Origin of the sequence: Aminobacter sp. Piv2-1 (assembly GCF_037625995.1) — a bacterium.
Lineage (GTDB): Bacteria > Pseudomonadota > Alphaproteobacteria > Rhizobiales > Rhizobiaceae > Aminobacter.
In genome coordinates this window covers 166273-279720 of the sequence record NZ_JARKMU010000001.1, presented here as the reverse complement: position 1 = coordinate 279720, position 113448 = coordinate 166273, and the positions used below count along the sequence as shown (strand labels likewise).

The window sequence follows — 113448 nt, the reverse complement described above, 5'->3', positions numbered from 1 at the left end:
CGCCGGCTCGCTGGTCGCGGGCCTCGGCTTCGGCGCGCTCAAGCTCCGGATGCCGCTCGCCCGGCAGCTGCTGATGTCGATCGCGCTGGCGGCGCTGACGACCCTGCCGCTGATGATGGTCTCCAACATCGCGACGCTCGCCGTCGTGTTCTTCTTTGCCGGCCTGGCGGTCTCGCCGACCATCATCCTGTCGATGGCGCTGGTGGAAAGGCTCGTGCCCTCGGCGAAGCTGACCGAAGGCATGACCTGGGCGATCACCGGCATCAGCATCGGCATGGCTGCGGGCTCGTCGGCCTCCGGCTGGTTCATCGACGTGCTCGGCCCGACCAGCGGCTTCATGATCTCGCTTGCCGCCGGCTTCGTTGCCCTGCTCATCACGTTCGTCGGCCAGGGAAAACTGCACCGCGGCGTCCGCGCGCCTTCACCCGTGGCGGCGGAATAGCCGGAAGGGGCCGGCCGTGCCTCGAACGGGCACCGCCGGCCACTCGCGTTGCTTCAGACGCTGCGCGGCGTGCCGTCCCAGCGCGAGGCCTCGCCCGAGCCGAAGGCCTTTTCCTTGAGTTCGCGGAACTTGGACGAAGCCTCTTCGAGCTTCCGGTCCCATTCCGGATTGGGCACCTGGCCCTCGATCACCCTGAAATAGACCTGCATCAGCGATGCCACGGCGAAGGGCTCGATGAACGCCGCCTTGAAGGCCCAGGCAAACACGATCGCCAGCACGAAGGCCCAGCCGGCAAGCTGGCCCGGCATGAAGTAGAGGATGGCCCCGGCGGGCGCCAGCATGAACAGGAAGATCAGCAGCGACACCACCCAGACGAAAAGCGAGAGCCAGACGGCGTTCTTGACCATGGTCTTGCCGTTCTGGGCGTAGAGCACGACGCCCTGGCGCGCGGTCTGCCAGGGCGAATTGCTGCCGATGCGGATGTTGTAGCCGAGGATGATCTCGTCGACATAGGTGAGCGACATGCGGATCACCGTGTTGACGAACCTGACCAGCCCGTCGAGGCCGGGGATGGGCAGGAACGCCGCTATCCCCCCGATGAGCCCTGTGATCGCCCGCACCGCGCCCTTCACCAGCTGGTCGAGCACGAACAGGATACTGGCCTCGCTGAAGCGCTCGGTCACGACCTCGCGGGCATAGGCGATCTGGTTCTGGCCGCCCGGGATCTCGCGCCCGTCGATCAGATGCACCATTGCGGCGATGTGGCCGGCCTTGACCAGGTAGAGGATGTATTCGCGCACCCAGTAGACGGCGACTGAGACCACGCCGAAGCCGGCGATGCCGCCCCACAGCGCAAAGGACACCGGTCCGTCGGGGTCGGAGGCGATTTGGCCGACGCCGTAGCCGACGCCGGCGCCCGCGCCCGTGGCCACGATGTAGGCGAGCGTGATGCCGAAATAGACGACCATGCGCAGCACGATGAAAGGCCACGTACGCGCCATGATCGACAGGCTCTTGCCGATGTCGAAATCCCACATAGCCGACTCGCCCCCAAGAGACGGCACGAGAATGCGCCGACGCCAGTGGAAGTCAATCGCAGCGTCGGCCCGGGGCTCCCGGCCCCGGTTAGCGGATTTCGGTCTTGGCGATGCGGATGCCGAAGCCTTCCAGGCCGACATAATGGCGCTCGCGCGACGAGACCAAGTTGATCGACGAGATGCCGAGGTCCTTGAGGATCTGGGCGCCCAGGCCGATCTGGCGCCACTCGTCCTCGCGGCGGCGCGCCTCCTCGTGGTCCTCGCGCTCGGCCGAGGGCCGGTTGCGGCCGAGATTGGACACGCCCACCGACCCCTCGCGCAGGTAGACGATCACGCCGCGGTTGCACTCGCCGAAGGTCTTCATGATGTCGGCCAGGCGGTTCTTGGTGCCGAACACGTCGGTCACCACGTCCTCGGTGTGCAGGCGCACCGGCACGTCCTCGCCGTCGCGGATGTCGCCGAAGACGATGGCGAGGTGGTGCATCACGTCCCAGGGCAGCGTGTAGGTGATGGCCTTGGCCTTGCCGGCCGGCGTTTCGATGTCGAAGCTGTCGACACGCTCGATCAGCGTTTCCTGGCGCTGGCGATAGGCGATCAGGTCGGCGACCGATACCTGCTTCAGCCCGTTCTTCTCGGCAAAGTCCGCCACCTGCGGGCCGCGCATCACCGTGCCGTCGTCGTTCATCAGCTCGGAGATCACGCCGACCGGCGGCAGGCCGGCGAGCTTGCACAGGTCGACCGCGGCCTCGGTGTGGCCGGAGCGCATCAGCACGCCGCCCTCGCGGGCGATCAGCGGGAAGATGTGGCCCGGCCGGACGAAGTCCGCGCCACCGACATTAGGGTTGGCGAGATTGCGCACGGTCAGCGTGCGGTCCTCGGCCGAGATGCCGGTCGTGGTGCCGTGCTTGAAGTCGACGCTGACGGTGAAGGCGGTGGTGTGGGCCGAATCGTTGTCGGCGACCATCGGCGCGAGGTTCAGCCGGCGGGCGTCTTCCTTCAGCATCGGCGTGCAGACGATGCCGGAGGTATGGCGCACGATGAAGGCCATCTTCTCGGGGGTGCAGTGGACGGCGGCGACGATCAGGTCGCCCTCGTTCTCGCGGCCGTCGTCGTCCATCACGACCACGATCTCACCGCGCTCGAAGGCCCTCAGCGCTTCGACTACTTTCTTCTGGTCGTATGGCATGGCGTGGTCACTCGGTGCGTGTGTTTGTGCTGCAGCAGAGTAAGGCAATAGGGCAACAAGGCAGTAGGTTTTTTTGCACGTAGAGCGAATTGCCCTGCTCCCGTACTGCCCGATTCCCCCTAGATCCTTCCCGTCTGTCCTCGATGGCGCAGATAGTGGTCGGCGATGGCGCAGGCAACCATGGCCTCGCCGATCGGCACCGCGCGGATGCCGACGCAGGGGTCGTGCCTGCCCTTGGTCATGACGTCGACCTCCTTGCCGTCCTTGTCGATCGACTTGCGCGGCGTCAGGATCGACGAGGTCGGCTTGACCGCGAAACGCGCGATCACCGCCTGCCCAGTCGAGATGCCGCCCAGTATACCGCCGGCATGGTTGGACAGGAACATCGGCCGGCCGTCATTGCCGATGCGCATCTCGTCGGCATTCTCCTCGCCGGTGATGCGCGCGGCCTCGAAGCCGTTGCCGATCTCGACACCCTTGACCGCGTTGATCGACATCAGGTTCGAGGCAATGTCCTGGTCGAGCTTGCCGTAGATCGGCGCGCCCAGCCCAGCCGGCACGCCCTCGGCGACGATCTCGAGCACCGCGCCCACCGAGGAACCCGTCTTGCGGATGCCGTCGAGATATTCGGCGAACACCTGGACCGAGGCCCGGTCTGGCGTGAAGAACGGGTTCTCGGCGTCGCCGATGAAATCCCAGTCCCAGTTGGCGCGGTCGATAGACTTGGTGCCCATCGACACGAGTGCGCCGCGGACCACGAGACCGGGCACGATCTTGCGGGCGATGGCGCCGGCGGCGACCCTCGCCGCGGTCTCGCGCGCCGAGGAACGGCCGCCGCCGCGATGGTCGCGCAGGCCGTATTTCACCTCATAGGCATAGTCGGCGTGGCCGGGCCGGTACTGCCGGGCGATCTCGCCATAATCCTTGGAGCGCTGGTCGACGTTCTCGATCATCATCGAGATCGGCGTGCCGGTCGAAATCAGGGTCTCGCCGTCCTCGTCCAAAATCACGCCCGACAGCACCTTGACCTCGTCGGGCTCGCGCCGCTGGGTGACGAAGCGCGACTGGCCCGGCTTGCGCTTGTCGAGCTCGTCCTGGATGTCCTTCAGCGTGAAGCGGATGCCGGGCGGGCAGCCGTCGACCACGCAGCCGAGCGCCGGCCCATGGCTTTCGCCCCAGGTGGTGACGCGGAACAGATGGCCGAAAGTGTTGTGCGACATGGACTGGCCTTTCCAGGATACCGCCGCCTTCTAGCGCATGCCCTCGAAAAGGGAAATTGCTGATTTGCGCGGCGGACGCCCACCCAAAAAGCGACCGCCAAGCCTTGACCCGCGGCATCAACGGCCATAGCGGAGGGGCGGTTCTTGCAGGACGGGGAATTGCCGCATGAATGTCCTCCTTATCGGCTCCGGCGGTCGCGAGCACGCACTCGCCTGGAAGCTCGCGGCGTCGCCGATGCTGACCAGGCTCTATGCGGCGCCGGGCAATCCCGGTGTCGCGCAGGAGGCCGAACTGGTGGCGCTCGACATCGCCGACCACGCCGCGGTGGCCGCGTTCTGCAAGGAGAAGGCAATCGACCTCGTCGTCGTCGGCCCCGAGGGTCCGCTGGTCGCCGGCATCGGCGACGACCTGCGCGCCCAAGGCATCCGTGTCTTCGGCCCGTCGAAGGCCGCCGCCCAGCTCGAAGGCTCGAAGGGCTTCACCAAGGATCTCTGTGCCCGCTACGGCATTCCGACCGCGGCCTATGGCCGTTTCGACGACGCGGCTGCGGCGCGCGCCTATGTCGAAAAGACAGGCGCCCCCATCGTCATCAAGGCCGACGGGCTTGCTGCTGGCAAGGGTGTGACGGTGGCAATGACGCTCGACGAGGCGCTCGAGGCGGTCGATGCATGCTTCGAAGGCGCGTTCGGCGGGGCTGGCGCGTCTGTTGTCGTCGAGGAATTCATGACCGGCGAAGAAGCGAGCTTCTTTTGCCTGTGCGACGGCAAGACGGCGCTGCCTTTCGGCACGGCGCAGGACCACAAGCGCGTCGGCGACGGCGACGTCGGTCCCAACACCGGCGGCATGGGCGCCTATTCGCCGGCGCCCGTCATGGACCCGGTGACGGTCGAGCGCACCATGCGCGAGATCGTCGAGCCGACCATGCGCGGCATGGCCGAGATGGGCGCGCCATTTGCTGGCGTGCTGTTCGCCGGCCTGATGCTGACCGACAAGGGCCCCAGGCTGATCGAATACAACACCCGCTTCGGCGATCCCGAATGCCAGGTGCTGATGATGCGGCTGAAGGAGGACCTGCTGGTCCTGCTCAACGCCGCCGCCGACGGCCAGTTGAGCCACGTCTCGGCGCGCTGGCGCGACGAGGCCGCGCTGACCGTGGTGATGGCCGCCCGGGGTTACCCCGGCACGCCGGAAAAGGGTTCTGCCATTTCAGGCATCGACAAGGCCGAAGCCTCCGGCGCCCAGGTCTTCCACGCCGGCACGGCACTGAAGGACGGCAAGCTGGTCGCCAATGGCGGCCGCGTGCTCAATGTCACCGCAACGGGCGGCAGCGTCAGCGAAGCCCAGGCCAAGGCCTACCAGGCGGTCGATCTCATCGATTGGCCCGAAGGCTTCTGCCGCCGCGACATCGGCTGGCGCGCGGTCGAGCGCGAGAACGATTAGCGCGCGGCGCGGTCGAGTTCGGTCGAGGCCGTCGATACCGGATCGAGATCGGCCCTGCGGTAGGCGACGGCGCGCTCGCGCCTCTCCAGCTTGACGGCGGCATATTCGGCCATGCCATAGGCATGGCGGCTGCCGAGCGCCTTCACGGCCGGTACCGTGCCCAGCACGGCCTTGTTCCAGCTCGAGCGCAAAGCGTTCGCAAGCAGGTCGAGGCGTACCGGATAGGCGACCGAGGCGTAGCGGATCCGGCTTTCGCCCTTCACACCGTCGTCGCGGGCAATCGGCACCGGCACGTTCGCCACGAACACGTCGGTGGCTTCGACGAGCTGGCCGAACGGCCAGGCCTTGCGCAGCGCATCCGCGTCCATCGGCGCGACGTTGACGTCGATGTCGTTCCCCGTGCCGGCGACGCGATAGGGGCAGCGGCGCTCGCCGCAATTGGCCTGGGCCGAGAACTGCCACAGCGTGTAGCCCTGCCAGTTGCCCTTCGGGAAATGAATGCCGATCTCCGGCTTGTAGCGCGCGTACCACAGCGGCAGCCGCGACAGCAGCTGGTAGCGATAGCGGTTGTCGGCGATGTACCGGGAGGTCGCCCCGTTGGTGTAGAGGATCGGATAGCGGCCGGTCCGCTGGAAGATGTAACGCACGAAGATCTCCGCGTCCTCGAGCGACATCCATTTCTCCGGGTCGTTTTCCTCGATGTCGAGCGCCATCAGGTCGTCGGGGCCGGGCTCGGCGAAATCGAGGAAATTCTGCGCCTGTTCGATCGGATTGCCGGGACGGCCGAGATGATAGGCGCCCCATTCGAGGCCGAGCGCCTTGGCCACGACCTTGCGGGTGTGGAACAGTTCGCGCGCCACCGCATGACGCTTCCACAGCGCCTTGCACAGCCGGATTTCGGTTTCGGTGCCCGAACAGGCGTAGGGCGGCGGCAGGCCGTCGGAGCCCTTGTTGATGAAGCCTACGATGCGCTTGTCGCCGGAGAGCTTCTGCCAGTCGATGGAATTGTATTCGTAGGCGTCGATGACGAGTGCCCGATCGGCCTGCTTCCAGGGTTCGGAAAAGTCCTGCTCGGCAGCTTTTGCCGTCCCGTGCATGGTCCCCGCGGCGAGCAGCGCGGCGAACGCAAATTTCTGCAGCTTAGACGCCAATCCCCTCAAAAGGCGACCCTCGGTGACCGGTAACCGATCCTGAACCCGCATGGTTAAGGAAATGCTGATAAAGCACCACCGCCCTAGGGTTGAAAGCGGCCGCTGCTACCTGAACCGGCTCGGAGCCGCGAATTCGAACGGGTCGGGAGCGGGTTCGGTCGGAAGGCTGCCTTCCGCCTGGCGCTTTCGGAAATGGGTCAGCGAGCATTTCGGCGAGCACAATATGCCGCGATCGGTCCAGTAGGCCGCGCCTTCCTCGACCTTGCCGCCCAGGATACCAGAAGCCTTCCGGGCGGTACTGCAGGCCGCACTCGATACAACTGTAGGGATCGGGACGGGCGAGCATGGCGAACTTGTTTGCTGCTCCGTTCTGGCAACGCCCGACTTTAGTGCAAGCACGGCTCCAAAATTTGACGTTTACGTAAAAAGGAGCTTCCCCTCGTAGATCGAAGGCGGTTAGTGTGCGGTGCAAGTGGCCCGCGGCCACGGTGCCCATCAGCAGGAGGAGAGCGTCATGTACCGCGCGCCGGTGGAAGAGATAGGGTTTGCCCTGAAGCATGTGGCCGGGCTGAAGGCGGCGCTGGATGCGGGACGCTTCGGCGATCTCGGCGAGGATCTGGTCGACGCCATCCTTTCCGAGGCGGGGCGCTTTGCCACCGAGGAGGTCGCGCCGCTCTACGAGATCGGCGACAAGGTCGGTGCCAGGCTCAAGGACGCGGCGGTGACCATGCCGCCCGGCTGGAAGGAGCTCTACCGGCATTGGATCGAAGGCGGCTGGAACGGCCTCAACGCCCCCGAGGCGTTCGGCGGCCAGGGCCTGCCGATCATGCTCGGCGTCGCCGCCCTCGAGATGTGGAACTCGGCATCGATGGCCTTCGGCATTGGCCCGACGCTGACCATGGGGGCGATCGAGGCGCTGGAGAAGCATGCCTCGGAGGAACTGAAGGCCACCTATCTCGAAAAGCTCGTCTCGGGCGAGTGGATGAGCACGATGAACCTGACCGAGCCGCAGGCGGGATCCGACCTCGCCGCCCTGCGCTGCCGTGCCGAACGCGCGGGCGACGGCACCTACCGGATCTTCGGCCAGAAGATCTTCATCACCTATGGCGAGCACGACCTGACCGACAACATCGTGCACCTGGTGCTGGCACGGCTGCCCGACGCGCCGGCCGGCACTCGCGGCATCTCGCTGTTTCTCGTGCCGAAGTTCCTGCCCAATGCGGACGGTACGCCTGGTGCCCGCAACGACGTGTTCTGCTCGGGGCTCGAGGAAAAGCTCGGCATCCACGCCTCGCCGACCTGCACCATGATCTATGGCGACGGCTTCGCCAAGGACCGCGAGCCCGGCGCCGTCGGCTGGGTGATCGGCGAGGAGAACAAGGGCCTCGCCTGCATGTTCACCATGATGAACAACGCCCGGCTGTCGGTCGGCATGCAGGGCGTGGCGGTGGCGGAAGCCGCCTTCCAGAAGGCGCTCGCCTATGCCAACGACCGTCGCCAGGGCAAGGCCCCGTCCTACGGCGGCGAAGGCATGGCGCCGATCGTCCATCACCCCGACGTGCAGCGCAACCTGTTGACCATGAAGGCGCTGACCCAGACCGCGCGCGCCATCGCCTATGCCTGCGCCCACGCGCTCGACTTGGCACGCGTGTCGGAGGGCGATGCGAAGGCCTATTGGCAGGACCGCGCCAACCTCCTGACGCCGGTGGCCAAGGCCTTCGCCACCGACGTCGGCGTCGAGGTCGCCTCGCTCGGCGTTCAGGTGCATGGCGGCATGGGCTTCATCGAGGAGACGGGTGCGGCGCGGCTGCTGCGCGACGCCCGCATCGCACCGATCTACGAAGGCACCAACGGCATCCAGGCGATCGATCTGGTCACCCGCAAGCTGCCGCTCGGCAATGGCGACCACGTCTTCGACTATGTCGGCGAACTCGACGCGGTCGCCAACGCGGTCGCGGCGCTGAACAGCGAGGACTATGGCCGCACCGCCGCCTGCCTGGAGCAGGCGCTCGACGACCTGCAGCAGACCACGCGCTTCCTGCAGCGGCAGATGGAAGACGGCCGAACGGACGATGCGCTGGCCGGCGCCACGCCCTATCTCCGGCTGTTCGCGCTGGCCGCCGGCGGCGCTTATCTCGCGCGCGCGGCATTGGCCGACGGCGACGCCGTGCGCATCGCGCTCTGTCGTTTCTTCGCCGAGAACATGCTCGGCGAGACGGCGGCGCTCAGGGACCGCGTCACAACGGGTGCCGCGAGCCTCGCGGGAGCCGCCAAGGCTCTGTTTGCGGTTTGAATTCTGGACGAGGGAACAGTCTGAAGTGAGCGACCATATTGTCATCGAGCGGCAGGACGCCGTGCAGATCATCCGGATGAACCGTCCGGACAAGAAGAACGCCATCACCCGCGCCATGTATGCCGGGATGGCGGCGGCGCTGAAGGCGGGCGACGCCGATCCGGCGGTGCGGGTCCATGTCTTCCTCGGCGTGCCCGGCGCGTTCTCGGCCGGCAACGATCTCGCCGACTTCATGGCGATCGCCACCGGCGGCGAAGGTGGTGCCGAGGTGTGGGACTTTCTCGCGGCCCTCGCGCTGGTCGCAAAGCCCATCGTGTCGGGCGTCGACGGCATCGCCGTCGGCATCGGCACGACCATCAACCTGCATTGCGACCTGACCTTCGCCACGCCGCGAACGGTCTTCCGCACGCCCTTCGTCGATCTCGGCCTCGTGCCGGAAGCCGGGTCCAGTCTGCTTGCGCCGCGCATTCTCGGTCGCCAGGGCGCCTTCGCCCTGCTCGGCCTCGGCGAGGGCTTCTCGGCCGAGCGCGCGCTGGCGAGCGGCCTGATCTACAAGATCGTGTCTGAGGACGAGTTGGAAGCTGCGACCCTGGCGTCCGCCCGCGAGATCGCCGCCAAGCCGCCGGAAGCGCTGAAGATCGCACGCGACCTGATGCGTGGCGACCCTGCGGAACTGGTGGCGCGCATCAAGGAGGAAGGCGAGCATTTCCGCGCCCGCCTGAAATCCGACGAGGCACGCGCGGCGCTCGTCGCCTTCATGACGCGGAAGAAGTAGCCGCGTTACCTTCCCCACAAGGGGAGGGTCGGTCCGCGAAGCGGCGCAGGGGCTTCAGGGGTGCCTTCTTCGACGCGCTGAGGCGCGACAGCCTTTACCCCCACCCCAACCCTCCCCACAAGGGGAAGGGAGACGATGTCGCCGCCGCCTTCACCAGAACAGCAGGTAACGCCCGGGCAAGCCGGATGGCACAAGATTCCTCTCCCCCTTGTGGGGAGGGGTCAGGGGTGGGGGTATGCCAATCTGCTCGAACCGGGGACGGTGAGCGGCTTACGGATAAAGCCTGTCCTTGTCCCAGCCGCCCGTGGCGTTGCGGGTGAAGACGACGCGGTCATGCAGCCGGAACGGCCGGTCGTGCCAGAACTCGATCTGGCTCGGCACGATGCGGAAGCCCGACCAGTAGGCCGGCCGGGGAATCTCGCCGATGGCATAGCGGGCCGTGTATTCGGCCACCGCCTTCTCCAGCGCGAATCGGCTTTCGAGCGGGCGCGACTGCTTCGACGCCCAGGCACCGATTCGGCTGCCGCGCGGGCGCGAGGCGAAATAGGCGTCGGCCTCTGCGTCGGTGACGATTTCCACAGGTCCGCGCACCCGCACCTGGCGCCGCAGCGACTTCCAGTGGAAGCACATGGCAGCCTTCATCGTGGCCAGGATCTCGCGGCCCTTGGCGCTCTCGAAGTTGGTGTAGAAGACGAAGCCCTGCTCATCGAAACCCTTGAGCAGCACCATGCGCGCGTCGGGCAGGCCGTCGGGGTCGACGGTCGCCAGCGCCACCGCGTTGGGGTCGTTCAGCTCGCTCGCCGTCGCGTCCTTCAGCCACGCGGCAAACAGCCGGAAGGGCTCCGCGCTCTCGGTGAAGTCACCGCTTGTTAACTCAGTGTCCGTCATAGCTCTTTACTCGACCTGCCCATGCCGACCGGAGAATGCCGATTGCCGCGCCTCGCGCAAGCCTTCGAAGGCCAGTGCCTCCCACAAATCCGAAAGCTGGCCCTAAGGAGCACCGTATTGCTTGGCCTGACCACCGTCAGCGCCTGCGCCATCGGCGGCTTCAGCCTTGAGAAGGCCGAGGTGGACCGCAGCATCCTGACCGGCAGCGTGCCGGACGATCCCGACCGTGCCGCGGACGCCGCCCGGCCGTCCGACGAGACGACGATCCGCAACGCCGTGTCGTCCGCCGACATCGAGGGCCTGAACGGCCAGGCGATTCCCTGGGCCAATGCCGAGACCGGCTCGCGCGGCGCCGTCAGCGCGGTTTCCGAGAGCACCGAACGCGGCGTGCTCTGCCGCCGCTTCGCCGCCTCGCGCGAGAGTTTCGACGGCGTGCGCATGTTCACCGGCGAGATTTGCGCCGCCGGCGCCGGCGCCTGGCAGATGGTGTCGTTCCAGCCGGCCTGAAGCCCGGTCGCCTCTGGAATTTCTTCCTAGCGAGGCGCATATAGGGGTGGACCAACCCTTTCTCTGCGTGGATTCATCGTATGAGCGACCCCTATGAGGTGCTGGGCGTTGCCAGGAACGCCTCGGCCAAGGACATCAAGGCGGCCTTCCGCAAGCTCGCCAAGAAGCATCATCCGGACCAGAACCCGGACGATCCGAAGGCCAAGGAGCGGTTTGCGGCCGCAAACCAGGCCTATGAGATTCTCGGCGACGAGAAGAAGAAGGCGGCTTTCGACCGCGGCGAGATCGACGCCGAGGGCAAGCAGCGATTCCACGGCTTCGAGGGTGCCGCCGGCGGCGACCCGTTCGGCGGGTTCCGCCGCCAGCAGGGCGGCCCGGGCGCCAGCCATTTCGAGTTCCGTTCCTCGGGACCGGGCGGCTTCGACACGGGCGACATCTTCAGCCAGATCTTCGGCGACGCCTTCGGCCAGCGCGGCGGCGGACATGGAGCCGCCGGTCCGGGAGCAGGCGGACATGGCGCCGGCATGGGCGGCCAGCGCGCCCAGCCGGGCGCCGACGTCAACGTCAACCTCGACGTGACCATCGAGGAAGCGGCGACCGCCCCCAAGGTGACGGCGCTGTTCCCCGACGGCCGCAAGATCGCGGTCAAGCTCCCGGACTTTGTCGAGGACGGCCAGACGATCAGGCTCAAGGGCCAGGGCGAGCAGGGTTTTGGCGGCCCCGGCGACGCGCTGGTCAAGATCCGGTTCCGCCGCCATCCGCGCTATCGCGTCGAGGGCCGCGACCTCCATGCCGACCTGCCGGTCACCCTGCACGACGCGGTGCTCGGCACCAAGGCCACTGTCGAGACGCCTACCGGGCGCATCGCGGTCAAGGTGCCGGAGTGGTCGAGCTCCGACAAGGTGCTGCGCATCAAGGGCCGCGGCCTGCCCGAGAAGGCCGGCGGTCACGGCGACCTCTACGTCCATGTGCGGGTGATGCTGCCCGAGGGCGGCAACCCGGCGCTGGCCGAGTTCGTGCGCAAATCCTCCGGCTGACGGCGCCTTGCGGGCGGGGCACTGATGCTTCGGCTTATGAAAGCTTGAAGGCGGCTGGTGCCTATGCGATAGGGCAGCTTGAAAACCTTTCAATTTCAGGAGTGCGTTCATATGGCGGGTGGACAGGGCCTGATGGCCGGCAAGCGCGGCCTTATTCTAGGCGTCGCCAACAACCGATCGATCGCCTGGGGCATCGCCAAGGCCTGCGCGGACCAGGGCGCGGAACTCGCATTCACCTATCAGGGCGATGCGCTGAAGAAGCGCGTCGAGCCGCTGGCCGCCGAGATCGGTGCCTTCGTCTGCGGCCACTGCGACGTGACCGACATGGCGACGATCGACGCGTGCTTCGAGGCGATCGAGAAGAAGTGGGGCAAGCTCGACTTCGTCGTCCACGCCATCGGCTTCTCCGACAAGGAAGAGCTGACCGGCCGCTACGTCGACACCAGCCACGGCAACTTCCTCAAGACCATGGACATCTCGGTCTATTCGTTCACCGCAATCGCCCAGCGCGCCGAGAAGCTGATGCCGGACGGCGGCTCGCTCCTGACCATGACGTATTACGGCGCCGAGAAGGTCATGCCCAACTACAACGTCATGGGCGTGGCCAAGGCAGCGCTCGAGGCCAGCGTGAAGTATCTCGCCGTCGACCTCGGCCCCAAGAAGATCCGCGTCAACGCCATCTCCGCCGGCCCGATCAAGACGCTCGCCGCCTCCGGCATCGACGACTTCCGCTACATCCTCAAGTGGAACGAGTACAACGCCCCGCTGCGCCGCACCGTCTCGATCGACGAGGTCGGCGATTCCGGCCTCTACTTCCTGTCGGACCTGTCGCGCGGCGTCACCGGCGAAGTGCACCATGTCGATTCGGGCTACCACGTCGTCGGCATGAAGGCCGTCGACGCGCCGGACATCTCCACCGTCAAGGATTGATGCCGCAGCACGCCGAACAGCCATGACGCAACTCGTCTACTTCGTGCGCCATGGCCAGACGGCCTGGAACGCCGAACAGCGCCTGCAGGGCCAGGCCGATACCGACATCAACGCGCTCGGCCGCAGCCAGGCCGACCGCAACGGTCGCAGGCTGGCCGAACTGATCGTCGATCCGCGACGGTTCGATTTCGTCGCGAGCCCGATGCGCCGGACCCGCGAGACCATGGAGCGCGTGCGTTCGGCCATGGGGCTGGATCCCGCCGCCTACCGCACCGATCCGCGCCTCGTCGAAGTCCATTTCGGCGACTGGCAAGGCCATACCTTTGCGGAACTGGAAGCCCGTCGGCCGGGGTCGACACAGGCCCGCCGCTTCGACAAGTGGAACTTCGTGCCGCCTGGCGACAGTGCGGAAAGTTATGAAATGCTCACCGGCCGGGTGGCGGCGTGGTTTGCCGAGATTTCCGGACCGACCGTCTGCGTCACCCATGGCGGCGTGGTGCGCGCGATCTTCAGGCTCGTCGAGGGCATGTCCGAAAGCAGAGCCGCGGCCCTGGAGGTTCCCCAGGACCGCGTGCTGAAACTCGAAGACGGCCGCCTCGACTGGCTCTGAGCAATTCCGGGAAAGGCGCGAAGCGTTTTCCGGCCGGACCTGCGTCAAGACAAGAGATGGCGGCCGCAGACAGCTCTTACTGCGACAGGTCCATGTCGGTGATCAGGTTCTCGCCGCCGACCACGTCATAGGCGATCATGATGTCCATGCCCGGCTTGATGTTCGCCACGTCGAATTCGCCCGGCAGCTTGTAGGACTTGCCGTTGTCGAGGGTGATGATCAGCCTTTCCTTGTCGATCGACTTGACCTGACCTTCCACCTCGGCGGCCAGCGCAGCGCCTGTGATCGCGAGAACGGCGACTACGGCGCCAATAAGGGTACGCATTATCGTCCTCATTCTTCTTAGCTCCGCAATCGCGGGGCATGCTTCGATTGATCGGTCGGAGGGAAGCAGAAACCAACCGAATGTGTCAAAACTAAATCGGCTCCGATCACGCTTTGACCACGGCAAAAATGGCCAGTGACGCCCCTCCGCAGGTGGCCTCCGAAGGCCGCGGCTTGACGTGCGGGCGCCGGCCTGCCACTCCACGCCCATGGAACCCATACAGTCCAAAGCCGGCCAGGGCCGGGTCGCCGACGCCCCCAGCAGGCATTGGGTCTATCGCGCCCTGCCCCGCAAACTGTGGCCCTATGCCCAGCTCGCCCGCTGGGACCGGCCGATCGGCTGGGTGCTCTTGCTGTGGCCATGCTGGTGGTCCTTGGCGATGGCGGCGAGCGCCTATGCCCGCCCCGGAGACAGCCTCATCTCGCTGCTGCCTTCGCCCTGGTTCCTGGCGCTGTTCCTGATCGGCGCCGTCGCCATGCGCGGGGCCGGCTGCACCTACAACGATCTCGTCGACGAGAACATCGACGCCCAGGTCGAACGGACGCGGTCCCGGCCGCTTCCGTCCGGCCAGGTCAGCCGGCGGCAGGCCTGGGGCTTCCTCGTCCTCCAGGCGCTGGTCGGGCTCCTGGTGCTGCTCCAGTTCAATAGCTTCGCCGTCGCGCTCGGCATCTCGTCGCTGGCGATCGTTGCGATCTATCCGTTCATGAAGCGCATCACCAACTGGCCGCAATTCGTGCTTGGCCTCGCCTTCTCCTGGGGTGCGCTGATGGGCTGGGCGGCGGAGTTCGGCGACATCGCTGCGCCCGCCCTGCTGCTCTATTTCGGCTCGATCATGTGGGTGATCGGCTACGACACGATCTACGCCCACCAGGACAAGGAAGACGATGCGCTGGTCGGCGTGAAATCGACGGCGCGCTATTTCGGCGAGAACACCAAATCCTGGCTGGCCGGCCTCTACGGCGGTGCGTTGATCCTGTTTGCCACCGCCTTTGCCATGGCGCAGGTGCCGATGCCGGCGCTCGCCGGACTGGTCGCAGCGGGCGCGCATATGGCCCGCCAGATCGTCAGCCTCGACATCGATGACCCCGACCAGTGCCTGAAGCTGTTCAGGTCGAACGGCCAGGTCGGCTGGATCATCTTCCTCGGACTAGTGCTTGGCGGCGCCTGGGTGGCGTTCAAGCCGCTGGTCTGACCCGCGCCGTCAGGCGCGGGCGATGATCTCCTCGCCGTCGATGACGAGGCGCACGCCGAGCGTGCCAGCCTTGCGGCGGGCGAGGAAACGAGGCCGGCGCATGCGCGAGACACGGCCCTTGCGGCGGTCCACTGCGGTTCGGGTCTTGATCGCCGCGCCGAGCGATTCCTCGAGCGTGCGGGCCACGCCGTCCGCCTCGATCAGCAGCATCGGCATGCCGTAGAAATCGGCCCAGGCGCGCCAGTCGGCGGCGACGTCGTCGAGATCGTCGGCCACCAGCAGCGGCACGGAAAGCATCGGGTCGTTGTGCAGCAGTTCCAGCGTCACCGTGACGTTGCCGCAGTCGTCCTCCAGCGCCCTCGCGGCAACGCCCCTGAAGGCGCGCGCCGGCAGCGCGATGGTCACAGGCAGGCCGCTCTGCGCGAGCAGGCGACGAACGACGGCACCGCGATGGTCGATGGTGAAGGTGACATCGCCAAGGTCGTCGCGCGTGGCGTAGCTGACCATCTGCGGCAAGCGGAATGGGTCGAGGCGCATGTTGCGTCCCGCCCAGACTGGCTTCAGTCCGGTGTTCATGTTGTGCCTTCCTGTTTCTCCTGAGAGCCGGCTTCCGGTCTCTCCGGACCAGTTTCCCCGGTCTCGTTTGTAGGAAGGACACTAGCGGGGCCTCCTTACCGCCCCGCTTAAGAAAGTCGGTTAAATTTTGCTGATCTCGGCGATGGTTATCGGAATGCCACCGGAATGGATCAAATCACCTTGCCGGGGTTCATGATGCCGGCGGGGTCGAACACCGACTTCACCCGGCGCATCAGCTCGATGGCGACCGGCGGCGCTGTGGCGATCAGCTCGTCGCGCTTGAGCTGGCCGATGCCGTGCTCCGCCGAGATCGAGCCGTTGAAGCTTCTCACCACGTCGTGAACCGCATCGTTCATGCGCCGGTAGAGCGCGAGGAATTCCGCCCCGTCCATGCCCACGGGCTGCGAGACATTGTAGTGCAGGTTGCCGTCGCCCATGTGGCCGAAGCAGACCACGCGCGCTTCGGGGCTGACGCCTGCCACTGCCTTGCCTGCCTGTTCGATGAAGGCGGGTATGCTGGCGATGGGCACGGAAATGTCGTGCTTGATCGACACGCCTTCGGCCTTCTGGGTTTCGGGCAGCATCTCGCGCAGGCGCCAGAACTCGTTGGCGTGCCCGACGCTGGCGGCAATCGCGGCGTCGCCGACCTGCCCGGCCTCGAAGCCGGAGGAGAGAATGTCCTCGATCAGCGTCCGCGCATCCTCGGCCGAGCGGCCGGAGGAGATCTCCATCAGCACCTGCCAGTCCCAGTCACCCTCCAGCGGCGGCCGCGCGTCGGGGATGTGGCGCATGGCGAATTCCATCGGGGTCCAGCCGATGAGTTCGAAGGCGGTGAGCGCTCCTCCGCCGAGATCCTGCGCGGTGTTGAACAGCGCCAGCGCTGCCTCGGCCGAGGGCAGCCCTACCCAGGCAACCTCGCGGCCCTTCGGCTTGGGATAGAGCTTCAGCACCGCGGCCGTGATCACCCCGAGCGTACCCTCTGCCCCGACGAACAGGTTCTTGAGGTCGTAGCCGGTGTTGTCCTTCTTGAGCTTGCGCAGGTCGTCCAGCACCTCGCCGGTCGGCAGCACCACCTCGACGCCGAGGCAGAGCTCGCGCGCATTGCCGTAGGCCAGCACGGCCGTGCCGCCGGCATTGGATGAAAGGTTGCCGCCGATCTGGCACGAGCCCTGCGAGGCGAGCGACAGCGGATAGAGCCTGTCGACCGCGTCGGCCGCGTGGTGAAGCTGGTCGAGCACGACACCCGCCTCGGCGATGACGGTGTTGGAGATGGCATCGATCTCGCGGATGCGGTTGAGCCGCGACAGCGACAGGACCACCTGGCCGCCGGAACGATCCGGGACCTGGCCGCCGACGAGGCCGGTGTTGCCGCCCTGCGGCACCACCGGCGTGCGCGTCTCGGTGGCGAGCCGCATGATCGCGCTCACCTCCTCGACGCTGCTAGGCCTGAGCACCAGCGAGGTCGCGCCCGTGAACAGCCCGCGCGGCTCGTGGACGTAGGGCTCGATGTCGGCGTTCTGTCTGACGACATAACGCTCGCCGACGATCGCGGTGAAGCGCTCGGCAAGCGCTGGGTCTAGGCCGTTCGGGTTCTGGGTCATGGGGTGAAGCTAGTTTCAGCCGTGCGGATTGTCACGAGGGGCTGCGGCGCGCGCCAGCCGGTCATTGATCGCCTCGCCGAGTTCCGCCACGGGGACCGGCTCGACGGCGATGGAGGCGGCGCCGCTGTGGTCCAGTGCCTGGAGGTGCGAGAACAGGTTGGCGGCCGCCTCGCGCAGGTCGCCGGTCTCGGAGAGGTTCAGGAAGGCGCGGGCCGCCTGCCAGCCCTCGGCGCGCTGCGGCCCAAAGCCGAGCAGCGCCTCCCCCTCATCGACGCTGTCGGCATTGAGGCGCATGGCGGCGCCCGGAGCATAGTGCGAGGCCAGCATGCCCGGCGCCTCGATGCCCGCGGTGACGCCGCGCAGCAGCGGCTGGCCGGCCACCGCCTCGATCTCGCCGGCCGCGATGCCGCCCGGGCGCAACAGCCGCACCCTGTCGCCCTCGACCTTGACGATGGTCGATTCGAGCCCAACCGATGTCTGTCCGCCGTCGACGACCAACGGTATCCTGCCGCCGAGGTCGCGCGCCACGGCCTCGCCGCTGGTCGAGCTGATCTTGCCCGAGGTATTGGCGCTGGGGGCCGCGAGCGGTCGCCCCAGCCTCGCGATCAGCTTGCCGCCGAAGCCCATGGGCATCCTGAGGGCGATCGTGTCGAGCCCGGCGGTGACCAGCGGGTGGATGCCAAATTCGGGTCTGAGCGGCACGACCAGCGTCAGCGGCCCCGGCCAGAACCTGTCGGCCAGCCTGCGCGACAGCGGATCGAACATGCCGATGCGCTCGGCCATCTCCATGTCGGCGACATGGGCGATCAGCGGATTGAAGCGCGGCCGCCCCTTGGCCTCGAATATGCGCGCGACCGCCGCGCCGTTGGTGGCATCGCCGGCGAGCCCGTAGACGGTCTCGGTCGGAATGGCCACCACCTCGCCGGCGTCGAGCAGCGCGAGTGCGCGATCCATCGCCTTGTCCGCCGGGATCAGTTCGGTCACGTCGTCGTTTCCCTGTTCACCCGGTCCCTAACGCGGGGTGGCCGCTGCGGCAAGGCCGCTGCCATCGAGAATCGCCAGACAGCTAAAATGCGCGGCATCCGCGAAATCGGGCCGCAACCCGCCGCGATTAGGATGCGCCCGAAAATTCGTTTCGACCCCCCGAGGGACAAATGCAGGTCTTTGCCGCGTTTCTTGCCGTCGCCGTTGTGGCGGCCGCCCCCGTCTATGCCTCGTCGATCGTCGAGCTCGGCGGCAACACCGCCGGTCCGTCGATCGTCGTGTCCGGAGACGCCGGCCGGTCGGCCTCGGTCATCGAACGCGGCACGCCGGCGGTCGATACGGGCAAGGTGGCGGCCATCGTCAGCCGGCCGGTGCGCATGGGCCCGGCGCCTCTGGTCATCCGCGGCGGCGAAGTCGGCGCCTCCTCGCCGCGACCTGCTGCGGTCGCGGCCGCGCCCGCCGGCAACGCACCGGCACAACCGGCCGCAGCCGCCGCTCCGGCGCCCGAGCCGGCCAAGGCCGACAGCGTCACGGTCGACCCCGCCTACCCGGAGACCGAATAGGCGGGCCTAACGCGTCACTTCGACCTAGCCGGCGATCTTGGAGAAGTCGGCGACCTGGTCGGTGGCGGCGCGGATGCGGGCAAGCAGCGCCAGGCGGTTCGCCCGCACGGCTACGTCCTCGTCATTGACCAGAACCTTCTCGAAGAATGAATCGACCGGCTCGCGCAGCACGCTGAGCGCGCGCATGGCGCCGGAGAAGTCCTCGTTGCGGATCGCCTGGCCGGCTTCGCTCACAGCCTGGTTGACCGGCACGAACAGCGCGTTTTCTGCCGGCTCGCGGAACAGGCCCGGGTCGACGCCGTCGGCCACGACCGTGCCCTTCTTCTCCTCGGCGGCCAGGATGTTGGCGGCGCGCTTGGTGCCGGCGAGCAGGTTCCTGCCGTCGTCGCTGTCGAGGAAGTGTCCCAGCGCCTCGACGCGGCGCGTGATGGTCAACAGATCGTCCGCGTCGGGCGTGATCACCGCGTCGATCAGGTCGTAGCGGGCGCCGAGCTCGCGCAGGTACACCTTCAGCCGGTCGTGGAAGAAGGCCAGCAGGTCGGCCTTGAGCGGTGCCGCGTGCTCGATCGTGTCGCGGCGGATTTCCGCCTCGAAGGCGGCAAGCGCGTTGTCGACGTCCTGCTCGCCGTCGACGTCGCCGGTGTCGAGCTTCGCCTGCCCGGCCTCGAACTCGTCGATCCGCTTCTCGATCGAGGCTTCCGCGAGCTGGGTCAGCGCCGCATCGAACAGCGTCTTGAGCGGCAGCTTGCCGCGGGCGGCGAGAATGATGCGGATGACGCCGAGTGCGGCGCGGCGCAGCGCATAGGGATCCTTCGAGCCCGTGGGCTTCTCGTCGATGGTCCAGAAGCCGACCAGCGTGTCGAGCTTGTCGGCCAGCGCGACGGTCACCGACACCGGGTCGGTCGGCACGCGGTCGGACGGGCCCTGCGGCTTGTAGTGCTCCTCGAGCGCCGCCGCCACCGAGGGGCTTTCGCCCTGCAGCAACGCATATTTGCGGCCCATGGCGCCCTGGAGCTCGGGGAACTCGCCGACCACCTCAGTCTGGAGATCGGCCTTGGCCAGCACCGCGGCACGTTCGGCGAGCCTGGGATCGGCGCCCACCAGCGGCGCGATCTCGCGGGCCAGCGCGCGGATGCGCTCGACCCGCGCCCCTTGCGTGCCCAGCTTGGCGTGGAAGGTGACGCCGAGATGGTCGAGCCGCGCCATGCGCTGGTCGAGCGGCTTGCTCAGGTCGAGCCCGAAGACCAGTGCCGACTCCTTCAGCGTGTCGAGGTCCGGCAGGTCGCCCTGGTCGGTCTTCCAGAAATAGAGGGCGTCGGAGAGGCGGGCGCGCACCACCTTGCCGTTGCCGTGGGCGATTTCCCTGCCGCCGTCCTTGGCCTCGATGTTGGAGGTCAAAAGGAAGTGGTGCGAAAGCGCGTCCTCGCTGCCCTGCGGCCGCGTCACGAAGCACTTCTGGTTGGCGCGGATGGTGAGCCGGATCACCTCGGCCGGGATTGCGAGGAAGGCATCCTCGAACTGCCCCATCAGCACCACCGGCCATTCGACGAGCCCCGAGACCTCGTCCAGCAGCCCCTCGTCCTCGACCAGGTCGAGGCCCTGGGCAAAGGCCAGGTTGCGCGCGTCGGCAAGGATCATTTCCTTGCGGCGCTCGGCGTCGATGACGACCTTGGCCGCCTCGAGCTTGGCCGCATAGTCGTCGAAGCGGCGCACCGTGATCGCCTCGGGCGCGTGGAAGCGGTGGCCATAGGTGACATTGCCGGAGCGGATGCCGTCGATCTCGAAGTCGATCACGACGGGCTCCTCGGTCTCCGGCCCGAAGGTGCAGACGATCGATTGCAGCGGCCGCACCCAGCGCAGGCTGCCCGGCCTGGCCGAGGCCGGGCCCCAGCGCATCGACTTGGGCCACGGGAAGGTCTTGACGATCCCGGGCATCAGCTCGGCGACGATCTCTTCGGCGGCACGGCCGGGCTTGGAGATGTGGGCGACGTAGAAATCGCCCTTCTTCGGGTCGCTGTGGACATGCGCCTCGGCGATCGAGGCGAGGCCGGCGCTGCGCAGGAAACCCTGGATCGCCGCCTCGGGCGCCTTGGTGCTCGGGCCCTTGCGCTCCTCGCGGATGTCCTTCGAGCGGGCGGTCAGGCCGCGGATGTCGAGCGTCAGGCGCCGCGGCGTCCAGTATTCGCGCGCCGCCTCATAGGTCAGGCCGGCCTCGACCAGGCCGTCGGTCAGCATCTTCTTCAGATCGCCGGCCGCCTTGCGCTGCATGCGGGCGGGGATTTCTTCGGAACGCAACTCAAGAAGCAGATCGGGCATCGGACGGCTCACACGGGGCAATTGGTCCGCGCGGAATAGCAACTCATCCGCCCGCTGTCACCTTCCCACGCGCGATTGCGAAATTTGCCGCGCCTTGTCGGCACGTCCGCGGCGAAATCGTCCTCTGGGCAGACATTCCCGTGAACCAGTCAGCGCGCTGAAGCGACCAACGCTCAGGCAGACACCTTTTGGCTCGACGACGATGAAAACCGCTACCGCCCTCCTCCACATCCTCGCGCTCAGCGCCCTGCTCGCCATGCATGTGGCGGCCCCGGCCGAATTCAGGATGCCGGGCGTGCGCAGGGCGCTGCAGACGATAAATGGCGAGGTCGTCCAGTCGCACCTTCCGGAGGGACTGGAAATGGCTATGGCCGCTTAGCTCAACGTTGGAGGCGGGTCAGATCGTCAGCCCGCCGGCTTCCGTCTGCAGGAATGCCTCGCCGCAAGCCTTGGCAAGGTTGCGGACCCGCAGGATGTAGCTCTGCCGCTCGGTCACCGAGATGACGCCGCGCGCGTCGAGCAGGTTGAAGACGTGGCTGGCCTTGATGGCCTGGTCGTAGGCTGGAAACACCATCTTGTGCTGGGCGGAATTTCCGCCCTCCGCCGGCGCGCCGGCGGCCAGCAGCGCCTTGCACTCGGCTTCCGCGTCATCGAAGTGGCGGAGCAGCATGGCGGTGTTGGCGTATTCGAAATTGTGGCGCGAATATTCCTGCTCGGCCTGCAGGAAAACCTCGCCATAGGTGACCTTGTCGTCGCCCTCGAGGCCGTTGAAATTGAGGTCGTAGACGTTGTCGACGCCCTGCACATACATGGCCAGACGCTCGAGGCCGTAGGTCAGCTCGCCTGCGACGGGAGCGCATTCGATACCGCAGACCTGCTGGAAATAGGTGAACTGCGACACTTCCATGCCGTCGCACCAGCACTCCCAGCCCAGCCCCCAGGCGCCGAGCGTCGGGCTTTCCCAATCGTCCTCGACGAAGCGGATGTCGTGCACCAGGGGATCGATGCCGATCGCCTTCAGCGAGCCGAGATAGAGTTCCTGCAGGTTGGCCGGGTTGGGCTTCAGGATCACCTGGTACTGGTAGTAATGCTGCAGCCGGTTCGGGTTCTCGCCGTAGCGGCCGTCCTTGGGCCGGCGCGAGGGCTGCACATAGGCAGCGTTCCAGCGCTTCGGTCCGAGCGCCCGCAAGGTGGTGGCTGGGTGGAACGTGCCGGCGCCCACTTCCATGTCGTAGGGCTGCAGGATGATGCAGCCGCGCTCAGCCCAGTAATTGTGCAGCGTCAGGATCAGCCCCTGGAACGAGCGGCTGGGATGCATGTGGGCGGGCAGATTGTTGGTCACGGGCAAAGCTCGATCATTGGCGCGCGCCCCAAAGAAAACGGGGCCTGAGTGGCCCCGTCCTATTCCGACCAAAGATGAGGGTCAAGCAGCGGCAGCTTCCGGCCGGTCCCGCGTCACTTGCCCGGCAGCCGCAATTCCTGGCCCGGCGCGATCCGGCCGGGATCGCCGCGCAGGTCGGGATTGAGGTCGAGGATCTCGCGATAGCGGTCGCCGTCGCCCAGGACTTCGTTGGCGATCGACCAGAGCGACTGCCCCGGCTGGACCTTGTAGGCGGCGGGAATGACCTTGGCGGCGGCATCGGCGGTCGCGGGCCTGTCGACCTCGCTCTTCTTCTGTCCATCCGTCGCGGCCGGCTGCTCTGGAGCCGCGGGCTGCTTGAGCGGCGATTCCTGGGCCGTCGGCTTCTCCGGCAGGTCCGGCAGCCCCTCGGCGATCTTCTTCTCCACCTCGGCCAGAAGGTTCGGCTCGGGCTTCATGTCGCGCGCATGGCGCCACTGGAAGGTGGCCTCCAGCTTGCGCCCGACCCGCCAGTAGGCGTCGCCGAGATGGTCGTTGACCACCGGATCGTCGGGTTTCAGCGAGACGGCCCGCTCCAATTCGCGCACCGCGTCGTCGTAGCGGCCGAGACGGTAATAGGCCCAACCGAGCGAATCGACGATGTAGCCGTCGCTGGGTCGCAGGTCGACGGCCTTCTTGATCATCGCGAGGCCTTCCTCGAGATTGGTGTTCATGTCGACCCACGAATAGCCGAGATAGTTGAGCACCTGCGGCTGGTTGGGGAACATCTCCAGGGCCCTGCGGAAATTGGGCTCGGCCTTCGGCCATTTCTTCAGCCGTTCATAGGCGATGCCGCGCTGGTAGAAGATGTTCCAGTTGGCGTTGGTCGGCGTCTTCAGCCGCTCGACCGCCTTGTCGTAGACCTCGGCGGCGGCGCGATAATTGTCGGTGGACGCATAGACCCCGCCCAGCGCGAGGTAGCCGCGCATGTCGTCGGGATTCTGCTCGACCAGGGCCGACAGGTGCTTGATGGCCTCGTCGGGGCGCTTGAGGTCGGCGAGGTTGAGGCCGAGCTGCAGTTCCGACAGGCGCTTGAGCGGCGAGCTGGCCGGGACACGGCGATAGAGCTCGATCGCCCCTTCTCCGTCCTGCTGCTGCTCGGCGACGGCCGCGAGCTGCACCAGCAGTTCGTCGCTCTCCGGCTTGAGCGCCAGCGCATATTGCAGATAGAGCCGGACAAAGGGCTCGCCGCCGCCGCGATTGAGCGCCGTGGACAGATTGAGCAGGATCTCGGCCGCGCCGTCGCTGGGTCCGGACACGAGCGGCGGGATCTTCTCACCCTTGTTGATCTGGTCGCGCAGCGCAGCGATCGGCAGCTTGCCGGGCGAGAACTCGTCGGCGCGGTCGAGGACCGCGAGCGCCTCCTTGCTCTTGCCGTCGCGCGCCAGGAAGCCGGCATAGGCCTCGGCCGCGCGCATCCAGGTCTCCGGCGCGGCACTGCCGGCGCCAAGATTGTCGATGGCCGAGCGATAGACCTTGTCGGCCTTGACCTTGTCGCCGGCGGCATCCGCGATCAGGGCGCCGTGGTAGGCCTTGAACAGCTCGTACCATTCCGGCCCCTCGAGCTTTTCGAGGAACCCGAGCGCGTCCGCGGGTCGGCCTTCGCCCTGCTTCGCCCAGGCCGTCATGGTTCCGGTGATGAGCCGGTCGAGATCGGATTCGAGCGCCAGCTTCAGCCAGTTCTCGGCAGCCGTATAGTCCTTCTTGCGGATGGCATCGACGGCGAGCGCGAGCCGCGAGAAGCGCTCCGCCTCGGGAACCGTCTTCAGCATCTGCGCATAGGGCAGCGATTCGTCGAAATGCCCCTGGGCGATAAGGGCAAGCATCACGCTCTGCTGCAGCGAAGCATCCTGCGGATCGAAGGCCAGCGCGCGCTTGTAATAGGCGATCGCGCTGCCGAGGTCGTCGTCGGCCTCGGCGATCTGCGCCGCAAGATATGCCCCCGAGAACGAGTTTATCTCGACCGGGTCCGTGGGCTGTTTGGCATATCCCGGCTGGGTCAGGGCGGAAAAGCCGGCCAGAGCCGCCAGCCCGAGGAGCCAGATTGCGCGTCGCTGCCGCATGAATGTCCTTCCTAGTCGGATCGTACGGTCCTCATGCCACCCGAAACGGGTTTCATTCCGCGACCGGTTGTCGGTACCAAGCATGGCCTTTTTGGGGTCGCGCTTCAATCCGCCGCGGTTGCAGAATTCGACAACCGGCTAGCGACTTGCAGAAAGGCAACGCCCGTCTTCGGTCAGCTGCGGCTAGACGACGCGGCTGATGCAGAAGTCGATGACGTCGAGCAGTGCCGCCTTCTGCGGCGTGTTCTCCAGCGGCGCCAGAGCATCGCGCGCAATCTCGCCGAAATGGCTGGCACGCCCGATCGTATCGGCGATCGCGCCGTGCCGCGCCATCAGGCCGATGGCCTTCTCCAGGGCTGCGTCGTCCGAGGCGCCCTCCTCGATCGCGCTCTTCCAGAATGCCCGCTCGCCCGCGGTGCCGCGGCGATAGCTCAGGATCACCGGAAGCGTCACCTTGCCCTCGCGGAAGTCGTCGCCGACATTCTTGCCGAGGTCCTTGCTGGAGCCGCCATAGTCGAGCGCATCGTCGATCAGCTGGAAGGCGAGGCCGAGGTTCATGCCGTAGGAGCGCAGCGCCGCCTTGTCGTTCTTCGACGCGCCGGCGATCACGGGGCCGACCTCAGCGGCCGCCGAGAACAGCGCGGCGGTCTTGGCCTTGATGACGGCGAAGTGCTCGTCCTCGGTGGTCTCGAGATTCTTCGCGGCCGCGAGCTGCATGACCTCGCCCTCGGCGATGATCGAAGCCGCAGTCGACAGGATGTCGAGCGCCTCGAGCGAACCGACGTCGACCATCATGCGGAAGGCCTGGCCGAGCAGGAAATCGCCGACCAGCACGCTCGCCTGGTTGCCCCAGATGGTGCGCGCCGTCTTCTTGCCGCGCCGCAGGTCGCTCTCGTCGACGACGTCGTCATGCAGAAGCGTCGCCGTGTGCATGAACTCGACCGCGGTCGCGAGCTTGACGTGGTGGTCGCCGGAATAGCCGAACATCTGAGCTGCGGCCAGCGTCAGCATCGGCCGCAGCCGCTTGCCGCCGGACGAGATCAGGTGGTTGGCCACCTCCGGGATCATCTCGACATCGGAACCGGCCTTGGACAGGATCAGCTTGTTGACCCTGGCCATGTCGGCCGAGGTCAGGTCGATCAAATCCTTGATCGACGCGGCTTCCCGCTTCCCCTTCTCGATGTTGAGAACGACACCCAAGGCCAATACTCCCGTTACACAGACGCGCGGTCGCGCGCGCAGCTTTTAGGCGATTCTATGGCGGCATGCACTGCACCTGCAAGTGGCGAATTGGCGCGGAACGACAAGTGCCGTTTACTTCGCCGCGCCGAACTGCAAATTTCGTGCCCATGATCGAGCTCATCCGCACCAACGACGCCGTCATCCTGTCCTTCGTGCAATCGCTGCTGCGCGATGCCGGCATCGGCTGCTTCATCGCCGACCAGAACATGAGCGTGCTCGACGGCTCGATCGGCATCCTGCCGCGCCGCATCCTCATCGACGAGGACGACGCCGACGAGGCCCGCCAGTTGCTCAAGGATGCCGGCATCGAGCACGAAATCCGCCGCAAGTGACGGCCGTGCCGCAACATCCCGGCGGCCCGCCCCTGCCTCCGCACACGCTTGACGCCTTCCACCGCGGCGACTTCTGGCTGGTGCAGCCGAAGAAGGGCGGGCACAGGGCCGGCATGGACGCGATGATGCTCGCCGCCGCCGTCCCCACGGGCTTTCAGGGTCAGCTCGCGGATTTCGGCGCCGGAGCGGGTGCCGCCGGGCTCGCAGTCGCCTCGCGTTGCAAGGGCGCGCATGCGCTGCTGGTCGAGCTGACCGCGGAAATGGCGGCCTTCGCCCGGGCGACGCTGGCCCATCCCTCAAATGCAGCCATCGGCACGCGGGCCTCGGTGCTGGTGGCGGACGTGGCGCTCTCCGGCAAGGCCAGGGCCGCGGCCGGGCTGGCCGACGGCTCGCTCGACTGGGTCATCATGAACCCGCCCTTCAATCCCGCCCACCACCGGCCGACCCCGGACGCGCTGAAACGGCAGGCGCATGTCATGGAGGACGGCCTGTTCGAAAGCTGGATCCGAACTGCTGCGGCGGTGGTCAAGCCGCGCGGCGGCTTCGCCATCATCGCCCGGCCTGAATCGCTCGCCGCCATCCTCGGGGCCATGGCCGGCCGCTTCGGCAAGGCCGAAGTCGTCCCCGTGCATCCACGCGCCGACGCGCCCGCCATCCGGGTCATCGTCCGCGCCGTCCGGGCATCGCGCGCGACGATGGCGCTTTGCCCGCCGCTCGTCCTTCACGACGAGAGCGACAGGTTCTCGCAACGTGCCGACGACATAAACAACGGCCGCTCGTCGCTTTTCGGTGATTGAGCATCCCCCAGGATTGCGGATTGCAGAAGAATGCATACATCCCGCATGACAGATACCGGAGAACCCGCGCCGTGAAAAAGCTGATCCGCCGCCTGCTGCCCAAGTCGATGCGCCCGGGCGAGGTGACGATCCCGGTCATCCGCCTGCAAGGGGCGATCATGTCGGGAGGCGGCCAGTTCCGCCCGACCCTGTCGCTCGCCACCACCGCCGGCCTGATCGAGAAGGCCTTCTCGTTCCCGGCCGCACCCGTCGTCGCCATCTCGGTCAATTCGCCCGGCGGCTCGCCGGTCCAGGCGCGGCTCATCTACAAGCGCATCCGCGACCTCGCCGCCGAGAAGAACAAGAAGGTGCTGGTGTTCGTCGAGGACCTCGCCGCCTCGGGCGGCTACATGATCGCCGTCGCCGGCGACGAGATCATCGCCGATCCGTCCTCCATCGTCGGCTCGATCGGGGTGGTGTCGTCCTCCTTCGGCTTCCCGGAGCTGTTGAAGAAGATCGGCGTCGAGCGCCGGGTCTACACCGCGGGCAAGAACAAGGCGACGCTCGATCCGTTCCAGCCCGAGAAGAAGGAGGACGTCGATCGGCTGAAGAAGCTGCAGGTCGAGGTGCACGAGACCTTCATCGAGCTGGTCAAGGAACGCCGTGGCGCCAAGCTCAAGGACGATCCCGACCTGTTCACCGGCCTGTTCTGGTCCGGCAAGCGCAGCCTGGAACTGGGCCTGGTCGACGGGCTCGGCGACATGCGCACCGTCCTCAAGGACCGCTACGGGCCGAAGACCGAGCTCAGGCTGATCACGCCGCCGCGCGGGCTGTTCGGGCGCAGGCTCGGCATGTTCGGCTCGTCCTCGCCCGTGCTGACGCCCGACATCGCCGCCTCGATCGCCTCCGGGCTCGTGGATGCGGCGGAAGAACGCGCCCTGTGGGGCCGCTTCGGACTTTGAAAATGGCCAGGCGGGGGACTATCATTTGCCCCTGCCCTGATCGGCCGGCGGGGCCACCGCCCGGCAAGGGAGGAAAACGGCAATGCCTCAGCTGATCTTCTTCGCGCTCGTCGTCGTCGTCGCCTATGTCGGCTATCGCTCGTTCATCAGGGAGGCCGACCGGGTGACCGCCAAAGTGCGCCGCCACGAGAAGCAGCGCCAGACCGGCGCCGACGGTACGCTGGTCAAGGACCCCAAGACCGGCGAATACCGGCTCGAGAAGGATTGACGGGCAGCCCGTGACCTTCGACGCCGTTCCGCTCGCCGAACTCGCCCCGGCCAAGATCAATCTCGCGCTGCACGTCACCGGACGCCGCGCCGACGGCTACCATCTGCTCGAAAGCCTGGTGGTGTTCGCCGAGCTCGGCGACACCATCACCGTGTCGGCCGCCGACGAGGACCGGTTCGTGGTCGACGGCCCGTTCGCGGCGCTGGTCCCGCTCGACGGCGCAAACCTCGTGCTGCGCGCCCGCGACGCGCTGCGGGCGGCCTATCCCGCGCACGCATCCCGCCCGGTCGCGATCTCGCTTGAGAAGAACCTGCCGGTGGCATCGGGCATCGGCGGCGGATCGAGCGACGCCGCAGCGGCGATCAGGGCGCTTGCGCGGCTCTGGGGCCTGCCGGCGACGGCCTCCGAACTCGCGCAGCTCGCCCTGCCGCTCGGCGCCGACCTGCCGATGTGCCTCACGGCCAGGCCGCTGGTCGCACGCGGCATCGGCGAGGAACTGCAGCCGGTCGACAGCCTGCCATGCCTTGCGCTCGTCCTCGTCAATCCCGGCATCGGCGTCGAGACGCCGAAAGTCTTCAGGGCGCTGGCTTCGCGCGACAACCAGCCGCTTGCGGCGCTGCCCGAAGCTGCGGCAATCGTCGAATGGCTGGCCTCGTCGCGCAACGATCTCGAAGCGCCGGCGATCGCGATCGAGCCGTCGATCGCCGACGCCCTGGCTGCGCTTCGGCGCGCCGGCGCCGCCTTCGCCCGCATGTCGGGTTCCGGCGCGACCTGCTTCGGCATCTTCGATAGTCCAGAGGCCGCCCGGGACGCGGCGGCCTCGATCGCAGCCGGGCGGCCCGGCTGGTTCACCGCCGCCACCACCACCAGGAGCTGAGCAAGATGGCAAGCGAGCCCCGTCCCTTCATCCCGGTCCGCATCGCCGTGCTCACCGTCTCCGACACGCGCACGCTCGCCGACGACAAGTCCGGCCAGACGCTGGCCGACCGGATCACCGAGGCCGGGCATATCCTCGCGCTCCGCCACATCGTCACCGACGACAAGGACAAGATCCGGCAATGCGTGGCCGCCTGGTCGCGCGATCCCGACATCGACGTCATCATCACCACCGGCGGTACCGGCTTCACCGGCCGCGACGTGACGCCCGAGGCGCTGGAGCCGCTGTTCGAGAAGCGCATGGACGGCTTCTCCGAAGTCTTCCACCGCATCTCCTACGACAAGATCGGCACCTCGACGATCCAGTCGCGCGCCACCGGCGGCGTCGTCAACGCCACCTTCGTCTTTGCGCTTCCCGGGTCGCCCGGCGCCTGTCGCGACGCCTGGGACGGCATCCTCAAGCCGCAGCTCGACTACCGGCACATGCCCTGCAACTTCGTGGAGATCATGCCGCGGCTCGACGAGCACCTGCGGCGCGGCGGCAAATAGGCCTGAGATCAGCAGGGCTTGATCGGTTCTTGTCCCCCATTTGGGCCTGATTTCGATCACCCCCTCACCGGTTCGCCCCTTCGACAGGCTCAGGGGCGAACCACCTTTCCCCCACTTCGCGAGGGAGAGGAATCATCAATCGCCGACGCTGCGATTCCTCTCCCCCAATTGGGGGAGAGGTGCCGAGCAAAGCGAGGCGGTGAGGGGGAGGGCCGTGAAGGTCAACCTTCGAGGCCAATGCCGCTGGTCAGTTCCGCGCCGGCGCGACCACGATTTCGGCTTCCAGCGTCTTCATCGCCAGGCCTCGGGCGATGCCTTCCGCATCGGCGCCGTTGCGGCCGAGAACGGCAGCCTGCTTCCTTGTGATCACCAGACCCTGCTCCAAAGCGCGCGGCCTCGACGTGACCCGCGCCCAGAACGGGCGGGCGCTCGCCTTCGAGCGGGCGAAGCGCGCTGCCATCGCAAGCTTGGCCGCATGGCGCATGACGTCGTCGGTCCACCCCTCCGCCAGCCGCGCGCCGGGCTCGAGCAGCAGCAGCCAGTCGCCCTTGGCCTGGGCGATGCCCGTCTTGATGCCGCCATCGGCGAGGAACACGCAGCCGGCATGCTCGGCGACATAGTGGGTCTGGTCGGTCGAGCCCCGGTCGCAGACGATCACCTCGCGGACGACGCCCTCGACGGCACCGCTAATCAGCGAGGCCAGCGTGCGCGCCAGCCCCTCCTCGTCGTTCCGCGTTTCGATCAGCACGCTCAGCATCCCTAGCCGCATATCCGAAAGCCGGCCGCGGCGCCAGCCATCCCTCATGCAGCACAAAGTTCTTGCTTTGTTCTACTCCATAAAATAGGAATAGTTTCATGTCGGACGAATCGACGCCCGGCAGGCTTCCCATCGGGAGACGGCGAAATGGAACCCATAGCGCGTGCCGACGTCGCGGCCTTCGGAGCCGGCAGGTCAGGGATGGCCAATGCCATGATCGAAGACAGCGGCATCCGCGTCCACCAGGAGCGCAGGCGCGGCCGTGGCGCCGGCGTCAACCCTTCGGGGCGCTACGAGCCGGTCAGCCGGCACGTCTTCGACGACGGCTGGAGCACCATCGAGGAACTGCCGCCGTTCAAGACCGAAGTGCAGGTCGAGAAGCCGCGCACCATCATCACCCGCAACGACTCGCCGGACATCTCCTTCGACCGCTCGATCAATCCCTATCGCGGTTGCGAGCACGGCTGCGTCTACTGCTTCGCCAGGCCGACGCACAGCTACATGGGCCTGTCGGCCGGGCTCGACTTCGAGTCCAAGCTCTTCGCCAAGCCCGACGCGGCGCGGCTGCTCGACCGCGAGCTTTCGAGGGACGGCTATCAGCCGCGCACCATCGCCATCGGCACCAACACGGATCCCTACCAGCCGATCGAGAAGCACTGGCGCATCATGCGCGAGGTGCTCGAAGTGCTCGAGGCGCGCAACCATCCGGTCGGCATCGTCACCAAGTCCGCACTGGTCACGCGCGACATCGACATCCTCGCCCGCATGGCCGAGAAGGGTCTCGCCAAGGTGGCGCTGTCGGTGACGACGCTCGACCGGCTCCTGGCGCGAACCATGGAGCCGCGGGCGGCGACGCCGACGAAGCGGCTGGAGGCGATACGCCAGCTTTCCGATGCCGGCATCCCGGTTTCGGTCATGGTGGCGCCGATCGTTCCCGGCCTCACCGACCAGGAGATCGAACGCATCCTCGATTCCGCGCGCGCCGCCGGCGCGACCGGCGCAGGCTACGTGGTGCTGCGCCTGCCGCTCGAAGTCAGCCCGATCTTCAAGGACTGGCTGCTGCGCCATTATCCGGACAGCTACCGGCACGTGATGTCGCTGATCCGCTCGATGCGCGACGGCAAGGACTATGATTCGGAATGGGGCAAGCGCATGCGCGGCAAGGGCCCCTATGCGTGGCAGATCGGCCGCCGCTTCGAGATCGCCGCCAAGCGCCTCGGCCTTAACTCCGAGCGTACCCCGCTTCGAACCGACCTGTTCAAGGCGGCTCCCAAGGAGCACGAGCAGCTCATGCTGCTCTGACGGCCGCGGGGCGCCGCCCCGCGACTGCGAGTTCCGTCCGGCCTCCCCCCGTGGCCAGTAGACGGTGCCTTCCCTGACCGCTGCCCCTGTGGTCTGGAGGGTCTTGCGGAGAATCGGAGCCGATGCGAGCATCGCCGCACCATGGCTCGCCCGCGTTCCGATTCTCCGCTTCTCTTTGAAATCGTGGAAAAGCCCGATTTCTCCTTCGAACGGAAGGCGATCGCCGCCGGCCATTGGCCCTGCGCGGGGCTCGACGAGGCCGGACGCGGCCCGCTCGCGGGACCCGTGGTCGCCGCTGCGGTGGTGCTCGATCCCGACAACATCCCCGACGGTCTGGACGATTCCAAGCGCCTGACCGCGCAGCAGCGCGAAGCCTTGTTCGACGAGGTGCTCAAGAAAGCGCTCGGCGTGGCCGTCGCTTCGGTCTCGGCCGACACCATCGACCGCACCGACATACGCAAGGCCAGCCTGGAGGCGATGCGCCGGGCGCTCGCCGGCCTGCCGCTGGCGGCGAGGTCTGCTCTCGCCGACGGCCGGGACGTGCCGCCCGGGCTTGCCTGCACCTGCCGGGCCCTGGTCAAGGGCGACCAGCGCTCGCAGTCGATCGCAGCCGCGTCCATCGTCGCCAAGGTGACCCGCGACCGCATGATGTCCGCCTGCGGCGCCAACGACAATCGCTACGGCTTCGAGATCCACATGGGCTACGCGACCGCGCGCCATCGCGCCGCGATCGTCGAACATGGCGCAGCACTCCGCATCCACCGGGTCTCGTTTGCGCCGTTCAAGGACTGAAGGCGGCCAACCGGCAGAGTGTCCTCCGCGGCTCGCCCTTCGGGCTCGCGCCTCAGGATAGGACCGGGGACGAGAAGGGGGGGCTCCGGTAGCCCTCATGGTGAGCCTGTCGAACCACGAGGGCGCTTGGCGCTATACCCTGATTGCCCCAAAACCCGTGGTTCGACAGGCTCACCATGAGGGTTTTGGGGGAGCCCGTCATCCGGCCTGTTGGGCCCGCCGACAGCGCCCCCAGCGTCCTCACCCTGAGCTGCGAGTCCAAGGGCGAGCCTCGAAGGACGTCCACTTCCTGCCTACGCCCCAGGGTGCAACGCGACCCCGCAAACAAAAAAAGCCGCCGGAAATCCAGCGGCTCTTTCCTGTTCTCGAGGCGGGCTCGCTCAGTTGAGCTTGCCCTTCACTTCCTGAACCGAGCTCTTGAACAGCTCGGCGGCCGTCTTGGCGTCCGCCTTGCCGGCAAGCAGCTGGCGCGAAGCCTCGACGGCGAGATCCACCGCATTGGCGCGGACCTCGTTGATCGCCTCGCGTTCGGCCTGGCCGATCTTGAGCTCGGCAAGAGCGGTGCGGCGGGCGACGTATTCCTCGGTCTTGGCGTGGGCCTCTTCGGCGAGAAGGCCAGCTTCGCGCTTGGCAATCTCGACGATCTCAGCCGCTTCCTTTTCCGCTTCTTTGCGCTTGCGCTGGTATTCCGCGAGCAGCTGCTGAGCCTCTTCGCGGAGCTTGCGGGCGTCCTCGAGTTCGGTGCGGATGCGATCCGCGCGGTCGTCGAGCGACTTCGAGATCATGCCCGGCACCTTCAGGTAGAGCACGATGGCGACGAAGATGAAGAAAGCAACTGTGGCCCAGAATGTGGCGTCCATGGCCCTCTCCCTTACTTGCCCGCGGCCTTGACGGCAGCGGCGATGGCGGCCTTGTCGATCTTGCCGGCACCCAGCGCCTCGACGATCGCCGCGGTCGTGTCCTCCGCGATGGAGCCCACTTCCTTCATGGCGTTGGCCTTGATCGTGGCGATGCGCGCCTCTGCGGCGGCAAGCTTCTGTTCGAGGCCGGCCTCGACTTCCTTGCGCTTGGCTTCGGCCTCGGCCTTGGCAGCGTCACGCGCTTCCTGGCCGATGGCGCCCGCCTTGGCCTTGGCCGTGGCGAGGTCCTGTTCGTATGCGGCAACGGCCGCATCCGCCTCGGACTTCATGCGAGCGGCCTGGTCGAGATCGCCGGCGATGCGATCGCGACGAACCTCGAGCGTGCCGCCGACGCGCGGAAGCACGACCTTGCTCAAGAAGAGGTAGAACAGACCGAAAGTGATCGCGAGCCACAGGATCTGCGACGGATAGGTCGTCGAATCGAAAGGCGGAAATACCTTCTCGCCGCCCTGTTCGGTGGTCGTGGCCGTACCGTGCGCTTCTGCACCGGCTTGGGTTTGAGCTTCTCCCGCCGCAGGCGCTACTTCCTCGGCGTAACCCGGTGTCACAAACATCTCTTTCCCCTGTCCAACTCGACCGGCCGCCTTGGGCGGCCGGCACAATCGTCAGCCTGGCTCTTACGCGAAGAGCAGCAGGAGGGCGATGAGCAGCGAGAAGATGCCCAGAGCTTCCGTCACGGCGAAGCCGAACACCAGGCGGCCGAACTGGCCGTCAGCAGCCGACGGGTTGCGCAGGGCGCCCGAGAGGTAGCTGCCGAAGATGTTGCCGAGGCCGAGGGCCGTGCCGGCCATGCCGAACGTAGCCAGACCGGCGCCGAGGTACTTTGCTGCTTCTGCTTCCATTTTCAAACTCCTTGGTGGAACTGTTGGATTTTCTTACGCGCGGCGGAACACCCGCCGATTCTGGTCAGTGTCCGGGATGGACCGCGTCGTTGAGGTACATGCAGGTCAGCACTGCAAACACGTAGGCTTGCAGGAACGCGACCAGCACTTCCAGGGCAGTGATCGCGACCGTCATCATCAGCGGCAGCACCGAGCCGGCGATGCCGAACGCGCCGAGCGCGCTGAGCGAAGTCACGAAACCGGCGAAGACCTTCACCGTGATGTGTCCCGCCAGCATGTTGGCGAACAGACGGACCGAGAGGCTGACCGGGCGCGAGAGGAACGAGATCACCTCGATGACGACCACCAGCGGCACCAGGATCCCCGGGATGCCGCTCGGCACGAAAAGCTTGAGGAAGCCGAAGCCGTGCTTGGCGAAACCGTAGACGATCACCGTCCCGATCACCAGCAGCGCCAGGGCGAAGGTGACGATGATGTGGCTGGTGACGGTGAAGAAATAGGGGAACAGGCCGAGCAGGTTCGCGACCAGCACGAACATGAACAGCGAAAACACGAGCGGAAAGAACCGCATACCGCCGGTTCCCGCCGCATCCCTCAGCATCGAGGCGATGAACTCGTAGGACATTTCGGCGATCGACTGCGAACGGGTCGGCACCATGCTGCGGCTCGACGTCGTCAGGAACAGGAAGGCGCCGGCGGCGGCGACGGTCGCGACCATGAAGGCGGCCGAGTTGGTGAAGGAGAAGTCGAGACCACCAACCTCGATCGGAATCAATTTCGAGATCTGAAACTGATGGATAGGATCTGTGGCCACTTCGGCCCCCCTTCGCCTAAATCGCGCCGCTTGGGCGCCGTCTACTTCTTTTCCGTGCCGTCCGGTCGCTTTTCGGGCGCCCTGGAACCGGCATCTGCGATCTTCCCGGCCGAGCGCAAGACATTCAGCACGCCGGCTCCGAAACCGAGCAGCAGGAACACGATCAGGCCCCAGGGCGACGTGCCCGCAAACCGATCGGTGACCCACCCCAGGCCGACCCCCACCGCAATCCCGGCGATGAATTCGCTGGACAGCTTGAGTGCCTGGCCGTAGCCGGCCTTCGACCCTGCTTCCTTTTCTTCCTCGCGGCTTGCCAGCCGTCGTGAGGCAAGAGTGGCTTCAAGATCACGCCGGCGGCGCTCGAGTTCGTCGTCGCGGCGGCCGGTTTCGTCTCGATTCTCAGGCCGGGAACTTCCGGTTTCGCCTGGCCCAACTGGCTTGGCCATTGCAAACTCCCGTCCGGTCCGAGCGTCACCGTTCGTCCGCTTCAAAGTCGCCGGCAACATAGTTAGAGCCCCCCTGCCCGTCAAGGTAGGCAAAGGCCCATCATACGAAGTATTTTATATTGTAAAATCAACTAGTTGATAGAGTGCGACATCCTGCCCGAGGACCGATCGGACGATCAGCCGCCGAATCCGCGCCCAATCGCGCAGCGGCGGGTGCGTTCTTCACACCCTGAAAGCTGCCTCAGCTCCAGCCGCCGCCGAAGGTGCGATAGAAGATGTGCAGGCCGATCCTGGTCATCTTCTTCATCGACCGCGCCCAGTCTGGGCTTACGTAGTTGGCATAGTAGTGGGTCGAGGATCCGACCTCGGGGATGAATATCTTTCCGGCGGTGACAGCCATGGCGACCTGCTCGGCCGTGCGGTAGCTGGCGCGGTCGGTCACACGGTCCTTGATGCCGTCGCAGGCGAACGAGAACTGGCAGCGGTTGCGCAGGTCCTGGTTCTGGTAGACCACCTTGCAGATCGTGTCCGGATAGGCGGGGTTGCGGACGCGGTTGAGCACCACCTGGGCGACCGCCGCCTGCCCCTTGACGTTTTCGCCGCGCGCCTCGAAGTAGACGGCGTTGGCCAGACAGGTCTGCTCGGCCTTGGAGAACACGCTCGCCGGCAGCGGGTTCTTGATCCAGGCGTGGTCGCCCTTGCCCATCGGCGGGATGAAGCGGCCGCCCGCCGCCTCGTCGTCGCGCAGCAGCGATTCGAACGGCGAGGTCGTGGCATAGTCGGGCTCGGCCGGGGCGTAGGCGGTGGCCAGGATGTCCGGCTTGTCGTTGTTGACGAGGGCCGCAACCATCGGCGACATGCCGGCGGTCGCGGGCTTCCTGGTTTCCTTGGGATGGAACGCCGCCGCGATCTGGATTTCCTTGCCCTTGATCGGGGGCTTCTTGAAGGCGAGCTTCAGGCTGCTGTCGAGCGAAGGCCGCATCAGCGAACTGGTGCGCTCGAACACCGATCCGGCGGTGAAGTTCCTGGGCGGCGCCACCGGCGCGACCTCGACGATGCGGCCGCGCTTGTCGGCGCGCGTGACCCGGTCCTCGTCGGGCACGTCGGAGGCCATTGCCTTGCCGCGGAACGCGACGGCGCCGACGCCGGCGATGTTGACGCCCGAACCCGAGATCGGGCCGGTGACGATGCCGTCGGCGAAGGGCATTTCGGCGGCGTGGACCGCGCCTGCGACGGACTTCTCGACATAGGCGCCCCAGCGCGCCTTCTGGCCCTCGAGGCCGGAGACCATGCTGGTCATGTCCTGATAGGCGGCGACCGTCGGGAAGCCGAGCCAGATGCCCAGGCCGATGACGGCGGGCGCCAGGTACGAACGCTTGATTTCGCGGCCAGCAAGCCGCCGCGACGCAACTCGTCGATGCACGAAACTCTCCAGGACGCTACACACCCCACTGGAGAGAAAAATGAAGCATTAACCTTGATGGAGCGTTAACGGACGCCCCTCGGCGCCTGGGCCGGACGGGCCTGCGACACTCTGGCAGGCCCGGCCTCAACTCCGCTTGCGGGCGCGTCCGGCAAAGGGATTGTCGGAGGCGCGCAGCGCCATGCGGATCGGTACACCCGGCATGTCGAAAGCCTCGCGCAGGCTGTTGGTCAGGTAGCGCACATAGGACTGCGGCATCGCATCGGGACGCGAGCACGAAACGACGAAGCCCGGCGGGCGCGTCTTGGCCTGGGTGATGTACTTGACCTTCAGCCGGCGGCCGGCCACCGCGGGCGGCGGATGGTGGGCGATGATGCCCTCCAGCCAGCGGTTGAGACGGCCGGTCGAGACGCGGTTGTTCCAGACGCGATGGGTGCGGATGACCGCCTCCATCAGCTTGTCGAGGCCGCGGCCGGTCTCGGCCGACAGCGGCACCGCCTGGAGCCCGCGCACCTGCGGCAGAAGCCTCTCGGTCTTCTCGCGCAGATCGGCGAGCACGGCCTGGCGGTCCTCGATGAGGTCCCACTTGTTGAAGGCGATGACCGGCGCCCTGCCCTCGCGGATGATCAGGTCGGCGATCTGCAGGTCCTGCTTTTCGAAGGGGATCGTCGCGTCGAGCACGATGATGACGATCTCGGCAAAGCGGATGGCGCGCAGGCCGTCCTGCACCGAAAGCTTTTCCAGCTTCTCCTGGACCTTGGCCTTGCGGCGCATGCCGGCGGTGTCGAACAGCTTGATGCCGCGGCCGCGCCAATCCCAGTCGACGGAGATCGAATCGCGGGTGATGCCGGCCTCGGGTCCGGTGAGCAGGCGCTCCTCGCCGATCAGCGCGTTGATGAGCGTCGACTTGCCGGCGTTGGGACGGCCGACCACGGCGATGCGCAGCGGCTTGGTCTCGTCATAGGCGGGGACGTCCTCGGCGTCGGGATCGGCGATGTCCTCGCCGATCAGCACGTCGCTCTCGGCCGGCGTCTCGTCCGCTTCCTCGTCGTCCTCGAAGACACGCTCGTGGCCGAGCGCCTCGACCACGGCGTCGCGCAGGTCGGGCATGCCGATGCCGTGCTCGGCCGAAATCTGCACCGGCTCGCCCATGCCGAGTTCCCAGGCCTCGAGCGCGCCACCCTGGGCGCCGCGGGCTTCCGCCTTGTTGGCGACGAGCACGGTCGGCTTGCCCGAGCGGCGGACGATCTCGACGAAGGTGCGGTCGTCGGGGGTGAGGCCCGCCTTGGCGTCGACCATGAAGAAGATGAGGTCGGCTTCGCGGATGGCGATCTCGGTCTGCGCCCGCATGCGGCCCTGGAGGGTCGCCGCGCCGGCATCCTCGAAGCCCGCGGTGTCGATGACGTCGAAGCTGAGGTCGTAGAGCTTGGCGGCGTGCACGCGTCGGTCGCGGGTCACGCCCGGCGTATCGTCGACGAGCGCGATCTTCTTGCCGACCAGGCGGTTGAAAAGCGTGGATTTGCCGACGTTGGGCCGGCCGATTATGGCGATCTTGAAAGCCATCGGGCCCGCGTCACGAAGCGTTGCCCGAACCGCGGATCAGTTCGGCTAGGATGTCGGCGCGCTGGCGCGCATTTCGCGGAGCCGCCTCATCGGCGGAAATCTGCTCGAACAGCTTGAGCGCGTCGGCGAACTTGCCCTCCTTCCAGGCGGACAGGCCAAGCGCCTCGCGGGCCGAATGGCGCAGCGGGTTGGTGTCGGCGGTCAGCGCTTCGACGCGGCTCGACACGTCGGCATAGGAGCCGTTGTCGACGAGCAGCAGGGCGGCGCGCAGGCGAGCCATGTCGCGAATGACCGAGGGGATGGAGCCGTCGGCGGCGACCTCGTCGAAACCGGCGACCGCGGCCTTGAAGTCGCCCTTGTCGGCCTGGACGGTGGCGGCGCGCATGCGGGCCAGCAGCGGATAGGCGCCGTAGCCGTCCTTTTCCAGCGTCTCGAAGGCCGCAAGCGCCTCGTCGGCCTTGCCGGAATTGGCGAGGGTCAAGGCCTGCGAGAACTGGTCGCCGGAGCGATTGGCCCTGCTATCGACCCAATATTCCCAGGCCACGAAAAGGCCCGTACCGAGAACGACCAGCACGGCGAGAAGGATGGCGATGGGGCCATAGCGGTCCCACAGGGCCTTCGCCTGTTCCTGGCGGATCTCCTCGTTGACTTCGCGGAAAAAGCTGTCGTCCGACATTCCATTCAACCGGTTGCGGCCCGCGGGCCTTCATGAGCCTGCGTTTTAGCGGAATTTCACGGCCATGGAAGGGGGCGGGGCGGAAAATCGGTAGTCGGGTGCGGTGGCCTGTTGGCGCACCTTTGTGTCTTCCGTTGCGGGAGGCATTTGAGACTGTTCGCCCTGCCGCTCCGTCACCCCCTCCGCCTCGCCGCGCTCGGCACCTCCCCCATCGAGAGGGAGGAGACGTCGCGCGTTGCCTCGGGCGACCCCACCCCGATCCGCCGCGCGGATCGACCCTCCCCTCGAGGGGGAGGGAAACGTCGCGCACGCCTCACCCTACGTTGCCCCCCTCTGGGCTGCCGGCGTTCGTCGTTCGAAAAGCCAAGCAATTGGCTTTTCGTCGCCTTCGGCGAGCACTCCTCACCCCCCACAAGGGGGGAGATCAGCCGTCATCACGGCCTTCGCCAACCTTCTACCTTGCAAGACGAGCCAGACGGGCGACGCTGCCAATCTCCCCACCTGTGGCGGAGATGGGCGGCAGCCCAGAGGGGGGTGCGAAGGAATGCAGAATTCCAACATTTCACACTCCTCCCTCGCCACGCCCCGTTTCCGGTCTGGCCATTGTGGTGAAAGGTTCGGGAAGCGGGGCGCGCGGCCGAGCCGTCCGATAGTTCGATACGTGGCGCGAACCTCGCGCCCCGCCCGGTGTCTGTCCCTCGGTCGGCCGGTCACAGGTCCGTCCCACGGTCTTTTCGTGGCCTGAACCCGCGGCTTCTCCGCACCGTTCGGCACCCGCCATTTGCGGCGCGCGCCGGACGACGCCGGCCTGTCGACGGGCCCTCGGAGCCACGGCTACCGCAGCCGTGGCGGGAGGTCACCGCCGCCCTCCCTGACACCCGGTGCGCACCAGGTCCCGACAAGGGCGATGGCACAAGAATACGGGAGGTTTTGGAGGGGGTGGAAAAACGGGAGGATTTCTCCACGCGGTCTGCTGACAGAGTTCCTGACAAACTGGCGGACGTCTGAAGCCGCTTCGGGAAGCAAACCTTCAGCGCCTCATTCCGTCCCACCCCCCTCTGCCCTGCCGGGCATCTCCCCCACAAGGGGGGAGATTGGCAGCTCCAGCGTCTCGCCCCTTAGTCGGCTCGCTGGAAATAGCTTGCAATGCAGGTGATTGGCCGGGGCGTTGATGCCAGCCAATCTCCTCCCTTGCGGGGGAGATGCCCGGCAGGGCAGAGAGGGGCAGAGAGGGTGGCAAGACATGAGGCGGTTCCAGAAAGCCTCATTCGACAAGCAAGAAAAAACAACAGGCCGTGAAGACCCTTTCCACGCACGCCCGGACCCAAGCATTTTCGCCGAACGGATACATTTTGCGGCGAACGCATCCGTGCCACATTTCGGCCCTAACGGCCGCTGGCCGCAGTCTTACATGAAGTGCAATTCAAGATGTCCAATGCGTTCCGCGCCAGTGTCCTGTTGTCCGCGTCGCTGATGGCGCTTCCGGCCGCGGCCGGTCCCGCCCCCAAGGTCGAGGACGTGAAGGCCAAGCAGGTCGTGCTGATCTCCTTCGACGGCGCGCACGACGTGCGGCAATGGCAGCGCAGCCGCAACCTCGCGGCCCGGACGGGCGCGCGCTTCACCTACTTCCTGTCCTGCGTGTTCCTGCTGTCGCGCGAAACGAAGGGCGAGTACCACGCGCCGGGCCGTTCGGCCGGCAGGTCCAATGTCGGCTTTGCCCAGTCGAAGCAGGAAGTGGCCGAGCGGCTGGCGCAGATCAACCTCGCGGCTGCCGAAGGCCACGAGATCGCCAGCCACGCCTGCGGCCATTTCGACGGCGGGGCGTGGAGCAAGGCCGACTGGGGCAAGGAGTTCGATGCCTTCTCCAGCATCGCGAGGGATGCCTACCGGATCAACGGCATAACGCCCGAGCCGGCCGGCTGGGCACAGTTGGTCGCATCGATCAAGGGTTTCCGGGCGCCCTATCTGTCGCAGAGCAAGGCGCTGAACGCCGCCCTCCGGGAGCGGGGCTTTCTCTATAACGCCAGCGGCGTGTCGCGCGGACCGGAGGCGCCGAAGCCGGACGAGGGGCTGACGGATTTCGCCCTGCCGCTGATCCCGGAAGGACCGGCCGGCAAGCGCGTGATCGCGATGGACTACAATCTCTATGTGCGCCACTCGGGCGGCACGGAGAAGCTCGACGAGGCCGCACAGTTCGAGACGCGAACGCTCGACGCGTTCAGGGCCGCCTTCGACAAGCAGTATGGCGGCGCCCGCATCCCGCTGGAGATCGGCTTCCATTTCACGCTGATGAACGGCGGCGCCTACTGGCGCGCGCTGGAGCGCTTCGCCGGCGAGGTGTGCGTGAAGGCCGACGTCGAATGCATCAGCTATGCCGACTACATGAAGCGCAACAACGCAGCCGAGCCGTTGCAGGTGGACGGCTGAGCGGGGCGCGACATGATCCTCCCTCCCCTTGCGGGGAGGGATCAAGGGTGGGGGTAGACTTCGGCGGGGCAAGAGCGATCGCACCCCTCCCCACCCCACCCCACAAGGGGGAGGGAGTTTTAAGCGTCGCGCCAGCACCGTTCCGGCTCGGGCCGCGTGCCATTCTTATCGACCGGCAGGGCGGATTTTCACCCCCACCCCTGCCCTCCCCACAAGGGGGAGGGAGACGGCGAAGTCGCACCAGCACCGTTCCGGCTCGGGCCGAGCGCCATCCTTATCGACCGGCAGGGCAGATTTTCACCCCCACCCTAAGCCCTCCCCACAAGGGGGAGGGAGGCGGTGAGGTCGCGCCATCACGTGACCGGTTCGTCCTCGGGCTGGGCGCCCATCTTCTGGCGCTCGAGATAACGCTGGTCGATGTCGGGCAGCGCCTCACCCGACAGCGTCGCCTCGAACGCGCGCAGGCGCTTGTAGATCGAGATCAGCTCAACAATGGTCGGCCAGGCGCTGACAAGATACTGGAATGAAGAACTGACTTGACCAAATGCCGTCGATATCTGTTGCCAGATTCCAAGCGTTATCTTGCCAGCAGCGATAGTTGGAATGAGTATGATGCTCGAAAAAATGGCGTCAGCCTGGAGATATCCCGATCGAATGACATTGAAATAGGCGTAATGGAAATAGAGGTTAAAATAGTTGCGCCGGACATTCGTGAACAGTTCGGCCACGGTTGGTGGCTGGGCGCGATCCGCATGATCCTCGCCATAAACTAGTTCCTTGCGATACGCAGCCTCAACTCGCTGGTTCTTGAATTCGAGACCCGGCAACTTGATTCCGAAGACCATCAGCAAGATCGTGCCAAAGAGCGACCAGAGGATCGCGGCAACGACAAGCGAGTAAGGTATCTGACCAACAATAGGCAGCGCCGTGATGTGCGTAGATAGTTGGGCCAGCAGCGGCAAGAAAGCAATCAGCGTCATCGCAGAATCTATGAAGGCAACACCCAAGCCCTCAAGCGTCGTTGAGAAACGCATCGTATCTTCCTGAACACGTTGGGAAGCCCCCTCGATATGACGCAGCCTCGCCCAATTGGCCATGTAGTAGTCATTCATCGCCGTACGCCACCGGAAGATGTAGTGACTGACGAAGAAGCGTGTAACCACGAACAGGGAAACCGAGAAAAAGGCGATCCCGGCAAAGACCCAGATAAGTTCGTACAGTTCGGCTGGCGTCACTGATCCAGGGGTCGATATGGCCTTCTGGAAGAGGTCGAAAAACGGCCCACGCCATGTGTTCAGAGCGACATAGAGCTGAACCGATGTGTAAGTGGAAAAGAGGATCGCCGACGATCCCAGGATCGACCAGTTCTGCCAGGGATGCGGCGCGTACCAAGCCCAGAAGGCGTAGAATGCCGCAACCAGGAACCCAAAATAGATGTAGAACCAAAGGAACGGGGCCGACCAGAAAATCTGTATTCCGAGTATCGGCGGAACACCCGCTGGCGCAGGTGGCATGCCGAAGAAGGCACCCAGTTGTTCACCCCCGAAGAACCAGAACAGGACGGCTGCGAGGCTCCAGAGAGCCGCCGAGGTGAAAAACAGCTTCGGCTGCGGGAAGAAGGATACGAACACGTTACCGGATTCCTTTAGGAAGCGGCGATATTGCCGGTTGGCCGCATGAAGTCACACTTCGCGGCGCAAGGGAATCCCCGGCCGCGCTCACTTCTTGCTTAGCACTACCAGATCATGGCGATTTTCAGCGCCGTCACTGCTATCGGTGGCCAATTGGCCGCACTTTCGAGGAAAGAATGAACCAGACCGCCCTTGCCGCAGCTGGAATCTATGCCGCGATCAACAGCTTCATCCTGCTCTGGCTGGCGACGGCGACGGGGCTGGTGCGGCGGCGGCACAAGGTGATGATCGGCGACGGCGGGGTGGATCACCTGCGCCGGGTGATGCGCGGTCATGCCAACGCGATCGAAAACGTGCCGGCGATGCTGATCCTGCTCGTGATCGCGGCGGCGCTCGGCGCGCCGGCCGTGGCGATCCATGCGCTGGGGGCCGTGTTCACGCTGGGCCGGGCGATCCACGCCTGGCATTTCATCCGCGAGACGGCGCCGCACTGGCAGCGCGCCGTGGGCTTCACGCTGAGCGCGGGAACGCTGGCCGCCACGGCGCTTGCTGTGTTCGGCCATGCAGTGGTGCTGCTCTAGGTCGTAGTGGCGATCTAGGCACGGCAGCAGGCCTCGGCGACCTGCGGGACCGAGCGGCGGAAGCCGCGGTTGAACGGCAAGTCGGCGAGTTCGCGCTCGTCCATGCGCTCGATGTCGGGATGGGCGAGCGGGTCGCGGACCCAGGCAAGGACGCGCTCGCTGTCGCTGCCCTTTGCCTCGGCACGGCCGGCTACAAGGCCGGCCAGAATTGAGAAAATCTTCATATGCCTTCTCCCAGGCTTTGATCCTCTCTGGTACAATTCGTTACAAATACTCGCCCTTCAATCAAGAACATCGGAAGCGGAGTTTAGAAAATCTCAACTCAGGCGCTCAACCGCGTGCATCTCAACGGGCTTCGCGCGGTGGAGAGCGTCGCGCGCTGCGGCTCGTTGGTCAAGGCGGCCGAGGAGCTCGGCGTGTCGGTGAGCGCGGTGAGCCAGCAGATCGGCCGCACCGAGGCGCAGCTGGGTCGGACGCTTTTTGCGCGGGCAGGCGCACGGCTGGTGCCGACGCAGTTCGGGGCGGCGTTCTGCGCCAGGCTGACCAGCGGGTTCCAGGAACTGGCGCGGGCGGTGGCGCTGGCCGACGAGGCGAGCTCCAACGTGCTGGTGGTGTCGGTGGCGCCGGCCTTTGCCTCGCGCTTCCTGGTGCCGAGGCTCAACCGCTTCAACCAGCGCCATCCCGAGCTGAAGCTGAGGATCGACGCCTCGACCGGGCTGGTCGATCTCGACCATTCCGACGTCGACCTCGCCATCCGCATGGGCGATGGCAGCTGGCCCGGCGTGCGGGCGGAGCTGCTCTTGGCGCAGGAGGTGTTTCCGGTGTGTGCGCCGGCGCTGGCCGCACGGCTGAGGGCGCCGGCGGACCTGGCCGGGCTGCCGGTCATCGCCGACGAAAGTACGATGATCAGCTGGGAGCGCTGGTTCAGGGCGGCGGGGCTCGAGACGCCGTTCCCGGTGCAGCCGGCGGGGCCGTCCTTCACCGACCCGATCCTCGGTATCGATGCGGCGATCGCCGGCCAGGGCGTGGCGCTGGCATGGCAGCTGTTGTCGGCCGACGCGCTCGCCGACGGACGGCTGGTGGCGCCGTTCGGCATCACCGCGGCGAGCGGGCTCGGCTATTATCTGGTGAGTTCGGCGCTGGAGCGGCCGGGCCGCAAGGTGCGCGACTTTTCCGGCTGGCTGCGCGAGGAAGTGGAAGCGACTATGGCGCGCTTCGGCAAGCGGCCCGCCGCTCAGGCCGGGAACGCGGCCTCGTAGGCCTCGGGCTTGAAGCCTATGATGCGGCGGCGGCCGAGGTCGAGCATCGGCCGCTTGATCATCGACGGCTGGGCGAGCATCAGCGCGATCGCCTTGTCAGCGTCAAGGCCTTGCCTGTCGGCGTCGGGCAGCTTCTTGAAGGTGGTGCCGGCACGGTTGAGCACGCTCTCCCAGCCGAACTCCTCGACCCATTTGCGCAGGCTGTCGCCGTCGATGCCCGACGCCTTGTAGTCGTGGAAGTCGTAGGCGACGCCGTGGCCTTCGAGCCAGGTACGGGCCTTCTTGATCGTGTCGCAGTTCTTGATGCCGTACATGACGATGGACAAGATCGGGCCTCCGCAAGCGCGGCCGGCCGGGCGGACCCGACTCGGCCAAGTTCTGTGCGGCTAGGTTGACCGGCGAGGCTGCTTTGGCAAGCCTCAACCGGGCAGCGGCACGGCGAGCAGCCCGGCCGACAGATAGAGCCCGAGGCCGAAGACGGCGTGGGTCAAGAGGCTGCGCAGGCGGGCGCGGCCGGGGCTGGGCGCCTTCGACGCGGCGATGCCCACGCCCATGGCAGGCTGCATGACGAAGAACGGCGCGGCGACGCTCAAGATGCCGAAGGCGAGCGCCGGCGAGAGCGTCGGCGCGCGGGCCCAGTCGGGGCCGGCGATGGCAAGCAGTGCCGCGGCAAAGGCGATGCCGATGCCATAGTGGGCGGCCCAGCCGAGCGCCGCCTCGCCGCCGACCGGAGCGGCCTTGCCGATGCCGTCATGGACGAAGCGGCCGTAACGGAAGTGGCCGATCCAGCGGCCGACCAGGCGGTAGTCGAGCGTGGCGATGCCGAGGCCGCGGCGGAGGAACAGGCCCCAGGCATCCATGACCAAGGTGGCGCCGACCCCGATCAGGACGGACCGGACCACAAACTGCAGCGTTTCGCTCATTCTCGTTCCTTGCCTGCTTGTTCCGATGCCGACCACGGTCGGTGACTGCGCCGCCGGGAGCATTTGCGAGGTGGTATCTCATTTCATTCAATAGATTGATTGATTGATGTTGCAATGCTAGGCTGATGTCAATGACCGGGCCCGACATCCAGAACCGAATCTTTGCCGAGATCGCCGAACTCGCCCGCGCAATGGGGCATGGCCACCGGCTGATGTTGCTCGAACACGTCGCCCAGGGCGAACGCTCGGTCGAGAGGCTGGCGGAGCTTGCCGGCCTCTCGCTCGCCAACGCCTCGCAGCACCTGCAGCTGCTGCGCCGCGCGGGTTTGGTTGGGACGCGGCGCGACGGCAAGCGGGTGCTCTACCGGCTGGCGGACGGTCCGGTGGCGCCGCTGCTGGCGGCGCTCAGGCACCTGGCCGAGCACAATCGCGCGGACGTGCGCGAACTGGTGGCCGGCAGCAGGCAGGCGGGCGTCGAGGCGATCTCGCGCGAAGAGCTGCTGGAGCGCATGCGCGAAAACAGCGTGATCCTGCTCGACGTGCGGCCGCAGGAAGAATTCGCGCTCGGCCACCTGCCCGGGGCGCTGAACATCCCCGGTCGGGAGCTCGAGCGGCGACTGGCGGAGCTGCCGGCCGGACAGGAGATCGTCGCCTACTGCCGGGGGCCCTATTGCGTGTTCTCGGCCGAGGCCGTGGCGCTGTTGCGCGCCAACGGGTTCGAGGCGCGCAAGCTGGAAGCCGGCTTTCCCGACTGGAAGGCGGCCGGCCTCGCGGTCGAAGCCGCCTAGGCGCCGCCGCCGAGCGCGTGACGCCAGGCGACCGCCTCGACCTCGACCAGGATCTCGGGCAGGACGAGCGCCGTGACGACCATGGCGGTGGCGGCCGGCGGGTTGCCGGCGAAGATGCGGTTCTTGACCGAGGCATAGGTCTGGTAGGCCTCCGCACTGGTCAGATAGCAGCGCAGCGACACGACATGGCCGAGGGTCAGCCCGGCCTCGGTCAGCACTGCCTCGATGTTGCGGAACACCTGCTCGGTCTGGCCGGCTGGATCGCCGAGGCAGGCGACCTGCCGGTCCTTCAGCGCCACCTGCCCCGAGACGAGCACGAAATCACCGCAGCCGACGGCCTGGCTCATGCCGGGAAAGGCCATGCCGGGCGGGTTGAAACGTCCGACGTTGCTCATGGCCGTCCGGCTCCCGGTGCTGGGCCCCTGGCGACATCGATGCGCCCTCCCCTCAGCTTCACCGTCATCTCGGGGTCGTGGTGCGGGGCGACGCAGATGAACAGGTCGCGGCCGTCGGCGCCACCGAGCATGCAGGCATAGGGATTGGCGTCGGGGATGACGACACGGTCGACGATCGCGCCCGCCGGGCTGACGCGCAGCACCGTCTTCTCGTAGGGCGAGGCCGCCCAGACGTGGCCGTCGGCGTCGAGGCAGATGCCGTCGGGCACGTGGCCGGCGACGGAAGCGAACGGCCGGCGGTTCGACAGGCTGCCGTCGGCGCCGATGTCGAAGGCAGTGAGACGGGCGGCCATCGACTCGGCGATAATGAGCGTCCGGCCGTCGGGCGAAATGGCGGCACCGTTGGGGCACATCAACCCGTCGGCGGCGACGCTGACTTCTCCATTTGGTGCGACGACAGCGAGCACCGTTGGCGCCGGCGGCTGGCCGGCATAGAAGTCGAAGCCGATGTTGCCGACATAGGCGCGGCCCCCAGCGTCGACCACCATGTCGTTCGAGTGGAACGGGTGGACGCCGGCAAGGTCGGCGTGAAGCGTGAGCTTGCCCGCGGCGTTGCGCCGGAACAGCTTGCGCTCGTGCATCGAGACGACGAGCAGGTCGCCGTCGGGCAGCCAGCCCATGCCTGACGGGCCGCCCGGCACGGTGAAGCTTTCTCGCCGCGCGCCATCTGACCCCAGCACATGGACGAGGCCGGCGTGCTGGTCGGCGAACCACAATTGCCCGGCATGCCAGCGGGGGCATTCGGGATAGACGAATCCCCCGGCGATCGTGCGAATAGATGGCGTCATGCCGGAACCCTGGCGCAGGCGCCGAGGATCTCGCCGAGCTTCCTGATGCCGCGCTCGATGATGTCCTCGCTGACATGGCTGTAGGCGAGGCGCAGGAACTGGCGGCCGTCGCTCTCGCCCATGAAGCGCTCGCCGGGGCGGAAGAAGATGCCCTCTTTGGCCGACAGCTCCGCGGCGCGCTGCCAGTCGACGCGCTCGTCGATCTCGAGCCACAGATAAAACGACCCCTGCGGCATGCGGAAGGTGACGTAGTCGCCGCAATGGTCGCGCACGGCGCGCGCCGCCGTCTCGGCCTTGCTCTTGTAGACCTTGTTGACCTCGGCGATGTGCGCGTCGAGCAGGCCCTCGGCGATGTAGGAGGTCATGACGCGGGCGTGCCACTGGCCGACGCCGAGGTCCTGCCGGACCGCGGCGATGGGCTCGATGGCCGCTGCCGGGCCGGCGATCCAGCCGAGCCGCAGCGCGGGCGCGACGATCTTGGAGAAGCTGCCGCACTGGATGACGCGGTCGTCGGCGTCGAGGCTGAGCAGCGTCGGCAGCTCCTCGCCGGCGAAGCGCAGGTCGCCATAGACATTGTCCTCGATGATGAGGAAGTCGTGTTCCCTGGCAAGCTGCAGCAGCTGCTTGCGGCGCGGCACCGACATTTCGGTGCAGGTCGGCGTCTGGAAGGTCGGGATGGTGTAGACGACCTTCACCTTCTTGCCGTCGGCCTTGACCTTCCTGAGCAGGGCTTCGAGCGCGTCGATGTCCATGCCGTGGTCGTCGACCGGCACGGTGCGAAGGTCGCCGCCGGCCATCTGCATGAAGCGCAGCGCATAGGGGAAGGACGCAGCCTCGGCGACGACGACGTCGCCGGGATTGACGTAGCCATTGGCGGCGAGCGCGATGCCCTGCACCGAGCCAGAGGTCAGGATGACGCCGAGCGTGCCGAGCTGCTTGCCCTGGGTGCGCTCGATGCGGTCGGCGATCTCCTTGCGCAGCCCCTTGAAGCCGAAGACCAGCTCTTCGTAGCCGGTGGCGGGATCGAAATAATCGAGCACCTTGGCGCCGTGTTCGTCGAGCGCCATGCGGGCGAGCCGGACGAGGTCCTCGGTCGGAAAGGTCTCGGGCGCTGCGAGCCCCTGGTCGAAGTTGAAGACCGCCGGCACCTCGGGATCGGGGAAGAACAGGGCCGGGCCGGAACCGGAGAGCTTGGCGCGCAGATGATCGACTGACATGGTTTCCTCCTTGGTATCTTGTTTTCAGCTGGATTTGGCGTCGGGCGAAAACGTGCCCGAGGTGATCGGGCTCTCGCGGTTGCGGCGCTTGAGCGACCGGCCGAGCGTGCCCCGAAATGCGGTCCAGCGCTCGCGCCAGCCGGCGGCAAGGCCGGCCTGCACGACCCGCAGCGCGCCGTGGTCGGGAAACGGCTGGCCGGTCAGCGCCAGCCCTGCAAGCCGCCACAGGACGGAACGCTTCTTGAGCCCGTGGTCGTCGTGCATCTCTTCGAGTTCAGCGACGGTGAACGGCTCCTCGCGGATGTAGCCCGCCACCACCGCATCCTCGATCAGATGCCTGCCGCGTTCGGTGCGGGCGATGTGCATGTTCCAGCCGTCGCCGGCCTCGCGATGGCTGGGCTTGCCGTTGTCCATGACCCAGCAGTCGCCGGCGACGACATCGGCGTGCTCGCCTGTGCCGTCGGCGCAGATCTTGCAGCGGAACATCAGCTCGTAGGTGAGGTTCGAGAACCAGGTCTCGTCATAGCTCTGCCGGTGCTCCCTGCCCTGCCGCGTGCGCAGATAGGTCGGGCCCGGCCAGCCGTGGCCGCGGTAGCGGAATTCGTCCACGTCGCTGTGATCCTCGCCGAAGCGGCGGACGATGTCGTAGGTGGCGGCGATGCTGGGATTGCCGCCGCAGAACATCGCCAGCATGTAGGGGATCTGCCTGTCGACGCGCGGATCGACGCGCGCGAGATTGCGCAGCGTCGCGACATCGCAGGGCTTGCCGATGAAGGCGAAACGCTTGCCGCTGTCCAGCAAGGCGACAATGTCCTTCAGCGGAGCCGAAGGGCCGTAGCGCGAGCCGGCGCAGGCCACGATCTCGTCGCGGGTGGTGTTGAAGCGGACTTCGTTTTCCAGCGGGTTGCCGGTCGAGACGCCGACCTGGAGGACGGCGTCGACCTCGCCGCTTTCGAGAAGATAGACGGCAAGCGCGGTGAGGATGCCGCCGGTGGCGCTTTTGAAGCGTATCTGCCGATCAGTCGCGTGGCCCCTTGCCAGATGCAGAATGGGGCCGAAGATGCGGTGCGGCGTTGCCTCGGACGGCGCCGGACCGGGCTGGCTGCGCCCGGCGCAGACCTGTATCACCGCCCGCTGTTCGTCGTCGTGCAATGGGCGCTGCCGACGTGGGCGCATGAAGCCCTCGGGAGACAGCGCCATGCCGAGCACGTCCTTGCCCAGCAGGCTTTCGCAGGCACCGCAGCCGGTGCAGAGCCCGCGCTCGACAATCTCCTCCACCCGCTCGGCAACACGCATGCGCCCTCCCAAAGGCGTCGAGCCTTTCGGCTTCCGCCACAGCGGGCCTGTTCCCGATGCGCGATGTTGGCCGCAGTCTAGGGCGCGGGGATTTGCCGGGACAAATCGCCATTCGGAATGAACGACATCAGCCGTGGTGATCCTGATCGAGGGCTGCCTCCTCCGGCGGGAAGCAGCCCTCGAGCAGCTGCCTGACCCATTTGTGGGACGGGCTGCTTTCGGAAGCCGGGTGCCAGTAGAGCCAGGTCTGCAGCGGCGGCATGCGGAACGGGCGTTCGACGACCGCGAAGCGCTCGCCCGGCAGGAAGTGGCGGACGAAGGAGGTCGGGATGGTGAGGCAGAGGTCGCTCTGTGCCAGGATCGCGCCGGCGGCCAGGCAATGCTCGACATGAACGGCGACATGCCGCTTGCGCCTGAGCCGCGCCAGGGCGCCGTCGACGAGGTTGGCAATGCGCGGGCGGTTGGAGATGTGCAGATGCCTGAGGCCGAGATAGCGCTCGAAGCTGAAGGGCTCGGACAGCGCCGGATGGCCCTTGCGCATGACGCAGACGAACTCGTCGCTGAACAGCAGCCGGTTGCCGAGGTCGGGATCGCCGAGGGGGTGCGACTCGACCGCGAAGTCGATCTCGCCGGAGGCTAGGCCCGAATAGAGGTCGCGCTCGGCGACGAAATGGTTGCGCACCGTGACTTTCGAACCCAGGCGGCTGATCTCGCCGATCAGCGGGGCGAGCACGACCGCCTCGGCGAAGTCGCTCATGCTGAAGCACAGGATGCGCTCGGAGGTGAGCGGATCGAACCGCTGATGGGCGGCGAGCGTGCGGTCGAGCGCGACCAGCGCGCCCCTGATCGGCTCGATCAGGCTGCGGGCGAGCGGCGTCGGCGCGATGCCCTGGCCGGCGCGGATGAACAGCGGGTCGCCGAAGATGTCGCGCAGGCGCGAAAGGCTGTTGGAGACCGCGGGCTGGGTGACGTTGAGCGTTTCGGCGGCGCGGGTGATGCTCGCCTCGCTGTAGACGGCCGCAAAGACATGCAGCAGGTTGAGGTCAAGCTTGGCCAAGTTCCGCAGCACCATCGCGTCACGCCTTTCGAGCTTCGACCTGCAACTCTTTCCTCCGGGTGCGGGCCGGCTTGCCGGTGCGCCACGGGCATTAGGTTTCGTCGACGGGGGCTTGGCCTCGTCCGAAGGGACTAGGGCGCCGACTGCAGCCGGAACGGGCCCTGCAAAAACAAAGAGGGCGCCGAAACGGCGCCCTCTTCATGCAAGGCACGGGGAGCATTCATGCCCTGCGGTAGGTCGGATAGCTCAACGAAAAGATGTCCTCGACCGGCGGGTGGCCGAAGGTGCGCAGCGGGTATTTGGCGATCACGCCCTCGAACTGCCGTTGCGCTCGCCTTCGGTATTCGCGGTCGTCGACGCCGGGGATGACGCCGTCCTCCATGACGAAGCGGCCATTGATCATCACCGTCTTCACCGACTGCGCCGAGGCGTTCTGCATCAGCGTCTGGATCGGGTCGATGGTCTGGCCCATGAACGGATCATCGAAGTCGACCACGATCAGGTCGGCCATGGCACCGGCCTGGAGACGGCCGAGGTCGGGACGGTTGAGCGCGTCGGCGCCGCCAAGGGTCGCGGCATCATAGAAGTCCTCGGAGCGGCTGCCTTCGGTGCCGCCTTCCTCGATGCGGCACAGCATCATGCCGACCTGCATGTTGAGGAACATGTCCGGCGGATAGGTGTCGGTGCCCAGCCCGATGCGGATGCCCATGTCGCGGTACTTGCGGAACGACTGGAGCGCATTGCCGTGGCGGGCCGAGACCAGCGGGCAATGGGCGATGGTGCCGCCGCCGTCGCGCAGGATCTCGAGATCCCGGCCCGGACGGTCGATGCCGTTGCGGCCGCTGACATGGGTGCCGTGCGGCAGGATCGCGCGCGGCGACAGGAAGCCGAGGCTTTCGAGCCATTCGGCCGGGCTCATACCGCGCAGCGCGAGCACGCTCTGGTATTCGAAGGGCGACTGGCAGCAATGCAGGCGGATCGGCACGTCGAGCTCTTCGGCGGCCGCGGCCGAACGCTTCAAGAGGTCTGGCGTGCAGGTCTCGATGCGGTCGGGCGCGAACATGGTGCGGATCAGGCCGCCGGCCTCGCCCTCGAACCTGCGGCAGAAGGCGATCGCGTCGGCGAGGCCCTTGAAGCCGCGTTCCTCGTCGAAATGGTAATCGATGGTGCCGTCGCGGCGGACGAAGGAGTTGCCGGACCGGTAGGCCGGCCCGAGATAGACGCGCAGGCCGAGGTCGCGCGCGGCCTCCGCCGCCGCGGTGAATTCGCCCACCGTCTCGCCCCATTCGCGATAGAACAGCGAGGCGATGGGGAGCGCGGTGGTGATGCCGGAGCGGATCAGGCGCGAGAAGGCGTAGCGCTTCTGGAAGGCCAGCTCCTCCTCCGAATACATCTCGAAGGGGCCGCTTTCCATGTAGGTCTCGGGCCAGATGCGGCCCTTCTTCCACGACGGCTGGTTGTCGTAGCCGAGCACGGTGGTGTCGAGGTCGGAGAGCGCGTCGAGATCGACGAAGCCGGGGCCGATCAGGGCGTTGCCGTAGTCGATGCGGCGCGCGACCGGCCCTTCGTAGCCGTGGCCGACGAAGACGACCCGGTCGCCGGACACGACGATTTCGCCGTTCGGATAGAGGCAGTGGCGGCCGTCGACGTGGCCGACCACCCAGCGGGCGGTGAGAAGCAATGGTTCGGTCATTTCAAAATGCTCATTCGACGGTAAAAAGGGGCTGGCCGTAGCGCGCGACCGGCTTGCCGCGCTTGAGCACCAGCTTGCGCCTGGGGCGGGCGGCGACCGCCTCGGGGACGGTCTCGGCCTCGACCAGGACGATGTCGGCGAAGGCACCCTCGCGCAGGCCGTAGTCCTTCAGCTCCATGACGTCGGCGCCGCCCTGGGTGCAGACATGGAGGGCGTATTCGACGTCGGAATCGTTGCGGAAATTGTTGCGCAGGCCGATGAACAGCGCGCGTTCCAGCATGTCGAGATTGCCGTAGGGACCCCAGGTGTCACGGATGCCGTCGGAGCCGGCGCAGAGCCGCACGCCGGCGCGGCGCAGCTCGGCGGCGGCCGGCACGGACCGCGAGGCGGGCGCGGTGGTGGCGATGGCGATGTCCTCGCGGGCGAGCTGCTCGGTGAGGGCGGCAGCGCGGGCACGGTCGGGCATGCCGAGGCAGAAGGCGTGGCTGACGGTGACCTTGCCGTGCATGCCGAGCGCCCTGGTGCGCTCGATGATCATCTCCAGCGAGAAGGCGCCGAGCTCGTCGGCCTCGTGAAGATGGATGTCGATCGGCTTGCCATGCTTCTGGGCGAGGCCGAAGATCGCGTCGAGCTGTCCCTTGGGGTCGCGGTCGATGCCGCAGGGGTCGAGGCCGCCGACGACATCGGCGCCGTTGGCAAGGGCCGCGTCCATCAGCTCCAGCGTGCCGGGACGGATCATCAGGCCGGACTGCGGAAAGGCGACGATCTCGATGTCCATGACGTCGTGGAAGCGCTCGCGCGTCGCGGCCACGCCCTCGAAGCACCAGAGCTTCTGCTCGGTGTCGACGTCGACATGGCTGCGGATGGCGGTGGTGCCGTGGGACGCGGCGAGCGCCACCTGGCGGGCCGACTGGCGCCTCGGATCGATGTTGAGTTCGCGGCGCAGGCGGCGCTCGGTGGAGATCTTGTCCTCGAGCGAGGGCCCGGCCTGGTGGACATGCCAGCCCATGCCCAACAGGGACTTGTCGAGATGGGCGTGCGCCTCGACCAGGCCCGGGATGGCGATCGCGCCGCAGCCTTCTTCGACCGCGGCCGCGCCGACCTCGCCCGCGCCGATACGTGCGATGCGTCCGTCGCGGATGAGGATGTCGGTCGACGCCCCACCGAAGGGCCTGACGTTCTTGAGGAGGAGTTCAGTCATATCGGCACCGCTGCAAGTTCGGATTTCGGCTCGCCGGGCACGACGCCCGGCAAGTGGAGGGCGCTCAGCCGGGAACCTTCTCCGGCTTCGGCTCGGCGTAGCCCGCGGCTTCCTCGTGATGGAGCAGGTCTTCGGGCTTCTTCAGCACGAACTGGTTGTCGGCGACGATGTAGTTGTCGGCATGGAGCCGGGCGATCGGCTGGTAGACCTCCGGCCGGACATAGTGGCCACGCTCGTCGAGGCACTCGTCGCGGACATACATCTGCACCACCTCGCCGACGACGATGGTGCGGCGGCCATAGTCGAGGATCTGCGATACCTTGCACTCCATGGCGCAGGGCGATTCCTCGATGCGCGGCGCGGCCACCTTGACCGAGGGCGTGCTGGTCAGCCCGGCGACCTCGATCTCGTCGACATCGCTGGGGAAGTTGATGCCGGTGACGATCATCTCCCTGGCGATCGCCATGTCGACCATGTGGACGACGAACTCGCCCGAGCGGCGGATGTTGGCGACGGTGTCCTTGGCGGTGCCGTCGGGCCTGGTCTGCATGCCGAGGATGAGCAGCGGCGGTTCGTGCGAGAACACGTTGAAGAAGCTCATCGGCGCGGCATTGTTGCAGCCGTGCTCGTCGATGGTGGTGACGAGCGCGATCGGCCGCGGGCCGACGAAGCTGCACAGCAGCCGGTAGCGGTCCTTCTCGGGCAGTTCGGCGAAATCGAAATCCATGTCTCTTCCCTCAGACTGCGGCCTGGTGCGGCCGGGCCACCGGCACCTGCGCGGCAATGGCGGTCGCGTCACGCCCCTCCTCCGCCGCATGGCAGGAGGCGCGGGCGTCGCCATCATACACGCGAAGCGCGGGCGCCTCACGCCTGCAGCGATCGTTGGCGAGCGGGCAGCGCGGATGGAAGTGGCAGCCCGTAGGCGGGTTGATCGGGTTCGGCACCTCGCCCGCGACCGGCTGGCGGTCGCGCTTGGACATGTCGAGATCGGGGATCGTGTCGAGCAGCAGCCGGGTGTAGGGGTGGCGCGGGTTGGCAAACAGCTCGGCCGCCGGCGACACCTCGACCAGGCGGCCGAGATACATGACGCCGATCCAGTCGGACATGAAGTTGACCACCGCCAGGTCGTGGCTGATGAACAGGTAGGTCAGCCCGAGTTCGCGCTGCATCTCGCGCATCAGGTTGAGGATCTGCGCCTGCACAGAGACGTCGAGCGCCGAGGTCGGCTCGTCACAGACCAGGAACTCCGGCTTGGTGGAGATGGCGCGCGCGATCGAGATGCGCTGGCGCTGGCCGCCGGAAAATTCGTGCGGAAACTTGTCGCCGTCCTTGGCGTTGAGCCCGACGAACTCGAGCAGGCGGTCGACCTCGCGGCGCTCGGCCTCGCGTGTTTCGCACAGGCCGTAGGTGCGCAGCGGCTCGGCGATGATGTCCCCGACCCGCCAGCGCGGATTGAGGCTGGCATAGGGGTCCTGGAAGATCATCTGCATGCGGCGGCGGATGGCGGCCGGCTGACCCGCCGGCGCCCGCGAAATGTCCGTGCCGTCGAACACGATTCTGCCGCCGGTCGGGTTAGACAGGCCCATGATGAGGCGGGCAACGGTCGACTTGCCGCAGCCGGATTCGCCGACCAGGCTCAGCGTCTTGCCGCGCGGGATCTCGAGGTCGAGGCCGTCGACGGCCTTGACCGTCTGCGTCTCGCCGCCTTCGAGCAGGCGGTTGAGGAAGGGCTTCGACATGGCGAAGTGCTTCTTCAGGCCCTTGACCTGAAGCAGCGGCGCGCCGGCCGTGGCATTCGGTGCGTCGGTCATTGCGTCACTCCATCATAGAGCAGGCAGGCGGCGGCGCCGTCGGCGACGGGGCGCAGCTCCGGCCGGACCCGGTGGCACTGGGCGAAGGCCTTGGGGCAGCGCGGATTGAAGGCGCAGCCACCGGGGATGTCGGTCAGGCGCGGCATCGAACCCTCGATCTGGATCAGCCGGTCGGGGCGCGGTCCGACGCGCGGGATCGAGCCCATGAGGCCGGCGGTGTAGGGATGGCTCGGGTTCTGCAGGACACGCGCGACGGGACCGATCTCGGCGAGGCGGCCGGCATACATGACCGCGACGCGGTCCGCCGTCTCGGCGATGACGCCCATGTCGTGGGTGACCAGGATCGCGGCCGCGTTGCGCTCGCGGCAGATGCGCTTGAGCAGCCCGATGATCTGCGCCTGGACCGACACGTCGAGCGCGGTGGTCGGCTCGTCGGCTATGATCAGCCGCGGCTCGGCGCAGAGCGCGAGCGCGATGACGACGCGCTGGCGCATGCCGCCCGAGAACTGGTGCGGATACTGGTCGATGCGCATGTCGGGCGCCGGGATGCCGACCTCGGCGAGCCATTCGATGGCCCGCTTGCGGGCCTCGGCGGCCGACATCGGCAGGTGGGTGCGGATGGTCTCGACCAGCTGCTCGCCGACGGTGAAGAGCGGGTTGAGGCTGGTGAGCGGATCCTGGAAGACAGCGCCGATGTGGCGGCCGCGGATCCGGCGCATCTCGTCGGGCGACAGGTTGTCGATGCGCTTGCCGTCGAGGCGGATCTGGCCGCCGCCGATGCGTCCGGGCGGTTCGAGCAGGCCGATGACGGCGGCTCCGGTCATCGACTTGCCGGCGCCGGATTCGCCGACCACGCCTAGGATCTCGCCCTGTTCGACCGAGAAGGAGACGTTGTCGACGGCGGTGAGCACGCCGCGGCGGGTGGGGAATTCGACCTTGAGGTTTTCGACTTCGAGCAGGGCCATGGCCTTACCTCAGCTTCGGGTTGAGCGCGTCGCGCAGCCAGTCGCCGATCAGATTGACGGCGAGCACGAGCACGGCGAGCGTGGCCGACGGGAAGATCACCACCCACCAGATGCCGGAGAACAGGTACTCGTTGCCGACGCGGATCAGCGTGCCGAGCGACGGCTGGGTTGCCGGCATGCCGACGCCGAGGAAGGACAGCGTCGCCTCGGTAAGCACGGCCATGCCGAGGTTGATGGTGCCGATGACCAGAACCGGTCCGAGCACGTTGGGCAGGATGTGGGTGAGCATGATGCGCAGGCGGCCGACGCCGATGGTGCGCGCGGCCTGGACATATTCGCGCTGGCGCTCGACCAGGGTCGAACCGCGCACGGTGCGGGCGTACTGCACCCAGTTGGTGAGCCCGATGGCCAGCACGAGAACGAGGATGGCCGCGCTCTCGTGCTGGTTGGCGGGGAGGATGCCACGCATGACACCGTTGATGAGCAGTGCGACCAGGATCGCGGGAAAGCTGAGCAGCACGTCGGCGACGCGCATGATGACGGCGTCGACGATGCCGCCGACGAAGCCGCCGAGCAGGCCGAGGAAGACGCCGAGAACGGCGGCCAGGATGACGCTGGCGAAGCCGACGAAGAGCGAGATGCGCAGGCCGTAGAGGATCGACGACAGCACGTCGCGCGCCTGGGTGTCGGTGCCGAGCCAGTAGGCCGGGTTGCCGCCCTCGAGCCAGGACGGCGGCAACTCGCTGTCGAGCAGGTTGAGGTTGGCGATGTCGAAGGGGTTGTGCGGGGCGATCAGCGGGGCGAATACCGCGCCGACGAACAGCAGCGTGAGCGCGACCGCGGCGACGACCGTCGTCCTGGAACGGCGGAAGCTGTAGAACAGGTCGCTGTCGGCAAAGCTGCGCAGGCGCCCGGTGAAGGAAGTGTCGCTCATGACTTGGGCTCCCGTCAGGCGCCGCGGCCGGTCGCACGCGTGGGGTCGGTGCGAAGGCGCGGGTCGATGACGTTGTAAAGAAGGTCGACGCTGGTGTTGATGATGACGAAGATCAGCGAGACCATGACGAGATAGGCGGCCATGACCGGCACGTCGGTGAAGTTGACGGCCTGGATGAAGAGTGCACCCATGCCCGGCCACTGGAACACCGTCTCGGTGATGATGGCGAAGGCGATGAGGCCGCCGAGCTGGAGCCCGAAGATGGTGACGACCGGGATCAGCGTGTTCTTGAGGGCATGGCGGAAGTGGATGGCGCGGTTCTTCAGGCCGCGGGCCTTGGCGAACTTGATGTAGTCGGCGCGCAGCACCTCCAGCATCTCGGCGCGCACCAGCCGCATGATCAGCGTGAGCTGGAACAGGCAGAGCATGAAGGACGGCAGGATCAGCGCCTTGAGGCCCGAGGCGGTGAGGAAGCCCGTCGACCACCAGCCGATGTCGACGACGTCGCCGCGGCCGAAGGACGGCAGCCAGCCGAGCCAGACGGAAAAGACCAGGATCAGCAGGATGCCGGTGACGAAGGTGGGCAGCGATATGCCGATGAGCGACATGATCTGCAGGCCCTGGCTCAGGACGCCGCGCGGCCTGAGCGCGGTGTAGATGCCGAGCGGAATGCCGAGCACGAGCGACAGCACGGCTGCGACGAGCACGAGTTCGGCGGTTGCCGGCAGGCGCTCGGCAAGCAGCGCGCTGACCGGACGGCTGTTGCGGTAGGAGATGCCGAAATCGCCCTTGGCGGCGTTGACGACAAAGCGGCCGTACTGGACCACCAGCGGGTCGTCGAGGCGCAGGCGCTGGCGCACTTCCTCGCGCTGGGCCTGGGTGGCATCCTGGCTGACGATGTTGTTCACCGGATCGCCGAGGAAACGGAACATCAGGAAGGCGATGAATGCGACCGCGAGCATGACCATGACGGCCTGCAGCAAGCGGCGTACGAGGAACACGAACATCGTCCCAACTCCCTTGAGCGGTTCCACTTTTCTTCGAATCGCGGAAACGCTCTATCTCTTTGTTTTTGCGCAATTCCGGACGGAAAACCGCTGCGCACTTTTCCTGGGATTGCTCTAGAGGTAGGCCCGCGTCGAGGCGGCGGGCTTGCCGGCAGCGAAGGCCCCCGCCCTTGCGGGACAGGGGCCCGGTTCGACTTACTTGACCTTGACGTACCAGAGGCGGAGCAGGTCGTCGGCGGTCTGGACGACCTCGACGTTGTCGCGCACCGCCCACGACAGCGGCTGCTGGTGCAGCGGCAGCCAGGCGACGTCATCCTTGGCGATGGCAAAAGCCTCGACCATCATCTGGCGGCGCTTGGTCTCGTCGAGCTCGACGTCAATCTTCTTGACCAGTTCGTCGACCTTGGCGTTCGAGTAGCCGCCGGGGTTCCAGGTGCCGAGCTTCTCCTCGGGCGAATGCAGCATGGCCGACAGCACCGAGAAGCCGTCGAGCATCGGTAGCGTCGCCCAGCCGATCATGAACATGTCGGTCTGCTTTTCCTGCGCCTTCTTGAAGGCCAGCGTGCGGGCCTCGGTGACGAGTTTCGGGGTAAGGCCGACCTGGGCCAGCATGGCTGTGATCGCCTGGCAGACTTCCTCGTCGTTGACGTAGGCGTCGTTCGGGCAGTTCAGGTTGAACTGGAAGCCGTTCGGATAGCCGGCTTCGGCGAGCAGGGCCTTGGAGGCTGCCGGATCGTAGGGGAAGCGCTCGTTGAGCTTGGCGTCGAAGCCGGGCACTTCCGGGGCGATCTGCAGGCCGGCGTTGCGCGACTTGCCGCGCATGATCTTGTCGCGCACCAGGTCCATGTTGATGGCCTGGTAGACGGCCTTGCGGACACGCACGTCCTTGAACGGATTACCCTCGACGTTTCCGTCGACGAGCTTATCGCGCATGTTGAAGTTCAACATGATGGTGCGCAGGCCGGGGTTCTCCAGCACCTTGGTGCCCGGATTGCCGGCGATGCGCTTGGCGTCCTGCAGCGGCGACGGCGTGATGATGTCGACCTCGCCCGACAGAAGCGCCGCGACGCGGGTGGCGTCGGAGGCGATCGGCGTGAAGATGATCTTGGTCAGGTTGTGCTCGGGCTTGTCCCACCAGCCCTCGTTGACGACCAGCACGGTCTGGGCGTCGGGACGGCGGCTCTCGAGCTTGAACGGGCCGGTGCCGTTGGCATTGGTGGAGGTGTAGCCTTCCTGGCCGAGCTCGGCGTTGATCGGCTTGACGGCGTTGTTCTTCTCGAGCCAGCCGGAATCGAAGATCGCGATGTTGGTCAGATAGTTGTTGAGCAGCGGCGTCGGGCCGGAGAGATGCAGGTCGACGGTGAAGTCGTCGATCTTCTCGACCGACTTGAGCGCCGGCAGGTTGCCCTTGATCGGCGAGTTCTCGTCGACGGCGCGCATCAACGACATGACCACGTCGTCGGCGCCGAAGTCGGCGCCGTCATGGAACTTGACGCCCTGGCGCAGCTTGTAGCGGACGACGTCGGGCTTGACGAGTTCCCAGGACAGGGCCAGCGCCGGCTCGATCTTGAGCTCCTTGTTGTAGCGGACCAGCGGCTCGTAGATGTTCTGCAGGAAATTGTTGGAGAAGCTGTCGGTCATCGAATCCGGGTCGAGCCCGTAGATGTCGCCGGCAGCGGCGTAGCGCAACGTGTTGGCGCCAGCAGCACCCATCAGGCCAAGCTGGACCACGGCCGCGGCGGTGGCCGCGAGCAGGAATTTCCTCATCTCAATCCTCCCGTTTCAGGACACGAACCCGGGTCGTTCTCCTCGACCTACCGGGCTCTCCCGATTATTGCTGACATTGTCATTTCAGATTGTCAACAATCTTTGTCGACAAATTTGTTGACTTGTGCGGCGAATGGGATTGAATAGGCTGCAGGTCGTCATCTTGGCCTGCGGGAGGAGGATTGGATGGACGCTGAAGCCGCCAAGCGGCCGGTCACCGATCAGGAGATCTACGAAAAAATCTGGGATGCGATCGCCGAGCGGCAGATCGGCCCGGGCACGCGCCTCAAGGAGGAGCAACTCTCCGACATCTTCTCGGTCAGCCGGGCGCGCGTGCGCCAGGTGCTGCAGAACCTTGCCCGCGACGGGCTGATCACGCTGGTGCCGAACCGCGGCGCCTTCGTCGCCAAGCCTTCCATCGAGGAGGCGCGCGACGTGTTCTTCGCCCGCCGCACGATCGAGGAGAGGCTGGTGGAGCGGCTGTGCTCGACCATCGGCGCCGAAGGCATCGAGCGGCTGCGCAGCCATGTCGACGACGAGCGCCGGGCGCATTCGGGCGGCGAGGTCGCCACGGCGATCCGCCTGTCGGGCGCCTTCCACCTGCTGATCGCCGAGCTGGCACAGTCGCAGATACTTGCGGGCCTGCTGCGCGACCTGATTTCGCGGACCTCGCTGATCATGGCGATGTACCAGCAGAAGGAGGTGCTCAGCTGCGGCCCCGACGAGCATGCGGCGATCGTAGACAGCATCACCGCGCGCGACGCCAAGAAGGCGCTCGCCGTCATGCACCACCACCTCGCCCATATCGAGAACCAGCTCGACCTCGAGAGCGAGCGCGTGGTGGCGCGCGACCTCGAGGACATTCTCGGCCTCTAGGCGAACGACAGCCCGGAAGGCCCCATTTTCGAAAGGCAAAGACTGACATGGCGCAGCCAGACATCCTCGTGCGCAACGTGACCGCCGTGACGGTCGATCCCGACCGGCGCGTGCTCGACCGCGCCTGGCTGGCGATCACCGGCGACCGCATCAGCGCCATCGGCACGGAGCGCGACCCGGAGCCGGCCGGTGCGAAGCAGGTGATCGACGGGACCGGCATGGTGGCCATGCCCGGCCTGATCGACAACCATTCACATGCCGGCCACGGGCTGGTGCGCAATGCGGGCGCCGGCGTCGACACCTGGTTCCAGGCCTGCGAGGAAATCTATGCGCGCGGCTCGACGCCAGCCTTCTGGCGCGCCGAGGCGCGCATGGTGCAGCTCGAAAGGCTGCGCGGCGGCGTGACCACGGCGATGACGCTGCTGGGCGGCGGCGCCGACATCTACCGCACCGACGACCCGGCCTCGGGCGACGCCCACTGCGAGGCGACGATCGAAGCGGGCCTGCGCACTTTCCTCGCCGTCGGGCCTGGCCGCCCACCCTTCCCCCGCCGCTACCGCACGCTCGGAAGCGACGGCGCGTGGCACGACACCGAGGTGTCGTTCGAAAGGCAGCTCGAGGTCAGCGAGACGCTGATCGACCGCTGGAACGACGTGCTCGGCCGCGGCACCGGCATCTGCCTGGTGATGCCGGTCTATTACGCCCGCCACGTGGCCGAGGCGGAAGACCGCCGTCAGGTCGTGGCGATGGGTGAAGCGGTCATGGATATGCGCCGTCGCAAGGGCGTCCTGTTCACCCAGGACGGCCACCGCGACGGCTCGGTCGCGCTGGCGCGCGATCTCGGCGTCCTCGGTAAGTTCGCGCTCCTGGGCCATAGCGTCGACCTTACCGAGGACGATTTCACCGCGCTGAAGGAGACCGGCGCGTCGATCATCCACAACCCCTCGGCGATCATGTCGGTCTACGCCCGCTGCCCGGTGCCGGAGCTGATCGAGGCCGGCATCAATGTCTGCCTCGGCTCGGACGCCGCAGCCCCCGACCGCGGCTACGACATGTTCCGCCACATGGCGCAGTGCATGCACTACCACCGCCGTCACTTCCGCGACCCTGCCTACCTGCCGCCCGGAAAGACGCTGGAGATGGCGACGATCGACGCCGCGAAGGCGCTGGGCCTGGAGCAGGAGATCGGCTCGCTGGAGGTCGGCAAGAAGGCCGACGTCGTGCTCGTCGACATGCGCAAGCCGCATCTCTATCCGCCAGTGATGCCGGTGACGCGCATCGCCCATTTCGCCAATGCCGCCGACGTCGACACCGTCATCGTCAACGGCCGGGTGCTGATGCGCGGCCGCAAGACCGACCATCTCGACGCCGGGGCGATCCTCGACGACGCCGCAGAACAGGCCGCGCTCGCCTTCGAGCGCACCGGGCTCACGCACCTGCTCGATGAGCCGCAGGAGTTCTGGCGGCTGGCGCGGCAGCCCTTGCCGGCAAGCTGAGCAACGCGGCAGGCACTTGCGGACGGGCAGCACGCGCTGCCCGTCCTCGCATAGCTCGAACGAGCTACTACCCTGCCGCCACCGCTGTGGCAGATTAGCTGCGGCGGGTCTCCCTCAGAACCTGCCTGGCCGGCGCCCCACCGGCACTCGCGCAAGCGAGAGGCGCCGGCCTTTGCCCCCTACTCGGCTGCGATGCGCAGCCGCTCGCTTTCGTCGGACAGCGCCGCAGCAAGGCGCGGACGCAGCCGCTCGGACAGCACGCGGACATAGGGCTCCAGCACCATGCTGTCGTGGTCGCCCGCCACCTCCTGGACTTCGAGCTCGGCCACGTATGGCGTCCAGCCATTGTCGTCGAGCGCGACGTTGCGCCCCTCCTGGAGACGGCGACCGCCGCGCAACGTGTAGAGGATGTTGAGCCTGGGCCTGAGCAGCAGCAGCTTGCCGGGATAGGGCTTCAGGTCATAGCGGACCAGCGCCGCGCGGAACGCCGCCTCGATCCTGGCATTCTGGAACTGCCTGCCCGCGTTTTCCGCTTCCGCGGCTTCACGCTTGTCGCGCATTTCGGCCCGCCAGCGCCGACGATCGCGGATCCAGCCGGTGACGAAGGACAGCTTGTGGCGACGCAGATCCTGCAGCTTCATCTGCAGCCGGTCGAAGGCGGTGAGCCGCGGCTGGATCGGCAGCGGCGTGTCGAGCATGACGACGAGCGCCACTTCCTCGCCCTCGGCGCGCAGCTGCTGCGCCATCTCGTAGGCGGCCAGCCCGCCGCCCGAGAAGCCGGCCAGCAGATAGGGGCCGCGCGGCTGAACCTTGCGGACCTCGGCGAGATAGTCGCGCGCCATCTCCTCGAAGGTCGCGTGCGGTTCCTGGTCGCCATAGAGGCCGCGCGCCTGGAGCCCGTAGACCGGCCGGTCGACGCCGAGCCGCATGGCGAGCTGGCGCAGGTTGAGCACGTTGCCGAACATGCCGGCGCAGATGAAGACCGGCGGCGCAGACGGGTTCGTGCCCGCGCTCATCGCCACCAGATGCACATGCTTTTCCGCAGGCGGCGCGGACTGCGAAGGCCCGGAGCCGCTGCCCTCGCCGGCTGGCATGTGGCTGGCGATCAGCTGCGCGCAGCCGGCGATGGTCGGCGCCTCGAACAGCACCGATATCGGCAGGTCGACGGCGTACTGCTTCTTGATCATGCGGAACAGGCGCACGGCGATCAGCGAATGGCCGCCGATGTCGAAGAAACTGTCGTCGACGCCGATCCGGTCGACGCCGAGCAGTTCGCTCCAGAAACCGGCGAGCGTGCGCTCGATGTCGTTGCCCGGCGCGACATAGTCGCTGTCGAGCTCCGGCCGCTCGAACTGGTCGCCGCCCTGCGGCGCAGCCGTGGCCGGCGCGGCAGCGCGCCTGCGCAAGGCTTCGAGATCCAGCGAACTCACGATCGGCTGCGGCTGGCCGGTGCCAAGGGCGCGCCTGAGCGCCTCGAAGCCTTCGCCGGGAAGAATGCCCTGGCTCACCTGGGCGGCGAGCTGAAGCGCGGCGGGCGACTGGCGATGGTCGTTGTCGGCGGCGGCGCTGCCCGCCGTACGCGGCGCCACGAGACCGAGGTCGCTGTCGAGACGCTTCATCACGAAACGCTCGATTTCGAGCAGGACCTGACCGGAGACGTCGGCGATCGAGACATCGAAGGCGACATAGCCCTTGCCGTATTCGAAACCGCGGCACAGCCGCACCCAGCTCGAGACGCGGTCCGGCAGCGGCCCGTGCACGGCGATCCGGCCATAGGACATCGGCGCCCACAGCACCGAGCCGTCATATTCGGGGTCGAGCCGCATGGCGAAGCCGGTGGCGATGTCGAGCAGCGCCGGATGGAGCAAGGTGGCGTCGCCGCGATAGGCTTGCGGCAAGGCGAGCTCGGCAAAGGCCTCCGCGCGGCCAAAGGCGACGGAACGGAGCACCTGCCAGCGCGGGCCGAAACGCACATGCGGAGCCTGCACCGATGGCAGCGCATCCGCCCCTTCGGCGCGTTCGGCGACGACGCAGCGCCGGGCGGCTTCGGCCATCTCGGCACCGCTACGAGCGGACTTCGGCAGCCCGCGCACGAAAGCCTCGGCAAAGGTCTCGAAGGACGCATCGCCGGCCTGCGAAGCCGTGACCTCGATGCGATGGCCGTCCGCCTCGGGCGTCATGCGGACGCGAATGGTCCTGGTGGCGCCGTCCTTCACGACCAGCGGCCGCAGAAAGACCAGGTCTTCGATCGAAGCGCGTGCGTCCAAACCGTATTCGCCGAGCGCCTGGGCGATGAGTTCGATGTAGCCGGTGCCGGGCAGGACCGGCTCGCCCGAAACCATGCGGTGCTCGTCGAGCAGCCAGTGGGTGGCCGGGCCGATTTCGGCCTCGAGCCAGGGCGTGCCCTCGGCATCCTCGACCCAGGACCGGAAGAGCGGCCCGCGGGCCGGCTCCGCCGACGGTTCCCGGCCCGGGGACTGGTCGGTACGCCCAACCGCACGGGCGGCGAGCCCGATCTCGTTCCAGATGCCCCAGTGGACGGCGACGGTCCTGCGGCCGGCATCCCCGGCGCGGCTCTCGGCGTAGGCGTTGAGATAAGCGTTGGCGGCGACATAGTCGACCTGGCCGGCGGGCGCGGTGTCGGTGCTGGTCGAGGAGAACAGCACGAACAGATCGAGCGGCACGTCGCGGAAGACGCGGTCGAGGACCGCGGTGCCGTGCAGCTTGGGCGCGAGCACCGCTTCCATGGCGTCGACCGACTTGAGCTGCAGCAGGTCGTCGTCGACCACGCCGGCGGTGTGGATGACGCCATTGATCTCGCCGAGTTCGGCGCGGGTCGCCGCAACCACCGCCGCCATCTGCTCGGGGTTGCCGACGTCGGCCGCCATGTAGGCGACCTTGTGGCCGGCTGCCTCCAGCGCGACGATCCGCTCGATGGCGCGCCGCATGCGGTCGGAGCGTGCGCGGGTGCGCATGATCAGCGGCCACTGCTCGCGGGAGGGAAGCGTGCCGCGCCCGACCAGCATGACGCGGGCGTCGAACTCGTCGGCGAGGCCCTGCGCCATCACCTGCGCCAGGTCGCCGAGGCCGCCGGTGACGATGTAGACGCCCTGGCGGCGGAAGCCCTGCCGGCCCTCGCCTACGGGGGCAAGCGGCAGCCTGCCATAGCCGCGCGTCCAGCGTCGACCGTCGCGATAGGCGACGACCTCGGATGCCGGCGCGGCGAACAGGTCGTCGCGCAGCTGCGCGTGGATCTGCGCCATCGCCGCCGGCCCTTGTGCGACAGCGCGGCGGAACGGGCGGCGCGAGGCTTCGGCGCGAGGCAATTGCAGGTCGATCAGGCGAACGCTCGTGCCCGGCATCTCCTTCGGGATGACAAGCCCGGGGCCGAGCACCGTAGCCTTCTCCGGATAGGGCAGAGGCTCGTCGCCGACGCGCTGCATGCCGTTGCTGACGACGGTCAGCCGGATGTCGCTCGCGCCGGCGTCGCCGAGCGCCTGGGCGAGATGGATGAGGCTGTAGAAGCCCTGTTCCTGGTTGCGGTTGAAGAAGCTCGAGCCCGGGCGGTGGCTCTCGTCGGCGGTGACGAGCCACAGATGCAGGATGCGCTGCGGCAGCGCGCCCTCGGCGGCGATTGCCGCGAGCAGCGCGTCGTAGCCGGCCCGGCCGTCCTCGGGGCAGACCGAATAGGCGTCCGTCGACTTGCGCGCGAAAGTGTCGCCGACCTCGACGGTGGCCACCCGGTGGCCGCCGGCGCGCAGGCTCTCGACCAGCGGCCGACCGAAGCCTGCCCGGTCGAGGAAGACGAGAAAGGAGGTCGGCTCCGCGCCTGCGTCGATCTCGACGTCGGCGACCGACTGGCGCCATGTCGGCCTAAAGCCCCAGTCGGCCATGTCGGGCAGCTTGCGCAGCACTTCCTCGGTCGCCTCGGCCGAGGCAGCGGCACCGGGCTCGATGAAATAGCGCTGGTGCTGGAACGGATAGCTGGGCAGCGACACGCGGCGGGCGCCGGTGCCCTCCCAAAGGCGCTCGAGCGGCACGTCCAGCCCCACCGCCCAGGCGCGGCCGAGCGCGGCGAGCAGGTGGACGCGGTCGTCGCTGTCGTCCTCCGCGTGCGGCAGGCTGTTGATCACCTGGTTCGCGGCAATGGAGGGCTGCAGCTTGACCAGCGACGACAACGCCCGGCCCGGCCCGACCTCGACGAAGACGCGGCCGGGCTCGCTCGCCAGAAGACCCATGCCCTTGCCGAACTGCACGGTGGAGCGCAGGTGGCGGACCCAGTAGAGCGGGTCGCGGGCGTCAGCCTCCGACAGCCAGGCGCCGGTGAGGTTGGAGACGATGGGGATCGACGGCGCATTGAGCCGGATGCCGCGCAGGAACGCCTCGAAGCGGCCGAGGATCGGCTCGAGCATGCGCGAATGGGCGGCGATGTCGATGGCGATGCGCGAGGCGTCGATGCCCCGTTCGTGCAGCGCCGCCCGGAAACCGTCCAGGTCCTCGTTGCGGCCCGAGACGACGCAGAGTTCGGGCGCGTTGACCGAGGCGAGGTCGAGTTCCGGCGGCATGATCTCGGCGAGAGCGGCGGCCGACAGCGGCACGCTCAGCATGCCGCCCGGCTCGACCGTGTCGAACAGCTCGCCGCGCAGGCGGACGAGGTTGACCGCGTCGCGCAGGCCGATGACCTCGGCGATGCAGGCAGCCGCATTCTCGCCCATCGAATGGCCGATGAGGGCCTGTGGCTTGACGCCGCGATCGATCCACCAGCGGGCGACGGCCACCTCGGTGATGAGGATCGCCGGCAGTTGCACCGAGGGCCGCAGGAAGGCGGCCTCGGCCTCGGCGCGGTCGGTGCCCCGGTCGAGCCAGACGCGGCTGATCTCCGCCGCAGCAGCAGGATCGAGATAGGAAATGCCCTCGTCGACGGTCGCGCGGAACCGCCGGTCGCCGTCATAGAGGGCGCGGGCCATGCCGACATGCTGGGCGCCGCCGCCGGGGAACAGGAAGACGGGGCCGGAGGCATTGTCGAGCGCCGAATGGGTGAAGCCGCGCTTGCTCTCGGGATCGGAGAGGACCGCGACCGCATCGGCGCGGTTGCGCACGGCGACGACGCGGCGGTGCTCGAAATGCCTGCGGCCGGCAAAAAGCGTGTAGGCGGCGTCGCCCAGGTCGAGATCGGGCCGGCGCTCCAGCTCCGCGCCGAGTCGCACGGTCGCCTGGTCGAGCGCCTTGCGGTTCCTGGCGGCGAAGACCAGGAGCTGCGGCGCGTCCTCGGCGGCGGCGCGGCCGGCGGCCAGTGCCGGCGCCTGCTCGATGATGGCGTGCGCATTGGTGCCGCCGACGCCGAGCGAATTGACCGCGGCGCGGCGCGGGCCCGGCGTATGCGGCCATTGGGTCAGGCGGTCGTTGACGATGAACGGGCTGCGCTCGAAGGCGATGGCCGGGTTCGGCTTCTCGAAGCCCAGCGTCGGCGGGATTTCGCCGTGCTTCACCGCGAGCGAGGCCTTGATCAGGCTGACGACGCCAGCGGCGGTGTCGAGATGGCCGATGTTCGACTTGACCGAGCCGACACGGCAGAAGCCGGTCCGGTCGGTGCCCTGGCGGAACGCCTGCGTCAGCGCCTCGATCTCGATCGGGTCGCCGAGATAGGTGCCGGTGCCGTGGCACTCGACATACTGGATCGAGCCGGCATCGACGCCGGCCAGGCCCTGCGCCTCGATGATCGCCTCGGCCTGGCCGTTGACGCTGGGCGCGAGATAGCCGGCCTTGCTGGCGCCATCGTTGTTGACCGCCGTGCCCTTGATGACGGCGTGGACGATGTCGCCGTCGGCGATCGCGTCGGAGAGGCGACGCAGCACCACCACGCCGACGCCGCTGCCGAAGACGGTGCCGGCGGCCCGGTGGTCGAAGGCGCGGCAATGGCCGTCGGGCGAGAGGATCTCGCCCTCCTGGTACATGTAGCCGCGGCGGTGCGGCAGGTCGATCGTGACGCCTCCGGCCAACGCCATCTCGCACTCGCCGGCGAGCAGGCTCTGGCAGGCCGAATGCACCGCCACCAGAGAAGTGGAGCAGGCGGTCTGGATGTTGACGCTCGGTCCGCGCAGGTCGAAGGCGAAGGAGGCGCGGGTGGCGAGGAAGTCCTTGTCGTTGCCGGTGTGCCTGAGCAGGAACATGCCGACCTGGTCGACCAGCTGGCGGTTGCTGCAGACGTTGAAGTAGAAGTAGCTGCCCATGCCGCAGCCGGCGAAGACGCCGACCGGGCCGCCGCTGGAATCGGGCGTGCGGCCTGCATCCTCCATCGCCTCCCAGGCGCATTCCAGGAACTGGCGGTGCTGCGGGTCCATGATCGCCGCCTCCTTCGGGCTGAGCCCGAAGAACTCGGCGTCGAACATCTCCATGGCGGGAAGCTCGGAGGTGCGGCGCACGTAATTGGGATGGTGGATACGGCTAGGCGCCTCACCGGCCGCCAGCAGCTCTTCCTCCGTGAGATCGCGGATCGATTCGACTCCGCCGCGCAGATTGGCCCAGAACTGGCCGACGTCGCGCGCGCCGGGAACGCGCAGCGCCATGCCAACGATGGCGATGTCGTTCGGTGAGAACTGGTCGGGACTGTCGGTCATGGCCTGTACCTGCTGCAGGCGCCATCCGTCGCGGTCCAGGAATCTCCGAGGCGCAGGACGCGCCCCGCAGCCTTACCCACCCCACTTAGCGCCCCATGTGCTTCGTATCGCCGGGAAAATTGAACATGCCGTTAAACGGCGCCGGAAATCCCGCCCGATGGTGCACAGCAAGGACTATGGGCAGGACCCAAAGCAACTGACTTAACCAGCTGTTACGATGCTGATGATAATTCCAAGCACCATCATAACGTTCATTTACGCTGGCCAGTATAAGAGCCACTGCATTCAGGGCAAGCACAGGGGCGGTCTCACGACATGGTTAACGGACACTTCGATTGCGTCTTGATCGGCGACGAGTCGCTTCTGGTGCAGTGCGTCGAGATGCTCAGGGGCCGCGGGCACCGCATTGCCGCGATCGTGACCGAGAGCGCCAGCATCCGCAGCCATGCAGAACGCAGCGGCATAAGTTCGACCGGCTGGGGGGACGACCTGGCACGCCAGCTCGACGGCATCGGCTACGACTGGCTGTTCAGCGCCGCCAATCTCAGGCTCATCCCCGAGGCCGTGTGGCGCAAGGCCAGGATGGGGGCGGCCAATTTCCACGACGGCCCCCTGCCCCGCTATGCCGGACTGAACGCGCCGGCCTGGGCGATCCTCAACGGCGAGGAGACGCACGGCGTGACCTGGCATGCGCTGGCCTCCGGCGTCGACCAGGGCGGGCTCTACGTGCAGCGGATGTTCGACATCGCGCCGGACGAGACCGCGCTGATGCTCAACACCAAGTGCTTCGAGGCGGGGATCGGCAGCTTCGCTGAACTGCTCGACGGCATCGAGCGCGGAACGCTCGTCGCGCGTCCGCAGAACCTCGCCGAGCGCAGCTATTTCGGCAGGAAGCGGCGTCCCGAAGCCGGCGCGACGCTTCGCTTCGACCAGCCCGCGCACAGCCTCGAACGGCTGGTGCGGGCGCTCGACTTCGGCACCGGATATGCCAACCCGCTGGTCACGCCGAAACTGCGCACCGAAGGCGGCCTCTACGCGGTGAGCAGGCTGACAGCCGCCGGCGATGCCCCGCACGGCGCGCCGGGCACGGTGATGTCGGTCTCGCCGGAAGGCGTGGTGATCGTGGCGGCGGATGCGGCGGTGCTGGTCGAGGCGTCGCGCATCGGCGACGGCGAGCCGCTGTGGACGGCGTTGCGGCCGGGCATGGTGCTGCCCGGCATGGACGAGGCTTTTTCGCGCGAGCTGACCGGCGCAGTGGCAGAAGCCGCGGGCCACGAGGCGGAAGCGCGGGCGGCGATCGCCGCGGCGCAGGACATCGACCTCCTCGACATCAAGCCGTGGACGGCGGGCCAGGCGGCGGATGTCGCGACGATTCCGCTCGACCTGCCGCGCGGGCTCGACCGCGACGCGAGGGCCGCGGCCGTCGCCGCCTTCGTGCTCCGCCTCGCGGGCCAGGCCGAGGCATCGCTGGCGTTCTCCAGCCGGGCGGCCAGGGCGCGCGCCGCCGCTTTCCCGGGCTATTTCTCCGATATATCGCCGCTGAACCTCAAGGCTGCCGACGACGCGAGCCTGGGCGCTTTCAAAAGCCAGGTGGCAGACGCCATCGCCGCCGCGCGCGACCGCGGCGCCTGGCTTTCGGACCTGGCGCGCCGTGTCCCGGGCATGCATGAACCGCGGCTGACGATCGGACTGATCGAAGGCTCCGGCGAGCAAGACGTGCTGCCGGCGGGCTGCGCGCTGACCTTCGCCCTCGGCGAGGACGCTGCCGCCGATACCCTGCATTTCGACCGCGCACGGATGAGCGAGGCGCAGGCGCGCGACATCGCCCTGCGCCTCTCGGTGCTTGCCAAGGCCTTCGCGGAAGGCAGCGGCACTTTCGCCGAGCTGCCGCTGATGACCAAGGACGAGCAGCATCGCGTCCTGCACGCATGGAACGACACGGCCCGCGGCTACGACCGCAGCACCCTGATGCACCGGCTGGTGGAGCGGCAGGTCGACCGGACGCCGGACGCGGTGGCAGTGGCCGCGGGCGAGGATCAGCTGACCTATCACCAGCTCGACGAGCAGGCCAACGCCGTCGCCCATGCGCTGATGGCGCTTGGCGTCGGCCCGGACACGATGGTCGGCCTCAATCTGTCGCGCTCGGTCGAACTCGTCGTCGGCGCGCTCGCCATCCAGAAAGCTGGCGGCGCCTATGTGCCGCTCGATCCGATGTTCCCCGGCGACCGGCTGGCGCTGATGGTGGAGGACAGTGCCGCGCCGATCGTGCTGACCGAGCGCGCGCTGAAGGGCTCGCTGCCGGTCCATACCGCCAGGCTGGTCTGCATCGAGGATCTGCTGGAGGCCGGCGGGCGCAGCGACCGGCCGTCAAGCAGGGCGACATCCGACAACCTGGCCTACGTCATCTACACCTCGGGCTCCACCGGGCGCCCGAAGGGGGTGATGATCGAGCACCGCAACGTGGCGAACTTCTTCGCCGGCATGGACGAGCGCATCACCGTGCCGGAAAGCGGCCAGCCGGTGTGGCTGGCGGTGACCAGCCTGTCCTTCGACATCTCGGTGCTGGAGCTGTTCTGGACACTGACGCGCGGCTTCAAGGTCGTGATCCATTCGAGCGAGGTCAAGGCCCACAAGGGACCCGGAGCGGCTCAAACCAAGCAGCTCGACTTCAGCCTGTTCTACTGGGGCAACGACGACGGTGCCGGCCCCGCCAAGTACCGGCTGCTGCTCGAGGGCGCCAAATTCGCCGACACGCACGGCTTCCAGGCGCTGTGGACGCCGGAACGCCACTTCCACGCCTTTGGCGGCCCCTATCCGAACCCTTCGGTGACCGGCGCGGCAGTCGCCGCCGTGACGCGCAACCTGTCGATCCGCGCCGGCAGCTGCGTGCTGCCGCTGCACCACCCGGCCCGCGTCGCCGAGGAATGGGCCGTGCTCGACAACATCAGCAACGGCCGCGTCGGGCTCGCCTTCGCCTCGGGCTGGATGCCGGAGGACTTCGTGCTGCGGCCCGAGAACGCGCCGCCGCACAACAAGGCGGCGATGCTGCGCGACATCGAGACGGTGCGCAAGCTGTGGCGCGGCGAGAAGGTAGAGTTCGATTTCGGCAGCGGCAAGGTCGGCGTCGTCACGCAGCCGCGGCCGGTGCAGAAGGAACTGCCCGTGTGGGTGACCACGGCCGGCAATCCGGAAACCTACCGCGAGGCCGCCCGGCTCGGCGCCAACGTGCTCACCCACCTGCTCGGCCAGTCGGTCGACGAGCTCGCCGACAAGATCCGCATCTACAGGCAGGCGCTGGTGGAAGCCGGACGCAACCCGGCCGACCACAAGGTGACGCTGATGCTGCACACGCTTGTCGGCGCCGACCGCGAGGAGGTGCGCCAGCAGGCGCGCGAGCCGATGAAGGACTATCTGCGCAGCGCCGCAGCCCTCATCAAGCAATATGCCTGGGCCTTCCCGGCGTTCAAGAAGCCGCAGGGCGTGGCGCAGCCGATGGACATCGACCTGCAGTCGCTGGCGGCCGACGAACTCGACGCGATCCTCGAATTCGCCTTCCTGCGCTATTTCGAGGACAGCGGCCTCTTCGGCACAGTCGAGGACGCGCTGCGCCGCATCGAACAGGTGGCGGCGATCGGCGTCGACGAGGTGGCCTGCCTGATCGACTTCGGCGTGGCGAGCGACCTGGTGCTCGAGCGACTGGTGCCGCTGGCCGACGTGGTGGCGCGGTCGCGTGCGACCGTTTCGCACGAGGCGGCCGATGGCGGCAGCCTTGCCGAGGAGATCGAACGCCACGGCGTGACGCATCTGCAGTGCACGCCCTCGATGGCGCGCATGTTCCTGATGAACGACGACGACCGGCGCGCGCTGGCCAATGTGAGGCACCTGTTCATCGGCGGCGAGGCCTTGCCGTCGTCGCTGCTCATGGACCTGCGCAAGGCGACCTCGGCAAGCGTCGAGAACATGTACGGACCGACGGAGACGACGATCTGGTCGTCGACGACGCCCGCCAATGTGAGCGAAGGGGTTGTGCCGCTGGGCAGGCCCATCGCCAACACCCAGCTCTACGTCCTGGACGCCGCGCAGCGCCCGGTGCCGCCCGGGATCGCGGGCGAGCTCTACATCGGCGGCGACGGCGTGGCGCGCGGCTACCACAACCGGCCGGACCTCACCGCCGAGCGCTTCCTGCCCAACCCCTTCGCCGACGGCCGGTTCTACCGCACCGGCGACCTGGCGCGCTTCATCGCGGACGGGGCGCTGCAGTTCCTCGGCCGCACCGACCACCAGGTGAAGCTGCGCGGCTACCGCATCGAACTCGGCGAGATCGAGGAGCGCATCGCGGCCTTCCCCGGCATCATGGAAGTCGTGGTGATGGCGCGCGAGGACCGAAAGGACGACATACGGCTCGTCGGTTACCTGCGTCTCGCAGGCGGCAGGATCGACGAGGATGCGCTCAAGCAGGCGCTTGCCAGGACGTTGCCGGACTACATGGTGCCGGTCCACTTCGTCACTCTGGAGGCGTTTCCGCTGACACCCAACGCCAAGGTCGACCGCAAGGCGCTGCCGAAGCCGGACGCGGTCGCCGCGCCGGCCGTCGCTGCCGCCTATGTCGAGCCGACGGACAATGTCGAACGCGCCATCGCCGACACCTTCCGCCGCATCCTCGGCGTCGAGAGGGTCGGCCTGTCGGACAGCTTCTTCGCGCTCGGCGGGCATTCGCTGCTCGCGGTGCAGGCGCATCGCGAGCTGAAGGCGGGCATCGCCCCGGACATGCTCATCACCGACCTGTTCCGCTTCCCGACGGTGAAGGCGCTGTCCGAGCATCTCGCGCAGCGCGGCAAGGCAGACGACCGGCTGAGCAAGGTGGCGGACCGCGCCGCCATGCGCCGGGCAGCGCTCGGCGACAGGCGGGCGGCACTGATGCGGCCGCGCGGCGCGGGATGAGCGTAGCCATCGCCCTGCTGTTCGAAGCGGACGTCGCGGTCGCCCAGGGCGACCCGCGCGGCGACTGGGGCGCGCCTTTGCCAGACGAGGAGGAGGCGATCGCCAGGGCATCAGCTTCGCGGCGGCACGAATTCATGGCGGGACGCGCCCTGGCGCGCACGGCCATGCGGGAACTCGGCCTTGCCCCCGCAGCCGTTCCGGCCGGCGTCGACCGCGCCCCCGCCTGGCCGGCGGGCATGACGGGCAGCATCAGCCATTGCACCGACTGGTGCGTGGCGGCGATCGCCCGCACAGCCGACGGCTACCTGTCGGTCGGCCTCGACATCGAGCCGGCCCTGCCGCTCGACGCCGAACTGGTCGAGGAGATCTGCACACCGGAGGAGCGCGCATGGCTGGCCGCCCAGCCGGCAGCGGGCCGCGGCCTGCTGGCGCGCGCCGTCTTCAGCGCCAAGGAATGCGCCTACAAGTGCCAGTACCCGCTCTCGGGCAAGCTGTTCGGGTTCGACGCGATGTCCGTGCGCCTCGATCCGGCCGCCGCGACGTTCGTCGCCCGCTTCGAGGCGAATGCGGGGCCGTTTTCGAGAGGCGCGCAACTGGCCGGCCGCATGGCGATCGGGCGCGACCATATCGTCACCGCGATGACGCTCAAACACGGCGGCCGGCATGGGGCAGCCGGCCGGGCTGCGCAACATGCGTGACCGGCGTCTGGCCCGCCACGGCGTCGCCGGCGTGCTTTTTGCCGCGCTCAGCGTCGGCATGACCGGAAAGGCCATCGCGCCAGCCATCGGCACCGCGCCCGCAGTGGCTGCCGATGCGGGGCAGTTCTTCGTCTCGGGACACAGCCTCACCGACCGGCCCTTCCCCGACATGCTGGAGGCGATCGCCGCTGCGGGTGGCAGAAGCCTCATTTGGGAACGGCAGCACATCGGCGGCTCGTCGATCCGGCAGCGGACGCGGGGGCCGGACGGCAGTCCGCCCGGCTCAGGCTACGGCGCGGGGGTCGGCCGCGACGGCAAGCCGGTCGACGTGATCGCCGAATTGGCAGCGCGCCGCTACGACGTGCTCGTCGTCACCGAATGGCACAGGGTGCTCGATGCGATGCTGAGCGAAGGCACAGCAACCTATCTGGGCGAGCTGCAGGACAGGTTCATGGCCGGCAATCCGCGCGGCATGAGCTATTTCTTCGCGCCCTGGGCGGACCTCTCCGACCTTACCGCCCCTGGCGACTGGATCGAATACGAACGCGCCGCCTCGCCGGTGTGGCAATGCCTGGTGGAGGGCGTGAACAGCAAGCTGGCCGAGCAGGCCCGACAGGACCGCATCCGCTTCATCCCGGCGTCCCTGGCGCTCGCCGACCTGGTCGCGCGCCTCACCTCCGGACAGCCGGTCGCAGGCTTCGAGGGGCTCGCTCCGGAGCGCGTCACCGCCGCATTGTTCACCGACCGGGTGCACCTGACGGAGCTCGGCAACTACTTCGTCGCCGTGGTCGCCTATGCGACAGTCTTCGGCAACGAGGCGGTGGCGGCACCCGTGCCGGCTTCGCTCGACCAAACCCGGGCGCAAAGCCTCAGGTCCATTGCGCTGGAGCTCATCGCCCAGTGGCGTGTCCGGCAGGTATTCGGCCCCGACGGCGGATGCGAGGGCGTGCCGGCACGCTTCGTCATCGCCTATGCCGGCTACATGGAACGCACCTACACCCGGCCGGAGCGGGGATATGTCGTGGCCCGGGCGAAGCGCATCCGCGACACCATCCGGCTGCTATGGTCGCTGCGGCGCGGGGTGCCGGGGCTCGAGCCGGCGGACGCGGGCTGAGCAGCCGCAGAAATCAGTCCGGACGCCGCCGGTCGGTGCGGATCCAGGTGCCGACACGCGAGCCGAGCGCCAGGCGGGGATAGAGGGCAAGCTTGCGCAGCACATAGGGGAACACCCGCAACAGCGACATCGGCGGCAGCACGTGCCGTCCGAACGCCGCCCAGGCAGCCAGCACCGAGACCCCGAACAGGGCGAGGCAGAGCAACGAAACGGCCAGCGCGACCGGAGCGAGCGACAGGGCATAGGTCACAGCCGCCGTCACGACGAAGGCCGCGCCGAGCAGCAGCACAAGCAGGGTGAGCGGCGGCACCAGCACGTCGACCACGAGGGCGACGGCGCCGGCGTTCCCGGACCGGACCGCGGCCGGCAGGACGCGGAGGGCCTGAGCGATCATGCCGAGATGCCCCTCCTCCCAGCGCCGCCGCTGCGACGACGCGCCAGCCTGCGAAAAGGGAAAATGGCTGTCGATGCGGGCGTCCTCGCAGAACGCAGCGCCCCTGCCGGCGAGCGCCAGGTCGAGCCCGAGCTTCATGTCCTCGACGAGGCTGGCATGGGCGAGGTGGGCGTCGCGGATGACGGACCAGGGGAAGCCCATGCCGGAGCCGGTGAGATGACAGGGGAAGCCGAGCCGGTGCAGGCCCGCCGCCCGGGCCCTGTTCTTGACCAGGAAGGCGAACTCGGCGACCTGCAGGTTGAGGCCCGCGCCCGCCGGCGCCGACATCAGGTAGAGCCCCTGCACCGGGCGCTGGCTCGCGGCCGCCCGCGCGACGAGACGGTCGATGCAGCCGGGCTGGAGGCTGCAGTCGGCGTCGACGATCACCACCACTTCGGGCGGCGCCGCGGCGAGGTGGCGAACGCCGAAATCGAGCGCGAAACCCTTGCCGCGCCGCGACGGGTCCTGGCGCTCGATCACTTCGGCGCCGGCTTCACGGGCGAGCATCGCGGTGCCGTCAGTGCAGTTGTCGGCAACGACAAGCAGCCGGTCGCCCGGCCGCAGCTGCCCGCGCAGGCCGCGAACCGTCTCGGCGATGCCGTCGGCCTCGTCATGCGCCGGCACGAGGATTGCTGCCGACGGGCGGGCCGAGGGTAACGGCGCAGGCCGGCGCTGGCCCCGGCCGACGGCCGAAAATATCTCCACGGCGAAGACCAGAACCGGAATCAGCAACGCCAGATTGGCCAAAGACAGCAGGACAAGGATGATTTCGGTCATATTTGCTTTCACGTCGCGGGCGCTCAACCCATACTTACGCGATGGAATTTAACGATCTTCTGTGATTTGCCGATCTTGGCGGCAACCCAGGCTTGACGTTGGTGGATCACCAATGTTGTTAGAGGATCGGCTGGAAGGCGGGAGGCGTCGGCGCCAAGCCAAGCGCACCTCGGGGGTTTACATCTTGGCACTCGTGCAAAGCAACGGCATCGCAAAAGGCCCTGCCATCCAACGCCACTACTTTCTCAACGTGCCCTTCGACATCATCAAGTTCGACGACGTCGTCGAGCTGATTGCGGCGACGCGCAACGCCGACGGCTTCCGCTATGTCGTGACCCCCAATGTCGACCATGTCGTCCGCCTCTCCACCCATGCCGAGCTGAAGCCGCTCTACGAGGGAGCCTGGCTGACGCTCTGCGACAGCAAACCGCTGGTGCTACTGGCGCGCGCCATGCCGCTGAAACTGCCGCGTGTGACCGGCGCCGACCTGACCGCCTGCCTGTTCGGCACCGTCGTCAAGGATGGCGACCACATCGCCCTGGTCGCGCCGAACGAGGCGGTCGTCGCGAGGATGCGGGCAAAGTTTCCACGCCTCAGCATTGGTGCGCACGTTCCGCCCTTCGGCGTCGGCAACAATCCGGCCGAACTCGCCAAGTGCGTCGACTTCGTGGTGCGCGAGAAGGCCGCCTTCACCTTCCTCGCCATCGGCTCGCCGCAGTCGGAGAAGATCGCCCATGCCATCAAGATGGATGGGCGGGCGGTCGGCACGGCGCTGTGCATCGGCGCTTCGCTCGAATTCATGACCGGGATGAAGCGGCGGGCGCCGCGCTGGATGAGCAAGGCCGGCATCGAGTGGGTGCACCGCCTGGCCACCGATCCGAAGCGGCTGTGGCGCCGCTACGTCTTTTCGGTCTTGCCGCTGCTGCGACTGACGCTGGCGGAGTTCCGGCAACGCAGGACCGCGCGGGTGCCGGTGTCGCGCTGAAGGCCGGTCACTGCCCGTCCAGGTAGAGGGCCAGTCCCGCCATCGTGCCGATCGTCTGCTGGACGGTGTATTCCTGCTGCATCACCACGGCTGGATGCTCGACGAGATATTCGTAGAAGGGCAGCGAGAAGCGCGGCGGATCTATCCGCCGCTCGTCCGACCCCACTTCGGCCAGCGGCGACCACCAGGGACCGAACACCCAGCCCTGGGCCGTCGCCGCCTGGGATGCCCAGCCATAGACTGTGATGCCGATGGGTGCGGCGACACCCATGGCGATGCTGTCCTCGTGCAGCGGATTGGCGACGGGGCGGACGCCGGCTCCCGTCATCAGGGAAAGCCCCAGCTGGTTGGCGCCGAGCATGGCGTGGTGGGCGCGCTGCATGGTCTTGAGGATGGCGGGGTCCCCGCCGATGCGATGGGCGCGGATGAGGAGCATCAGCTGGCTGTAGTCGGGCGCACCGCCCTGCCCCCAGCCGGCGGGCGCGGCCGGATGCTTCATCGCCGGATAGGCCAGGCGCTGCTGGGCGGTCACGACGAGGCGGGCATCGGCCAGGAACGCCTCGCGGATCTGAGCTGCGATGCCCGGATCGGCGGCGGGGCCGTTCATATAGTCCCAGGCCGCGTCGCCCTTGTGCGCATAGAGGTCCCAGCCGGCACGCCAGCGCGCTTCGAAGAGCGTCGCGAAGGCAGGCTCGCCCGTCAGTCTGAACAGGGCCGCGGCGGCGGCGGCGCGGTACTCGCCGGCCTGGGCCTGCAAGCCGATCTTGCGTTCGTCCCAGCCCACCCCTGCAAAGGCGCCTGACGCCTCGGCCGCCGCGATGGCGTCGGCATAGTAGCGGTCGGGATCGGCGAAGCCACGCTCGGCCGCCTGCCAGGCAGCGAGCGCGCTCGTGCGATAGACGGACGCCAGCCTGTCGCTGCCCAACCCGCTCAAAACGCGCGCCAGCTTCGCGGCGGTGGCGGCGTACCTGTAGCTCGACACGTGGTCGGGCGCATAGGCGAAGACCTGGCGATGCTCGAGAAAGCTCGGCTCGCCCTTGAGCGGATGCGCGGCACTCTCGATACCGCCGCGGATGCTGCCGTCGGGCATCTGCAGGCGGCGGAAGAAATCCAGCCCCCAGATCGCCTCGTGGACGATGTCCGGCAAGGCATCGGTTCCGCGATAGAGTTCGGGATCGAGCACCTCCGCGGACTTCGGCAGGCGGAGATCGACGCCGCGTCTTTCCGGCGCGATGCTCTCGAAGACCTCGAGCAGGAGCGACGACACCTCGACGTGCTGGATGCGCCGGTCCCAGTCGCCCGCGTCCATGTAGCCGCCCCAGTAGCTGTCCGGCGCGATCCGGTCCGTCAGCCAGGCGGGCCTGGCGCCCTCCTCGAACGGCACGAAGCCAGCGAATTCCGAGGACCAGGCCAGCGGCAGCCGGCTCTCGCGTATCGCCATGCCCTCGCCGGGGCGAAAGGCGGTCGGGCGCTCGTAGCCGAAACGCCCGTCGAGAGCGATGCCGCTGCGCTGGTTGTAGAGGCCACCGATGGAAAGCCGCGCCGACCGCAGCCAGACGTCGTCGGCGATCACGATCGGATCGGACACGCCGAGGCCAGCGATCCGGAGCCGGTAGACGCCGTCCTTTTCCGGCCGCCAGTCCGAATAGTCGAGTTCGAACACATAGGTACCGGCGCGGTTGGCGACATGGGCCGGCGTCGCAAAGGCGCCCGGCGCCAGCGTCGCGGGCAGCGCACCTTCGACATCGACGACGTCGAAGCCGGTCTCCGTGACCGTGCCGACGGTGGCGAAGACGGCACCGGCGTCCTCATCGCCTTGCAGGCGCTGCAGCGCCACGCGCTGGCCGCGCACCAGGCCGTGCGGCCGAGCGGCGACGAACGAATTGCCGTCGATGCGCGACAGCGGCACGGGCTCGGCCGCCGCGTCGGCGTAGCCGACCAGTTCGCGCGGCAGCCCGTTGCCGGGCTCGGGGTCATCGGGACCGGCGCGCAGGCCGATGGCCGCGTCGAAGACCTCCCGCCCCCTGTCGTCGAGCACGCTGAAACGGTCGATGCCGTAGCGGCGGAAATCGACGGCGCCCCGATCCGGCCCCCCCGGCAGCCACAGCGCGAGGTAGGCGACCTTGGCGGTGTCGTTGCGACGATGGCCCAGCTGGGTCGCGCGGATCGCCACCGCCCGCGTTGCCCGGTCGTCCACCACGACGCGGGTTCCGTCCGGCAGCGGCCCGGGGCCGGCGATCGGATAGGTTCCGGCGGTAAGCGGTCCATCGAGCTGCAGGTAGAGATAGTGCTTGAAACTGGCCCCGGCCTGGGTGTCGCCGCCGGACCCGCGGAACAGGCCCGAATCATAGGGCATGGACTTGCGGTAGACCGCAATCACCTTGCGCCCGCCGATCGGCGCATAGGCGGAGGCCACGTCGACGGCACCGCGATCGAGAACCATGCCGGGCGGCGTGTCGGCGATGCGCAGCCGATCGCGGTCGGGCCCGATGACCAGCCCCCAGGCGCCCTGGTAGCGTACCCAGGTGCCGACGGGCTCGGCACGCGGACGGTCCAGGCCGACGATGCGTCCGCGCAGGAAAGCCGGCTCGCGCATCTCGATCGAGACGATATCGGGCGCCGCCATGGCGACCTCCGTCACCGGGATCTCCTGCGAACGGGCACCAGCGCTCATCGAGACAAGCAGAAAGACCGCAAGTATCCAGAGTCCTTGCCGAAGACGCATGAGCATTTCTTCTTGTTAACCCTAAGACCCGATCGAACCGACCGTTAACTCGGAAGGTCGCCCCACCGTGATATGTGCCAGATGTTAATACTCCGAGGCAATTTGCTTGAAATTCGTCGTCCTGATCATGGCGCTGGCCAGCGCGTTTCCGCTCAGCCTCGGCTTGCGCGGCAATGCCGCGTTCGCTCGCCTGTTCTGGACGCTGTTCGGCCTGCTGCCCTTCCTGGCCGCGGCGCTGCCGCTGTTCGACATCGGCATCATTTCCTGGGCGGGCGAGTGGGTCGGCTTCGTCTACAGCCTCGAGATCACGATCGTCGACATCCTGGCGCTCGCGGCACTGCTCGCGGTGCCGGGCGGGCCGGTGCCTTGGGCATACAAGGTGCCCCTGCTCATCTATATCGCGGTCGCGTCGCTTTCGATCTTCCAGGCCACGGAGCCGCTGGCCACGACCTTCGGCATCTGGCAGTTCATGCGCATGTTCCTGGTGGTGGTGGCGGTGACGCGCGCTGCACGCCACGACCCGAAGGTCGTCGTCGACATACTGCGCGGCATGGCCATCGGCATGGGCATGAACGTCATCGCCGTGGTCTACCAGCGCTTCGGCCTCGACCTGACCCAGACGCGCGGGCTGTTCGTGCACCAGAACACGCTCGGCCTGACCACGCATTTCGTGCTGTTTCCGCATCTGGCGATGCTGCTCTACGGCTACGGCCGCCTGCGCTATCTCGTGCCGGCGATCATGGCGACGGTGCTCGTGGTAATCTTCACGGCGTCGCGCGCGGCCGTCGGGCTCGCGGCAATCGGCATGATCATCACATACTGCGCGCTGGCGCTCGCCGGGCTGACGCAGCGCAAGGTGATGCTGGCGCTGGCGGCTGCGGTGGCGCTGGCGGCGGTTGCGCCGGTGGCGATCTCGACCTTCCAGAACCGCTTCGAGGCGGTGCCGCTCACCGAGGAAGAATATGACGAGCGGGCAGCCTTCGAGCTGGCAGCGTCCTACATCGTGGCCGACTATCCGGCCGGCGTGGGCGTCAACCACTATGTCTACATCGCCAAGAATTTCGGCTACTCCGAGCGGGCCAACGTTTCGCCCAGCGAAGGCAACCGCAACAACATCGTGCACAACGCCTACTGGCTGGCCACGGTCGAGACCGGCTATCTCGGCCTGTTCGCCTTCGTCCTCATGCTTGCCGTACCCCTTATCACCGCGCTGAAATGGGGCTGGCGCGAGCGGATGACCGCCGAGGGCAATCTGCTGCTCGGCATGGGCGTGGCGATGCTGATCGCCTATGTGCATTCGATGTACGAGTGGGTCATATTCGCGCGCGAGATCCAGTACCTGCTGTTCAGCACGATGGGCATGGCGTTCGGACTGTCGCTCCGAGCCGCGGTCAAGTGGCGCACGGCGCCAGCCAGCCGGTCCACGGCAAGGAGCGCCTATGCGGCGCCGGCCCGCCCGTCGGCGATGCCGGCGCGCTGGCAGGCAACACGATAGAAGCGAAGTTCGGCCGACCATGAAGATCGCCTATTTCCTGAACACCTACCCGGCGCCGAGCGCCACCTTCATCCGCGGCGAGATCGCCGCCCTGGAGGAACTCGGCGTGGAGGTCGTCCGGCTGGCGGTGCGCCGCTTCGACGGTCCGCTGGTCGACCCGGCGGACTGGCAGGAGGTGGACATGACGCGCTACCTGCTCGACGGCAACGTCAAGGGCCTGTTCAAGGCCGCGCTGCGCGAATTGTTCGTCAATCCCGCGGGGCTGGTCCGGGCGCTGCCTGCCTGGTGGACGCTGCTTGCCAACGCACGGGGCGGAACGATCCGCCACGTCGCCTACATGATGCAGGCGGCGGCGCTGCGGCAGCAGGCGAAGCGGCTCGGGATAGGCCACGTGCATTCGCACTACAGCAACAACGCCGCCGCGGTAGCCATGCTGTCCTCCATCCTCGGTGGCCCCAGCTACAGCTTCACCGCCCATGGTCCCGACGAATTCATCGAGCCCGAACGGCTGAGCTTCAAGGAAAAGATCGCCCGCTCGGCCTTTGCGGTGGCGATCTCCAACTACGGCCGCGGCCTGCTTACCTCCCTGGCGCGGCCCGAGGATACCGGCAAGATCCACGTCGTGCGCTGCGGCATAGACCTCGGCGACTTCGAACCCGCACCAGCGCCGTCGCCGGACAACCTGACGCTGGTCTGCGTCGGCCGCCTGTGCGCCGCCAAGGGTCAGGTGCACATCCCGGCCGCCGTGGCCGCACTCAAGCGCGACTTTCCCGGTATCAGGGTGGTGCTGGTGGGCGACGGCGACAAGCGCCAGGAGATCGAGGCCGAGATCGCCCGGCACGGCGTGGCACAGGAGGTCAGGCTGCACGGCTGGGCGAGCAATGGCGAAGTCCGCCGCATGGTCGCCGGGGCGCGAGCGCTGTTGCTGCCGAGCTATGCCGAGGGCTTGCCCATCGTCATCATGGAGGCGTTTGCCCTGGGTCGGCCGGTGATCTCGACGACGGTGGCCGGCATTCCCGAGCTCGTCGACGACAGCTGCGGCTGGCTGGTCACGCCCGGCGACCACGGCCAGTTGGTGGGTGCCATGCGCGCGGCGCTCACGGCCAGTCCGGACGAGTTGCAGCGGATGGGGCGCGTGGGACGCGAACGCGTCGAGCAAAGCCACGACCGCCGCCGGCTGGGGCGCGAGCTGCTACGGCTGTTCGGCGCCGCCAACCGGGACGCCACGGCCCGGCCATCCTCGCAACCGCCGGTCGACCACACCGCCGAGGCGGCCGAATAGCGCTACTTGTATTCGATGATGCCAGCCCGGCGCCTGAGCAGCCGTCCGGCGTAGAAGCGGACCACGCCCTGCGCCTCGGGGAACTTGGCCAGGGTGACGAACAGGGCATAGGCCCAGCCGGAGCGCCCGATCGCCCTTTCGCGCCAAGCGATCCGCGCCACCTGGAGCGGATAGAGCAGAAGCAGGGCGAGGGAGGCCGGGTGGACCAGTGCCGCTGCGGCCAGGATCGCGGCTGGCAGGGCAATGCCCCAGAGCAGCGCCCGACGCACGTTGGCACCCCATATGGCACAGGGCGAATTGGCATGCCGGGCCGCGACCTCGGCATAGGCATGGCCGGCGCGCGTGGCACGGCGCCACCATTGCCCGAAACGGGTGATGTTGGCGTCGTGCAGCGTCATCTCGGCATCGAGGCGCCAGATGCGCCAGCCGGCGCCGCGCAGCCTTACGCACATTTCCGGCTCCTCGCCGGCGATCAGGTCGGGAGCATAGCCGCCCACCTTTCGGAACGACGCGGCCCGGACGAGGCAGTCGCCGCCGGTCTCGGTCGCCTCGCCGACGGGTGTGTCCCACTCGCGGTCGCACAGCGCGTTGTAGACCGATTGCTCGGGCGCCCGCTCGCGCCGCCGGCCGGCGACGACGGCGACGTCGTCATGCGCGGCGAGGAAGGCGTGGGCTCGCGTGATCCATTCGGGGGCGAGCGTACAGTCGCCGTCGACGAACTGCACGAATTCCAGCTCCGGCCGGTCCAGACGCGCGAAGCCGGCATTGCGGGCGCGGGCCGCGGTGAACGGCACGCTCATGTCCAGCTCGACGACCGCGGCGCCCAGGCGCCTCGCCGCTTCGGCGCTGCCGTCGGTCGAGCCGGAATCGACATAGACCGTGCTTGCCGCCAGTTCGCCGAGCGAGAGCAGGCAGGAGATCAGCCGCGCGCCCTCGTTCCTGCCGATGACGACGACGCCGACACTTGCCTCAGCCGCCTTCATCTCAGCCCGCGGCTCCGTCGAAGGTGGTCCCGAAGCCCAGCTGCTGGCGCAGCAGCGTCAGGCCCGCCAGGAGACCGAGCATGAGGATGCTGAGCAGAACGTCCTGGGCGAAGAAGGAAATGCGCTCGCGACGCTGGCCGAAGAGGATGATCAAGTAGCGGCAGAGGTCGCTGAAGGCGATGACGAGAATGGCGCCGAGCAGCCCCTGGAAATAGAGGCCAGCCGGGATGCCGATCGCCAGCGATGCCAGCTTGGCCATGTTGCCGGCGGCGCCGTAGAGCGGCTTGCCGACGCCCAGCAGGGCATATTCGTTGATGCTGCAGAGGATGGCGCCCCAGACCCCGACCAGGAGGATCGGCAGCATCCAGGTGGCCTCGTGGTAGCGGGCGTCGTAGATGATGCGCACGGCGACGTCGGCGAAGGCGATGCCGAGGGCCATGCAGACCGCGCAGGCGAGCAGCAGCTTGAGCCGCAGCGGGACCAGGCGCTTGCGCAATTCGGCGCGCGGCTTGTCCTTTTCCCGGGAGATCAGCGGGAACACCACGGAATAGCCCAGGCGCGCGCTCAGCATCGCCGGAAGGTCGGCGATGTTGCGGGCGATGCCGTAGACGCCCAGCATGGCCAGCGGGATGCTCTGGCCGAGGAACAGCTTGTCGAAGCTGGAACTCAGGAACGACAGCAGCGAGGCGATGTAGATCCACTTGCCGAAATGCAGGATCTGGTGGGCGTAGTGCGGCTGCCAGGCAAACCAGTTGCGCCCGTAGGGAAGCAGGTATGTCGAGCAGGCCCTGACCGCGGCGCCCAGCACGCCGGCCAGGATCAACGACCAGATCGTCGGGCTGTAGAGGGCAAGGCCCACGACCAGCAGCGAGCCGATGACATCCATCGACAGGTCGAAGAGGTTGAGCCGAATGAGCTGCATCCGCCGCTGCAGGATGTAGATCGAAACCGACGCCGCGCCCATGATCGCAAGGCTGATCGACGCGAACTGAATGGCGGTGGTCGGCAGGGAATAGAGCCGGCCGAGCGGGGCGGCGGCGAGGAACATGATGCCGAACAGGATCATGCCGCGCAGGATCTGGATGGTCCAGGCCGTGTCGCGGAAGGATTTCTCCTCGCCATGGCTGTTGTGGATGATGTTCTGGCCGATGCCGACGTCCGAGATCAGCTCGATGCCGCTGCGCAGCGTGTTGATGACCAGCATGATGCCGAAAACTTCAGGCACCACCAGCCGCGACAGGATGACGTTGGAACCGAAGCGGAGGACGACCGAAAGGCCGTAGGTGCCGATCGTCCAGACGGCGCCCCGCATCACCAGCTTTTCGGAAAGTTGCATCAGTCGTTACACGCAAGGCATTCGTCGTGGGCGGGCAGCTGCCCTTCAGGCACAGCGGCGAAATCGATGCATCAAACCACGAAGAGATTAGCGGATTATTGCCTTGCGGGCCTGGCCGGCATGCGCGGCGGCGGCGCGTCCCGCCGCGCGCAGCCCCCACGCCAGCCTGAAGGCGGGTTGCTCCTAGTGGGCCACCTGCGCCGCCGCCGTCTGGCGGATGACGAACGGATCGCCGTCGGCCGCCGAGGGCGACAGGCCCGTGGCCACGACCGAAACCTTGAACTGCCCCGCCAGGGACTGGTCGAAGATGGCACCGACGATGATGTCGGCATCGTCGCCGACCTCCTCGCGAATGCGGGTTGCCGCCTCGTCGACCTCGAACAGCGTCATGTCCATGCCGCCCGAAATCGATATCAGCACGCCGCGGGCGCCCTTCATCGAGCGCTCGTCGAGCAAAGGATTGGCGATGGAGGCTTCCGCCGCCTTCATGGCGCGGTTGTCGCCCGTGCCGATGCCGGTGCCCATCATCGCGCGCCCCATGCCGCGCATCACCGTCTTGACGTCGGCGAAGTCGAGATTGATCAGACCCTCCTTGACGATGAGGTCGGTGATGCAGCTGACCCCGGAGAGGAGGACCTGGTCGGCAATGCCGAACGCCATCTCGAAGGTCGTGCTGGCGTTGGCGACCCGGAACAGGTTCTGGTTGGGGATGACGATGACGGTGTCGGCGGCTTCGCGCAGGAGCTCGATGCCGCGCTCGGCCATCTGCATGCGGCGCTTGCCCTCGAAGGCGAATGGCTTGGTGACCACCGCGACCGTCAGAATGCCGGCTTCACGCGCCGCCCTGGCGATGACCGGGGCCGCCCCGGTGCCCGTGCCACCGCCCATACCGGCGGTGACGAAGCACATATGGGTGTCCGACAGGTAGTCCATCACCTCGTCGATCGACTCTTCGGCCGCCGCCTGACCGATCTCCGGCAAGGAGCCCGCGCCGAGCCCCTCGGTGACCAGGGCGCCGAGCTGGATCAGTCGCGGCGCCTTGGACATGGTGAGCGCCTGGGCGTCGGTGTTGGCGACGATGAAGTCCGTGCCGGCCAAGCCCTGGGCGATCATGTTGTTGACGGCGTTGCCGCCACCACCGCCGACCCCGATGACGGTCAGCTTCGGCCTCATTTCTGAAATCTCTGGCTTCCTGGAAGAGCTCATCTAGTCCGGTTCCTGCACGATGCCCCAGCCCGAATCGGATCATCTCTAGGGAATCAGATCGACGGCCACGCCGCAAGGCTACCCTGTCGTCGCTCAACCGGATTTCCGCCACGGCGAACCGTCGGTGAAACCGAAGCGCCAGCCGGAATTCGCAGCGGGCAGAGAAATCCCGTGGAATCTCCCTGAGAATCAATCACATTGAGCCGTCGCTCGGGCAGCCGTCCGCAAACGGCGCGCGCCTTTCTTCCGTCGCTCGAACCCGTCGAAGCCAGATGCCCATTCACGAACTTGCCGCACTTGGAGCCGCCGTCTGCTGGGCCTTGACCGGGATGATCTCGGCCGGGCCTGCAGGGCATCTCGGCGCACCCGCCTTCAACCGGGTCCGCCAGGTGTTCGTGACGGTGATGCTGGCGCTCTACGTGCTCGCCACCGGCGCCTGGCGCGAGCTCGACGCCAGCAATGTCGGCCCCCTGCTGCTCTCCGGCCTGGTCGGCATCTTCATCGGCGACACGCTGCTGTTTGCGGCACTCAACCGGCTCGGGCCGCGGCGCTCCGGCATCCTGTTCGCGCTCAATGCGCCGATCGCCGCCCTGCTCGGCTGGCTGGCGCTCGGCGAGGACCTGTCGCAAACGGCGATCGCCGGCATCGGCCTGACGGTCGCCGGCGTGCTTCTGGCCATCCTCTTCGGCAAGCGGCGGGCACAATTGCACGAATGGGAGGCGGTCAAGGGCCCGCTGTGGATCGGGGTCGCGCTCGGTCTCGGCGCCGCGACCGGCCAGGCGGTCGGCTCGATCATCGCCCGCCCGGTCATGGCGACGGGCCTCGACCCGTTCGCCGCCTCGATGCTGCGGGTGGGCATCGCCGCTCTCTGCCTCAGCGTGCTGATCCAGCTGCCGATCCCCGCCGTCAAGCCGAAGGGGCCGCTGACCTGGAAGGTGGCGGCGATGACGGCGCTGACCGGCATCATCGCGCTCGCCATCGGCATGACGCTCTTGTTGTTCGCGCTGTCGGGCGGCAAGGTCGGCATCGTGTCGACGCTGTCGGCCACCTCCCCGGTGATCATCCTGCCGATGCTGTGGGCGAAGACGGGCGAACGCCCCGCCGGCGGCGCCTGGGCCGGGGCGGCGCTGGTGGTCGCCGGCATGGCGCTGATCTTCTTGCGCTGAGAAAGGGCGCGGCGACCTCGCCGCGGTGTTCGTTCAGGCGGCCCCTTCGACCGGCAGGCCCGCGGCCTTCCATTCGGGATAGCCGTCTTCCAGCCGGCGGACGAGATAGCCTTTCGCCCGCAGCGCGGCGACCGCTTCGAACGACAGCACGCAGTAGGGCCCGCGGCAGTAGGCGATCACCTCGCGGTCCGACGGGAGTTCGCCGAGGCGGCGCTGGAGGTCCGAGACAGGGATGTTGAGGGCGCCGGGAAGATGGCCGGCCACGAACTCGTCCTCCGGCCGCACGTCCAGCACCGTCACCGATCCCTCGTGCAGCCTGGCGACGAGGTCCTTGCGCGACACTGGCTCCAGCGCGTCGCGGGCACGAAAATAGTCGGCCATGACGCGGTCGATCTCGGCCATGTTGCGCTCGCCGAGGCGGCCGAGCGCGCCCATGACATCGACCACCTCGGCCTCTCCGGCGAGGCGATAGAAGATGTGCTTGCCGCGGCGCTCGGTGTCGACGAGGCGCGCCCGGCGGAGTATCTGCAGGTGGCGCGAGGTGTTGGCGAAGGTCAGGCGCGTGCGGGCCGACAGCTCCTCGACGCTGCGCATGCCCTGGGCAAGATGCTCGAGCAGTTCAAGCCGGTGCGGGTGGCCGAGCGCCTGGGCAACCTCCGAAAGGCTGCCGTAGATCGCCTGCTTCGGTCCGACGCTTGACATGAGACCTCCTCAATGGAACATTCAGCAGAATGATTGAATGTTATCCGTTCATGGAATGGAGTTCAAGCCCATGATCCTGCGCCAGTTCCTTCATGCCGACCCCGTCGGCATTTCCTACCTTTTCGGCTGCGGCGGCAAGGCCACCGGCGCGGTGGTCGATCCCGTCGGCGACATCGAGTTCTACCTGCGCGCCGCGGATGCCGCGGGCATGCGCATCAATTTCGTCGTCGACACGCATGTCCATGCCGACCACATTTCCGCGGGCCATGCGCTCGCCGAGACGGCCGGCGCGGAATACGTGCTGGCGGCGAACGCGGAGGTGGCGTTCCCGTTCCGGGGCGCTGCCGACGGCGACGTGCTGCCGCTCGGCAACGTCACGGCCACGGTGATGCACACGCCAGGCCACACGCCCGAGCACATCTGCCTTTTGGTCAGCGACCACACCCGCGCCGACGAGACCTGGTTCGTCCTGACCGGCCATACGCTGATGGCAGGCGACCTCGGCCGCACCGAACTCGCGGTCAGCGCCGAACAGGGAGCGAAGGACCTTTTCCGGAGCATCCAGCGGCTGAAGGCGTTGCCCGACCATGTCGAGGTCATGCCCGGCGCCTATGCCGGCTCGGTGTGCGGCCGGCGCCTGAGCGGCAAGCCCTGGTCGACCATCGGCTTCGAGAAGCGCCACAACCAGGCCTTCGGCATCGACGACGAGGCGGCATTCATCCGCTTCATGCTGACCGACATCCCGCCGGCGCCGCCCGAGGCCGCCCGCATCAGGGCAGCGAATTCCAGCCTCTCGGCCACGGCGGCTTGACCATGAACGAAACCACATCGACTGCCCAGCACGCCAAGGCGCATATCAGGCTCGGGCTCAAGGAGAACTGGCGCCAATTCGCGCTTCTGGTGCTGATCAACGCCTTCGTGGGCGGCATGGTCGGCATCGAACGCACCGTCGTGCCGCTCATCGGCTCCGAGGAGTTCGGCATCGCCTCGACGACGCTGGTGGTCTCCTTCATCGTCAGCTTCGGCGTGGTCAAGGCGCTCGCCAACCTGGTGTCGGGGCAACTGGCCGACCACTGGGGCCGCAAGCGCGTCCTGGTTCTGGGATGGCTCGTCGGCCTGCCGGTTCCGTTCATGATCATCTGGGCGCCGAACTGGGAATGGGTGATCGCCGCCAACGCGCTGCTCGGCATCAACCAGGGGCTCGCCTGGTCGATGACGGTGATCATGAAGGTCGATCTCGTCGGGCCGAAGTCGCGTGGCCTGGCGGTGGGCCTCAACGAGTTCGCCGGCTACCTCACCGTCGGCGTGACGGCATTCCTCACCGGCTACATCGCCTCGCGCTACGGCCTGAGGCCGGCCCCGATCTATCTCGGCGTCGGCTACGCGGTGATCGGGGCGGCACTGTCGATCCTGCTGGTCAAGGACACGCGCGACCACGTCCGGCTGGAGGCCGCCACGCACGCCAAGGAGGCCTCGCCGCTCAGCTTCCGCGAGGTGTTCGCACTCACCTCATTCAAGGACCGCAACCTGTTCGCCGCGTCCCAGGCAGGGCTCGTCAACAACCTCAACGACGGCATGAGCTGGGGCATCCTGCCCCTGTTCTTCACCTCCTTCGGGCTCGGGGTCGAGCGCATCGGCATCCTCAAGGCGGTCTATCCGGCGGCGTGGGGCATCCTGCAGGTCGCCACCGGCCCGCTCAGCGACCGCTGGGGGCGCAAGGGGCTGATCGTGGCGGGCATGTGGGTCCAGGCCGGCGGCCTGTTCCTCACCGCGGCGACGCGATCCTTCGAGTGGTGGCTGCTCGGCAGCCTGCTGCTCGGGTTGGGTACGGCGATGGTCTATCCGAGCCTGATCGCCGCCGTCTCCGATGCCTCGCATCCGAGCTGGCGGGCGCGGTCGCTGAGCGTCTACCGGTTCTGGCGCGACCTCGGCTATGCCATCGGCGCCCTCTCCGCCGGGCTGATAGCCGACCGCTTCGGGCTGTCCTGGGCGATCACATCGATCGCCGCGCTGACGTTCGTCTCGGGCGTCGTGGTCGCGGTCTGCATGCGCGAGCGGACGTCCGGCCACGTCGCGGTCGCCTCCCCGATACGCGACGACGAAAGCGCGGAGCACTCCGGGCAATAATTCCCGGGTCCGGGCACTCCGGCGCGACCGTCAGCCGCGGGCCGCCTGCACCACCGTGACGGCGATCATGTGGAAGACGTCGTCGGCGCTGCAGCCGCGGGAGAGGTCGTTAGCCGGCTTGGCGAGGCCTTGCAGGATCGGGCCGATGGCTTCCGCCCCGCCGATGCGCTGGGCGATCTTGTAGCCGATGTTGGCGGCGTCGAGATTGGGGAAGACAAAGACGTTGGCCTCGCCATGCAGCGCCGAGTTCGGCGCTTTGGCGGCACTGACCGCCTCGACGAAAGCGGTGTCGAACTGCAGCTCGCCGTCGATGACGAGGTCGGGGTCGGCGGCATGTGCCAGGCGCGTCGCCTCGACCACCTTCGAGACGCGTTCATGGGCAGCGCTGCCGTTGGTCGAGAACGACAGCATCGCCACCTTCGCAGGAGCACCGGCGAGAGCCTGGTAGGAACGCGCGGACATGCGGGCGATGTCGGCAAGGCCGGCGGCGTCGGGATCGACGACCAGGCCGCAGTCGGCGAAGACGAAGGCGCCCTTCTTCACGTGATAGGGCTGGCACAGCATCATCAGGAAGAAGCTGGAGACGAGGCCCACGCCCGGCGCGCGGCCGATGCATTGAAGCGCGGCCCGCACCGTATCAGCAGTGGTGGCGACCGCACCGCCGACCGTGCCGTCAGCCTCGCCCTCGCGCACCATCATCGCGGCGAAGACGAGCGGACAGCGCACGGCCTCGGCGGCTGCGGTCGCGTCGACGCCCTTGCCCCTGCGCAGCTCGTGATAGGCGGCGGCGAGGCTCGGCGTCAGCGGCGAGCTTGCGGGGTCCTCGATGCGGATTTTCTCGCCCGACGCTCCGGCTGCTTCGAGGCACTGCTCGACGATCTCGCGGCCTCCGACAAGCGTGATCTGAGCAACTCCCTCGCGGACCGAGCGCAGGGCGGCCTCCACCACGCGCGGGTCCTCGCCCTCGGGGAGCACGATGCGGCGGGGAGCTGCTTTGGCGGCAAGGAGGATGCGCTCGAGCGGTTTCATCAGGCGTGCCCCAGGTAGTAGATGCCGGCGAGGATGAAGAGGCCGATGAAGACGGTCTCGGCGACGATCAGCGCCACCGCGTCGCCACCGACGTCGAGCACGCGGCGCAGCGAGGTCTTCATGCCGACGGCGACGATGCCGGCGAGCAGCGCCCAGCGGGATGCCTCCATGCCGACCTTCGACACCGCTTCGGGAACGAGGCCGAAGGAATTGGCGGCGGCGAGGATGAGGAAGGCGATGACGAAGCCGGGCAGAAGCGGCGGGCGCTTGCCCGCCTCGCCGAGCGAGCCGACGTTGCGGGTGGCGAGCGAGAAGATCAGCACCACGGGCGCCAGCATGGTGACGCGGATGAGCTTGACCAGTGTCGCGGTCTCGCCCGCCTCGGGGGACACCGAGAAGCCGGCACCGACGACCTGCGCGACATCGTGGATGGTGCCGCCGAAGAAGATGCCGGTGGCGCGCGCGTCGAGACCGATGGCCTGGGCGATCATCGGGTAGAAGATCATGGCGAGCGTCGACAGCACCGTCACCGACAGCACGGTGAAGATCAGGTTGCGCTCGGAGAATTCGTTCTTGGGCAGCACCGCGGCAATCGCCATGGCGGCGGACGCGCCGCAGATGGCGACGGAGCCGCTGGTGATCAGCGCCAGCCGCCAGCCGCGGCCGAGCAGCTTGGCCGCGGCGAGGCCGAACAGGATGGTGGCGGCAATCGCCGAGACGAGCAGAAGGATGGTGCCGGCGCCGAGCCCGACGAGCAGGTCGAGGCTGATGCGCATGCCGAGCAGGGCGACGCCGATCCTGAGCACCTTCTTGGCGCTGAGGTCGATGCCGGCGACGCAGCGGCCTTCCTCGGACAGGAAGTTGAAGGCGATGCCGAGCAGCAGCGCCATCAGCATTGCGGGTGCGCCATAGTGATCCGAGAGGAACTGGGCGGCGATGGCCACGGCCGCGGTCACGGCGAGGCCGGGCCACCAGGCCTGCATCACCGAAGGCAGGCCGTTGAAACGTTGGGTCGCGGCGGCGGTGTTCATCAGCTCATTCCCGGATCACGAAGCTTTTGTCGTCCGCCCACCCGGCGGACCGGGCGGGCGGTTTGTTGCAAGATCAGGCGCGCGTCTGCGAGCGCATGTCGGCGCGGTCGATACCGGCCACCGGCACCGGCTTCTTCATCGCGTCGCGGCGGAAGGGCTCACCGAGTTCCTGGTTGAGGATGACCTCGACGAAGGTGGTGACGCCCTTGGCCTGGTCGTCGATGGCCCTGGCCAGCGCCTCGGTCAGCTTGGCCGTGGTGTCGACGACGACGCCCTTGAGACCGCAGCCTTCGGCCACCTTGGCGTAGCTGAGGTTGGGGTTGAGCTCGGTGCCGACGAAGTTGTTGGCGTACCAGAGCGTCGTGTTCCGCTTCTCCGCGCCCCACTGGTAGTTGCGGAAGATCACCATGGTGATCGCTGGCCAGCCCTCGCGGCCGATGGCGCCCATTTCGTTCATCGAGATGCCGAAGGCGCCGTCGCCGGCAAAGCCCACCACCGGCACGTCGGGGCAGCCGATCTTAGCACCGACGATCGACGGGAAACCGTAGCCGCAGGGGCCGAACATGCCCGGCGCGAGATATTTCCGGCCCTGCTCGAAGCTCGGATAGGCGTTGCCGATGGCGCAGTTGTTGCCGATGTCGGTGGAGATGATCGCTTCCTTGGGCAGGGCGGCCTGGATCGCCCGCCAGGCCTGGCGCGGCGACATGCGGTCGGCCTCGCGCAGGCGGGCACTTGCGTTCCATTCGGTGCCGACGTCGTCCTCCTCATGGTCCATCGACGACAGCTGCTGCAGCCAGGCCGAACGGGTCTGGTGGATCGCCGCCTTGCGCTGCTCGCGGCCCTCGTTGCCGGCCGACGGGCTCAGCTGCTCGAGGATCTGGCGGGCCACCTGCCTGGCGTCGCCGCAGATGCCGACCGAAACCTTCTTGGTCAGGCCGATGCGGTCGGCATTGATGTCGACCTGGATGATCGCGGCATTCTTCGGCCAGTAGTCGATGCCGTAGCCCGGCAGGGTCGAGAACGGGTTGAGGCGGGTGCCGAGCGCCAGCACCACGTCGGCCTTGGCGATCAGCTCCATCGCCGCCTTCGAGCCGTTGTAGCCGAGCGGGCCGGCGGCGAGACGGTGGCTGCCGGGGAAGGCGTCGTTGTGCTGGTAGCCGCAGCAGACCGGCGCATCGAGCCGCTCGGCCAGCGCCATCGATTCCTGGATGGCGTTGCCGATGACGACACCGGCGCCGTTGAGGATGACCGGGAACTTCGCCTCCGACAGCAGGCGTGCGGCCTCCGTGATCGCCTGCGGCCCACCGGCCGGGCGTTCGAAGCGCACGATTGAAGGCAGGTCGACGTCGATGACATGGGTCCAGAAGTCGCGCGGGATGTTGATCTGCGCCGGCGCACAGCCGCGCCAGGCCTTCTCGATGACGCGGTTCAGCACCTCGGGAATGCGCGAGGGATCACGCACCTCTTCCTGGTAGCAGACCATTTCCTCGAACATCGCCATCTGGTCGACTTCCTGGAAGCCGCCCTGGCCGATGGTCTTGTTGGCCGCCTGCGGGGTGACCATCAACAGCGGCGTGTGGTTCCAGTAGGCGGTCTTCATGGCGGTGATGAAGCCGGTGACGCCGGGACCGTTCTGGCCGATCGCCATCGACATGGTGCCGGTGGCGCGGCTGAAGCCGTCGGCCATCATGCCGGCATTGGTCTCGTGGGCGCAGTCCCAGAACTTGATGCCGGCCTTGGGGAACAGGTCCGACACCGGCATCATGGCCGAGCCGATGATGCCGAAGGCGTGCTCGATGCCGTGCATCTGCAGGACTTTGACGAATGCTTCTTCGGTGGTCATCTTCATTTCTTGGTTCCTTTCGATTGGGGGGCGGTCCGGCTCGGGAGGGCTAGAGAATTTCGTCCTTGAGGTAATACCAGCGGTACATGCCCCACTGGCCGAGGCGCCTGAACGGCGTGAGCAGGCCGTGGCTGGGCAGGGGCGAGGTGAAGATCGGCAGGTCGAGTGCTGGGCCCTTGCCTGCCACCATCTGGGCCATGCGGCGGCCGGCCTGGGCCGAATACATGACGCCGTTGCCGCCGTAGCCCATGGCGTAGAACAGCCGCTGCTTCGGGTCGGGCTGGAAGATGCGCGGCATCATGTCGTGGCTGACGTCGACCCAACCCCACCAGGAGTAGTCGACCTCGATGCCGCGCAGGATCGGGAACTTGCGGTACAGCCCGGCCAGCAGCAGGTCGAGATGCTTGGGATTGACCGCGTCGCGGCCGGTGATGGCGCTGCGGCTGCCGATCTGCACGCGGCCGTCGGGCAGCATGCGGTAGTAGTGGCGCAGCGTGCGCGTGTCGGTGAGCGGGATCAGCGCGTTGAAGTTCAGCGCCTCGCGCTCGCCCGGCGTGAGCGGGCGGGTGACGATCGAGTTGGACAGGATCGGCATCAGCCGGTGACGCGTCAGCTCGTGCAGGCCGGGCGAGGTGTAGCCGGCGGTGGCGATGCAGACCGCACGCGCCCTGACCGTGCCGCCGGGCGTCCTGAGGTGATGGACGCCGCCCTTGAGCTCGCTGCCGAGCACCGGGCTTGACGTATGCACCTTGGCGCCGAGCTTGCGCGCCAGCTTGAGATAGCCGAAGGCGAGCTTGGCGGCGTGGATGCCGATGCCGTCCGGCTCGTACATCGCGCCCTTGGCCTCGGCGTCACGGACGAAGTCGCTGTGCACCTCGTCGCGGCCGACCATGCGGGCGCGGTAGCCGAACACTTCGTTGAGCAGGCGCGTTTCCTTCTCCAGCGCCGGCAGCACCTTGTCGCGATGGGCGATGTAGAGGTGGCCGCCGTCCTGCGGGTCGCAGTCGATCTCCGGCTCGCGGATCAGGCCGCGGAACAGGTCGAAGGCCTCGGCGATCTCGGCGTGCATCTTCCTGGCGACGTCGACGCCCCAGCGCTCGATCCATTGCGAGCGCTTGAGCCGACCGGCCGAGATCTGGGCCTGGCCGCCATTGCGGGTCGAGCAGCCCCAGGCGACGCCGTTGGCCTCGAGCACGGTGGCCTTGATGCCGTGTTCCCTTGCCAGATGGATCGCGCAGGAAAGGCCCGTATAGCCCGAGCCGACGATCGCGACGTCGACGTCGATGTCCTGCGTGACCGGACCATCGTCCTCCGGCTCGGGGCCGGCCGTGGCGATCCAGTAGGTCGGCGCATAGTCCTTGCCGTCGCCCGGATTCGGCGCGTGGACCGGGTCGTAGGCCGGATCGAACGGCTTGCGCTGCGCCGACGGCCTGACAAGCTGATGTTCCATTTTCGCCTTTCCTCCCCTGACCGATCAGGCGCCTGCCGGAAGCAGCGGCCGGTTCTTGCGGAAGGCCTGCTTGAGCACGATCCTGCCGTCGCTCAGCGTGAACAGGTCGCAGCCTTCCGCTTCGATTCGGCTGCCATCGGCATTGGTGCCGGTGAACGTCCATTCCGAGACGGCGCGGTCGCCGTGGACGAAGTGGCCGTGATGGGTCCAGTGTGCATCGGGCATCGCCTTCCACACGCCGCTGAAGGCGTTGGCGATGGCCGCCGACCCTTCGAAGCGGACGCCGTAGACCTCCGGGCCGCCGACCGCGTTGAAGACGCAAGTTTCGGCGAAGAAGCTCATCACGCCGTCGATGTCGTGCCTGTTGAAGGCGTCGAACAGCTTGGCAAGGTCGTCGGCGGTCAGCGCCATGGTGTGGTCCTCGTATTTCCAGGGCGGCGCCGGGCATGGCTCCGCCGTTGCCGGACAGGCCGGCCGATTGATCTCGTTCGGTGGTTTGGGTTCCAGGCGGCGGCTTCAGCCGGGTGGCGACGTCGCCGGATGCATGAGCGCTGCCATCAGATCTTGCCCTTCCAGGGGATCAGAACCTTCTCCAGGTAACGGAGCAGCAGGTCGAAGGCGAAGGCGAAGACGCCGATGACGATGATGCCCATGATGACCGTGTCGCTGGCTAGGTATTCGGCGGCGTTGAGCACCATGAAGCCGAGACCCCGGTGGGCGGCCACCATCTCGGCGGCAACCAGCGTGGTCCAGCCGACGCCGATGCCGATGCGCATGCCGGTGAAGATTTCTGGCAGCGCGGCCTTGAGGATGACCTGGCTGATGACCTGGGCGCGGGTGGCGCCCATCGCATAGGCGGCGTGGATCTGCTCCGTCGACACCGAGCGTACGCCGGCGCGGGCGGCGATCGCCATCGGCGCGAAGATCGCGAGATAGATGAGGAAGACCTTGGGGAACTCGCCGATGCCGAGCCAGATGATGATCAGCGGCAGGTAGGCGAGCGGCGGCAGCGGCCGGTAGAACTCGATGATCGGGTCGAACAGGCCGCGGACGGTGCGGTTGACGCCCATCAGGATGCCCACGGGCACCGCGGTGACCAATGCGAGCACGAAGGCGCCGAGCACGCGGCCGAGGCTCGCCAGCGTGTGCTGGAGAAGCGTCGAGTTGGACACGCCCTCGGTCATGGCGACGATGAACTTGTCCCACACGGCGAGCGGCGAAGGCAGGAACAGCGGCCTGACCCAGCCCATCTCGGTGACCAGCAGCCACAGGCCGAACAGCACGAGCGCGGTGATCAGGCTGATGTGGCCGCTCATGCCGTCGCCGGGAGCGCCGTAGATCTTGCCGGGACGGACCGGCCTGGCCTTGGAGATGCGGTCAAGCATGGAGGAGTTCCGCGTTGCCGGACTGGCGCTCGTCGCCGTAGATGATGCCGAGGATTTGTTCGCGCATGTCGATGAAATCGCGGCTGGATTTGATTGCACGGGCGTTGCCCTCCTCGAGGAAGCGTCTATTGAAGTCGAGCTCGTAGGTGTGGGTGATGCGGCCGGGCCGCGGCGACATGACGATCAGCCGGGAGCCGAGGAACAGCGCCTCCTCGACGCTGTGGGTGATGAAGAAGAACATCTTGTTGGTGAGCTGCCAGACCTTGAGCAGAAGCTCCTGGATGGTCTCGCGGGTCAGCGCGTCGAGTGCGGCCATCGGCTCGTCCATCAGAAGCATCGCCGGATCGCAGGTCAGCGCCCTGGCGATGCCGACGCGCTGCTGCATGCCGCCCGACAGGTGGTAGATCATGTGGCGGTGGAAGTCCTGCAGGCCGACCAGCGCCAGGTTCTTCGTGGCGATCTCGCGGCGGGTCTGCTTGTCGATCCCGCGCAGCTTGAGGCCGAATTCGGTGTTGTCGATGACGTTGAGCCAGGGCAGCAGCGCATGTTTCTGGAACACGACGCCGCGGTCGGCGCCGGGGCCGACGACCTGGCGGCCGCCGAGCGTAATGTCGCCGTCGGTCGGCGCCATGAAGCCGGCCATGAGGTTGAGCAGGGTGGTCTTGCCGCAGCCCGAGGCGCCGAGGGCGACGACGAAATCGCCGCTCTTGATCTCGAGGTTCACGCCCTTGAGGGCGATGACAGCCTGGTCGGAGTAGAGCCCCGGATAGGTCAGGCTGACATTGCTGACGTTGAGGGTTTCCATCGCGTCGAGCCTTTCGAAGAATTGCCGTCCAATGTGATTGCGGGGGCGGCCGCCGGCGACGTGGTACCCACGCCGGCGGCCATCCGGGATCAGTCGGCCGCCTGCTTCGCGTAGGTCGCGTTGACGTAGGGCGCGTAGTCGTCGAGCGCCTTGTCGATCTGCTTCTGCGCGACGAGGAACTTGGCGCTTTCGCTCAGCGCCTTGATGGCGCCGCCGCCCAGCCAGGTATCCGACGCCTGTTCCGCCGCCGTCGGGAAGGACAGCAGGCCGAGCGCCTCGACAGTGCCCGCGCCATCGCCGCCGATCAGCCTGACGATACCCTGGACCTGCGGCGAGTCCGCCGTCCAGGCTGCCTTGTTCTTGTTGTAGTCGGCATATGACTCGGCCAGCACCTTGGTGAAGGCGGCCATGAACTTGGGGTTGTCGGCAGCCCACTTCTTGTCGGCGACGAGGCCGTCGAAGGTGGGCACGGAGGCGGCGCCGATGGTCTCGGAATCGGCGATCGTCTTGCCGTTCTTGAGCAGTTCGGTGAGTGCCGGCGGCCAGACATAGGCCGCGTCGATGTCGCCGCGCTGCCAGGCGGCGATGATCTGCGGCGGCTTCATGTTGAGGATGTTGACCTCGCGCGGATCGACCTTCCACACCTGTTCGAGGCCGACCAGCAGATGGAAGTGCGAGGTCGAGACGAACGGCACGCCGACATTCTTGCCCTTGAGGTCCTCGGGCTTCTCGATGCCGGAGCCGTTGCGGACGACCAGCGCCTCCGACTTGCCGATGTTGTCGAGGATCCAGAACAGTTCGAGGTCGACGCCGCGGGTGGCGGCGGCGGTGGTGCCGGTCGAGCCGATGACGCCGATGGGCACGTTGCCCGAGGCGAGCGCGGTGGAGATATCGCCGCCCGAGCTGAACTGTCGCCAGTCGATCTGGTAGCCGGCCTCCTTTGCGGCCGCATCGAAGCGCCCGTCGGCGATGGCCGTGACGAACGGCCCGACGATCTGCTGGTAGCCGACGACGACCGTCGTCTGGGCATAGGCGAGGCCTGCAGCGAACATACCGGCCGTTAACGATACGGCGCCTGCCAAGTGCTTGAAATGTTTCAAATGTATCATCGTTACCCTCTTTGTTTTGATAGCTGCCGGTTGTCCGGGAACTTGCCGGCTTTGGCGCCGATCTTGGTTCTGACTGATAGGGTTAAATGAGAGATCCCGATTGCCTTATATCCAGATTGGAAGTTGAATGATTCCAGTTCAACAGCCAGGCAGCCATGGCGCATCCAACTGTTTCGGAGACGGTCTTCTTCCTCGACACCGCGAGCCGGGTCGGCCTGCAGGCGCAGATTCGCGAGACGGTGGTTTCGGCCGTGCTCGCCGGCCGCATCCAGCCCGGGGCGCAGCTGCCGTCGACGCGCAAGCTCGCCGACTATCTCAACATTTCGCGGATCACGGTGACGCTCGCCTACCAGGAGCTGGCGTCGCAGGGTTACGTCGAGGCGGCGAGCCGCAGCGCCTACCGCGTTGCCGGCAACCCGCCGACGAATGCGCTCGCGGCCAATGCCCCGCAAGCGGGCGGCGACGCCATCGACTGGTCGACCAAGCTGCGGTCGAGCTTCATCGTCGCCAAGCAGATGCGCAAGCCGCTCGACTGGCGGCGCTATCCCTACCCGTTCCTCTACGGGCAGATGGATCCCTCGCTGTTCGACCTGACCGCCTGGCGCGACTGCGCCCGGCGGGCGCTCGCGCGTGAGGACTTCGAGCAGATGGCCGGCGACTTCGCCGCCGCCGACGACGTGCAGTTGGTCAACTACATCTGCTCGCGCACCCTGCCGAGCCGCGGCATCCGCGCCAATCCGGACGAAATCCTGGTGACCGTGGGCGCGCAGAACGCGCTGTGGATCGTCATCCAGCTGCTGTTGCGCCAAGGTGCGCATGCCGTCTGCGAGAACCCGTGCCATCCCGACATGAGCGCCTCGCTGATGCTGAGCGGGGCGCGGGTGACGGCGATCGACGTCGACAAGGAGGGCTTGCCGCCGGAGACGCTGCCGAAGGACGTCGATGCCGTGTTCGTCACGCCGAGCCATCATTCGCCGACCGGGGCGACGATGCCGATCGAGCGGCGGGCGCGCCTGCTCGAGGCGGCCGCCGAGCAGAATTTCATCATCGTCGAGGACGACTATGAGTTCGAGATGAGCTTCCTCGCCCCGCCCTCGCCGGCGCTGAAGGCCTTCGACCGCAGCGGCCGGGTGTTCTACATCGGCAGCTTCTCCAAGTCGCTGTTTCCCGGCTTGCGGCTCGGCTACCTGGTGGCGCCGGCGCCGGTGATCCGCGAGGCACGCGCCCTCAGGGCGCTGATGCTGCGGCATCCGCCCGGCCACCTGCAGCGCACCGCCGCCTATTTCCTGGCGCTCGGCCACCACGACGCGGTGCTGCACCGCATGCGCGGCGAATACCACAAGCGCCATGTCGTCATGGCCGAGGCGCTGAAGCGGGAGGGCCTCACCATCGCCGGGTCGTCGGCCTTCGGCGGTACCTCGTTCTGGGTCGAGGGGCCCAAGGGGCTCGACGCCGACCGGCTGATGAACGAGCTCAGGCAGGACGGCGTGCTGATCGAATCCGGCTCGCCCTTCTTCCCCGACGACGACGGTCCGTGCCGGTTCTTCCGCATGGGCTATTCGTCGATCCCGCGCAACAACATCGACGAGGGCGTGTCACGCACGGCCGCGCGCATGGCGAAGCTGATGAGCCAGGCGGGCGGTTGAGGACAATCCCTCGACGGCCGGCGTCAGGCGCGCTTGCGCGCGTCGAACGGCTCCTTGTTGAGCGCTTCGTATTCCGCCTCGTCCCAGACGCCGATGACGATGCCGCGCGGCTCGCGCCCCGACACCCCATCGATGACGTCGGGGGCCATGGTGATGCGGTTGTGGTGCTGTCGCGCCCAATGGAAAATCGCGTCGGCCATGCGCTGCCGAATATCGACGAAGCGCTCGTCCTCGCCGAGGTCCCGAAGCTCGGCCGGGTCGTCCTCCAGGTCGAACAGCATCGGGCGGAAGCCTTCGGCGTGGATGTATTTCCAGCGCTCGTCGCGGATCATGATCAGCCGCGCGTCCTTCTGGTCGTTGCCCAGGATCTGCCTGGCCTCCTGCAGCGCGTAGTCATATTCGGATATGGCGTAGCGCCGCCACCCGGCCGGTCGGCCAGCATCGTGCAGCAGCGGCTCGATGTTGCGGCCTTCCATGACATGCGGCTTGGCCTTGCCGCCGAAGCAGGACAGGAAGGTCGGCGCCAGGTCGATGCCCTCGACCAGTTCGTCGCGTACCAGGCCGCGCGTCGCGTCGGCCTCGCGGCGCGGGTCGTAGACGATCAGCGGCACCTTGACCGAAACGTCGTGGAACAGCTCCTTCTCGCCCATCCAGTGGTCGCCGAGATAGTCGCCGTGATCGGACGTCACGACGATCATGGTGTTGTCCATCAGGCCCTTGTTTTCCATGTAGGCGAACAGACGGCCGAGCTGGTCGTCGATCTGCTTGATCAGGCCCATATAGGCCGGGATGACGCGCTCGCGCACATCGTCGCGCGCAAAGGTGCGGCAGATGCGCGACTTGATGTAGGCGCCATAGACCGGGTGCGACGTCGCCTTTTCGGCCTCCGAGCGCACCGGCGCGATGACGTGTTCGGGCCCATACATGTCATGGTAGGGCGTCGGCACGATGTAGGGCCAGTGCGGCTTGATGAAGGAAAGATGGCAAAGCCACGGCTTGTCGCCGGCCTCCTCCATGAAGTTGATGGCGCGGCCCGTCATGTAGGGCGTTTCGGAGAGTTCTTCGGGGATGTTCGCCGGCAGGTTGGAATATTTCAGCAGCCAGCCCGAGAGGAGCTCGCCGTCGTCGCCCTTTCCGGAATTGGCGAAATCCTCCCAGGGATTTTCCGAGTCCAGGCCATTGGCGCGCAGGTGTTTGTCGTAATCCGGGTCCGGGTCATAAGCTCCATACGGATGCAGGCCGTCGTCGCGCTCGAACGGCTCGAACCCACATTCGGAGATCGACACCCCGATGGTCGAATCCGGGTCGATGCCCAGCCATTCCATGCCGCGCGTGTCGACCTTCATATGCGTCTTGCCGACGATGACCGGGCGCACGCCGATCTCGCGCAGATGGTCGCCCAGCGTCGGCTCGCCCACGCGCAGCGGAAATCCGTTCCAGGTCGAGCCATGCGAACGGCAATATCGCCCGGTGTAGGAGCTCATGCGCGACGGGCCGCAGATCGGCGACTGGACATAGGCGTTGGTGAAGCGCACACCGCGCCCGGCCAGCCTGTCGATGTTCGGCGTATCGAGGTGCGGATGGCCGTAACAGGACAGATAGTCCCAGCGCAGCTGGTCGGCCATGATCCACAAGACATTCATCGGCTTGGTCATATCGATGCCTTCTCAGTAAGAAGCGGTTCGGCTCACGCGGCGTTGCCGCCACCGGCCAGCGCCAGCCGCTCGTGGTGCCATGCCAGCAGCCGCCGCTCGACGAGGGCATAGATCCTGCTGATGGCCAGCCCGAGTGCCGCGATGACGACCAGCGCGGCCAGTCCGTCGGCGATCCTGAACAGCTGCTGGGCGCGCATGATGTAGGCGCCCAGTCCGTTGCTGGACAAAAGCAGCTCGGTCGAGACCGCGATCAACAGGCACAGCGCCAGGCTGATGCGCACGCCGGTCATCATGCGCGGCAGTTCGGAGGGGAAATCGACCAGCCACATGATCTCGAGGCGGTTCATGCCGAGCGCCCGCGCCGACTGGACCAGCTGGGGCTGCGTCGTACGCACGGCATCGAACGTGGTGATCAGGATCGGAAACAGGCAGCCATAGGCGATGACGGCGACCTTTGCTGCCGTGCCCGTGCCGGCGAAGATCATGGCGACCGGCGCGATGGCGATCGGCGGCAGTGGCCGCAACAGGTCGAAGGCCGGCATGGCGAGGTCGCCGAGCAGCTTGATCCGGCCGAAGGCGATGCCGAGCGGGATGCCTGCCAGCAACGCGATTGCCAGGCCTGCCAGGGCGCGTCCGAGGGTATAGGACGCCTCCGTCGCGAGCAGTCCGGCGTCGCGCCAGAGCGAGCCGATCACGGCGCCGACGGTGGGCATGTTGGGCGTGCCGTTCAGGCGGGCAAGCACTTCCCAGGCCAGGATCAGCGCTACCAGGAACAGCGCGCCGGGCACGTTGATGGAGCTGTTCTTGCTTGTGGTCATGACGATATCAGCTCGGTCTGCAGGGTGTGCCAGCTCACCAGCGGCTGCTTGAGCAAATGGAGTGCTGCGTTGAACAGGACGCCGAGGAAGCCGGCTGCCAGAAGCGTGGCGTACATCTCGGGAATGCGCAGCGAGAATGCGGTGTCGAAGAGCAGGAAGCCCAGGCCGCTGGAGCCTGCGATCATTTCGGTCGCGATGGTCGCCATCAGCGACAGGCCGAGGCCGACCCGGATTCCGGTGAAGATGGAGGGCAAGGCCGAAGGCAGCCGGACGTAAAAGAGCTGCCACCGGTCGCTTGCCCCGAAGCTGCGGGCGGTCATCAGCGGCAGGGGTTCGGTGCCGCCGAAGCCGGCAACGCAGGCCACATAAATCGGCCAGATCGCCGCGAACACGATGACTGCAAGGAACATCCGCTCGTTGAGGCCGAGCGCGAAGATCAGCAGCGGTGCCAGGGCCGGCGGCGGCAAGGTCCGGCAGATGTCGACGAAAGGCGCCAGCGCCTGGCGGATTTTCCGGGACATCGTCGCGGCAAGCCCGAGCAGGACGGCCAGCAAGGAGGCGATGGCCAGGCCCAGCGCAGCCCGCGCGAGCGTTGCGCCGGCGGCGGTCCACAATTCGCCCGATCGGGATAGGTCGACCAGCGCCCGGCCGATCTCACCGACAGTCGGGAACAGGTTCTGTGGCGCAAGTCCGGTGCGCGCGACCGCCTCCCACACGAGGGCGAAGATCGCTATGCCGAGAATGAACCGAAAGACTGGCCTGAGCGCTGACACGTCCGCAATCCCCAATGACCGGCTGGCGTCAGTAATTGACCGGAAAGACCAGGTCCGACGCCTTGACCGGACCGGCCAGCATGCCGGCTGCCGTCATCAGATCGATGAGGTTCTGGAAGTCCTTCTCGGCGACGGGACCGGGGCGGGTGTCGAGATTGATCCTGGCAGCGGCCGCGATCTCCGGCTTCACGCCAAGCTGCTTTTCCATCAACGCGGCCATGATGGACGGGTCCTTCATGATGTCGCCGTTCGACTTGGCGACGGCCTTGGCGAACTTGGTAGCGGCATCGGTGTTCGCCTTCAGCCATTCGTCGGTGGCGAAGAAGCCGTCCATCAAACCGAAATAGTCGTCCTTCATGTCCGGCATGGTGCCGGGCACGAGTACCTGGGCCTTGATCTCGGGCGAAAGGCGCGAAGCCGAGTAGAAGGGTTCGAGCACGCAGCCGGCGTCGGCATTGCCCAGTTGCAGGGCAGCCGGAATCTGCGGGAACGGCAGCACCAGCGGCTTGACGTCCTCCCAGGCGAGACCCGCGGCCTTCAGGTTGGTGCGCACGACGAGCTCGCACTGGCCGCCCGCCGCATTGATCGCGATCGTCTTGCCCTTGAGGTCGGCGATCTTGATGGTGCCGGCGCGTTCGGGTGCGATCAGCCAGACGCTGTTGCCGGTCTTGGTTTCAAGCGCGAGATTGGAGAAGAACTTGATCGGCTGGTTGTTGGCGCGTGCGCTGACCACCGCAACCGCCGCCGCAAAGCCGATGTCGGCCGATCCGCTGACCACCGCCGAGGCAACCGCCGGCCCGTTGTTGAGGGTCGAGACCTCGACGTTGAGGCCCTCATCCTTGAAGTAACCTGCGTCGATGGCGTGCTGCAGGGAAAGCACATTGGCCGTCTTGAGCACCGCGACCTTCAGGTCCGCAGCGGCGGTGGCGCCCGCCGCACCCAGCAATGCAAGGCAGGACACGATCGCCGCCTTCGAAACCGTACCGAACTTCATGCTTTCCTCCCTCTTTGGTCCATCAGGACTTATTGTGTGCGTCGCGCATCAGCGTCATGACGTGATGGCGTATCTTCAGGAACTCCCGCATTTCGCGCGTCTCGATCTGGTCGCGCGGTTTCGGGAGACCGAGGACGATCTCCTCGCGCACCCGGGTGGGACGCTTGGTGAGCACGACCAGCTTGTCGGCCATGTAGATCGCCTCCTCGACGTCATGAGTGACGAGCAAGCAGGCCTGATGGCGTTCGCGCGCCAGCGACAGGATCAGGTCCTGGATCTCCGAGCGGGTCTGGGCATCGACTGCAGCGAGCGGTTCATCGAGAAGGAGAAGGCGGGGATTGGCCGCGAGCGCCCGGGCGATCGCCACACGCTGCTGCATGCCGCCGGAGAGCTGCCAGGGATAGCGCTGCTCGAAACCGGCCAGGCCGACCTTGGCCAGCAGGGCGGCGGCGGATTCACGCTTGGCGGTGGCGGAACTCACCCGGTCGCGGTGCATGCCGAGAACGACATTGTCGATATTGCGCCGCCAGGGAAAGAGCGAGCGGCTGTAATCCTGAAAGACGATGGCCAGGCCTTCGGGCGGCGCGTCATGGGTGCGGCCATCGAAAATGACCTGACCCTGATCGGGCTGGCTGAGATAGGAGAGGACGGTCAGAAGCGTGGTCTTGCCGCAGCCGGACGGGCCGATGACCGAGACGAACTCGCCGGCTCCGATCGACAGCTCGATACCGTCGAGGACAGGCACGGCATCGCCATAGGCTTTGCGAACTCCGGTAACGGACAGGACCGTTCCGGCGACTGCGGGGCTTTGCATCAGCACGCTTTCCTCCCAGGCGGGTCGGCCGACGGTCCGGTTCCTCCCGGTAGTGGCGGCACCCATCGACCTGCAAGCATCAACCTCCGGGATGCCGCATGTCGTTGAGGGGACGATAGACTGGAAATTCGATGCGCAAAAATGATATTATCGCATCTCATCATGTCGGATAGTTATGCAAATAGATCCCCGTAGCCTCATCCAGCTTGCCGAGATCGTTGAGCAGCAGTCGTTCTCGCTCGCGGCCAAGAATCTCGGCACGACACAGCCGGCCTTGTCGAAGGCGGTGGCAATGCTTGAGAAACGACTGGGCACCGAATTGCTGGCCCAGCGCCGGCGGCCGGTGCTTCCGACCGAGCTCGGTCGCCAATTGGCTGAATCGGGCCAGCTGATCCGCGCTGCACTTGCCAACGCGGCCAGGCTGGCCGCCGACAAAGCCAGCGGGGCCGCCGGCCATCTGCGCATCGGCGCACCCCCCTTCATCTGCGACAGCCTGTTTCCGCAGATTGTGACCAGCTTCCGCAAGCAGTATCCGGGCGTCAGCTTCGACATCACGCCGGCCTATTCGACCGAGATGCGCTATCTCGTCCAACAGAACCGCATCGACATCGCCTTCGGCCCGATCCATTTGAGCCAGGACCGGTTCAACCTGGCGACGAGCGGGCTGGTGATGCTGAGCCACGCCATAGTCTGTCGCGCAGGGCATCCGTTCCTCGGCCTCGATCGCGTGACGGTGCGGGATCTCGAACAGGCGGAATGGGTGAGCCACGCCAAGGAGAGCACCCTGCACTCGGTCATGCGCGATTGCCTGAGTTCCGCACAGGTGACGCAAATCCGCCCGGTCGTGAGCAGTGGCGCATCCGGCGCGATCCTCAGCCTGCTGCACGACACCGACAGCCTGACCGTCCTGCCGATCTTCTCCGTGGTCGAGCAACTGGAAAGGGGCGAGCTCAGGCTCCTGCCTTTCGACGCGCCGACGGTGGACATCATGCTCGGGGCGATCACTCACCGGACGCTCGAGCACGATCCGCTGATCGGCCGCTTCCGGCAGCATGTCTCGACCCACATCGGCGACATGGAGGCTCGCGCGCGGCAGATCCATGCAAGCCTGATGCTTGCCTGATTGCCCGGGAGGGGCATTGCAGGGGTGCCCCGAGCCTCGGACGCCGAGTCCGTTGCACCCTGCCGGCATCGCGCAACAGCGAGCCATTCCATCCTTCGGAACATACATTCCGATATATCCAATAGCGGAACATTCTTTCGATTCGACCCTTTACAAGTCGGCGGCGATGACAGATAACAGACCGACCAGACGGTTTGTTATTTACTCATCCCGGCTGGATGGGAGGAGAAAACATGATCAATCTGAGGTCAGTTTACGTTGCTGCGCTGGGTGCAAGCTGCGCAGTGTTTGCCTTCGGCGCCCAGGCTGCCGAGGTTTCGCTTTTCTGCTCGTCGTCGGGCGTCGAGCTGGAGCTTTGCCAGTCCGCCGCCGAAGCCTGGGCGAAGGAGACGGGCAACACCGTCAAGATCAACAAGATGCCGGCTAACTGGGGCGACGCCCTGCCGATCTACCAACAGCTGCTGGCCAGCAAGTCGAGCGACGCCGACGTGCTCTCGCTGGACAACATCTGGGTCGGAGCGCTCGCGCCGCACCTCGTCAACCTCAAGGACAAGGTGCCCGCCGAGGAGATCGATGCGCATTTCAAGTCGGCGCTCGCCGACGCCACCGTCAACGACCAGTTGCTGGCCATGCCGTGGTACATCGATGCAGGGCTGATGTTCTACCGCAAGGACCTGCTCGAAAAGTACGGCAAGCCGGTGCCGACGACTTGGCAGGAACTGACCGACACGGCAGCCTTCATCCAGGACAAGGAGCGCGCCGGCGGCAAGGCCGACATGTGGGGCCACGTATGGCAGGGCCGCGCCTACGAGGGCCTGACCTGCGACGCACTCGAATGGGTCGCCTCCAACGGCGGCGGCACCTTCGTCGATGCCAAGGGCGATATCACCGCAAACAATCCGAACGCCGCAGCAGCGCTCACCCTGGCGCGCTCGTGGATCGGCAAGATCAGCCCGGAAGGCGTGCTGAACTACGACGAGGAAGGCGCGCGCGGCGTCTTCGAGACCGGCAACTCGGTGTTCATGCGCAACTGGAGCTATGCCTGGGGCACCTCGCAGGCCGACAATTCGCCGCTCAAGGGCAAGGTCGGCGTTACGGCGCTGCCGGTAGGCAAGGCCGGCGAGAAGTCGAGCGGCTGCTATGGCGCAGGCCTGCTCGGCGTATCCAAATATTCAAAGGACGTCGATGCCGCCGTCAGCCTGGTGCGCTACCTGACCGGTGCCAAGGAGCAGAAGCGCCGCGCCATGTCGGCCTACAGCCCGACGATCGAGGCGCTCTATTCGGATCCGGAGATCCTGAAGTCCTATTCGTTCCTGACCGACGTGAGCAAGGCCTATGCCGACAGCGCCTCGCGGCCTTCGCAGGCGACCGGCGGCTCTTACAACCGCGTGTCGCAGCGCATCTTCAACGGCGTGCACAACGTGCTGAGCGGCAAGGAAACCGCCGAGGACTCGCTCGCCAAGATCGCCGCCGACCTCGAACGGCTGAAAAAGCGCGGATGGTAGTCCGCGCCTCTCAAACGGGTTGAATCTCGATGGACATTGCAATCGCACCCTGCTGCTGGGGCGTCTACTGGCCGACCGGTAATACCGTCGGCTGGACGGACTATCTCGACCGCATCCACGCGGCAGGCTATCGCCACACCGAGCTTGGCCCCTACGGCTACTTCTCCACCAGCCCCGTGACGGTGCAGTCGGAGCTCGGCGCGCGCGGACTGTCGCTGTTGGCAGCCGCACACGTACATACCTTGGCGGACGCTTCCTCCTGGCCCGTGCTGGAGGCCAAGACGCACACCATCTGCACGCTGCTCGAGGCCTGCGGCGGCACGCATTTTATCCTGATGGATGAATCCGAGTTCTATCCGAAGGACAAGATGGGCGTTGTCGATGCCGCCGGCTGGCGCGCGCTCGTCGACCAGACCGACCGCGCCGCAGCCATCGCAAAGTCCTATGGACTGGCCTTCGGCTTCCACCAGCATGTGGGTACCGCCGTCGAACTGGAAAGTCAGATCGAAAGGTTACTCGCCGAAACCGACCCCGACAGGGTTGGCCTGTGCCTGGACACGGGCCATCATGCCTACTGGAACGCCGATCCGATCGCGTTCTACGAGCGGCATGCGGGGCGCATCAATTCGGTTCATCTGAAGAATGTCGACGCCACTGTGCGCAGCCGCGTGCACGCCGACAACATCCACAGCGACCGCGCCTTCGAACTCGGCGTCATGACCGACCTCGACCGCGGTGCGGTCGACATCGCGGCATTCATGGCCGCGCTGCGGCGCCACGGATATTCGGGGCCTCTGGTCGTCGAGCAGGATCTGGCGCCTGAACATCCCGACACGCCGGAGGCGATCGCCGTGCGCAACTTCCGTTTCGTTTCCGAACTGATGCGTGACCAAGCGTGAACATCCACATCCACCCTACCCCGCAGAACATCGGCGCATCGCTCGGCGCGCGCATCCGGGAAGGCATAAGCGCTGCAAATGCCGCCGGTCTCCCCTATATGCTGGGCTGCCCCGGCGGCCGGAGCCCGATGCCCGTCTATGAGGCCCTCGCCGCGGCTTTGGCGGCGCAGCCCGTCGATTGCTCGCTCCTTATCGTCGCGATGATGGACGAGTACCTGTTGTCCGACCGGGACGGCCGGCTGTCGCCGCCGCCTACGGCGGCGCATTACTCCTGCCGCGGTTTTGGCGAGCGCCACATCGTGGGTCGCCTCAACGCCGTCCTGCCCGAGGCTTTCCGGGTTCAGCCCCACAATTTCTGGGTGCCGAACTCGACTGATCCCGACGCCTATGACGACCGCATCGCCTCCCAAGGCGGCATCGACCTTTTCCTGCTCGCCTCGGGCGCCGGCGACGGCCATATCGCCTTCAACCCGCCGGGCTCGCCACGCCAGAGCCGCACCCGCATCGTCGAGCTCGCCGAGCAGACGCGGCGCGACAACCTCGCAACCTTTCCCGATTTCAGCTCCCTGGACGAAGTGCCCGGGCATGGCCTGACCATCGGCATAGGCTCCATCGCGAAGCTCTCGGAGTCGGTTGCGATGATCGTGTGGGGAGCAGGCAAGCGCGAGGCGTTCCGCCGCATAGCGACGGCGGCCGCCTACAATCCGGCTTGGCCCGCCACCATCGCCTGCGAATGCCGCAATGCCGAACTGCATGCCGACAAGGCTGCCGCAGGTGAATGACATGGCAACGGCGGGCGCATTTGCAATCGGCATCGACGTTGGCGGCACCAAGACCAAGGCCTGCCTGGTACGGGTCGACGATGGCGCGGTGATCACCGAGCGCACCGAGCCGACGCCTTGCGCGGCAGGTGGAGCCGCCGTGCTCGACCTCGTCCGGGCCCTCGCGAGCGAGATACAGGTGGAAGCACTGTCGAGCGTCGGCCCGGTGCGCGGCCTGGGCGTCTGCCTGCCGGAACTGGTGACGCGTTCCGGGGAGCCCGCATCGAGCTGGAACTTCGACTGGCGCGGCCTGGATTTCCGCACGCCACTATCGACGGTGGCCCCGGTGTACCTCGAAAGCGACGTCAGGGCGGCCGCCTTCGCGGAAGGCTGGATCGGCGCCGGCAAGGGCGCGGACGTGTTCGTCTACGTCACCCTGTCCACCGGTCTTTCGCACACGCTCGTGCTCGAAGGCCGGCCCTACGCGGGAGCACGCGGCTTCGCCATCCATTTCTCGGGCAGCGACCTGGTCGCCTACGATGCCGCGGGCGTGGAAGTCCGCCAGAACCTGGAGCTCTTCGCCAGCGGCAAGGCGCTTGGCGAACGCTACGGCGAGCTGATCGGAGCGCCGGCCACCGCCCGGCAGCTATTCAATGCCGAAGTGACCGACCCGCGCGCCGCAAAAATGGTGGACCAGGCGCTCAATACCACTGCATCCTATCTCGGCCAGTTGATCAACACGCTCGATCCGGAGCGCCTCGTCCTCGGCGGCGGCATCGGCGGCGAGCCGGCGATCAATCGCCGGCTTGCCGCGCGGACGCGCGAGTTCATCTGGGCCGAGTCGGTGCGCAACCTGCCGATCGTGGCGAGCACCCTCGGCGACAATGGCTGCGCCATCGGGGTCGCGGCGCTCGCGAGCAAGCTTCGGAACGAGGTCGTTCGATGAACAGATTCGAGCTCAAGCAGGTGGTGAAGCGATTTGGTGCCATCACTGCCGTCAATGGCGTCGACCTTGCGGTCGCCGAGGGCGAGTTCGTCGTCTTCGTCGGCCCGTCGGGCTGCGGCAAATCCACCCTGTTGCGGCTGATCGCCGGACTGGAGGAGATTTCCGACGGCGAGATGCAAATCGACGGCAGGAGGATGAACGAGACGCCGCCCGCCAGGCGCGGCATCGCGATGGTCTTCCAATCCTATGCGCTCTACCCGCACATGAACGTCGAGCGCAATCTCGGCTTTGCGCTCGAAACCGCGGGAATGCCCCGGACGGAGGTCGCTGCCCGTGTCGGCAAGGCCGCAGGCTTCCTGAAGATCGAACATCTCCTGGACCGGCGACCCGCACAGCTTTCGGGCGGCCAGCAGCAGCGCGTCGCGATCGGCCGCGCCCTCGTGCGCGAACAGAGGCTGTTCCTGTTCGACGAGCCGTTGTCCAATCTCGACGCGGATCTGCGCATGGAGATGCGTGTCGAGATCGCACGCATCCACCGCGAACTGGGTGCGACGACGATCTACGTGACGCACGACCAGCTCGAGGCCATGACACTGGCCGACCGCATCGTCGTGCTCAAGGACGGCAAGATAGTCCAGACCGGCGCGCCGATGGAACTGTACGAGCGGCCGGTCAATCGCTTCGTCGCCGGCTTCATCGGTGCGCCGCGCATGAATTTCCTGCCGGCAAGGATCGAGGCCGCCGAAGCGGGCCCCCGCCTCACCATCCTCGACCGGAGCCACGCGCTGCCTGCCCTCGCCTATCGGGGCGAAGCCACCCTGGGCGTACGCCCGGAGCATGTCAGGCTGGGCGGCGGCGAAGTCACGCTGACCGGCCACGCGCAGGCCGTAGAACCGCTGGGCGGCGAGGCGCTCATCCACGTTCGGCTGGCAAACCAGCAACTGATCGTGGTCAAGTCGCAAGGCAGGCCCGCGGTCAAGGCCGAGGATCCTGTCACTGTCGGCTGGAGCAGCGCCGATGCCTACCT

General features: G+C 67.2%; 100 protein-coding genes and 1 pseudogene (2 of these 101 cut by a window edge). 41 read left to right on the top strand and 60 right to left on the bottom strand.

Translation table 11 applies throughout. The annotated features are described in order from the left end of the window. Positions 1–442: the 3' end of an MFS transporter gene (locus AmiPiv_RS01375; protein ID WP_340035451.1), read on the top strand. 767 nt of this gene lie to the left of the window's left edge; 442 of the gene's 1209 nt are visible here — the last part of the coding sequence; its start codon lies beyond the left edge, outside the window; it ends in the stop codon at positions 440–442. Positions 443–495: 53 nt separating this feature from the next. Here the strand turns inward: AmiPiv_RS01375 and AmiPiv_RS01370 are convergent, their stop codons facing one another. The 3 genes from AmiPiv_RS01370 to aroC form a co-directional block, all read right to left on the bottom strand. Continuing rightward, positions 496–1479 (bottom strand): hypothetical protein, encoded by a 984-nt coding sequence (locus tag AmiPiv_RS01370; RefSeq protein ID WP_340035450.1) that lies wholly within the window; start codon positions 1477–1479, stop codon positions 496–498. An 88-nt stretch (positions 1480–1567) separates the two neighbouring features. After that, a complete protein-coding gene (ribB, locus tag AmiPiv_RS01365) occupies positions 1568–2665 on the bottom strand; it encodes a 3,4-dihydroxy-2-butanone-4-phosphate synthase (RefSeq protein WP_340035449.1) in 1098 nt (365 codons plus the stop codon). Positions 2666–2784: 119 nt separating this feature from the next. After that, positions 2785–3885, bottom strand: coding sequence for a chorismate synthase (gene aroC / locus AmiPiv_RS01360; protein ID WP_340035448.1), 1101 nt, complete (start codon positions 3883–3885; stop codon positions 2785–2787). Between the two features lie 166 nt (positions 3886–4051). On the opposite strand from aroC, the gene purD reads away from it, so the two are divergent. Then, complete coding sequence (gene purD / locus AmiPiv_RS01355; RefSeq protein ID WP_340035447.1) at positions 4052–5326, top strand: phosphoribosylamine--glycine ligase; 1275 nt, start codon at positions 4052–4054, stop codon at positions 5324–5326. On the opposite strand, the gene AmiPiv_RS01350 is transcribed toward purD, so the two are convergent. Beyond that, positions 5323–6423, bottom strand: a complete 1101-nt coding sequence (locus AmiPiv_RS01350) for a glycoside hydrolase family 25 protein (protein ID WP_340035910.1) — start codon at positions 6421–6423, stop codon at positions 5323–5325. The two genes, purD and AmiPiv_RS01350, sit on opposite strands and share 4 nt — an antisense overlap. Before the next feature lie 159 nt (positions 6424–6582). Beyond that, positions 6583–6823: pseudogene (locus AmiPiv_RS01345) on the bottom strand (hypothetical protein). Positions 6824–6991: 168 nt separating this feature from the next. On the opposite strand from AmiPiv_RS01345, the gene AmiPiv_RS01340 reads away from it, so the two are divergent. Together AmiPiv_RS01340 and AmiPiv_RS01335 are read left to right on the top strand one after the other, a co-directional pair. Further along, positions 6992–8770 (top strand): acyl-CoA dehydrogenase, encoded by a 1779-nt coding sequence (locus AmiPiv_RS01340; protein WP_340035446.1) that lies wholly within the window; start codon positions 6992–6994, stop codon positions 8768–8770. A gap of 25 nt (positions 8771–8795) precedes the next feature. Continuing rightward, the gene (locus AmiPiv_RS01335) at positions 8796–9545 is read left to right on the top strand and encodes a crotonase/enoyl-CoA hydratase family protein (protein WP_340035445.1); all 750 of its coding nucleotides are present in this window, start codon (positions 8796–8798) and stop codon (positions 9543–9545) included. A gap of 270 nt (positions 9546–9815) precedes the next feature. On the opposite strand, the gene pdxH is transcribed toward AmiPiv_RS01335, so the two are convergent. Further along, positions 9816–10433, bottom strand: a complete 618-nt coding sequence (gene pdxH, locus AmiPiv_RS01330; RefSeq protein WP_340035444.1) for a pyridoxamine 5'-phosphate oxidase — start codon at positions 10431–10433, stop codon at positions 9816–9818. Between the two features lie 117 nt (positions 10434–10550). On the opposite strand from pdxH, the gene AmiPiv_RS01325 reads away from it, so the two are divergent. The 4 genes from AmiPiv_RS01325 to AmiPiv_RS01310 all read left to right on the top strand — a co-directional run bounded on the left by AmiPiv_RS01325 (position 10551) and on the right by AmiPiv_RS01310 (position 13517). Next, positions 10551–10940 carry an RT0821/Lpp0805 family surface protein gene (locus tag AmiPiv_RS01325; RefSeq protein ID WP_340035443.1) on the top strand — a complete coding sequence of 130 codons (390 nt, stop codon included), beginning with the start codon at positions 10551–10553 and terminating at the stop codon, positions 10938–10940. A gap of 80 nt (positions 10941–11020) precedes the next feature. After that, positions 11021–11977, top strand: a complete 957-nt coding sequence (locus AmiPiv_RS01320; RefSeq protein WP_340035442.1) for a DnaJ C-terminal domain-containing protein — start codon at positions 11021–11023, stop codon at positions 11975–11977. A gap of 111 nt (positions 11978–12088) precedes the next feature. Continuing rightward, a complete protein-coding gene (gene fabI / locus AmiPiv_RS01315) occupies positions 12089–12907 on the top strand; it encodes an enoyl-ACP reductase FabI (protein ID WP_340035441.1) in 819 nt (272 codons plus the stop codon). 22 nt (positions 12908–12929) lie between these two features. Then, on the top strand, positions 12930–13517 hold the full coding sequence (locus AmiPiv_RS01310) for a histidine phosphatase family protein (RefSeq protein ID WP_340035440.1): 588 nt from the start codon (positions 12930–12932) through the stop codon (positions 13515–13517). A 76-nt stretch (positions 13518–13593) separates the two neighbouring features. On the opposite strand, the gene AmiPiv_RS01305 is transcribed toward AmiPiv_RS01310, so the two are convergent. Next, positions 13594–13842: a DUF1344 domain-containing protein gene (locus tag AmiPiv_RS01305; RefSeq protein WP_340035439.1), complete on the bottom strand. Its 249-nt coding sequence runs from the start codon at positions 13840–13842 to the stop codon at positions 13594–13596. A gap of 208 nt (positions 13843–14050) precedes the next feature. Between AmiPiv_RS01305 and ubiA the strand changes: the two genes are divergently transcribed. After that, positions 14051–15034 carry a 4-hydroxybenzoate octaprenyltransferase gene (ubiA, locus tag AmiPiv_RS01300; RefSeq protein WP_340035438.1) on the top strand — a complete coding sequence of 328 codons (984 nt, stop codon included), beginning with the start codon at positions 14051–14053 and terminating at the stop codon, positions 15032–15034. Positions 15035–15043: 9 nt separating this feature from the next. On the opposite strand, the gene AmiPiv_RS01295 is transcribed toward ubiA, so the two are convergent. From AmiPiv_RS01295 to AmiPiv_RS01285, 3 genes are all read right to left on the bottom strand, one after another. Next, entirely contained in the window at positions 15044–15610 is a 567-nt protein-coding gene (locus tag AmiPiv_RS01295) for a DUF6101 family protein (protein WP_340035437.1), read from the bottom strand. A 170-nt stretch (positions 15611–15780) separates the two neighbouring features. Continuing rightward, complete coding sequence (locus AmiPiv_RS01290) at positions 15781–17211, bottom strand: FAD-binding oxidoreductase (RefSeq protein ID WP_340035436.1); 1431 nt, start codon at positions 17209–17211, stop codon at positions 15781–15783. Between the two features lie 15 nt (positions 17212–17226). Continuing rightward, positions 17227–18195, bottom strand: coding sequence for an L-threonylcarbamoyladenylate synthase (locus tag AmiPiv_RS01285; RefSeq protein ID WP_340035435.1), 969 nt, complete (start codon positions 18193–18195; stop codon positions 17227–17229). Positions 18196–18365: 170 nt separating this feature from the next. Here AmiPiv_RS01285 and AmiPiv_RS01280 point away from each other — a divergent pair, with 170 nt between their 5' ends. Then, positions 18366–18758, top strand: coding sequence for a hypothetical protein (locus AmiPiv_RS01280; RefSeq protein ID WP_340035434.1), 393 nt, complete (start codon positions 18366–18368; stop codon positions 18756–18758). A 24-nt stretch (positions 18759–18782) separates the two neighbouring features. Here the strand turns inward: AmiPiv_RS01280 and glyS are convergent, their stop codons facing one another. Next, the gene (glyS, locus tag AmiPiv_RS01275) at positions 18783–21074 is read right to left on the bottom strand and encodes a glycine--tRNA ligase subunit beta (RefSeq protein WP_340035433.1); all 2292 of its coding nucleotides are present in this window, start codon (positions 21072–21074) and stop codon (positions 18783–18785) included. 202 nt (positions 21075–21276) lie between these two features. On the opposite strand from glyS, the gene AmiPiv_RS01270 reads away from it, so the two are divergent. After that, entirely contained in the window at positions 21277–21453 is a 177-nt protein-coding gene (locus AmiPiv_RS01270; RefSeq protein WP_340035432.1) for a hypothetical protein, read from the top strand. A gap of 18 nt (positions 21454–21471) precedes the next feature. Here AmiPiv_RS01270 and AmiPiv_RS01265 read toward each other — a convergent pair whose 3' ends face one another. The 3 genes from AmiPiv_RS01265 to AmiPiv_RS01255 all read right to left on the bottom strand — a co-directional run bounded on the left by AmiPiv_RS01265 (position 21472) and on the right by AmiPiv_RS01255 (position 25736). After that, positions 21472–22416 carry a glycine--tRNA ligase subunit alpha gene (locus tag AmiPiv_RS01265; protein ID WP_340035431.1) on the bottom strand — a complete coding sequence of 315 codons (945 nt, stop codon included), beginning with the start codon at positions 22414–22416 and terminating at the stop codon, positions 21472–21474. A gap of 113 nt (positions 22417–22529) precedes the next feature. Continuing rightward, positions 22530–24536 (bottom strand): tetratricopeptide repeat protein, encoded by a 2007-nt coding sequence (locus AmiPiv_RS01260; RefSeq protein ID WP_340035430.1) that lies wholly within the window; start codon positions 24534–24536, stop codon positions 22530–22532. A gap of 183 nt (positions 24537–24719) precedes the next feature. Then, positions 24720–25736 carry a polyprenyl synthetase family protein gene (locus AmiPiv_RS01255; RefSeq protein WP_340035429.1) on the bottom strand — a complete coding sequence of 339 codons (1017 nt, stop codon included), beginning with the start codon at positions 25734–25736 and terminating at the stop codon, positions 24720–24722. Positions 25737–25885: 149 nt separating this feature from the next. On the opposite strand from AmiPiv_RS01255, the gene AmiPiv_RS01250 reads away from it, so the two are divergent. From AmiPiv_RS01250 to moaB, 6 genes are all read left to right on the top strand, one after another. After that, on the top strand, positions 25886–26110 hold the full coding sequence (locus tag AmiPiv_RS01250) for a putative signal transducing protein (RefSeq protein ID WP_340035428.1): 225 nt from the start codon (positions 25886–25888) through the stop codon (positions 26108–26110). Further along, positions 26107–26907 (top strand): tRNA1(Val) (adenine(37)-N6)-methyltransferase, encoded by an 801-nt coding sequence (locus AmiPiv_RS01245; RefSeq protein ID WP_445206877.1) that lies wholly within the window; start codon positions 26107–26109, stop codon positions 26905–26907. Before AmiPiv_RS01250 ends, AmiPiv_RS01245 begins: the two co-directional genes overlap by 4 nt. Positions 26908–26978: 71 nt before the next feature. Next, entirely contained in the window at positions 26979–27848 is an 870-nt protein-coding gene (locus AmiPiv_RS01240) for a S49 family peptidase (protein ID WP_340035426.1), read from the top strand. Positions 27849–27930: 82 nt separating this feature from the next. Beyond that, positions 27931–28116, top strand: a complete 186-nt coding sequence (locus AmiPiv_RS01235; RefSeq protein WP_340035425.1) for a hypothetical protein — start codon at positions 27931–27933, stop codon at positions 28114–28116. A 10-nt stretch (positions 28117–28126) separates the two neighbouring features. After that, on the top strand, positions 28127–28993 hold the full coding sequence (locus AmiPiv_RS01230) for a 4-(cytidine 5'-diphospho)-2-C-methyl-D-erythritol kinase (RefSeq protein WP_340035424.1): 867 nt from the start codon (positions 28127–28129) through the stop codon (positions 28991–28993). Positions 28994–28998: 5 nt separating this feature from the next. After that, positions 28999–29541, top strand: coding sequence for a molybdenum cofactor biosynthesis protein B (gene moaB / locus AmiPiv_RS01225; protein ID WP_340035423.1), 543 nt, complete (start codon positions 28999–29001; stop codon positions 29539–29541). A gap of 247 nt (positions 29542–29788) precedes the next feature. Here moaB and AmiPiv_RS01220 read toward each other — a convergent pair whose 3' ends face one another. After that, positions 29789–30298, bottom strand: coding sequence for a glycosyltransferase (locus tag AmiPiv_RS01220; RefSeq protein ID WP_340035422.1), 510 nt, complete (start codon positions 30296–30298; stop codon positions 29789–29791). A 147-nt stretch (positions 30299–30445) separates the two neighbouring features. Between AmiPiv_RS01220 and AmiPiv_RS01215 the strand changes: the two genes are divergently transcribed. Together AmiPiv_RS01215 and AmiPiv_RS01210 are read left to right on the top strand one after the other, a co-directional pair. Then, the gene (locus tag AmiPiv_RS01215) at positions 30446–31600 is read left to right on the top strand and encodes a PA0069 family radical SAM protein (RefSeq protein WP_340035421.1); all 1155 of its coding nucleotides are present in this window, start codon (positions 30446–30448) and stop codon (positions 31598–31600) included. Between the two features lie 141 nt (positions 31601–31741). Next, positions 31742–32392, top strand: coding sequence for a ribonuclease HII (locus AmiPiv_RS01210; protein ID WP_340035420.1), 651 nt, complete (start codon positions 31742–31744; stop codon positions 32390–32392). A 380-nt stretch (positions 32393–32772) separates the two neighbouring features. Here AmiPiv_RS01210 and AmiPiv_RS01205 read toward each other — a convergent pair whose 3' ends face one another. The 8 genes from AmiPiv_RS01205 to AmiPiv_RS01170 all read right to left on the bottom strand — a co-directional run bounded on the left by AmiPiv_RS01205 (position 32773) and on the right by AmiPiv_RS01170 (position 39076). After that, positions 32773–33252, bottom strand: a complete 480-nt coding sequence (locus AmiPiv_RS01205; protein ID WP_340035419.1) for a F0F1 ATP synthase subunit B — start codon at positions 33250–33252, stop codon at positions 32773–32775. 11 nt (positions 33253–33263) lie between these two features. After that, positions 33264–33866, bottom strand: a complete 603-nt coding sequence (locus tag AmiPiv_RS01200; RefSeq protein WP_340035418.1) for a F0F1 ATP synthase subunit B — start codon at positions 33864–33866, stop codon at positions 33264–33266. Between the two features lie 63 nt (positions 33867–33929). Continuing rightward, positions 33930–34154: a F0F1 ATP synthase subunit C gene (locus AmiPiv_RS01195; RefSeq protein WP_340035417.1), complete on the bottom strand. Its 225-nt coding sequence runs from the start codon at positions 34152–34154 to the stop codon at positions 33930–33932. A 64-nt stretch (positions 34155–34218) separates the two neighbouring features. Next, the gene (locus tag AmiPiv_RS01190; RefSeq protein ID WP_340035416.1) at positions 34219–34968 is read right to left on the bottom strand and encodes a F0F1 ATP synthase subunit A; all 750 of its coding nucleotides are present in this window, start codon (positions 34966–34968) and stop codon (positions 34219–34221) included. Positions 34969–35009: 41 nt separating this feature from the next. After that, positions 35010–35414 carry an AtpZ/AtpI family protein gene (locus tag AmiPiv_RS01185; protein ID WP_340035415.1) on the bottom strand — a complete coding sequence of 135 codons (405 nt, stop codon included), beginning with the start codon at positions 35412–35414 and terminating at the stop codon, positions 35010–35012. A 241-nt stretch (positions 35415–35655) separates the two neighbouring features. Then, complete coding sequence (locus AmiPiv_RS01180) at positions 35656–36837, bottom strand: cell wall hydrolase (protein ID WP_340035414.1); 1182 nt, start codon at positions 36835–36837, stop codon at positions 35656–35658. 126 nt (positions 36838–36963) lie between these two features. Next, complete coding sequence (gene der / locus AmiPiv_RS01175) at positions 36964–38400, bottom strand: ribosome biogenesis GTPase Der (protein ID WP_340035413.1); 1437 nt, start codon at positions 38398–38400, stop codon at positions 36964–36966. Between the two features lie 10 nt (positions 38401–38410). After that, the gene (locus tag AmiPiv_RS01170; RefSeq protein ID WP_340035412.1) at positions 38411–39076 is read right to left on the bottom strand and encodes a tetratricopeptide repeat protein; all 666 of its coding nucleotides are present in this window, start codon (positions 39074–39076) and stop codon (positions 38411–38413) included. A gap of 1428 nt (positions 39077–40504) precedes the next feature. On the opposite strand from AmiPiv_RS01170, the gene AmiPiv_RS01165 reads away from it, so the two are divergent. Next, on the top strand, positions 40505–41503 hold the full coding sequence (locus tag AmiPiv_RS01165) for a polysaccharide deacetylase family protein (protein WP_445206876.1): 999 nt from the start codon (positions 40505–40507) through the stop codon (positions 41501–41503). A gap of 353 nt (positions 41504–41856) precedes the next feature. Here the strand turns inward: AmiPiv_RS01165 and sbmA are convergent, their stop codons facing one another. Continuing rightward, on the bottom strand, positions 41857–43134 hold the full coding sequence (sbmA, locus tag AmiPiv_RS01160) for a peptide antibiotic transporter SbmA (RefSeq protein WP_340035411.1): 1278 nt from the start codon (positions 43132–43134) through the stop codon (positions 41857–41859). Between the two features lie 176 nt (positions 43135–43310). Here sbmA and AmiPiv_RS01155 point away from each other — a divergent pair, with 176 nt between their 5' ends. Beyond that, positions 43311–43715, top strand: coding sequence for an MAPEG family protein (locus AmiPiv_RS01155; protein WP_340035410.1), 405 nt, complete (start codon positions 43311–43313; stop codon positions 43713–43715). 14 nt (positions 43716–43729) lie between these two features. Here AmiPiv_RS01155 and AmiPiv_RS01150 read toward each other — a convergent pair whose 3' ends face one another. Beyond that, positions 43730–43939 (bottom strand): hypothetical protein, encoded by a 210-nt coding sequence (locus AmiPiv_RS01150; RefSeq protein ID WP_340035409.1) that lies wholly within the window; start codon positions 43937–43939, stop codon positions 43730–43732. A gap of 114 nt (positions 43940–44053) precedes the next feature. On the opposite strand from AmiPiv_RS01150, the gene AmiPiv_RS01145 reads away from it, so the two are divergent. Continuing rightward, on the top strand, positions 44054–44974 hold the full coding sequence (locus AmiPiv_RS01145) for a LysR substrate-binding domain-containing protein (protein ID WP_340035408.1): 921 nt from the start codon (positions 44054–44056) through the stop codon (positions 44972–44974). On the opposite strand, the gene AmiPiv_RS01140 is transcribed toward AmiPiv_RS01145, so the two are convergent. After that, entirely contained in the window at positions 44950–45300 is a 351-nt protein-coding gene (locus AmiPiv_RS01140; protein WP_340035407.1) for an ArsC family reductase, read from the bottom strand. The genes AmiPiv_RS01145 and AmiPiv_RS01140 overlap by 25 nt on opposite strands. Before the next feature lie 93 nt (positions 45301–45393). Beyond that, the gene (locus tag AmiPiv_RS01135) at positions 45394–45897 is read right to left on the bottom strand and encodes a DUF2938 domain-containing protein (RefSeq protein WP_340035406.1); all 504 of its coding nucleotides are present in this window, start codon (positions 45895–45897) and stop codon (positions 45394–45396) included. 125 nt (positions 45898–46022) lie between these two features. On the opposite strand from AmiPiv_RS01135, the gene AmiPiv_RS01130 reads away from it, so the two are divergent. Next, complete coding sequence (locus AmiPiv_RS01130) at positions 46023–46685, top strand: ArsR/SmtB family transcription factor (protein WP_445206875.1); 663 nt, start codon at positions 46023–46025, stop codon at positions 46683–46685. Here AmiPiv_RS01130 and AmiPiv_RS01125 read toward each other — a convergent pair. The 13 genes from AmiPiv_RS01125 to AmiPiv_RS01065 all read right to left on the bottom strand — a co-directional run bounded on the left by AmiPiv_RS01125 (position 46682) and on the right by AmiPiv_RS01065 (position 60876). Then, a complete protein-coding gene (locus AmiPiv_RS01125) occupies positions 46682–47080 on the bottom strand; it encodes a RidA family protein (RefSeq protein WP_340035404.1) in 399 nt (132 codons plus the stop codon). The genes AmiPiv_RS01130 and AmiPiv_RS01125 overlap by 4 nt on opposite strands. Further along, positions 47077–47928, bottom strand: a complete 852-nt coding sequence (locus AmiPiv_RS01120) for an SMP-30/gluconolactonase/LRE family protein (protein ID WP_340035403.1) — start codon at positions 47926–47928, stop codon at positions 47077–47079. Before AmiPiv_RS01120 ends, AmiPiv_RS01125 begins: the two co-directional genes overlap by 4 nt. Beyond that, the gene (locus AmiPiv_RS01115) at positions 47925–49145 is read right to left on the bottom strand and encodes an aminotransferase-like domain-containing protein (RefSeq protein WP_340035402.1); all 1221 of its coding nucleotides are present in this window, start codon (positions 49143–49145) and stop codon (positions 47925–47927) included. Before AmiPiv_RS01115 ends, AmiPiv_RS01120 begins: the two co-directional genes overlap by 4 nt. 24 nt (positions 49146–49169) lie before the next feature. Continuing rightward, positions 49170–50441 (bottom strand): Coenzyme F420 hydrogenase/dehydrogenase, beta subunit C-terminal domain, encoded by a 1272-nt coding sequence (locus tag AmiPiv_RS01110; RefSeq protein WP_340035401.1) that lies wholly within the window; start codon positions 50439–50441, stop codon positions 49170–49172. A 127-nt stretch (positions 50442–50568) separates the two neighbouring features. Further along, positions 50569–51498 carry a LysR family transcriptional regulator gene (locus AmiPiv_RS01105; protein WP_340035400.1) on the bottom strand — a complete coding sequence of 310 codons (930 nt, stop codon included), beginning with the start codon at positions 51496–51498 and terminating at the stop codon, positions 50569–50571. 220 nt (positions 51499–51718) lie between these two features. Then, the gene (locus tag AmiPiv_RS01100) at positions 51719–53191 is read right to left on the bottom strand and encodes an amidohydrolase family protein (RefSeq protein ID WP_340035399.1); all 1473 of its coding nucleotides are present in this window, start codon (positions 53189–53191) and stop codon (positions 51719–51721) included. Between the two features lie 10 nt (positions 53192–53201). Continuing rightward, complete coding sequence (locus AmiPiv_RS01095; RefSeq protein ID WP_340035398.1) at positions 53202–54392, bottom strand: amidohydrolase family protein; 1191 nt, start codon at positions 54390–54392, stop codon at positions 53202–53204. A 64-nt stretch (positions 54393–54456) separates the two neighbouring features. Beyond that, positions 54457–55119 carry a flavin reductase family protein gene (locus tag AmiPiv_RS01090; RefSeq protein WP_340035397.1) on the bottom strand — a complete coding sequence of 221 codons (663 nt, stop codon included), beginning with the start codon at positions 55117–55119 and terminating at the stop codon, positions 54457–54459. Between the two features lie 10 nt (positions 55120–55129). Then, positions 55130–56203 carry an ABC transporter ATP-binding protein gene (locus tag AmiPiv_RS01085; RefSeq protein ID WP_340035396.1) on the bottom strand — a complete coding sequence of 358 codons (1074 nt, stop codon included), beginning with the start codon at positions 56201–56203 and terminating at the stop codon, positions 55130–55132. Next, entirely contained in the window at positions 56200–57168 is a 969-nt protein-coding gene (locus AmiPiv_RS01080; RefSeq protein ID WP_340035395.1) for an ABC transporter ATP-binding protein, read from the bottom strand. Before AmiPiv_RS01080 ends, AmiPiv_RS01085 begins: the two co-directional genes overlap by 4 nt. 4 nt (positions 57169–57172) lie before the next feature. Beyond that, on the bottom strand, positions 57173–58102 hold the full coding sequence (locus AmiPiv_RS01075; RefSeq protein ID WP_340035394.1) for an ABC transporter permease: 930 nt from the start codon (positions 58100–58102) through the stop codon (positions 57173–57175). 14 nt (positions 58103–58116) lie between these two features. Continuing rightward, positions 58117–59109 carry an ABC transporter permease gene (locus tag AmiPiv_RS01070; protein ID WP_340035393.1) on the bottom strand — a complete coding sequence of 331 codons (993 nt, stop codon included), beginning with the start codon at positions 59107–59109 and terminating at the stop codon, positions 58117–58119. A 195-nt stretch (positions 59110–59304) separates the two neighbouring features. After that, a complete protein-coding gene (locus AmiPiv_RS01065; RefSeq protein WP_340035392.1) occupies positions 59305–60876 on the bottom strand; it encodes an ABC transporter substrate-binding protein in 1572 nt (523 codons plus the stop codon). Between the two features lie 186 nt (positions 60877–61062). Here AmiPiv_RS01065 and AmiPiv_RS01060 point away from each other — a divergent pair, with 186 nt between their 5' ends. Beyond that, complete coding sequence (locus AmiPiv_RS01060) at positions 61063–61752, top strand: GntR family transcriptional regulator (protein ID WP_340035391.1); 690 nt, start codon at positions 61063–61065, stop codon at positions 61750–61752. A gap of 47 nt (positions 61753–61799) precedes the next feature. After that, a complete protein-coding gene (locus tag AmiPiv_RS01055) occupies positions 61800–63248 on the top strand; it encodes an amidohydrolase family protein (protein WP_340035390.1) in 1449 nt (482 codons plus the stop codon). 179 nt (positions 63249–63427) lie between these two features. On the opposite strand, the gene AmiPiv_RS01050 is transcribed toward AmiPiv_RS01055, so the two are convergent. Beyond that, the gene (locus AmiPiv_RS01050; RefSeq protein WP_340035389.1) at positions 63428–69865 is read right to left on the bottom strand and encodes a type I polyketide synthase; all 6438 of its coding nucleotides are present in this window, start codon (positions 69863–69865) and stop codon (positions 63428–63430) included. A gap of 315 nt (positions 69866–70180) precedes the next feature. On the opposite strand from AmiPiv_RS01050, the gene AmiPiv_RS01045 reads away from it, so the two are divergent. The 3 genes from AmiPiv_RS01045 to AmiPiv_RS01035 are packed head-to-tail and all read left to right on the top strand — an operon-like array spanning position 70181 to position 76618. After that, on the top strand, positions 70181–74806 hold the full coding sequence (locus AmiPiv_RS01045) for a MupA/Atu3671 family FMN-dependent luciferase-like monooxygenase (RefSeq protein WP_340035388.1): 4626 nt from the start codon (positions 70181–70183) through the stop codon (positions 74804–74806). Next, positions 74803–75504, top strand: coding sequence for a 4'-phosphopantetheinyl transferase family protein (locus AmiPiv_RS01040; RefSeq protein WP_340035387.1), 702 nt, complete (start codon positions 74803–74805; stop codon positions 75502–75504). Before AmiPiv_RS01045 ends, AmiPiv_RS01040 begins: the two co-directional genes overlap by 4 nt. Beyond that, positions 75470–76618, top strand: a complete 1149-nt coding sequence (locus tag AmiPiv_RS01035; protein ID WP_340035386.1) for a hypothetical protein — start codon at positions 75470–75472, stop codon at positions 76616–76618. The genes AmiPiv_RS01040 and AmiPiv_RS01035 overlap by 35 nt, the downstream gene beginning before the upstream one ends. 13 nt (positions 76619–76631) lie before the next feature. Here AmiPiv_RS01035 and AmiPiv_RS01030 read toward each other — a convergent pair whose 3' ends face one another. Next, positions 76632–77828: a glycosyltransferase family 2 protein gene (locus AmiPiv_RS01030; protein WP_340035385.1), complete on the bottom strand. Its 1197-nt coding sequence runs from the start codon at positions 77826–77828 to the stop codon at positions 76632–76634. 193 nt (positions 77829–78021) lie between these two features. Between AmiPiv_RS01030 and AmiPiv_RS01025 the strand changes: the two genes are divergently transcribed. Then, positions 78022–78813: a WecB/TagA/CpsF family glycosyltransferase gene (locus AmiPiv_RS01025; protein ID WP_340035908.1), complete on the top strand. Its 792-nt coding sequence runs from the start codon at positions 78022–78024 to the stop codon at positions 78811–78813. Positions 78814–78820: 7 nt separating this feature from the next. On the opposite strand, the gene AmiPiv_RS01020 is transcribed toward AmiPiv_RS01025, so the two are convergent. Beyond that, positions 78821–81454, bottom strand: a complete 2634-nt coding sequence (locus AmiPiv_RS01020; protein WP_340035384.1) for a glycoside hydrolase family 9 protein — start codon at positions 81452–81454, stop codon at positions 78821–78823. A 190-nt stretch (positions 81455–81644) separates the two neighbouring features. Between AmiPiv_RS01020 and AmiPiv_RS01015 the strand changes: the two genes are divergently transcribed. Together AmiPiv_RS01015 and AmiPiv_RS01010 are read left to right on the top strand one after the other, a co-directional pair. Then, positions 81645–83033 (top strand): O-antigen ligase family protein, encoded by a 1389-nt coding sequence (locus AmiPiv_RS01015; RefSeq protein ID WP_340035383.1) that lies wholly within the window; start codon positions 81645–81647, stop codon positions 83031–83033. 19 nt (positions 83034–83052) lie between these two features. Further along, positions 83053–84315, top strand: coding sequence for a glycosyltransferase family 4 protein (locus tag AmiPiv_RS01010; RefSeq protein WP_340035382.1), 1263 nt, complete (start codon positions 83053–83055; stop codon positions 84313–84315). 2 nt (positions 84316–84317) lie between these two features. Here AmiPiv_RS01010 and AmiPiv_RS01005 read toward each other — a convergent pair whose 3' ends face one another. The 3 genes from AmiPiv_RS01005 to ftsZ form a co-directional block, all read right to left on the bottom strand. Further along, complete coding sequence (locus AmiPiv_RS01005; RefSeq protein ID WP_340035381.1) at positions 84318–85298, bottom strand: glycosyltransferase family 2 protein; 981 nt, start codon at positions 85296–85298, stop codon at positions 84318–84320. Position 85299: 1 nt separating this feature from the next. After that, positions 85300–86634, bottom strand: a complete 1335-nt coding sequence (locus tag AmiPiv_RS01000) for an oligosaccharide flippase family protein (RefSeq protein WP_340035380.1) — start codon at positions 86632–86634, stop codon at positions 85300–85302. A gap of 183 nt (positions 86635–86817) precedes the next feature. Next, positions 86818–87840 carry a cell division protein FtsZ gene (ftsZ, locus tag AmiPiv_RS00995; RefSeq protein ID WP_340035379.1) on the bottom strand — a complete coding sequence of 341 codons (1023 nt, stop codon included), beginning with the start codon at positions 87838–87840 and terminating at the stop codon, positions 86818–86820. A 272-nt stretch (positions 87841–88112) separates the two neighbouring features. On the opposite strand from ftsZ, the gene AmiPiv_RS00990 reads away from it, so the two are divergent. Next, positions 88113–89006, top strand: a complete 894-nt coding sequence (locus AmiPiv_RS00990; RefSeq protein ID WP_340035378.1) for a DMT family transporter — start codon at positions 88113–88115, stop codon at positions 89004–89006. A gap of 33 nt (positions 89007–89039) precedes the next feature. Here AmiPiv_RS00990 and AmiPiv_RS00985 read toward each other — a convergent pair whose 3' ends face one another. Next, complete coding sequence (locus tag AmiPiv_RS00985; protein WP_340035377.1) at positions 89040–89708, bottom strand: ArsR/SmtB family transcription factor; 669 nt, start codon at positions 89706–89708, stop codon at positions 89040–89042. A gap of 70 nt (positions 89709–89778) precedes the next feature. Between AmiPiv_RS00985 and AmiPiv_RS00980 the strand changes: the two genes are divergently transcribed. Further along, positions 89779–90519: an MBL fold metallo-hydrolase gene (locus tag AmiPiv_RS00980; protein WP_340035376.1), complete on the top strand. Its 741-nt coding sequence runs from the start codon at positions 89779–89781 to the stop codon at positions 90517–90519. Between the two features lie 2 nt (positions 90520–90521). Next, positions 90522–91835, top strand: coding sequence for an MFS transporter (locus AmiPiv_RS00975; RefSeq protein WP_340035375.1), 1314 nt, complete (start codon positions 90522–90524; stop codon positions 91833–91835). Between the two features lie 30 nt (positions 91836–91865). On the opposite strand, the gene pta is transcribed toward AmiPiv_RS00975, so the two are convergent. The 8 genes from pta to tauA form a co-directional block, all read right to left on the bottom strand. Next, positions 91866–92864, bottom strand: a complete 999-nt coding sequence (gene pta, locus AmiPiv_RS00970) for a phosphate acetyltransferase (protein WP_340035374.1) — start codon at positions 92862–92864, stop codon at positions 91866–91868. Then, entirely contained in the window at positions 92864–93895 is a 1032-nt protein-coding gene (locus tag AmiPiv_RS00965) for a YeiH family protein (protein ID WP_445206874.1), read from the bottom strand. Before AmiPiv_RS00965 ends, pta begins: the two co-directional genes overlap by 1 nt. A gap of 73 nt (positions 93896–93968) precedes the next feature. Then, positions 93969–95744 carry a sulfoacetaldehyde acetyltransferase gene (gene xsc, locus AmiPiv_RS00960; RefSeq protein WP_340035373.1) on the bottom strand — a complete coding sequence of 592 codons (1776 nt, stop codon included), beginning with the start codon at positions 95742–95744 and terminating at the stop codon, positions 93969–93971. Between the two features lie 43 nt (positions 95745–95787). Continuing rightward, complete coding sequence (locus tag AmiPiv_RS00955; protein WP_340035372.1) at positions 95788–97188, bottom strand: NAD(P)/FAD-dependent oxidoreductase; 1401 nt, start codon at positions 97186–97188, stop codon at positions 95788–95790. Between the two features lie 24 nt (positions 97189–97212). Beyond that, a complete protein-coding gene (locus AmiPiv_RS00950) occupies positions 97213–97593 on the bottom strand; it encodes a nuclear transport factor 2 family protein (protein WP_340035906.1) in 381 nt (126 codons plus the stop codon). 152 nt (positions 97594–97745) lie between these two features. Next, positions 97746–98573 (bottom strand): ABC transporter permease subunit, encoded by an 828-nt coding sequence (locus AmiPiv_RS00945; protein ID WP_340035371.1) that lies wholly within the window; start codon positions 98571–98573, stop codon positions 97746–97748. Continuing rightward, entirely contained in the window at positions 98566–99378 is an 813-nt protein-coding gene (locus tag AmiPiv_RS00940) for a taurine ABC transporter ATP-binding protein (RefSeq protein ID WP_340035370.1), read from the bottom strand. The genes AmiPiv_RS00945 and AmiPiv_RS00940 overlap by 8 nt, the downstream gene beginning before the upstream one ends. A gap of 89 nt (positions 99379–99467) precedes the next feature. Next, the gene (tauA, locus tag AmiPiv_RS00935; RefSeq protein ID WP_340035369.1) at positions 99468–100487 is read right to left on the bottom strand and encodes a taurine ABC transporter substrate-binding protein; all 1020 of its coding nucleotides are present in this window, start codon (positions 100485–100487) and stop codon (positions 99468–99470) included. A gap of 155 nt (positions 100488–100642) precedes the next feature. Here tauA and pdxR point away from each other — a divergent pair, with 155 nt between their 5' ends. Continuing rightward, complete coding sequence (gene pdxR / locus AmiPiv_RS00930; RefSeq protein WP_340035368.1) at positions 100643–102133, top strand: MocR-like pyridoxine biosynthesis transcription factor PdxR; 1491 nt, start codon at positions 100643–100645, stop codon at positions 102131–102133. A 23-nt stretch (positions 102134–102156) separates the two neighbouring features. Here the strand turns inward: pdxR and AmiPiv_RS00925 are convergent, their stop codons facing one another. The 5 genes from AmiPiv_RS00925 to AmiPiv_RS00905 are packed head-to-tail and all read right to left on the bottom strand — an operon-like array spanning position 102157 to position 107187. After that, complete coding sequence (locus AmiPiv_RS00925) at positions 102157–103788, bottom strand: alkaline phosphatase family protein (RefSeq protein WP_340035367.1); 1632 nt, start codon at positions 103786–103788, stop codon at positions 102157–102159. Positions 103789–103820: 32 nt separating this feature from the next. Next, positions 103821–104606 (bottom strand): ABC transporter permease, encoded by a 786-nt coding sequence (locus AmiPiv_RS00920; RefSeq protein WP_340035366.1) that lies wholly within the window; start codon positions 104604–104606, stop codon positions 103821–103823. Next, on the bottom strand, positions 104603–105379 hold the full coding sequence (locus AmiPiv_RS00915) for an ABC transporter permease (RefSeq protein WP_340035365.1): 777 nt from the start codon (positions 105377–105379) through the stop codon (positions 104603–104605). The genes AmiPiv_RS00920 and AmiPiv_RS00915 overlap by 4 nt, the downstream gene beginning before the upstream one ends. A 28-nt stretch (positions 105380–105407) precedes the next feature. Then, a complete protein-coding gene (locus AmiPiv_RS00910; RefSeq protein ID WP_340035364.1) occupies positions 105408–106373 on the bottom strand; it encodes an ABC transporter substrate-binding protein in 966 nt (321 codons plus the stop codon). 22 nt (positions 106374–106395) lie between these two features. Further along, entirely contained in the window at positions 106396–107187 is a 792-nt protein-coding gene (locus AmiPiv_RS00905) for an ABC transporter ATP-binding protein (protein WP_340035363.1), read from the bottom strand. Positions 107188–107362: 175 nt separating this feature from the next. On the opposite strand from AmiPiv_RS00905, the gene AmiPiv_RS00900 reads away from it, so the two are divergent. The 6 genes from AmiPiv_RS00900 to AmiPiv_RS00875 form a co-directional block, all read left to right on the top strand. Next, entirely contained in the window at positions 107363–108310 is a 948-nt protein-coding gene (locus tag AmiPiv_RS00900; RefSeq protein ID WP_340035362.1) for a LysR family transcriptional regulator, read from the top strand. Positions 108311–108543: 233 nt separating this feature from the next. Continuing rightward, on the top strand, positions 108544–109815 hold the full coding sequence (locus AmiPiv_RS00895) for an ABC transporter substrate-binding protein (RefSeq protein WP_340035361.1): 1272 nt from the start codon (positions 108544–108546) through the stop codon (positions 109813–109815). A 29-nt stretch (positions 109816–109844) separates the two neighbouring features. Next, positions 109845–110714, top strand: a complete 870-nt coding sequence (locus AmiPiv_RS00890; protein ID WP_340035360.1) for a sugar phosphate isomerase/epimerase family protein — start codon at positions 109845–109847, stop codon at positions 110712–110714. Next, positions 110711–111496: a 6-phosphogluconolactonase gene (locus AmiPiv_RS00885; protein ID WP_340035359.1), complete on the top strand. Its 786-nt coding sequence runs from the start codon at positions 110711–110713 to the stop codon at positions 111494–111496. The genes AmiPiv_RS00890 and AmiPiv_RS00885 overlap by 4 nt, the downstream gene beginning before the upstream one ends. Position 111497: 1 nt before the next feature. Further along, complete coding sequence (locus AmiPiv_RS00880) at positions 111498–112421, top strand: ROK family protein (protein WP_340035358.1); 924 nt, start codon at positions 111498–111500, stop codon at positions 112419–112421. Continuing rightward, positions 112418–113448, top strand: the 5' portion of a protein-coding gene (locus AmiPiv_RS00875) for an ABC transporter ATP-binding protein (protein ID WP_340035357.1). The gene runs 46 nt beyond the window's last position; 1031 of the gene's 1077 nt are visible here — the first part of the coding sequence; its start codon is at positions 112418–112420; the stop codon falls past the right edge of the window. Before AmiPiv_RS00880 ends, AmiPiv_RS00875 begins: the two co-directional genes overlap by 4 nt.

Coding starts and splice junctions, on each gene's coding strand:
- moaB (WP_340035423.1), top strand. CDS start 28,999: ATGGCAAGCGAGCCCCGTCCCTTCATCCCGGTCCGCATCGCCGTGCTC.
- AmiPiv_RS01120 (WP_340035403.1), bottom strand. CDS start 47,928: ATGACGCCATCTATTCGCACGATCGCCGGGGGATTCGTCTATCCCGAA.
- AmiPiv_RS01250 (WP_340035428.1), top strand. CDS start 25,886: ATGATCGAGCTCATCCGCACCAACGACGCCGTCATCCTGTCCTTCGTG.
- aroC (WP_340035448.1), bottom strand. CDS start 3,885: ATGTCGCACAACACTTTCGGCCATCTGTTCCGCGTCACCACCTGGGGC.
- AmiPiv_RS01260 (WP_340035430.1), bottom strand. CDS start 24,536: ATGCGGCAGCGACGCGCAATCTGGCTCCTCGGGCTGGCGGCTCTGGCC.
- AmiPiv_RS01030 (WP_340035385.1), bottom strand. CDS start 77,828: ATGACCGAAATCATCCTTGTCCTGCTGTCTTTGGCCAATCTGGCGTTG.
- AmiPiv_RS00900 (WP_340035362.1), top strand. CDS start 107,363: ATGCAAATAGATCCCCGTAGCCTCATCCAGCTTGCCGAGATCGTTGAG.
- AmiPiv_RS01090 (WP_340035397.1), bottom strand. CDS start 55,119: ATGGATTTCGATTTCGCCGAACTGCCCGAGAAGGACCGCTACCGGCTG.
- AmiPiv_RS01135 (WP_340035406.1), bottom strand. CDS start 45,897: ATGAGCGAAACGCTGCAGTTTGTGGTCCGGTCCGTCCTGATCGGGGTC.
- AmiPiv_RS00940 (WP_340035370.1), bottom strand. CDS start 99,378: ATGGAAACCCTCAACGTCAGCAATGTCAGCCTGACCTATCCGGGGCTC.
- AmiPiv_RS01270 (WP_340035432.1), top strand. CDS start 21,277: ATGAAAACCGCTACCGCCCTCCTCCACATCCTCGCGCTCAGCGCCCTG.
- AmiPiv_RS01005 (WP_340035381.1), bottom strand. CDS start 85,298: ATGAAGGCGGCTGAGGCAAGTGTCGGCGTCGTCGTCATCGGCAGGAAC.
- AmiPiv_RS01095 (WP_340035398.1), bottom strand. CDS start 54,392: ATGACTGAACTCCTCCTCAAGAACGTCAGGCCCTTCGGTGGGGCGTCG.
- AmiPiv_RS01045 (WP_340035388.1), top strand. CDS start 70,181: ATGGTTAACGGACACTTCGATTGCGTCTTGATCGGCGACGAGTCGCTT.
- der (WP_340035413.1), bottom strand. CDS start 38,400: ATGGCTTTCAAGATCGCCATAATCGGCCGGCCCAACGTCGGCAAATCC.
- AmiPiv_RS01220 (WP_340035422.1), bottom strand. CDS start 30,298: ATGCTGAGCGTGCTGATCGAAACGCGGAACGACGAGGAGGGGCTGGCG.
- AmiPiv_RS01000 (WP_340035380.1), bottom strand. CDS start 86,634: ATGCAACTTTCCGAAAAGCTGGTGATGCGGGGCGCCGTCTGGACGATC.
- AmiPiv_RS01155 (WP_340035410.1), top strand. CDS start 43,311: ATGAACCAGACCGCCCTTGCCGCAGCTGGAATCTATGCCGCGATCAAC.
- AmiPiv_RS01280 (WP_340035434.1), top strand. CDS start 18,366: ATGCAGGTCTTTGCCGCGTTTCTTGCCGTCGCCGTTGTGGCGGCCGCC.
- AmiPiv_RS01050 (WP_340035389.1), bottom strand. CDS start 69,865: ATGACCGACAGTCCCGACCAGTTCTCACCGAACGACATCGCCATCGTT.
- ubiA (WP_340035438.1), top strand. CDS start 14,051: ATGGAACCCATACAGTCCAAAGCCGGCCAGGGCCGGGTCGCCGACGCC.
- AmiPiv_RS01305 (WP_340035439.1), bottom strand. CDS start 13,842: ATGCGTACCCTTATTGGCGCCGTAGTCGCCGTTCTCGCGATCACAGGC.
- AmiPiv_RS01065 (WP_340035392.1), bottom strand. CDS start 60,876: ATGAGGAAATTCCTGCTCGCGGCCACCGCCGCGGCCGTGGTCCAGCTT.
- ribB (WP_340035449.1), bottom strand. CDS start 2,665: ATGCCATACGACCAGAAGAAAGTAGTCGAAGCGCTGAGGGCCTTCGAG.
- AmiPiv_RS01040 (WP_340035387.1), top strand. CDS start 74,803: ATGAGCGTAGCCATCGCCCTGCTGTTCGAAGCGGACGTCGCGGTCGCC.
- AmiPiv_RS01290 (WP_340035436.1), bottom strand. CDS start 17,211: ATGACCCAGAACCCGAACGGCCTAGACCCAGCGCTTGCCGAGCGCTTC.
- AmiPiv_RS01235 (WP_340035425.1), top strand. CDS start 27,931: ATGCCTCAGCTGATCTTCTTCGCGCTCGTCGTCGTCGTCGCCTATGTC.
- AmiPiv_RS01185 (WP_340035415.1), bottom strand. CDS start 35,414: ATGGCCAAGCCAGTTGGGCCAGGCGAAACCGGAAGTTCCCGGCCTGAG.
- AmiPiv_RS00925 (WP_340035367.1), bottom strand. CDS start 103,788: ATGACCAAGCCGATGAATGTCTTGTGGATCATGGCCGACCAGCTGCGC.
- AmiPiv_RS01350 (WP_340035910.1), bottom strand. CDS start 6,423: ATGCACGGGACGGCAAAAGCTGCCGAGCAGGACTTTTCCGAACCCTGG.
- AmiPiv_RS00990 (WP_340035378.1), top strand. CDS start 88,113: ATGCCCATTCACGAACTTGCCGCACTTGGAGCCGCCGTCTGCTGGGCC.
- AmiPiv_RS00945 (WP_340035371.1), bottom strand. CDS start 98,573: ATGCTTGACCGCATCTCCAAGGCCAGGCCGGTCCGTCCCGGCAAGATC.
- AmiPiv_RS00965 (WP_445206874.1), bottom strand. CDS start 93,895: ATGAACACCGCCGCCGCGACCCAACGTTTCAACGGCCTGCCTTCGGTG.
- AmiPiv_RS01340 (WP_340035446.1), top strand. CDS start 6,992: ATGTACCGCGCGCCGGTGGAAGAGATAGGGTTTGCCCTGAAGCATGTG.
- AmiPiv_RS01060 (WP_340035391.1), top strand. CDS start 61,063: ATGGACGCTGAAGCCGCCAAGCGGCCGGTCACCGATCAGGAGATCTAC.
- AmiPiv_RS01085 (WP_340035396.1), bottom strand. CDS start 56,203: ATGACCGACGCACCGAATGCCACGGCCGGCGCGCCGCTGCTTCAGGTC.
- AmiPiv_RS01115 (WP_340035402.1), bottom strand. CDS start 49,145: ATGTCAGTCGATCATCTGCGCGCCAAGCTCTCCGGTTCCGGCCCGGCC.
- AmiPiv_RS01080 (WP_340035395.1), bottom strand. CDS start 57,168: ATGGCCCTGCTCGAAGTCGAAAACCTCAAGGTCGAATTCCCCACCCGC.
- AmiPiv_RS01010 (WP_340035382.1), top strand. CDS start 83,053: ATGAAGATCGCCTATTTCCTGAACACCTACCCGGCGCCGAGCGCCACC.
- AmiPiv_RS01205 (WP_340035419.1), bottom strand. CDS start 33,252: ATGGACGCCACATTCTGGGCCACAGTTGCTTTCTTCATCTTCGTCGCC.
- AmiPiv_RS01150 (WP_340035409.1), bottom strand. CDS start 43,939: ATGAAGATTTTCTCAATTCTGGCCGGCCTTGTAGCCGGCCGTGCCGAG.
- purD (WP_340035447.1), top strand. CDS start 4,052: ATGAATGTCCTCCTTATCGGCTCCGGCGGTCGCGAGCACGCACTCGCC.
- AmiPiv_RS01070 (WP_340035393.1), bottom strand. CDS start 59,109: ATGTTCGTGTTCCTCGTACGCCGCTTGCTGCAGGCCGTCATGGTCATG.
- pta (WP_340035374.1), bottom strand. CDS start 92,864: ATGAAACCGCTCGAGCGCATCCTCCTTGCCGCCAAAGCAGCTCCCCGC.
- AmiPiv_RS01125 (WP_340035404.1), bottom strand. CDS start 47,080: ATGAGCAACGTCGGACGTTTCAACCCGCCCGGCATGGCCTTTCCCGGC.
- glyS (WP_340035433.1), bottom strand. CDS start 21,074: ATGCCCGATCTGCTTCTTGAGTTGCGTTCCGAAGAAATCCCCGCCCGC.
- AmiPiv_RS00905 (WP_340035363.1), bottom strand. CDS start 107,187: ATGCAAAGCCCCGCAGTCGCCGGAACGGTCCTGTCCGTTACCGGAGTT.
- AmiPiv_RS01320 (WP_340035442.1), top strand. CDS start 11,021: ATGAGCGACCCCTATGAGGTGCTGGGCGTTGCCAGGAACGCCTCGGCC.
- AmiPiv_RS00890 (WP_340035360.1), top strand. CDS start 109,845: ATGGACATTGCAATCGCACCCTGCTGCTGGGGCGTCTACTGGCCGACC.
- AmiPiv_RS01130 (WP_445206875.1), top strand. CDS start 46,023: ATGTCAATGACCGGGCCCGACATCCAGAACCGAATCTTTGCCGAGATC.
- AmiPiv_RS01165 (WP_445206876.1), top strand. CDS start 40,505: ATGTCCAATGCGTTCCGCGCCAGTGTCCTGTTGTCCGCGTCGCTGATG.
- AmiPiv_RS00980 (WP_340035376.1), top strand. CDS start 89,779: ATGATCCTGCGCCAGTTCCTTCATGCCGACCCCGTCGGCATTTCCTAC.
- AmiPiv_RS01100 (WP_340035399.1), bottom strand. CDS start 53,191: ATGACCGAACCATTGCTTCTCACCGCCCGCTGGGTGGTCGGCCACGTC.
- AmiPiv_RS00985 (WP_340035377.1), bottom strand. CDS start 89,708: ATGTCAAGCGTCGGACCGAAGCAGGCGATCTACGGCAGCCTTTCGGAG.
- AmiPiv_RS00920 (WP_340035366.1), bottom strand. CDS start 104,606: ATGACCACAAGCAAGAACAGCTCCATCAACGTGCCCGGCGCGCTGTTC.
- AmiPiv_RS01170 (WP_340035412.1), bottom strand. CDS start 39,076: ATGTCGGACGACAGCTTTTTCCGCGAAGTCAACGAGGAGATCCGCCAG.
- AmiPiv_RS01210 (WP_340035420.1), top strand. CDS start 31,742: ATGGCTCGCCCGCGTTCCGATTCTCCGCTTCTCTTTGAAATCGTGGAA.
- AmiPiv_RS00910 (WP_340035364.1), bottom strand. CDS start 106,373: ATGAAGTTCGGTACGGTTTCGAAGGCGGCGATCGTGTCCTGCCTTGCA.
- AmiPiv_RS01200 (WP_340035418.1), bottom strand. CDS start 33,866: ATGTTTGTGACACCGGGTTACGCCGAGGAAGTAGCGCCTGCGGCGGGA.
- AmiPiv_RS01310 (WP_340035440.1), top strand. CDS start 12,930: ATGACGCAACTCGTCTACTTCGTGCGCCATGGCCAGACGGCCTGGAAC.
- ftsZ (WP_340035379.1), bottom strand. CDS start 87,840: ATGAGCTCTTCCAGGAAGCCAGAGATTTCAGAAATGAGGCCGAAGCTG.
- pdxH (WP_340035444.1), bottom strand. CDS start 10,433: ATGACGGACACTGAGTTAACAAGCGGTGACTTCACCGAGAGCGCGGAG.
- AmiPiv_RS01370 (WP_340035450.1), bottom strand. CDS start 1,479: ATGTGGGATTTCGACATCGGCAAGAGCCTGTCGATCATGGCGCGTACG.
- AmiPiv_RS01110 (WP_340035401.1), bottom strand. CDS start 50,441: ATGCGTGTTGCCGAGCGGGTGGAGGAGATTGTCGAGCGCGGGCTCTGC.
- pdxR (WP_340035368.1), top strand. CDS start 100,643: ATGGCGCATCCAACTGTTTCGGAGACGGTCTTCTTCCTCGACACCGCG.
- AmiPiv_RS01195 (WP_340035417.1), bottom strand. CDS start 34,154: ATGGAAGCAGAAGCAGCAAAGTACCTCGGCGCCGGTCTGGCTACGTTC.
- xsc (WP_340035373.1), bottom strand. CDS start 95,744: ATGAAGATGACCACCGAAGAAGCATTCGTCAAAGTCCTGCAGATGCAC.
- AmiPiv_RS01055 (WP_340035390.1), top strand. CDS start 61,800: ATGGCGCAGCCAGACATCCTCGTGCGCAACGTGACCGCCGTGACGGTC.
- AmiPiv_RS01075 (WP_340035394.1), bottom strand. CDS start 58,102: ATGAGCGACACTTCCTTCACCGGGCGCCTGCGCAGCTTTGCCGACAGC.
- AmiPiv_RS01035 (WP_340035386.1), top strand. CDS start 75,470: ATGGGGCAGCCGGCCGGGCTGCGCAACATGCGTGACCGGCGTCTGGCC.
- fabI (WP_340035441.1), top strand. CDS start 12,089: ATGGCGGGTGGACAGGGCCTGATGGCCGGCAAGCGCGGCCTTATTCTA.
- tauA (WP_340035369.1), bottom strand. CDS start 100,487: ATGATACATTTGAAACATTTCAAGCACTTGGCAGGCGCCGTATCGTTA.
- AmiPiv_RS00955 (WP_340035372.1), bottom strand. CDS start 97,188: ATGGAACATCAGCTTGTCAGGCCGTCGGCGCAGCGCAAGCCGTTCGAT.
- AmiPiv_RS01295 (WP_340035437.1), bottom strand. CDS start 15,610: ATGAACACCGGACTGAAGCCAGTCTGGGCGGGACGCAACATGCGCCTC.
- AmiPiv_RS01215 (WP_340035421.1), top strand. CDS start 30,446: ATGGAACCCATAGCGCGTGCCGACGTCGCGGCCTTCGGAGCCGGCAGG.
- AmiPiv_RS00975 (WP_340035375.1), top strand. CDS start 90,522: ATGAACGAAACCACATCGACTGCCCAGCACGCCAAGGCGCATATCAGG.
- AmiPiv_RS00880 (WP_340035358.1), top strand. CDS start 111,498: ATGGCAACGGCGGGCGCATTTGCAATCGGCATCGACGTTGGCGGCACC.
- AmiPiv_RS00895 (WP_340035361.1), top strand. CDS start 108,544: ATGATCAATCTGAGGTCAGTTTACGTTGCTGCGCTGGGTGCAAGCTGC.